Below are 108,579 nucleotides of genomic sequence, written 5' to 3'. Positions count from 1 at the left end.
TTTTTGAATCTTCATCTGTTTTCTTGAAAACAATTTTTCCATCTACAGACTTAAACTGGCTATTCACCATTGCCTCGATAACAGAAGTATCTGATGTTGATTCAATAGTTAAAGTAACTCTTCCTCCATTTACACTTGAAGATGGTTTACCTTTTGTGTCTGTGTTTCTGTTTAAGCTGTATTCAGCTTCTAATACGTCGAATTCTTTTCCTGCGAATTCGAAACTTGCTCTAAATGATCCCATAGTTTCTTTTTTTTGGGTTAAATAATTAAATTAAAATACTTTTTAGAGCTTTCTCCATAAAAAAAAGAGAAAGCTTTAAACAATATAAAACCTTCTCTTTTTTTATTTTTTGGCGCCATTCTATAAGAAGAAAGAAGATAACAAATATTGCCTTATGTGATGTAAATTTATGTTATAGTTTTCTTACTACCAAATTTTTATGTAAATAAATTGTTACTTTTTTTTAAAAAACCTTAACCTTCTGTATTAAACAAAGACTATTGCTGATTAAATTGACTTTGCGTTCTTTAAAACTATTGGGCTTTTGAAAAGTGTTTTATTTTAAACCCCATATTTTCATACAAAGTAATAAGCTCATCTTTATCATTATAATCTTTAATTTCCTTTACTTTCCAACTAACTTTTTCTTTTGTGGCTTCATCAACAAGGTTAAATAAATGCATCATTGCAACTTCTTCAAGTCCTTTTTCTTTTCCATTTCTATCTTGCAAAAAAACCTCTTTACTTCTAATTTTATCCCACATCTTTACCCATAATCCGGATTCTTTAACTGAAGGCGTGTTCATAGTATCAATATCAAAAACTTCTATTTCGTTTTCTTTAGAGTTTATTGCTACTAACACTTCTACTCCTTTATTAGTTGTTTCTATTACACATTTTGCTTCTTCACCTACTCGTTCATCTAATAAATACTTAACTTTTTTTAAACGGTTTCTTTCTAACTCTATTCCTTGTTCTCTCTTTCTTAACTCTTTTAATTTTTTTCTAAATATCAGTTTAAAAATCATATATATAAATTTAATTGAAAAACTGCTATTAAGATGTTTATAGGTTGTAAGAAGAAAGAATTGTATTATATAAATTGGTAACTACCAAACTATAATTTTATAGGAGCCTTTTTCTTCTTCAAAATATAAGGTTAATCTTTTTTAGCAGTTTCACAAAAGTAGTAAGTTTTTTATATTGACTGACAGTAATTACTAATAATATATAAAATCAAAGATGTTAAGGTTTAGTTGCTAATTACAATGGTTCACCTTAGCAAAAACTAATCTTGCAGTATTGTTACCTCAGATTTTTTTAGTACCTAGAGGTTGAAAATTTATATCTAACTCAAAATTATAAATCGGAACTTCTTATGTTTTAGTTATAAATAATCTTATTTTTTTATTTTCTTAAAATAACCTTGGGTATCTATTTTATACTTATTTGTATATATTACTCCTTCAATTTCTTTTTCTTCTTCTATATCGTAACAAGATTGTTCATCAATGGTTGTAATTGTATAATCTTTATCAATTTCAAAGCTCCTATCCCATCCACATTCATAATTCTTTCCTCCTACAACAATCAGTTTATCAACAGTTTTGTTATTACTGTTTATAGTTTGTAACTCAAAATACGGCAGATAATAATCTTGTTCTTTATTTGAATAAATAAATAAAAGCACTCTATACTTATTTTTATCTGGAAACCTCTTATAAAAATATCCTTTTCCTTTATAAGGATAACTATCTTCCTCTTTAGCGTATAAATCCTCTTTTAATTTAAACTCAGTTTTATCAGAAAACAAAAAATTCAACTCCGATTTCTCACTTATTTCATTTTTCTGTTTTAGGCTATCAGTAAGAGCAAATAAAAAATCATTATTATAGTCATACGAATACGTATAAGGTAACTTTTTAATAGAAACAGTATCCCAGTTAAATGCTTCTATACTTTCTACTGAAGGAGCTTGAACAAGCTTTTTTTCGTTATCCTTGGGTACTTTACAGGAAATAAATAAATAAATGAATAAATAAATAAATAGTCTCATATTAAATTTCTTTAATTTTAGAAAAATCAAACCCAAAAATATGGAGATGATGATAGTGACGTACTCTTTCAGTTTTATAATGTTGAGTATGTGGCAATAATGTAGTTTTAGTAATTTTTACTTTTTCTTTTTTCTTAGTTTTAGGATTTAATACTTCTTTTTCTTCTATAAACCTCTCATAATTTTCAGACAACATCTTTTTCTTTCTCCCCCACCCAAACTTATATAATGCTTTATTAAATTTCACTTGTCTTTCATAATCAAAATGTGAGTGTTGTAAATACGTTGGACCTCCATCTTTTTTTGTACTTAAATATCTTAAATCTCCAGCTTCTCCATTTATGTGGCTACTGCTATTTCCAGGACTTCCATTAACATCACTAAAACCAGTAGAACCTAAATCTTCTATTCCCTCCTCTATCATAGCACCAACTAATCCTGCAAAACAATCAGGGTTTATATAGTATCTTTTTTTTGAAGTTGACCATTTAGCTATCCCATATTTCACTCCTTTTGAAGAAAACTTATCTAAATTTCTAGCATCTAACAAAAACGTTCTCTCAATCGGATTTGTTTTTACATTTTTCTTTTTCCATTTATCTACTTCAACCAATTTGGATTGCCCTAACTTATACTTATTTCCTTTAACATCATAGTAGTTATATATAACTTCCTTTGGCTTTTTAATTTTATTTTTTTCAATTTTACCATCACTGTAAATATTATATTCAAGCGTAGAATTATCCTTTAGCTCAAACCAATTATCATCTCCATAATACCAAAAGTTTGGGCGGTTATCAAAAATTTCCTCATATTTTACTTCAAGCCAATTTTGATTTTCAGGCTCAGCATCAACGACCATAAACAACTTTGTTTTTTTGTCAGTTGTTTTATTTAAAGCTTCTCTGTATTTTTTCTGATCTTTCTCATCCTTAGGTGATAGTGTAACTGCGTCTATAGCGAAGTTTCTAAAATCTTCGGCATTTGATATGTTCTTTTTATTTTGCTCTGTAAATCTGCTTACATACGTTTCTACAACACTAGTTTTTTTACCATCCTGTTGTAAAACTATAGAACTATCTTTTGCTACCAAACAATTTTTTTCGGCTTGTTTTAAACTTAACTTTATACGTTTATTAGCCATATTTTCAGTTTCAACCACCATATACACCTCATCTCCTAAATTAGCATTAGCTAGTTTTGTAAACTCTATTTTTGGCAGAGTTAAAGGAATATCAATACAATCTCCTTTAGTATATGAGTCTTTTTTAAGTACCTCTACTATGTGAGCAACTGTTGTCTGCTGTTGCTTTTTTTGTAAACCTCCCTTAATGTTTTTATAAATAATTGTTGCTATCTTTTCCTTACGAGCTTTTGTACTTGTATTATTGCTCCCTTTGAAAGTATAACTTTCAGTTTCTCCTGTTTTCTCAGTACCTTTAATCTCTTTTTTTGCCAAATAAGCTTTTTTTACTCGTTGGGTTTTAATTTTCAGAGTATTACTTGGTTTTACGGTTAATGTTGCCATAGCTAATTAATTTTGTATTGTTTCTCTTTCTCCTTCTTGTTGAACAACTACACGTAACTTCAATTTATGTTCACTACTAGTTACCTTAAAATCTTTTATAATATCGTTTTCTATAACCTTGTCATTATATACAAAATCTTTGGTGTGGTTACTTAAATCAATATCTATTGTTTGTCCTATAGCATTTTCTGTTTTCAATACTAAGTACACTTCTTCTCCTGTATGTGGTTCTGCTTGTTTATTACCTTCAAGGTCGGTATAGTAACAAGTAAAACGCGGTGTTGTATCTTCTTTAGCTTTGTATGGTGCAGCTTCTTTTATTGGTATAAAACTTTCTTGCCAGTGTTTTATATAACGTGTGGTACTTTTTTTACTCCAGCTAGAGTTGTTAAAAAATCGGTAGTCTTGCATAGCAGGTGATATGGTTAGAGTTACCTGCATACCTGACTGATTACAAAACTTTTCATGGTAATTGATGAGTGTACCATCTTGAAAGTTGTATTCAAAAATTTCTAATCCGTCATAATCATCTTGATAAAAAACAATTTTACCGTCTCTTAACTGATATAAGTCAAAAGGATATGGTATTTTTTTGTTTTCGGTTCTGTCGGCAATAATCCATTCTAAAAAACTATCATCATACATTTGCGATTCAAATGTAACCGAGATGGTTCCTCCCATTAAGGCAGAGGTAGGTTTTCCGTTCCAATCAATAAGTCGATTGTAATTTAAATTTGTATTGAAAAGTTCTCGTTCTTCTCCACATACAAATAGCTTTGCTTTAACATTCATTTTTAGGCAATTTTCGGGGTTCTTCCTAACTATTAACTAGGGCAATAGTTCTAAAGGTATGAAGTACACTTCACTTCTATAACCTTCTTCTACTTTTTGCAACTTATTTTTTAAAAATAATTCTTCTAATTTATCTATTTTTTCATATTGTTGAAAATAAAACTTTTCAAAACCATTTTTTCCTACTCTTTTTCTTGGCAATTTATATATTCCTAAACAGTAATATCCTTCATGATTTAAAGGAATTCCTGATTTAAAGTAAAATAAATCTGCTATTGTTGCTTTTCTACTTAAAACATATCTATAGGCAGCTTTGTTTAATATTTTTATTTGTTTTTGGTACAATCGTTTTATTACTCTTCGCTTTTTTCTTGTAATGGGTTTTGCCATTTGAGGAAATGTGCTGCGATAATTTTCTATTAATTCTATAATTTCATCTTTATCTAAGACATAGCCTTTTTTTATTATACTATCGTTAAGTAATGATACTTTTTGGTACAATACTTCATGTAAATTGTTTCTGCTTAATTGAAAAAGACGTAAGCTGTCTGTATTTAACTCTTTATATCTTGTTTTTATCGTTGTGCTTGGTTCACTTCTTAAAACTCCTAGTTTTTTATTAAAGTAATTTAACGAGGATATAAGCTTATTATTTGTTAATGTAGATCTTTTTAAAACAGTATCTATCGCTTTTTCTAAAGATAGAGGAGTTAATGAACTTTCTATTCTTGGAAAAATAACGCCTCCATTAAAAAGGCTATTATCTGGAGCATCGTACACATAAATATTATCTTCATCAGCAGGTATCTTTTTTAGGATATTGTTTTCTACTATAATTTCATTATCCACAATAAAATTCTTGATAAATTCATTATAATATTTTCCTGTTTTATACAAAAACTCTTTGCTTCCTAATATATAATTCTGAGATCTTACACTTTGATTATTGTCTAATTGTGCAAAAATAATTTTAGGTGATTTTTTAGCTATTTTTTCAAAAAAAGTATCTTTTTGCCTTTTAATATCATTCGTGTTTTCTTTGCTTGAAGCAATGATGAAGAAATTGTTTTCAAAACGCTTATTTTCATCTGAAAAATTATCTATTACATAATTTACTGCTTTGGGAATAGACATTGTTTTTTCAACGTATTCTACAGCTAAATTGTTTTGATTACTTTCTATAAAAGATTCAACAAAGCTAATCCACTCTGAAAAAGAGCTTGTTTTTTCTAATATTGCTGTTCCTTTTCTATCGACTAAAATTGCAGAAAAACTGTATTGAGCTTCAGTAGGTTCTTGAAATAAGGTTATGTATAAACTTTGTAATGAGTTCAATATTTTTTTTAGATGTTCGCTTTCCTCATTTTTAGAAATAAAATGGAAGTTTACTACCTTCGACTCCTCTTTCATAAATTTTATTTCTTTTGTATAAAAGCTATTTCCTTTTACATTAATAAGTTTATTTTTATCATGATTCCAAACATGTACTGGAGCTATCAAGTCTTTAGTAACATCTGTTTTTAAGTTTTTATATCCTGTATATAAGTATTTAGACAATACATCTTCACCTGTAAGTTGAATTGTATCTTTATTACTAACTGCCAATAAACTATCAGTGTCATTTATAACATATACTTGACTTTGTCCAATACGTGTAATTAAGTTTGATGGTATCCAACCTACTGTTTGAGAAATAGAGTCTTTTAAAACGGGTTTATCTGACACAAATACTGCTTTCCCTTTTTCATCATACTTATAAGGGTATACGATTTGATTAGACACTAACTTTTTGTTTGACTTTGTTCTAAAAAAAGGATCTTTAAACACATTTACAGAGTCTACTTCCATATGTGGTTTCAAATCAAAAAGTCGTAACGTTTTATCTGTTCCTACCTTATATTTTATAGGTTTATTATTACACGTTTCTAAAAATGAATGATTATACTCTATTACATTACTTGCAGGAATCCATCCTAAATATTCTACTTGCTCTGAATCTTTAAAGTTAAACTTATCTCCATAGAACATAGAAAACAATCCTTTGGGCTTTCCTATTTGATCTGGGTTGGCTACTACTACTTCATACGAGTTTTCTTTTTCATCAATTACATACAAAGGAGTAAGTAGTCCTTTCTTCTTAAACTTTTCTTGCACATACGGTCCTTTATAAAAAGAGTTTTCCTCTCTATCTGAAAAGACCATTTTTAACGAAGCATCGTGCTTCGTTTTTGCTTTTTTTAGATAGTTAAACCTATTAGTTTTTACTTCTTTTACTTTCTCATATTTCCCTATAGTTTGTGATACAATAGGGAAGGAATATAGCAACAGCAAAAAAATAAAAAGTGTTATTTTTTTTTGCATTATTATCTTAGTAAACTTTGTGTTACATTTAATCTTTTGAAACATTTAATTGTATCTATTTCAACTTTATTTATAATTATTTTGCTTCTTTTCTTATTTTCTAAATAGTGTAAACCTTGGCAGTAACTAAAAAAGTCATTATACCTTCCTCCATTAACAATTACAAGTATGTCTTCTGCTTGATTACATGTATAGTTATTTTTTATATAATTTAAGTTTTTATAAAAAGTTCCTCTATCTGTAACCTTGCTATCTGCTATTGCTTGAAGTCTTTTTCTAATATCATTTTGCACAACCCCTAAAGAGTCTACTTTTTCTAATTCCTCAACTTTTTCAAATCTTGGTAAAATCTTTATATTATGAAATATTGGGTATTTTAATGTATTTGTTTGAAGTTTTACCCTGTAGTCTCCTGGTTTACTATATCTGTAAATTACTTGTTCTTCATAAGCATCAACTGTACCTGTTTCTCCAAACTCCCAATACCAGGTATTTATTCCTTTTCCCTCGGTAAAAAACACTAATTCTTCTCCTACATAACCTTCATCTACGCCATGCAATGTTACCAAAGAGTCTCTAGGTGATAGTTTTGGTAAAGAAACTATACCTATTTGTTTTGAAACAGTAAACTTATCGTTTATTTTTATTGATACTAAATACTTACCTTCTTTACGGTATTTATAATCGATATTTCCTGGTTTTACTATAGAATCTCCATTTCCCATATGCCACACCACTTTTCTTCCTTCAACTAAACTCGTATCATTTAAAAGGAAAAACAGTTTTTCACCAACCTCAAACTGGTAGTTACTATTAGATTCAGACACGTAAAAATCTAAATTACTGAGTCTTGATTTATAAGGTGCAAATATGGCCAGTATTAATACTAATAAAGCTATAAAAATTAAAGCTGATAATTTAAATTTATTAGACATATTCTTTTATTTAAATATTAGCTTTACATTCTTCTAGATTTTCTTTCAGAACTTTATTATTCCTTTTTAAAGCATTGTATTCTTCACTCAAATCGAAAAACATTTTAAGTGTTTTTGATGATTGAACTCCGAATATATATCTATTATTCATATCGTTATCTCTATAAATTTTTTTGTATTGTTGAATTTCCTTATCTAACTCGTCTAATACCTGAATTTGAATAACATCAAAAGGTATTTCTTGAATTTTTTTATGTGTATTTTTTATTTTTTTTGTGTATTCTTCCTGAATATCAAAAATTTCTTCTGAAGCGTCAATACTATTTAGCAGCTCTTTACTTTCTACTACAGGCACTTTAAATATAAATTTAGTTAGTATTATAAACACTACTGTAGAAATTATTATAAACAAAAGAGAAAACCTTATTTTTTCCCAAAAAATCTCATGTTTATCCATAGCTTACTCTTTATTTAAATTTTTATTTAAATCTTTATATTTCTCTCTGCACTTTTCTAATTGTTCTTTATTGGCTTCTCTTGTATTAACTTCTTTGTTATAATTTTCAAGAAGTGATTGTATATTCCTTATTTCAGACAAAAACTCACCGTAAATTTTGTAATAGTTGTTTTCTTTTTTTGTACTATCTATACTTTGTCTTATTTCTACTCTGGTGTTAGTTATAATCTTCTGCATTTGCCTATACTCTCCAATATTCCTTCTTTTATTTTTTAAACTATATAGGTTTTTAAAAAGCTCTTCCATTTTAAAATTTAACATAGCTTGTTTTTTAAAAACTTCATTGTAATGAGATTGTTTACTCTCAATTAAAACAACTCCTTTTTCTGCTATAATTAAAGTGACATATAAACAAAAGAATACGACTACTGCTGTTAAAGAGAATGATGCAAAAAACTTAAGTATTTGTTTTCTCCTTTCTTTGTGATTTAAAGCTTTCATAAGAAATTTATATTAATCAATTATACTCCAAGTACTATTTTTACCTCTATTTCTATTGAATTGCGCTCCAGACTCTTCATTAATTACGATATTATCTTTTCTTTGTCCTATATACTCTAGTTCACTCATCTTTTTAAATACGCGCTCCAACATAACTACAAACCTATTTAGCACATCAAACGTTTCTGCTATCTCAATATGGTTGTACTTAACGTTTACAGCATCAACTATTGCATCAAGGAAAACAGAAGGCTTAATGTCTGTCCATTGATAATAATATTGTAGTAATTGCTCTTTCTCTTTATCATCCATAATACTCAAGCAAATAGAAAGCTTATTTGCTAACACCACTAACCTATCAACCAAATACATAGGTGATCTACTAGTAGAAATATTTTCTAAATTAAAAATATTATCACTGTAGTACTCTTGCAGTTTACTGCAAATTGAAAAGGTATTGGCTACTAATTTATTACTGCTTTTTTGCCCATTATTTTTTTTGAAAATTTTAATCGAATAGTTTTTAGACTTAATAAGCATTTGTAATAACCCTTTTCCAAATCCTTCTAACCTTTCATTAGATGTTAAATTAACAACAGGAGGCACATAACTTTCATCAATAGAAAACAATCCATTTGTCCATAACACCTTTCCTATAACCAAAAAGTGTTCTTTTAAAAAGCTAGTATTAATTTTTGAAACTGGAAGTGTATGTAGTTCTAATTTAGGTAATACATTAGGATGATGTAAAGGTATAACTTCAGGGTCTGGAATACCTACTGGTAAATACTCAAATGGAGATAGCGAAAGCATTATATAAAATTCTTCGCTTTCTGTTTTATCAAAATCAGATGTTTTTAATGTTACTGATGGTGAATTTGCCCCATATAAATCTCGGTGATACATAATCCTGTATCCTTTTTCTGTGATCGCGTTACAAGATTTCAGTTTTATTACTAAAGAGTTATCTCCATCGTTTAAAACATCTAATTGTAGGTTTTCAAAATTAGTTCCTCCATCAACTAATCCATATTCATAATTTTTAAGAGAAACCGAATTGTAGTCTTTTATGGTTTCAATTGTGTTGTTATAATTTTTAAAAAAATGTTCTGCAGATATTTTTACTCCGTCAGTCCAATTTATTGGTAAGTAATTCATTTTATTATTTTTCTTATTCATCTTCAATGGTGTTTAATGCAGTTCTTCTTATATATATAGTTTGTTTATTCCTTATTTTATTAAACTTCCCGTCTTTTTCAGCGTCTAAGACTTTTGTAAAAAGAGGAAAATTAAACCATTTGTTTGTGTAAAAAATCCAACCAATTGGCTCTCCCTCCAAATAAGTATCAATCATTCTATCAGGAAATCTAAAGTTTTGATCTTCTATAAATCGATTAAACCACATACCTACTGATACCTCCATGGGTAACTTTACTGAAAAAGAACTATAGTTTTTATCTTCTGGATTTCTTTTAATTTTTACTGTTACTTGTATTAATTTAAAAACGTCTACATTATCCCAATACATATCACTAACTCCATTATCTGAAACATTCCAGGCTTTATAAAATGGTTTTGATATGTTTAAAAAGTATTCTAAAGACATTGTGTATAGTAATGGTAACACAAACCAAATTATTGATAACATTGCCCAAAGTGCGTAAGGTAAATTACTTATTTTTTCAAAAATTAGATAATACAGCCACCCTGAAAGAAGCATTACTATAAAAGCAAAAAATAGTGTATGGAATTTATTATCTAGGCCTATAGATTTGTAAAACTTTGTATTTTGAAAAAGCATGAAAAACACACCTATAAAAAGATAACACAAAACTGTGAGTATCAACCCTACCCAAACAAATTCATATTTTAATAAACTAATTAAAACTGGGGCTACTAGAACTATAGTTAGCAATAAAACCAAGACTATTGCCTTTTTTATATTAAACGATTTTTTTGCTTTTACTATGTTATTTAATACCATTAAAGAAACAATAGCTATTAATGGTGCTAAAAGAAATTTTAAAAAATATACTATTATTATGTTCATAACTTTTTCTTTTCTTATTTAGTTAAATATGAATCATACCCTAAAAATCTTTCTGACAAAACAAAAGATTGATCAGAGTTTGTTTTATAAGTGATATGAATTTTTCTTGAGGAAATTAAAAAGAAGTTTAACACTTCCTTTATTTGTAAAACACTTTTTTCTAAAACTTTAAAGTTTTCTACTTCTTTTTCTAATACCACAACTACTTTAACATCATCTATCTCACTATAAACCTCACCACTTAAACCCAGATCAACTCCTAAAACAGCATCTCCTAAACTTAAAAAAGGAGATTCTTTTATAGCACAAGGTATATAACTAAGCTCTACTTTTAAGCCTAAAACAATTTGTATTAGTTTTTCTAACTCGACTAAATTCTCTTTAAAAAACTCAGACTTACATAAATTAAGAAATAGTTTATACAATGACTCATCTGATATTTCTATATCAAAACCTATAATTTGTTTAAAAATATTTAATAGGTTTTGTTTTGATTTTTTGTCTGAAAAAAAGTTTAAGCTTCTATTATTAATCCTAACTCTTTCTTTAAATATTTCTGTATCAAATAGTGTAAAAAAATTAATATCTCCTTTTTCTTTTTCCCTATTTCTACGAATTGTATCAACTACTTCTTTCTTATTATCTGAATTAACCCCTAAGGAAAGAGGGTAAAATAATATTTCTGGTAACTGATGATATATACTATTTCTACTTAAATTTACTACTAAGTTCTCTTCAAACCCTGTGTCTTTAGCAATAAAATTTGAATTAATAGACAAAACATCTTTAGATTGAGCTCTAGTATTCATACCGTGATTTTTCACAATTAATACTTCTGAGACATCTTTTTTTAATAAAAACTCTAATTCTTCAATAAAAACCTCACCTATAAAATTAGATGTCATATTACGAACAAGCTCGTCTATAACGGTATCATTTTCATTTACACTAGCTCCCATACAAGATTATTGTTTTTATAATCTAATAGTACATGATCTCCTTTATTTACCTGTTCAGAAACTATCATTTTAGATATTATCTTTTTCACGTATGTTCTTACAACTCCTGCAATGGGTCTGGCTCCATACTTTTGAGAAAATCCTTTTTTTGACAAGAACTCTAAAGCTTCATCAGAAATATCTAACACTATTTGTTTTTGTTGTTCTAATTGCTTTCTTAGTTTATTAAAGTGTATTACTAAAATATCTTGTGCTACTTTTTGATTTATTGGCGCAAATGGAACTACTTCTGTTAACCTCCCTAAAAATTCTGGTCTAAAGTGTTGTGCCATTACCTCTATTAACTCATTTGAGGTCGGAATTTTTCCTCCTGTTATTTGCTCAGCAATCCATTGACTACCTATGTTAGATGTAAAAATGACAATCGCATTAGAGAAATCTCCTTCTCTTCCTAATTTATCATGAATTACTCCTTCATCCATTAATTGTAGAAAAACATCATACACAGAACTGTGAGCTTTTTCAATTTCATCAAATAAAACTACTGAATATGGACGCTGTCTAATTTTTGTTACTAACATCCCTCCTTCTTCATATCCTACATAACCCGGAGGAGCTCCATAAAGTAGTGCTGCTGAATGTTCCTCTTTAAATTCAGACATATCAAAACGAATCATTGCTGTTTCATCATCAAATAGTAACTCTGCTAATGATTTAGTTAATTCAGTTTTTCCTGTTCCAGTAGGCCCTAAAAAGAAGAAAGAACCAATTGGTTGTTTAGGGTTACTAAGTCCACTTCGCGATTCAATAATAGCATCAGAGAGTGTTTGAATAGCGTTTGACTGCCCTTTAACTCTTTCTTGTAACTTTTTATCTATATTTAAAAGACGTTCTTTTTCTTCTGTTTGAATTTTTCCTAAAGGAATACCTGTAATTTCAGAAACAACAGCTTCAATATCTATTTCACTTACAGTATCGATTGGAGTCTTAGCTAGCTCTTTTAGCATAGATAAGAATTCATCTACCTTAGATATTTCTTCTTGTAAATCTGGATTATCAGATACTAAATTAAATGACTTGGTTACTTTTGAGGTTTGAATTACACTAACTTTTCTGTAAATGGTATTATAGATTAATTGTAAATCTGAAAATTCAAACTTTTCCGAGTCCTTAACTTCATTAAACTCTTTTTCTATTTTTCTAACCTCTGTTAATACCGTAGCGTTGCTCATCTTTACAGCTGCCACAGTTTTATCTATTAAATCTATTGCACCATAAGGTAACTTCTTTTCCTTAAAATACCTTTTTGAAAGATGTATAGATTCCTCAATTGCTCTATCTGAAATTTTAATATCAAAATGTAGTTCCAACCTTTTTTTATGTCTATGTAAACACTTTAACATCTCTAGGCTACCTAATTCCTCTAGCTTCAATATTTCTAACTTACCATCTATAGGGTGTCTTTCAAGATTTTTCCTGTATGAATCTGAATTAATTGTAAAAATCATATTAATACGCCCTTCACTTAATTGAGCGTTTAAAATATTAACAATAGCATTGGTTTTTCCTGATGCGTTTTCAAGCAATACATGAAGATCATCAATAACTAATATGGAAGGAGCATCAATAGACTCTAATTTCTCAAATAGTTCTGATATTTTCTTATTTACATCATTTTCAGAGCTTGCTCCTGCTAATAATTTTGGGACATTGAGTTTGAATACTAAGTGACTTTTCAAATACTCATCTGTACTATTACTCAATTCTCTTACAAAGTAGTTTACTGTTGCTGTTTTTCCTATGCCTGAATCTCCTACTAAAATAACTCCCTTGCTTTCTGATCTTTCAAAATTTTCTAAAATCAATCGAACTTCTTTTTCTCTACCTAAGATTAAGTTTCCTTTTTGTATTACCTCTTCTGTTTGAAGGTCTTCGATATAGGAACTTATTGCAGAAATATTTTCCTTAACATTTGATTCTAAAAAAGTAGGAGTATTAGCATTGTAATGATTTAAAATATCTTGTTCTGTTATACCTAATGTTTCTATTTGTTGTCCAGAATACACAACTCCCTCTCTTACAACTGCTGTAAAAATACATAAGGCATCAATATTTTCCGTTCCTAATTTAATTTTTGAACGTTCAGACTCTTCGAAAACCTTAGCAACTTCATGGTCTGGATTTACATCTCCAGAAGCTTTTAGCGGAGTTGACTTATACATTTCTTTCATTACCTCAAACCACTCAAGAATATAGTTAGCATCTTTACCCATGCTATCAATAATCTCTTCTAAACCAGTTGGTTCATTAATTAGCGATGTTATTAAATGACTAACACCATAGGTACTTTGATTTTCTCTGTAAGCAATACTTTTAGCTCTTTTTATACTTGATAAAGCACTTGAACTGTAATCTTTTTCTATCATTTTTTTATAAAAAATACTTTATATGTTATATTTGATATTGATCTTTTTTCTAATTCTTTTTCAAGATAATAACTGAAAAGGTTTTGTTTTTCTTCAGAAATTAACTCTCTCTTAGTTTTTATGTATATATCTGTAGTTCTAATTAATCCTTTTTTCTTTTCTTTTGATATTGCAACACCATCTTTTATAGAAAGGCTCTCAACAAAATGCCCTATTTTATTGTTTATAAAACTTTTTACATCTTCTCTAGTTACAATTCTTTCTCTAGTAAGTAACCCATAGCGCAGTCCATTTATTTTGTCGTGCTCCTCTTTTCTTATATGCCCACCTATTGTATCTGTTTTGAGTTTTATTTTACTATCAATAAACTTACCTGTTCTATACTGATTAAAAGTATAACTAGTATTGATATCATTTGCGTGGTTTGCATTAGTTAGCCAATACTGAAATTCATAATTAAAGGCATCTTTATGTGGATAGGTTAACAAAAATGTTTTGTTATTATTTGCATTAACCTCACCAAATTCTAAATGAATTTTCTTATCAATCTCATCTAGTTTTTCATGCAAATCATCTAAATATGCTTGAATAATATCATACCCTATTGCAGAAAAAGCACTACCTTCTTCTCTTACAGTTTGAGAAGTTTTACTTAACATCATCTTAGCACTTCTTGTATCAAACCTTCCTATGTCTCCAAAGTAGAGAGAATAACCTCCTTCAAGACTTTCTGTAGAGTTTTCTATAACGTTACTATAACTATTTCCTTTATCATCACTTAAACTTTCTATATTTAAAAAGTAGTTTTCACCTTCACTCAGTACTGATAAGATCCTTCCATTTTTTCTAAAGTTATGTTGTTTATACTCTAACTTTCTGTTAACTACTGGAAAAGTATTTAAACTTACCTCTATTCCTTGTAGTTTCTCTCTAGAAAAAACTTCTGGTAACTTTACTTTAAACCATAAAAGCTTTTTATCTAAATCTTCAGGCTCAATAAAAAAATCAGTTTGCTCTCCAAATAATTCATTTATTGTTTTTTGTTGTCTACAAGACTCATTTAAATTTAAAGTATAAAAACAGTCTTCATAAAAAGAAATTACATCTTCAAAGTAGTGAACTTCTTTGTTGTTATTTATTAAAACTTCCTTATCTAGAAACATTTCATTCTCATCAACATCATACACCTTCATTGTTTTTAAAAAAGGTAAAAGCGAAGTATCTTTTAGTATAAAACAAAGAGATAGATTATTAGTTTCTTCCAATAAATCATCTAAAATTTCAACACCAAACCAAAGTTCGTAATCTTTAATTTTCTTTTCTTCAGATAAATAAAGAGCATCCTCCATGTTACCAAATCGGTTTTCACAAACCAACAACTTATCATCGTACCCTAAATATTTAACAGATGCATTTATTAGCTTTTTTGTAATAATTGGAGTAAAAAAAACATCTAACTTATCTTCTCCAAATCTTCTCTTTGAGCAATAAAAATGATCTGAAACATTTAATTGTGTTGTATCGTCTTCCGGCTGAGCTTTTAATAAAGCATGTGAAGGTGATGGTAAGGACCACTTGTTACTTACCAAAATTCTAGATAACCTATCTAATAATTCTTTATCTGAAACATCTATTTGTTGGTGTAATTTTGATATTTCATAAGCAAAAGTATGTAAAAGCAAGTCTAAAATAGGATCTACACTTCTTTTATCTTTAATGCCCCATAATTCCATCGAACGCAATAGCATTCGATTTTTAATTTTCATAAAATATTCGTCTCTCATTGCTATTTTTATTTTTTTTATTGTGATAAAGGACTAATGTAAAAAAGTGTAGCAAAATTAAATGGCGCATCGGTTTCTATAATTGTACCAAATACTTTAATTTCTGCTTTTCTTCTTACATGAACATCCGTAGTCTCAGCATCATCATCTATTTCAGATAACCTTACACTAACTCTAATATCCTTGAGTCTTGGCTCATACTCAACAAAAGCATAATATAAAGAATCTTTAACTTTTTCTTCCCATTTATTAATTTTAACCAATTGGTTAAATTCTAAATCCCAAATATCGGAACCATAATTCGGTCTTCCAAAAACCTCACCTTGTTTTGAAGTAGCAATTATCATGAGGTGTTGAGCTATGGATTCTTCAAGTGTACACCCCAATCTATTATTTTCTTTATTTCTTTTTGTTATACTGGAAAAGTCTAGGGGGATCTTCAAATAATTCATTTTTCCTTAATTTTTTTCTGTAAAAATAATTTTTTTTATCAAATATTTAATAGATTCGTAGCAGAATAAAAAAAATTATTATGGCAATGTACAATTACGGAATTGGAGGCAATGAAGTTAAAGTTGATGCTAATGAATCAATCGCAAACATTTCTTCCAACAAAACTTTATTAATCCAAAAACTTACCGACGAAGCTCCTGCAACCCCCGAAGCTATCTATGGTTTAGACACAATCGAAGCTGTATTCGAGAAGTTTTCACCTTCAGTGAATCTTGAACACACCGATGAAAATGGCGCCGACGTTAAAGAATCTTTAAATTTCAACAATTTAGGTGATTTTAATGTTGAGAACATTAAGGCTAATAGCTCTTTTTTAAATAAGCTAGATATAGAAAAAGACCAGTATCTAAGAATTTCAAGACAACTATCTTCTAACAGAGCGCTAATGAAAGCACTTAGTAACCCTGAAACAAAAGATACCTTTATCAAAATTTTAGAAGAGTCAATTAAAGAAATCGAGCAAGCCGAACAATAAAACCAAAAAAAACATAATTAGCTATGTCTACAAAAGTAAAAACGCAGCAATCGGAAGTAGTTAAACAACAATCCCCTAGTCAAGAAGTAGCTAACGCTATTGATGGCATAAAAGAGTACGGTGGTTTCTCTTTTATCGAAAACATCGTTGATGGTTACTCTAACTTGAACCCAAAAAGAAAAGCTAGAAAAAGTCTATTTTTAAACGACGAGCAGTGGAAAGGAGAAAGAAAAAACTTAAAAAACAGACTTTCTGTTTGGTTAGAAATTCTTAAAAGTAGTGACAGTATCGAATCAATGTGTGATACTGCAAAAGAAAAATCTACCAGCATAGAAAGTGTTTTAAATTACAATCTTAAGAAAACCTTAGAAAAAACAAAAGAACTAGAAACCTCTTATAGATCAGTAGCTTTATTCTACAAAAACACCGAAAAAGACAAAGTAAAAAACATCACCATCTTAAATGCCGATTTAAGTCAATTAAAAGATTTAGAAAATCCTCTTTTTATAGACTATGTATCAAATGAGTTTAAACAAAACTTTGATAGATTAGATTTAAAAGACAACTACTCTATATTAGTAGTTCCTGGTTATTTAGGATCTAACGTAGTCTTAGACAAATGGTCTAAAATAGCACATGACAACAAGGCTGTTTTATTAACAGACTTCCAAGATCTTGAAACACCTGACGACATTGTTGACATGTTCTCAAATGCAAATCACTCTGGTGGCGAAATTCACAAATCAAACACTTTAATGACTTGTAACTGGCTACTAGGAAGAAAAAAAGAAGATGCCGTGGGTGAAGAAGACAACCTATACGTTCCGCCATCTTCTGCTTTGGCTGGTAAAATATATCACACATTAATGTCTCAAGTAGTAGCAGGTAAAAAATTTGGAGGTATTAATGAGGTAGAAAGTGTACGATTCGATCTTAAAAAGAGTGAAATTTCAGAAATTGAAAAAATGGGACTTGTTCCTATGGTTAACGAATATAGTAAAGTAATGGCTTTTTCAGCCAAGACTTTATTTAACGGAGACAACTTAGGTTTACAAACCTACTCTGTTGTAAGAGTATTCGATCACATAACAAAGGTTTTATTTGACTTTTTAAATAGAAGAGCTTTTGAAAACTGGAGCTCTAGAACTGAGGCTGATTTACGTCGCCAAATAGTTAAATTCCTAGACGATATTCAAGGACCTACTAAGCTAATTGAGCGTTTTAAGGTTATAAAAATAGAACAAGATCAAAATCAAAAAGACCGTGTTTTATTAGATATTCATATCACTCCTTATTTTCCTGCTAAAAGCTTTGTTATCCAACTAGATGGACACAAAGGAGATGGCCCTGAAGATGCTGTTTGGCATAGTGAATACGTTCAACAGTAATTTTATACTACAGAGAAAAATAAAAAAGCAAAGGTTAAAAACCTTTGCTTTTTTTATTGAAAATATTTTAGCTATCACATAACTTTAAACTCATTCTTTTTGAAATTGTATCGTCTTTCACAAAAAAAACACTTAAAACCTCTTGTCTAAGCTATAAAAAATAAAATTCAGTTTTTTATCACAATCCTTACAACTATTTTTGTAAGCTTTAAGCACTCTTTACGAATAAGATAAAAAATATTTTCATGAACATACAAGAACTAAAAAACAATATAGACTTAATAGTTAGTAATAATTCTTCTAAAGAAGAAAAACTACAACAAATCTGCGATTATTTAGCTTCAGAAATCTCTTACTATGACTGGGTTGGTTTTTACTTTAAAAATGGTGATAAAAACGAGTTAAAACTAGCTCAATTTAACGGTGAACCTACAGAACACACAATCATCCCTTTTGGAAAAGGTATTTGTGGACAAGTAGCAGTTAGCAATAAAAACTTTGTTGTACAAGATGTTAGTGAACAAGACAATTATATTTCATGTGGTTGGAAAGTAAAATCTGAAATTGTAATTCCCATCTTTGTAAACGGCGAAAACATCGGTCAAATAGATATTGACTCTCATACTGTTAACCCTTTTACTAAAAACGACGAAGATTTATTGGAATATATTTGCAAAAAAATAGCTAATTTTGTATAATTATTTTATAATCACTTGATTATTAAGTTTTTTTTTACTTTATTTGATGTGATTTTAAACAACCCCATTAATCCCCTTAAATATGAGCAATAGAGAACATCCTTCTTATGCAGCATTAGGCAGTGCTAATGCTCGTTCAAAATCTCAACAATCTTTAATAGAAAAATTCACAATCTGGTTTCGAAACTTCTTAGAAACAGCAGAGTAATTTATATTTATAGTTTTGTTGTATTAAAACACCACCAAAGAATATTTTTGGTGGTGTTTTCAATCTTAAAAGCTAAAAAAATATTGTGTGTCGACTACTCTTTTACTAGCTTTGCAAGCTTAACAACACAACAACAATGAACAATATAAAAACTATTAAATCAGCGTTAATTTCTGTTTTTCACAAAGACGGATTAGAGCCTATTGTTAAAAAACTTAATAATCTAGGTGTTACTATATACTCTACGGGAGGTACTGAAAAATTCATCAAAGACTTAGGTGTTAATGTAGTACCTGTAGAAGATGTTACTTCGTATCCTTCTATCTTAGGAGGAAGAGTAAAAACGTTACACCCTAAAGTTTTTGGCGGCATCTTAAACAGACAAGATCACGAAGGCGATATTACTGAGATGGAAGAATATAACATTCCTCAGTTAGATTTAGTAATTGTAGATTTATACCCTTTTGAAAAAACAGTTGCTTCTGGAGCTTCAGAGCAAGACATTATTGAAAAAATTGATATCGGCGGGATTTCGTTAATCCGTGCAGCTGCAAAAAACTTTAAAGACACTGTTATTATTTCTTCAATGGAACAATATGAAGATTTCTTAACTATTATTTCAGAAAGCAACGGAGAAACTTCATTAAACGATAGAAAAAAGTTTGCTGCTAAGGCTTTTAATATCTCCTCTCATTATGACACTGCCATTTTCAATTATTTCAATGAAGATGAAGTTGTATATAAAGCTAGTGAAACTACATCTAAAGTATTACGTTATGGAGAAAACCCTCATCAAAAAGGTTTTTTCTTTGGCGATTTAGATGCTATGTTTGATAAGCTACATGGAAAAGAATTAAGCTATAATAACTTATTAGATGTTGATGCTGCTGTTAATTTAATAGAAGAGTTTAAAGATGAAGATCCAACATTTGCTATTTTAAAACATAACAATGCATGTGGTTTTGCTCAACGTAAAACAATTCATCAAGCTTATATAGACGCTTTAGCTGGTGACCCTGTTTCTGCGTTTGGAGGGATTTTAATTTCTAACACGAAAATTGATAAAGCCACTGCCGAAGAAATTCACAAATTATTCTGTGAAGTAGTTATTGCTCCTGCTTATGATGCTGATGCTTTAGAAATTTTAAAAGGTAAAAAGAATCGAGTAATATTGATTCAAAAAGAAATTGAATTACCTAAACAAACAGTTAGAACTGCTTTAAACGGAGTATTAGTTCAAGATAAAGATTATATTACAGACAAATTAGATGATTTAACTTACCCTACTAACAATAAACCATCAGAAAATGAGTTAGAGGATTTGTTATTTGCATCTAAACTATGTAAAAACACTAAGTCTAATACTATTATTTTAGTAAAGGACAAGCAATTATTAGCTGGGGGAACAGGTCAAACAAGTAGAGTTGATGCTTTAAGACAAGCTATTGAAAAAGCTAATAGTTTTAACTTTGACTTAAACGGAGCTGTTATGGCTAGTGATGCTTTTTTCCCTTTTCCTGACTGTGTAGAAATAGCAGATAAAGCAGGTATAAAAAGTGTAATTCAACCAGGGGGATCTATTAAAGACCAATTAAGTATTGATTATTGTAATGATAATAATGTAGCAATGGTTTTTACTGGAACTAGACATTTTAAACATTAATTATATTGAGTGTAAAATACCCACAGATTTTTATTAGATTTGTGAGAATACATTAAAATTAAATATAAATAACGAAATCTTTATGGGTTTTTTCGATTTCATGACAGAAGATATTGCAGTAGATTTAGGTACTGCAAATACACTTATAATCCACAATGGTAAGGTAGTTATTGACAACCCCTCTATTGTTGCTAGAAATAGGCTCACTGGTAAAATTATCGCTACAGGTCACGAAGCCAGTAGAATGCAAGGAAAAACCCATGAAAACATCAAAACTATACGCCCCTTAAAAGACGGTGTAATTGCTGATTTTCAAGCTTCTGAAGAAATGATCAAGGAATTTGTAAAACAAATTCCTGCTATAAAAAAGAGATTATTTCCACCATCATTACGAATGGTAATCTGTATTCCTTCTGGAATTACTGAAGTTGAAAAACGAGCAGTTATTGATTCTGGTCGTCACATGAATGCTAAGGAAATCTATTTGATTTACGAACCAATGGCAGCAGCTATTGGTGTTGGTGTTGATATAATGGAGCCTAAAGGAAACATGATTATTGATATAGGTGGTGGTACAACTGAAATTGCTGTTATAGCACTAGCTGGTATTGTCTGTGATCAATCAGTAAAAGTTGCTGGAGATTTATTTACCAGCGATATTATGTATTACATGCGTACGCAACACAATTTATATGTTGGGGAAACTACTGCCGAAAAAATAAAACTACAAATAGGTTCAGCTACAGAAGATTTAGACACACCTCCTGAAGACATGATGGTTCAAGGACGTGATTTATTAAGTGGAAAGCCTAAACAAATACAAGTTTCTTATCGTGAAATTGCAAAAGCTCTAGATAAATCAATTTTACGTATTGAAGATGCCGTAATGGAAACACTATCTAAAACACCTCCTGAATTAGCTGCTGATATTTACAATACAGGTATTTATTTAGCTGGGGGTGGATCAATGCTTAGAGGTTTAGATAAGCGTTTATCTAGAAAAACAGATTTACCAGTATATGTTGCTGAAGACCCGTTACGTGCTGTAGTTCGAGGAACAGGTATTGCACTTAAAAATTTAGAAAAATACAAAACTGTATTAATCAAATAAATTTGAATGATTATTTATGCAACAGCTTATTTATTTCTTACAGAAGTATAAGTATTTCTTATTTTTTCTATTCTTAGAAGTTATAGCTGTTGCATTAATCATTAACAACCATTCTTTTCATAAAAGTAAATTTATTAGCTCTACTAATTTCATTACAGGTGGGCTATATCAAAAATCATCTAACATATCGGAGTATCTTAACTTAAAAGAAACAAACTCTGTACTTGTTGAAGAAAACTTAGCGTTAAAAAATAAATTAGAAAAAATTAACACTTATCTTGATAGTGTTTCTGCTAATCAGATAATAGATACAATAAATCTCTATCAAAATTTCAACTACATTTCTGGAAAAATAATTAAGAACTCTTTTCACAAAGCTGACAACTTTTTAACAATTAACAGAGGTAAAAATTATAATGTTTTTCAAGAAATGGGAGTAATAAATAGCAAAGGGGTTATTGGTATTACTGACAATGTTTCTAATAAATTTGCTAGAGTACAATCTATTTTAAATTCAAAAAGCAATATCAACGCTAAGTTTAAAAATAACAATCATTACGGTACATTAACATGGGACGGTAAGGATTACAATATTGTACAACTAACCGACATTCCACGTCAGGCAGCTTTTAAAAAAGGTGATACTGTAGTTACTGGAGGAAGATCTACCATTTTTCCAAACGGGATACCTATTGGAACAGTCGTAAAAGTACCTGAAGAATTATCTGCGGTTAATAGTATAAACATTAAACTCTTTAACGATATGTCTAACTTAAGTCATGTTTATGTAATAACCAACCTAAATAAAAAAGAAATAAAAACTGTAGAAAATAACAATGAATAAAACAGTATACTTAATATTTTTATTCGTTTTCCTCTTGTTACTACAAGTGTTGATTCTAAATAATATTTTATTTTTAGGCTATGTAAACCCTTACATTTATATTGTTTTTATTTTTTTATTCCCTATTAAAGAAAACAGGTTTTCTCTTTTATTAGTAGCTTTTTTATTAGGTTTATGTGTAGATGCTTTTTCTAACTCTGGCGGAATTCATGCTTTTTCTACTGTATTTATGGCTTATATCCGTCTATTTGTTTTTAAGGCTGTTTTCAAAAAAACATCATCAGATTATCTGCTCTTTAACCTAAGACATGAATCTTTTGATAAAGTATTTAATTATACAGCAATTTTAACATTAGTTCACCACTTCATTTTATTTAGTTTAACTAACTTTAGCTTTTATAACATTTCAAATGTGCTTATCAATACACTTTTTTCTAGTGTTTTTACGTTACTGTTGTATTTTTTAGGAAGTTTTATATTTAGGAAAAAACTCACATGAAAAGAAGTTTCTTACTTATATTTTTAATTACTCTTATTGGAATTGTTTATATCTGTCGACTATTTCAATTACAAGTAGTACACGGAGGTGAACAAAGCCTAACCAATAGTGCTACCATAAAAATTGAATATGATTATCCTGAACGTGGTTATATTTATGATCGTAATGGAAAATTGTTAGTCGCTAATCAATTATCTTACGATGTAATGATTACTCCCAAAGAAGTAGAACCTTTAGACACTTTAGAATTCTGCTCTCTTTTAAAAATCGACAAGGAAGATTTTATAAAACGTTTTAAAAAAGCTGAAAACTATGCGCGATGGCTTCCTTCGGTATTTCTAAAACAACTAGCCAAAGAAGACTATGCTTTTTTACAAGAGAAACTACCTAAGTATAAAGGATTCTATATACAAAAACGTATTATCCGAAACTATCCTATAAAATCTGCAGCCAATGTACTCGGATTTATTAGCGAGGTAAACGAATATGTAGCTAAGAATAGTGATTACTACGAACAAGGAGAATTAATTGGTAAGCTTGGTGTTGAAAAACAATATGAGAAACAATTAAGAGGTATTAAAGGGAGAAAATACTTTAAAAGAAATAACCTAAATAAAATTACTGGTTCTTATAAAGATGGAAAATATGACACACTTGCTGTAGCTGGTAAAGATTTAACATTAACTATTGATAGTGAGTTACAACAATATGGAGAATTATTAATGTCTGGAAAAAGAGGAGGTATTGTTGCAATAGAACCTCAAACAGGCGAGATTTTAGCATTAGTAACCGCTCCTTCATATGACCCGAATTTATTAGTTGGAAGGCAACGCTCTCCTAACTCTGTAAAACTTTTTAACGACAGTATAAACATGCCAACTTTTGATAGAGGGCTGCAAGCAATGTATGCTCCTGGTTCGCCTTTCAAAATCCTAACCGGTTTAATTGGCTTACAAGAAGGTGTGATTGATGAAAACTCAGGCTTTTATTGTAATCACGGATATCGCTACGGTAAACGACCAAATGCTTTTATGGGATGCCACTGTAGAATTGTTGGACGACCTGTACGTCTAAAAACTGCTATTGCTAAATCTTGTAATACTTATTTTGCTAACACCTACAGGAAAATTATAGACAACTATGAAAACCCAACAATAGGAACTAATGCTTGGAGTGAACATGCAAAAAGCTTTGGGTTAGGTAACTATTTAGGTTACGATCTTCCTTCTGGTCAAAAAGGAAGAATACCAAATGGAAGATTTTACGACAGAAGTTACGATTTTAGATGGGGAGCTACTACAACAATTTCAAATGCCATTGGACAAGGTGAGGTAGAAACCACACCTATTCAGTTAGCAAACATGACTGCAGCTATTGCTAACAAGGGCTATTTTTACACCCCTCATATTGTTAAGAAAATTGAAGATAAACCTAATCTTGATTCAATATATACAACTCCTAGAAAAACAACAGTTTCCCCTGAACATTTCCCTATTGCTATTGAGGCAATGTATGAAACATTTACCAGAGGTACAGCTAGATATAGTCAAGTTAAGGGAATAGATATTTGTGGGAAAACAGGAACGGTTGAAAACTTTATTAGAGTAAATAAGAAAAAAGTTCAGTTAACAGATCACTCTATTTTTATAGCCTTTGCTCCAAAAGAAAACCCCAAAATAGCCATAGCTATTTTTGTAGAAAACGGAGGATATGGATCTACAATTGCGGCCCCTATTACCAGCTTACTAATTGAAAAATACTTAAACAAATCTATATCAAGAAAACATCTTGAAAACCGTATGATTAACCTAAGTCTTCAAGAAAGATATGACAATCAATTATTAATTCAAAAAAGCGATACTATTGCGACAGGAACGAAATAATATTTTTGCTGGAGTCGACTGGCTACTTGTTTTTCTCTATATACTATTAGTTGGTTTTGGATGGGTTAATATCTATGCTGCATCTTCTACAGAAGAATCGAGAGAAATTTTTGACTTTTCTACAAAATATGGCAAACAATTAATTTTTATAGGACTTAGTTTGCCAGTTATCATCTTCATCCTTTTTTTTAATTCAAAGTTTTACGAACAATTTTCCAGTGTTATGTACATTTTTTCTCTGGTTTTATTAGCTGGAGTACTTGTATTTGGTAAAAAAATTAATGGGGCTACTTCTTGGTATAATTTTGGAGGTATAGGATTGCAACCTTCTGAATTTGCAAAAGCTTTTACCGCACTAGCATTGGCTAAGCTAATGAGTGATCGTCAATACAATCTTAAACTAATAAAAAATCAGGCCAAAGCTTTTATAATTATCTTTTTACCAGCTTTTTTCATCGCATTACAACCCGACATGGGATCCGTACTAATATATTTCGCTTTCTTTTTTGTTTTAAACAGAGAAGGGCTTACGTTAGCATATATATTATTCGGAACAATTTCTATAATTCTATTCTTACTAACTATATATTTTGGAGCAAAGTGGGTTCTTATTTCATGTTTACTTGTAATAACACTTGTTGTTTTTTATGGAATCTATAGAAATAAGCGATTTTTTCGCTTCAATGTTATAAAAATAATTGGTTCTTACCTTTTTTCTATTTTTTTTATTTTGGGAATTAGTTATACTTATAATAATATATTAGGTCAACATCAAAAAGACAGGTTTGATATTTTATTAGGAAAAATACAAGACAACAAAGGTATTGGCTATAACTCTTATCAATCTGAAAAAACAATTAGTTCTGGTGGTTTTTCTGGAAAAGGCTTTTTGCAGGGAGATAGAACTCAAGGCAACTTTGTTCCTGAACAGCACACAGATTATATATATAGTACCGTTGGTGAAGAATGGGGCTTTTTAGGGAGTTCTCTTGTCATAGTTTTATTTATGTTTTTGCTCTATAGGATAATCTACTTATCAGAAACACAAACTAATAAATTTGCAAGAATATATGGCTATAGTGTAGCTTCTATTTTCTTTTTTCATATTATTGTTAATATTGGCATGGTAATAGGGCTACTACCTACTGTAGGAATACCACTACCCTTTTTTAGTTATGGAGGATCATCTTTATGGGGATTCACCTTACTTCTATTCATTTTCATTCGTTTAGATGCTCATAAAAAATATGATTGGTAAACAAATTAAAACCATCTTTTTAAACATTAAAAAGAGAAATTGTAGTCCTTTTTACTTACTTAAAGAATAAAAGTCAAATAATGGATCTCAAAAGTTGTTGTGGACTTGGATTTATAACATTATTTTTATTTCAAAACTGACTTTATTGGATTCATACAATTGATAGATTATAGGTTCTCTTATCTGAACCAACATTGATAACATAAAATAAACAAAAATGTACTTCTCCTTTATTTTGAGGAGAAGAATGATATTCCAAAATAACTTTCCTTTGAAAAACTTATTTCAAACGGTTCCAATAAAGAAGTCATAATTCAAACTTTCACTTTTCGTGTAAGCGTGTTTATTTACATATTAGGGACTAACGATAGATAGAAGAGATCATCTTAATAAATCGTGCATCAGAATTAGGATTTTGTAGTATAGGGAACTCATAGAAAAATAGAATTAGTTACTTTTTTAAAAGCACTTGTTTACCACATCAAGGATTACCACTCCATAGCAAATACGATAATTATTAATTATAATTTTATAAATAGGATTACCTAATGCTAGGACTAAATCTTTTAACACTAAAATAAAAGCGTTAAAAACATAATGTAGAGAGGTAAAAAAACAAAATTCTTCCTTTATAAATTAATAACAATCTTTGTATAAACACAATAATTGTGAGTGCTACTAAATGGCTCTTTGTATTTAATATAAAATAAAAACGCTTCGATAAAAATATCGAAGCGTTTAACTATTAACTAACCTTAAAACTCTTATAAAGCGGCAACATGCTTAGCCAATTTAGACTTTAAATTTGCTGCTTTATTCTTATGAATAATGTTGTTCTTTGCTAACTTATCTAACATAGACACAACAGTCGAAAACATTCCTTCTGCTTCCTTCTTATCTTCAGTAGCTCTTAATTTCCTAACAGCATTACGAGTTGTTTTATGCTGATACTTATTTCTTAAGCGCTTTGCTTCGTTACTTCTAATTCTCTTTAATGCTGACTTATGATTTGCCATTCTATTAATACGTTAATTGTTTATAAAAAACTTGTAGTCCGTACGGGAATCGAACCCGTGTTACCAGGATGAAAACCTGGCGTCCTAACCCCTAGACGAACGGACCAAAACAATCGTTCTGATTGCGGGTGCAAATATACAATTATTTTTGTTATCTGCAACTAAATTTATTTTTATTTTATTTATTTCAAAAAAAAACAAATAAAAAGAACTTGTAGTCCGTACGGGAATCGAACCCGTGTTACCAGGATGAAAACCTGGCGTCCTAACCCCTAGACGAACGGACCAAAACAATCTTTTTGCGATTGCGGGTGCAAATATAAAAACTGTTTTTTATTACACAAAGCTTTTTTTTATTTTTTTAATATGCTTTTGCAAAAAGTACTCTTTTTGTTGATGGTTTTCCTGTTAACACACATACTCCATTCTCTTCTTTTACATCATTAGGAATACATCTTATTGTAGCTTTTGTTAACTCCTTTATCTTATCTTCTGTTTCAATTGTACCATCCCAATGTGCTGATACAAACCCTCCTTTATTTTCTATCACATCTTTAAACTCTTCAAAAGAGTTTACTTCCGTAATATGATCGTTTCTGTAAATTAATGCTCTATTATATAAGTTCTTTTGAATTTCTTCTAATAAATTAGCTACAATATCTACCACCTCATCTCTAGAAACTGTTTGTTTCTCAAAAGTATCACGACGCGCTACTTCTACTGTTCCATTTTCTAAATCTCTTTTTCCCATTGCAACTCGTACGGGAACACCTTTTAATTCATACTCAGCAAACTTAGCACCTGGTCTAAAAGTGTCTCTATCGTCAAATTTTACTGATATTCCTTTAGCTCGTAATTCTTTTACAATTACATCTACTTTTTCAGAAATAGCATTCAATTGCTCTTCACCTTTATATATAGGCACAATCACCACTTGAATTGGCGCTAACTTTGGAGGCAACACTAAACCAGCATCATCAGAGTGTGTCATTATCAATCCACCTATTAAACGTGTTGATACCCCCCAAGAAGTAGCCCATACATATTCTTGCTTTCCTTCTTTCGAGGTATACTTTACGTCAAATGCCTTAGCAAAATTTTGCCCTAAAAAGTGTGAAGTTCCAGCTTGTAATGCTTTACCATCTTGCATTAAAGCTTCTATTGTTAAGGTATCATCTGCCCCAGCAAAACGTTCACTCTCACTTTTAGCTCCTTTAACAACAGGCATTGCCATAAAGTTCTCAGCAAAAGTTGCATACACCTCTTGCATTTGCTTTGCTTCAGCTATTGCTTCTGCCTTTGTTGCATGTGCTGTGTGACCTTCTTGCCATAAAAACTCAGCAGTACGTAAGAATAAACGTGTACGCATTTCCCATCTTACAACATTTGCCCATTGATTTACTAGCAATGGTAAATCTCTGTGTGATTGAATCCATCCTTTATAAGTATTCCAAATAATTGCTTCAGATGTCGGTCGAACGACTAACTCTTCTTCCAATTTAGCCTCAGGATCTACACGTAGCTTTCCTTCATTATCTGGGTCATTTTGTAATCGGTAATGTGTAACTACCGCACATTCTTTTGCAAATCCTTCAGCATTCTTTTCTTCTGCTTCAAACAAACTTTTGGGCACAAAAAGAGGAAAATAAGCATTTTGATGTCCTGTTTCTTTAAACATTCTATCTAATTCTTTTTGCATGTTCTCCCAAATTGCAAATCCGTAGGGCTTAATTACCATGCAACCTCTTACTGCTGAATTCTCAGCTAAATCAGCTTTTACAATCAATTCGTTATACCATTTAGAGTAATCTTCGGCTCTTTTTGTTAAATGTTTGCTCATAATCAAAAGTTTGGCATAAATATTGTTATTTTTTATGCGTAAATTGTATCTGCAAAACTACATTAAAAAGGTAACAAGCCCAACAAAGAACTAATTTTTTGCAGCTCATAAAAAAACAATTTACTTTAACATAAAATAAAAAGTCATGAAGCTACATTACACCAAAACCAAACTCTCTTTTTATACCTTATCATTTTTGATAGCAGCTACCTTTATATCTTGTGGTTCTGCGCAAACGGTTACTGGTAGTGATGACGGTATTTATGCTGATGAAATAGAACAACCACAACGTAAAGTAGTTGTTACTGATGATCGTGCATATGATAAATATCAAGAAAATTATTTTACCAAAGAAGTGGAACGTTTAGACGCTTTAAATGGTACTGATATTTTTACTGATATAGAAAATTATAAGTCTGAAAACGATGATTCTTATAATGATGAAGATATTATTTATGAAGAAGAACCTGAAACAAGAATTACATACAATGGTAATGAACCATGGGGTTATTCTGACAATAATGATGTAGTTATAAATATTAATACTTATCCAAGATGGGGTTATTACAACGATTGGTATTGGAATTATGGCTATGATTATTACAGACCTTGGTGGAGGCCTCGTTACTATGGTGGTTGGGCATATAACTCTCACTGGCACCCTTACCACTGGAACTCTGGGTTTTATGTAGGTTTAGGAGGAGGTTTCTATAACTCTTACTGGAACTCTCCGTATTACAGGTACAACCATTACAGACCATATAGATACTATAATAATCGCTATTATAGACGTCCTTACAGAGGTGCCAACTACTATAGAAGTCACAGAACTGCAACAACTTCTAGAAGAGGTTATACTACAGGTCGTAGAGGAACTACCACTTCTAGACGCTCTTCTGATGTTTACAGAAGAAGTGATAGTAGAACTTATCGTAACAACAGAAATACTCGTTCTACAAGAAATACGAGAAGCTATAATACTAGAAGAGGAAGCAACTCTAACAATAGAAGTATAAAACGATCAACTAGAACAAGAAGTTATAATTCTAACGGTAGTAGATCTACCCGTAGTTATAGAAGTACGCCTCGCTCAACAAGGAGTTCAAGAGGATATTCTACTAGAAATCATAGAGCTTCTAATAATGACGGTGTTCGTAAATCTTCATCAGTTAGAAACTCTAGAAGCTATACCAAGAGAAACCAATATTCTAATAGATCTGTTAGAAAGTCATATTCTCCAAGAAATTCTAAAAGTTATTCAAAACCTTCTAGAAATTCTCGTAGTTACTCTGCTCCATCAAGAAGTACAAGAAGTTCTTCTTCTACCAGAAGCTCAAGAGGAAGTAACAGAAGCTCATCAAGAAGCTCTAGAAGATAATCTTGCATCAAAATTTCAAGATAAGTTTTAACGAATTAATGAAAAAATGAAAAGAATTTTAACTTTCGCGATAATTATCGCTAGTACGTATACTGCCTACTCGCAATCTTTGGGTTACAATGATTTAGGAATCTTATTTTCAAGAGACAATAATTATGGAACTGCTCGTTTTGAAGCAATGAGTGGAGCCTTTGGAGCATTAGGTGGAGACATATCTTCTTTTGGTATTAACCCAGCTGGTAGTGCCGTTGCCATTAAAAGTACTTTTGGAGTAACTTTAGGTAATAGAAACACTACATATACAGCTAAGTATTACGGAAACACAACAGAAACAGAAGATGATTTTTTTAACATTACCCAAGCTGGTGGTATTTTATCTTTTGACTCTGCTCATAACTCTGACTGGAACCGTTTTGCATTAACCTTTAACTATAGATTAAAAAGTGATTTTGAAGGTTTGTTTTCTTCACAAGGTAATAGTGGTCAGGCATTATTCAATGAACATCCTGATGATATTACCAATCAGTACGACAATGGACAAGAACAACGTTTTTTTAATTCTACCTACGGAGAGAGTAGCATTTTTGAGATGGGATTCTCTGCTGTACATCTAAACAAATTATATGCAGGAGCTAGTATAAAGTTTCATAACTTAAGCTTTGGTCAAGTTACAGAACTTAGAGAAGTTAATGAAGATAATAATGGTAACACATTAAACGCTTTTAATGTTCAAGATAGTTACTTTGAAGGTAGCGGAGTATCTTTTAGTGCTGGTTTTATTTACAAAGTAAATCAAAGCTTCCGTTTCGGGTTAGCTTATGAGACTCCAACATGGTATAATGAAGTTTTTGAAGACAGCAACTTAAACGTCTTCGACCCGAATGACTCTAGATATGATGATTGGATAGGTTACACTGAAATTTCAGCAACAAACCAAAATACCGATGTTAACAGTGGCGAAGAATTTAACTCAAACATTTTCAGACTAAGAACACCAAGTAAACTTACAGCCAGTGCAGCATTTGTTTTTGGTAAACAGGGTTTAATAAGTGCTGACTATACTTATAAAGATTACAGTGGCACAAAATATAGAGAGAACGCCCCTTATTTTATAGAAACTAATCAAAACTTTGATAATGATTTCAAAGGTACTCATTCCTTAAACATTGGTACTGAGTGGCGTTTTGACAAAATGAGTGTTCGTGGTGGTTATCATTATGAAGAAAGCCCTTATAAAAATGCTCTAGACGGTGATAATATTTCTGGATTTTCATTAGGACTTGGTTATAATTTCGGAAACGTTAAGTTTGATTTATCATATACTAACTCAGAAAACAACAGTCCGTACCATATTTATAACTCAACTGCTGTAAATGTAGATCCTATTGAATTAACAACCGATACTTCTAGAATCTCTGGAACAATTACTTTTAGTTTATAATTCATAAAAAACATATATAAAAAGTCCTGCTATAGCAGGACTTTTTATATATACATATCTCAGTTTTTTACCGTAATTTTGCTTCTTATTTACAACTTATGAGTTCAATAAAAATAAACATACAAGAAACTAATAACGAAACCATTCTAAAATTTGTTAGTAACAAAATATTAGTAAACGGTGGTAGTTATGAATATAATAATATAGACGAGGCTAAAAACTCTCCGTTAGCACAACAGCTATTTTATCTTCCTTTTGTAAAGAAGGTATTAGTTACAGCTAACTTCATTGCTATTCAACGATACGATATTGTTGAATGGAGCGATGTTGAAGAAGAGGTTCGCGAGCAAATAGAAGCTTACATCCAAGATGGTAATTCTGTAGTAAAAGAAGAAACTACCAAAAAAGATGCTGTTGAAGTATATGCTGAAGTTACACCAAACCCTGCTGTAATGAAATTTGGAACCAACAAAGCTTTAACACAAACTGATGTTGAGTATACAAATATTGAAGAAGCAAGCAAATCTTCTCCTTTAGCACAAGCATTATTTAGTTTTCCTTTTGTAAAAGAGATTTTTATTTCTGAAAACTACATTTCAATCACCAAATACGACATGATTGATTGGAATGAAGTATACCAAGAAGTACGTACTTTTATTCGTAGTTATATACAGGAAGGCAAAAAAATTATATCTGAATTACCAAAACAGCAAACTAAGCAAAACGTTGAAGTTCCTAAAGAGAATTTAACCGATACTGAAGCTAAAATTGTTGATATTTTGGATGAATATATAAAGCCTGCCGTAGCCTCTGATGGCGGTAATATTGCTTTTCAAGCATATGATGCTGATAGCAAAAGAGTAAGCGTTATTTTACAAGGAGCTTGTAGTGGCTGTCCATCATCAACAGTAACATTAAAAAACGGTATTGAAACTATGCTTAAAGAAATGTTACCTAATCAAATTAATGAAGTAGTTGCCATTAATGGGTAATTTACCGTAAACCTAACAAAAACATATGTCTGAAAAGATTAAACCATATAAAGATTCTGAATTAGGAAAGAAAGAGCAAGTAGCTCAAATGTTTGACAATATTTCTGAAGATTACGACGGCTTAAACCGTGTAATTTCTTTAGGAATTGATGTTAGCTGGCGTAAAAAAGTAGTAAAATTAGTAGGAGAAAATAAACCTCAACAAATTTTAGATATTGCTACTGGTACAGGTGATTTAGCCTTAATGATGTCTAAATTAAACCCTGAAAGAATTGTAGGATTAGATATTTCTGAAGGAATGCTACAAGTAGGAAGACATAAAATAGCCAAAGCTGATTTATCTAATAAAATTAAAATGATTGTTGGAGATAGTGAAAACATTCCTTTTCCTGATAATACCTTTGATGCAATTACTGTTTCTTTTGGTGTTAGAAACTTTGAAAACTTAGATAAAGGCTTAACCGAAATATTACGTGTATTAAAACCTGGAGGTAAGTTTGTTGTATTAGAAACCTCAAATCCTACCAAGTTTCCTTTCAAACAAGGATATAAATTGTATACTAATTATATTTTACCTATTATTGGTAAACTCTTTTCAAAAGACAAGGTTGCTTACTCTTATTTATCAAAAACAGCAAATTCCTTCCCTTTTGGAAAGGCTTTCAACAATATTTTACAAAAAAACGGGTTTAAGAATGCAAAGAATATACCTGTAACGTTTGGTGTTGCATCAATTTATACCGCTTTAAAATAATATGTTAAAAAAGCTTTTACTTTTCGGAATTTTAGTAACGTCGTTTTCCACACAAGCGCAAAAAGAAAAAATATTGAAACTTCCTAGTTTTGACAAACCTCTTTTTCACTATGGTTTTTACTTAGGAGCTAATAATAATGGTTATAAAATTTCTTATGCTCCAAGTGATTTTGATAATGCTGAAATCGAAGTAGAGTCCTCTATTGGTTTTAATGTAGGTTTAATTGCTGACTTAAGGTTACATAATAATATTAACCTACGTTTTGAACCTGGTTTAATGTCTAACACCAAAACATTACGTTTTAAACATATATCTGGAGCAGAAAACGAAAAAACACGTGAGGTTGGAGCCACATACTTACACTTACCACTACTGTTAAAATTTAGCACAAACAGGCTTAATAATATGAGACCTTATGTAATTGGAGGAGTTTCATACGATCATAACTTTTCAAGTAATGAAAAAAACAGTGATGATAATTTTGCTGGAGAATTTAGAACATCAACCACTAATTTCATGTACGAAGTAGGTATTGGTGTTGATTTTTACTTAAGTTATTTTAAATTCTCACCTTCTATAAGAGGGGTTTTTGCCATAAATAATGAGGCTATATACGATAACAAATCTCCTAGTCAATGGACAGACCCAATTAATTTCTTAGGAACTAGAGGAGTGTTTTTGCACTTAGCTTTTGAATAAGATTTCTTAAACATATATTCACAATAAAAAAAGGCTTTCTAAATTAGAAAGCCTTTTTAAGTTTAAAAATAATATGAAGTCCCCCGAAATCCTATTACTCTTTATTACTTAGACACAAAAAATTTTATTTGGTCACTTATTTTATAAATTATTTAATAATTTATTCAAAAACACAATAGATGTAAATGATTTATTTAAATTTTAAAATAAAAAAAGCCGCAAAAAGCGGCTTTTCATAAAGATTTCTCTTTATCAATCGGATAGAAGTCCCCCGAAATCTATCGTACTGTTAAAAACATTGTTTTTAGCGTTTTCAAAGATATAAAAAAATGTTAATTTTTATTATTTTTTATAACTATTTTATTGTCAACTACATTTTTAATTGGTAATATAACCTTTCCTGTATCTGTATTAATCGTAATACAAATATTATCTATTGCCACAACAACACCTTCTACTTCATCTATTATAACTTTTTCTCCTATTGATATATTCTTTCTTGAATAATAGCCAAAAAGTAATCTAGCAACAGCATCTCTAGCTCCAAAACCAAAAGCTAAAGTAAACGCTAGTAGTACAGAACCTATTAGTAATGTTAAATTACTTTTTATTACTGATGTGTCTACACCTGCTTGATCAAGAGCTGTTATAGATAAAAATATTACAATTAAATAAAAAGCAATATTTCCTACTAAATTTCCACCTGAAATTTCAAGAGACTTAAACATGGTTTGAATGGCTTTTTTTACCATTGTTCCTAAATATGCACCTGCCACAAAAATACCTACAGCTGTTAGTAGTTTTGGCAAATAAGCAAAAAAGCTTTTTATCCCATCAGAAACGACATTCATACCAAATACCTCTGCCCCAACCATTACAAAAATGAAAATTAAAAACCACTTTAAAACAGCTAAAATCACATTAGTTAAAACAATATTAATGGTACTGTTCCCAAAAATCTCTGTTTTGTTGAGTTTTTTAGACCATTCATCTATTTTAGTTTTTGATAAAGCCTTTCTAACAATGTATAGAAATACTTTTATTGCCAGCCAAGAAACAATTACAAAAAGAATAAACATCGCTACAGTTGGTAATGTTTTAGCTATGTCTTGAAAAAGATTTAAAAAGGGGGCTAAAATATCTATTTGTAGAGTAATCATAATTTTTTGTAGTTAGAGTAGTTAAAATTTAGTTTTTAATCTTTTTTAGATTCGTTTTTGTTATGCGAACTGCTACTAAGCAAATCTACAATAGTACTCGGATATTTCACAACAAATAAATCTGCTATATCAATTGATAGCTTTATCATTGCTACATCATTAAGCACTTTATCTTTTAGCACTTCCGGTAACTCCTCGTTATGTAATATTTGTTTAAATGGATTATCCATAATTTATTACAGTTCGTTATACGCTTTCACTACTTTATCTTTAGCCCTTTTCAATCGCATCTTAACTGCACTTTCTCCTAAATCTAAACCTATAGAAATATCTTTAATACTCATATCATCCTGATACTTCATTAACAAGATCATTTTCTCTGAAGGAGAAATTATTTCAAGTGCTTTAGCTAGTTTATCTGATTTTAATTCAAATAGTGTAGCGTCTTCAATATCATCAATATTGCTTTCTTCTCTTATTTCATCAGTCACTAAGGTAACTTTTTCTTTTTTTTTCTCTTTGTTTCTTTGCACGTAATTAACACAAAAATTATACGTAAAAGAATACAACCAAGTAGAGAATTTAGATTTCCCTTTAAAAGTTCTCAATTTAACAAATAATCGTATAAAAACATCGTGTGTTAAATCTTGTGCCTCTTCTTTACTTTTAGAAAAACTATAACACTTATTATACACCACACCTGCGTAACGGTCGTATAAAATAGCAAACAAATGAGTATCATTTTTTTCTACTATTTTACGAACCAAATCTTCGTCGTTTATTTTCTTTACATCAATACTCTCCAAGGGGCAGTATAGTTAGTTTTTCCTTCTTAGTTACGAATAAATTTAGACACTACTTTAATAGTATGGTCACTTTAAAAAACATTAATACAATTTGTTTTAACATTTATTTAACAAATAGACGATTTTTTTTAAGAAACACAAAAATTTTGTAACATTATTGCAACCTCTTACGTATAAGTTAATGCAGAGTGATTGATAAATTAAAAATATATTTGAAGTAGATGAGACAACTTAAAATTACAAAACAGGTTACCAACAGAGAAACAGCCTCTTTAGACAAATACTTACAAGAAATTGGAAAAGTAGATTTAATTACTGCTGATGAAGAAGTAGAATTAGCGCAAAGAATTAAAGCTGGTGACCAAAGAGCTCTTGAAAAACTAACCAAGGCTAACTTACGTTTTGTGGTATCGGTTGCAAAACAATACCAAAATCAAGGATTAACACTTCCTGATTTAATTAATGAAGGAAATTTAGGTTTAATTAAAGCCGCTAAACGTTTTGATGAAACTCGTGGTTTTAAATTCATCTCTTATGCAGTATGGTGGATTCGTCAATCTATTTTACAAGCATTAGCTGAACAATCTCGTATTGTTCGCCTACCTTTAAACAAAATTGGTTCTATTAATAAAATTAATAAAATGTATGCTTTCTTAGAGCAAGAAAATGAGCGCCCACCAAGTGCTGAGGAAATTGCTAAGAAACTAGACATGACTGTTAATGATGTTAAAGAGTCTATGAAAAACTCTGGACGTCATGTATCAATGGATGCTCCTTTGATTGAAGGTGAAGATTCTAATTTATATGATGTATTAAACTCAGGTGAATCACCAAACCCTGACAAAACATTATTACATGAATCTTTACGTATTGAAATTAACCGCGCACTAGAAACATTAACTCCACGTGAGGCTGATGTTGTAAAATTATACTTTGGTTTAGGAGAGCATCAACCAATGACTTTAGAAGAAATAGGTGAAACATTTGATTTAACTCGTGAACGTGTACGTCAAATCAAAGAAAAAGCCATCAGAAGATTAAAACACACATCTCGTAGTAAGATTTTAATGACTTACTTAGGTTAATAACATAAACAACAACAAATAGTTATCGTAACTATTCGTTTTTTGATTAATGAATGAAAGCTCTCTAATTAGAGAGCTTTCTTTTTCATTTTAATGCCCTTAGTTTTAACTATATTTGCACATAATAACAACACAACAACTTATATATTAATGGAAAAACTTGTAGCCCCATCAATTTTAGCGGCTGATTTTGGAAATCTTCAACGTGATGTTGAAATGGTAAATGATAGTAAAGCAGATTGGTTTCATATTGACATTATGGACGGTGTTTTTGTACCAAATATTTCTTTTGGAATGCCTGTTTTAAAATCAATTACAAAACACGCTAATAAAACTATTGATGTGCACTTAATGATTGTAGACCCTGATCGTTACATTCAAACTTTTGCTGATTTAGGCGCCGACATTTTAACAGTACATTACGAGGCTTGTACACATTTACACAGAACAGTTCAAGCAATAAAAGCAGCTGGTATGAAAGCAGGAGTAGCTTTAAATCCGCATACACCAATTGCAGTTTTAGAAGATATTATAAAGGACTTAGATGTGGTTTGTATTATGAGTGTTAACCCTGGGTTTGGAGGGCAATCATTCATTGAAAATACGTACAAAAAAATTCAACAGTTAAAGAACTTGATTGAATTTAGTGAAGCTTCTACTCTAATTGAAATTGATGGTGGTGTAACTGATCAAAACGCTAATAAACTTGTAGAGGTAGGTGCTAATGTATTAGTTGCTGGCAGTTTTGTTTTCAAAAGTGACAACCCAACCGAAACAATTGAAAATTTAAAAACTATTATAAATTAAAAGTCAAAGCGTATTTAGAAACGAATCTAAGTACGCTTTTGATTTAACAGCCCTTTAATCCCTTAAAAGGTACTATAAATATAATATAGACAATATTAATGTAATCTTTTTGAGGTTAACTTATTCCCCCCCACAAATAACATCATTCATACAAACATAGCCTCGAGGAAGTGGTTCACAGCTATGACACAAAACGTAAATCCATCCTCCATTAATTGATTTTTGTTCTGCTTTATTTAAAGCAATACCTAGGTTTGAAATGTTTTTAAACATAATAAAGTGTTTTAAGTTTCTCAAAAATAAATTCTAGAAAACAATTTAACTCACAAAAAACCATAATAAAAGTATGGTTTTATCGTAAAATTAAACTTTTCACACGGCTTATATTGAAGAAAAAGCTAAAACTGCTCTAATAAGTAATAAATTAAATCCGTGGTAGTTACAATCCCGACTAATTCATTATCATCAACAACTGGCAAAGCATGAAACTCTTTTTTAGCTAGAATTTCTGCTACCTCTTTAATTGTAGTACTAGAATTTACAGTTTCTAAGTTTTTTGCCATTACTTGATCTATTGTAAACATATTGTACACCACAGTATCAACATCAGTTTCATTTTCATCAATTGCATCTGCAAAACTTATTCGTAAAAGGTCTGTATAACTTAACATTCCTTTTATTTCATTTCCGCTAACTACCGGAATATGTCTTATATGTTCTTTTTTAAATATTTTTTCTGCTGTCATTAAATCATCAGTACTACTTAATGTAATTACATCTTTAGTCATTATTACTGAAACTGGTGTTCTTTTTTTCATTTTAGTAAAGTTTTGTGTTATTATCTACTTCAAATTTCAGTAATAAAAACAAGTATAAACCTGATTAAAATCATAGATTATCATCTATTTTATTTCTATCTAAAATGTAATTATTTAACTATTTTTACAAAAACATTTTATCTTGATAGAAGATTTACAGAAATACTATGGTTATTTATTTGAAGAAGCATTATTAAAAGAAATAACTGATGTTGCAATAGCTAAAGAATTTAAAGCCAATGAAGTTATTATTGATATTGGAAGCTACATTACTTCTATTCCTTTGTTATTAAGTGGTGCTATAAAAATTTTGCGTGAAGATAAAGAGGGAGACGACTTAGTCTTATATTATATTGAAAAAGGTGATACTTGCGCTATGACACTTTCATGTTGTATGGGACAGACTAAAAGTAAAATTAAAGCCGTGGCTGAAACTGATGTAAAGCTATTAATGATTCCTAAACAAAAAATGAGTGAATGGCTTAGTAAATATAAAAGCTGGCAAGAATTCATCTTACATAGTTATCACAGCAGATTACAAGAGTTTATTGATGCTATTGATACTATTGCTTTTCTAAACATGGATGAACGTTTATTAAAATACCTAAAAGACAAAGCCTTAGTGAATCAAAATGAAACAATTAGCGTAACACACCAACAAATAGCTAACGATTTACACACTTCTAGAGTGGTTATTTCAAGACTTTTAAAAGCCTTAGAAAAACAAGATAAAATAGAACTAAATAGAAATAAAGTTAAAGTGTTAGAACTTTAACCCTGTAACATAAGTTACATTTATTACAAGAGAATCGTTTTACCTTTATAGTAAAAAACGATGGGTAAATTTTCTAAAATAATTAAAGGCAACAAACCTGTTTTGATTGATTTCTTTGCCGAATGGTGCGGTCCATGTAAAATGATGGCTCCTATATTAAAAGAAGTAAAAAAAGATTTAGGAGAAAATGTTATTATTTTAAAAATAGACGTTGATAAAAATCAACAAATAGCCAATACCTACCAAATTAAGGGAGTTCCTACCTTTATGCTTTTTAAAGAAAGGAAGCTATTATGGAGACAATCTGGGATGTTACACAAGGATGATTTGATTCAAATTATTAATAGTCATGTGAAATAATATCATTATTTTTATTCCACCTTATTGCTACTAAAAAAACGTTCTTATTTAATAACCTCATAAACAATCTTCGGTATGGAAGACATGCTCTTTTATGATAGAATGCAGTTTGCTTTCACTATTACTTTTCACTACTTATTTCCACAATTAACAATGGGACTATCGTTAATGATAGTTTTTTTCAAATGGAAATTTTTAAGGACTAAAATTGAAAAATACAACGATGCTGCTAAGTTTTGGATGAAAATTTTTGCTTTAAATTTTGCTATGGGAGTTGTTACTGGAATACCTATGGAATTTCAATTTGGAACTAACTGGGCTAAGTTCTCCGAGCTTACTGGTGGTATTATAGGTCAAACATTAGCTATGGAAGGAATGTTTTCTTTCTTTTTAGAATCTTCCTTTTTAGGGCTGTTTTTATTTGGAGAGAAAAAACTAGGACATAAGCTTCATTTTTTAACTGGATTCCTTGTCTTTTTAGGCTCTTGGGCGAGTGGTTTTCTAATTATAGCTACACATTCTTGGATGCAAAATCCTGTAGGATATGAAATACTAGCCAATGGTAAATTTGTACTAAATAACTTTTCAGCCTTGTTCTCAAACCCATGGTTATGGCCTTCTTATTTGCACAATCAGGCTGCTTCCTTGGTAACGAGTTCTTTCGTAGTAGCTGGCATTGGAGCTCTTTATCTTTTAAATAAAAAACACGTAGAATTTGGAAAATTATTTTTAAAAACTGGAGTTGTTTTTGGAGTTATAGCATCTATCTTAGTTGCTTTTCCTACAGGCGATTTAGCCGCTAAAAATGTCGTCAAATATCAGCCTATAACCTTTGCTGCTATGGAGGGTATATTTGAAACAGAAAAAGGAGGCTCTGAAATAGTGCTGATTGGACAACCAAATATGCTGGAGAAAAAACTAGACAATAAAATAGCCGTCCCTAACATCTTAAGCTTTTTAACCTACCAAGAATGGAATACTGAGATTAAAGGACTCAATGAATTTGATGAAAAAAACTACCCAACAAATATACCTGGACTATATTATGCATATCATATAATGGTAGGTTTAGGAACTATTTTTATTGCATTAATGTTAGCTAGCATTGTACAGTTATTCAGAAAAAAATTATATCAAACAAAATGGATTTTATGGTCTTTACTCTTCATGATTCCATTTCCATATATTGCCAATACTACTGGCTGGTATACCGCTGAATTAGGACGCCAACCTTGGTTAGTTTATAACTTATTACGAACATCCGCTGGAGCATCTCCTACAGTATCTTCAGGAAACACTTTATTTACTCTTTTAGGGTTTATAGGTTTATACTTACTATTAGGAATGTTATTTCTAATTTTAGTAGGAAAAATCATTAACAAAGGACCTCAAACAACACATTAAATTATGGAACTTTTCTGGTATATAGTATTAGTTACGATGTTAACCATTTATGTTATTTTAGATGGTTATGATTTTGGAGCAGGAATTATTCACTTATTCTTTGCTAAAAAAGAAGAAGATAAAAAGAAAGTCGTAAAAGCAATAGGTCCTTTTTGGGATGCGAACGAAGTATGGTTAATCGCTGCAGGCGGTGTCTTATTTTTTGCTTTCCCCACTTTATATGCTTCTTCATTTAGTGGTTTTTATCTTCCTTTAATGATGGTTTTATGGTTACTAATTTTTAGAGCTATTGGATTAGAACTTCGCGGACAAATACATAATAGGATATGGGAAAGTATTTGGGACAAAGCTTTTGGGATTGCAAGTTTGCTTCTCGCCTTATTTTTTGGAGTTGCATTAGGAAATGTGGTACGTGGTGTTAATCTAGGAAATGTAGTAGATGGTGTTTCTACTCATGAAGCACATTACTTTTTCCTCCCTTTATGGAATTCGGAATTCTCTCCTCACTCTGAAACACTTGGAGTTATTGACTGGTTTACTTTACTTCTGGGAATTATTGCAGTGGTATCACTAACTATCCATGGTGCCAATTGGGTTATTTTCAAAACCAATGCTAGTATTAACAACCAACTAAAAAAGGTTGTTTTTACTCTTTCTTTTGTTTTATTAGGTTTAGTAATTATTTCATTAATCGCTTGGCATGTTATAGAGCCTAAACCATTTCATAATTTCATAGAGCATCCTTTTTTATGGATTTTCCCTCTGCTAACTTTTGTAGGGTTATTTGGTTTATTCAACGTAAAAAAGCACAAAAAACACATCACTGGGTTTTTATATTCTTCTTTGTTTTTATTAGGAGGTTTGGCAACTACAGTCGCTTCAATTTTCCCTAAAGTTTTACCTTCAACCAATAACATAAATCCCGATTTAACAATTTATAATGTAGCTGCTAACGAGTATGGTTTGTCCGTAGGTTTAAATTGGTTTTTTATAGCTGCAATCCTAGTAGTTGTTTATTTTATTATTCAGTATAAAGTCTTTAAAGGAAAAATGGATGATGTAGACTATGGTGAACATTAGTATATTCTCTTTTATATATTCTACATATCCTCTTTACTAAAAAACATACCCTGTGTAACTAAAGTTACTGACTACCGTATATGTTGCCACTAAATTTGCTGTTATAAAACAGTAAAAATGAAAACATCATATATAAGTTTATTTATGGTAGCACTTTTTATATCTGCTACTACCCTAGCTCAAACTAAAATTTCCATTTCAAAAGGTGAGGTTTTGAAAAGAGTTCAGGAAAATAATACCTCATTAAAAATAGCTGAACAAAACTATCAGCAAGCACGTGCCGATTACAAACAAACCAACGCTATGTTCTTGCCAAATATTACTGCTTCTCATACAGGAATTGTAACTACCAATCCGTTAATGGCATTTGGCAGTAAGTTGAATCAAGAAATTTTAACGCAAGCGGATTTCAATCCAAATTTATTAAACAATCCAAAACGAACACAAAACTTTGCTACTAAAATCGAAGTTCAGCAACCTTTGGTGAATTTAGACGGTATTTACCAACGTAAAGCCGCTAAAACTAAAATGGAAGCAACCAACTTGCAGACGCAACGTACTCAAGAATATTTATTACTTGAAGTAGAAAAAGCATACATGCAATTGCAATTAGCTCACAAGGGAGTTTCGGTATTAGAAAAAGCCTTACAAGCCGCAGAAGCAAATCAACAAATGGCAGAAAATAGCTTTAAGCAAGGGTATTTACAACGTGCAGATGTACTAGCCATTGAAGTTCGAGTTACCGAAGTAAAAAATCAATTACAAACAGCAAAAAGCAATGTACTAAATGCCTCTAACTACTTGTCTTTTTTAATGAATGAAACACAGAACAACGTTTATGAACCTTCAGATAGTTTGCAAGTACACTTAACGAATCAATTTGCTGACATGACTATTTCTGAAAACCGTTCAGATATTAAAGCAATGGAATTAGCTTCTGAAGCCTATCAAAAAATGCACAAAGCTGATAAAATGGATTTTCTTCCTCGTTTAAATGCCTTTGGCAGCTACGAGTTGTATGATGATAAAATTTTCAACGCAGATGCTAGTGGTTATGTAGTAGGAGCTCAATTAACTTGGGATATTTTCAAAGGTTCTAAACGCTACGGAAAAGCACAAAAAAGCAAAGCTCAGTATGAAAAATCAAGATTAGAATACGAGCAGTACAAATCTAAAAGTCAATTAGAGTTAAACAACACTAAACGATTATTAAACGATGCAGAGGAACAATTAAAGTTAACCGAATTAGCCTTACAACAATCGGAAGAAGCCTTAAGAATCAGAAAAAACAGATTTAAAGAAGGACTAGAAAAAACATCCGATTTATTAACCGCTGAAACACAATACGCTCAAAAACAATTAGAATATTACCAAACCGTATATCAATATAACTATACCAAAGCTTATTTAGATTTTTTAACTCACTAAGTGAGATTTAAAATGCTCCGACACTTGTGTCGATTTTTTAAAATCAATTTCCTTTGGATACCTCGTAGGTTTGCTTTGAGGTAGTAAACTAAAAAATAATCAATAGTAAAAACGAACAAATGAAAGCTATATATACAATCGCCCTTGCCATATCACTTTTAGTAGTAAGCTGTGATAAAAAAGAAACAACAAACAATAACAACAAACCAACAGTAGCTGTAAAAGTTGCTAAAGTAACTGCTAATGATACCAATCCGTTTATCACTGCAAGCGGAAAAGTAGCAGCTACCAACAGTGCTGAATTAAGTACTCGTATGATGGGTTATGTAACCAACATACATGTAAAAGTTGGTGATAAGGTAAATAAAGGTCAATTATTAGTATCAATCAATAACAGCGATTTACAAGCTAAAAAAGCACAAGTAGAAGCTAATGTAATTAAAGCACAAGCAGGATTTTCAAGCGCTGAAAAAGATTACAATCGCTTTAAAAACTTATTTGAACAAAATAGCGCTTCTCAAAAAGAGTTTGATGATATCACTGTTCATTACAATGTTGCCAAAGCGAATTTAGAAGCTGCTAAACAGCTAAGAAACGAAATCAATTCTCAGTTTGCTTATACGAATATCAGAGCCCCATTTTCAGGAGTGGTAACCAACAAATTTATCGATAAAGGTGCAATGGCGAATCCTGGAATGCCTTTAATTTCTGTAGAAGGAAAAGGCGGTTTTGAAGTAACTGCGTTAGTACCAGAAAGTGACATTTCTCAAATTAAAAAAGACACAAAGGTTGATGTAGCTATCAAATCAATAAACAAAACGGTTACTGGAAAAATATCGGAAGTAAGTACCTCCGCCAAAAATACAGGGGGACAATACTTAGTTAAAATTGACCTAGATAAAACAGATAAAAAGTTGTTATCAGGAATGTTTGCAACAGTTCAGTTTCCTGTTGAAAAAACACAAAAAAGTACTGACATGGTTTTAATTCCGTCAGAAGCTTTGGTACACAAAGGACAACTATCAGGAATTTATACGGTAAGTCTAAGTAATACTGCTGTGTTACGTTGGTTACGCTTAGGAAGAACCTTTGGAAATCAAGTAGAAGTATTATCAGGTTTATCAGCCGATGAAAGCTATATCGTTTCTTCTGAAGGTAAACTTTACAACGGAGCAAACATTACAATTCAATAAAATCAATTTGAAAATGAACCAATCACCCCATTTTCAAATCAACAAATTTTCAAATTATATAAAATGAAAGAAGGTTTAGCAGGAAAAATAGCCAAAGGGTTTATAGGCTCTAAACTTACCATATTATTAATGGTAGTGTTTATGGTAATTGGTGTGTACAGCTCTTTTTTAATTCCGAGAGAAGAAGAACCACAGATTGATGTGCCTATGGCTGACATCTTTGTAGGATATCCAGGTGCGAGCCCTACAGAAGTAGAATCGAGAGTTATCAAACCCTTAGAAAAAATACTTTCGAACATCAAAGGAATAGAGTACGTATACTCTACTTCAATGAAAGAACAAGGAATGGTGATTGTTCAGTTTTATGTTGGAGAAGACATCGAGCGTTCGTTCGTAAAACTATACAATGAGATTAACAAACATATGGATCAAATGCCGAAAGGTGTTACGATGCCTTTGGTAAAAACACGCGCGATTGACGATGTACCTATGTTAGGGTTGACATTATGGAGTGAAAACTACGACGATTATCAGTTAAAGCAACTCGCACAAGAGCTTACTAACGAAATTGAAAAAGTAAACGATGTTGCGATTACTCAAAAAATTGGAGGTAGAAATCGTGAGGTTCGTGTGGTAGTAGACAAAGATAAATTAGCTGCAAGTGGATTAGACTTTCTATCGGTTACTGAAATGTTAAAATCCAGCAATCAGCAACTAAGTGCGGGGAGTTATGATAAAAACGATACCGAGTTTTTAGTAACTACAGGAAAGTTTTTACAATCTGCTGAAGATGTTAAAAACTTAGTGGTTGGAGTACAACAAAATCAACCGATTTATTTAAAACAAATCGCGAACGTAATAGACGGACCAGAAATTCCTAAAAACTATGTAAGTTTTGGTTATGGACAAGCAAGTAGTAATGTTTCAACGTATCAATCAGAATACCCAGCAGTAACCATTTCGGTAGCAAAACGAAAAGGAGCGGATGCTATGCAAATTGCCGATGTAATTTTAGCGAAGGTTGATCATTTACGTACCAACTTAATTCCTAATGATGTACATGTTGAAATTACCCGTAACTATGGTGAAACAGCATCACAAAAAGTATCAGAATTATTATTACACTTAATCGGTGCAATTATCGCTGTAACCTTAGTGGTAATGTTAGCCATGGGTTGGCGTGGTGGTTTTGTGGTATTCTTATCGGTTCCCATCACCTTTGCACTTACCTTACTAAGTTACTACATGTTAGATTATACCTTAAACCGAATTACCTTGTTCGCCTTGGTATTTGTGACGGGTATTGTGGTAGATGACTCCATTATTATTGCTGAAAATATGCACAGGCATTTTAAAATGAAGCGACTACCGTTTAAGCAAGCTGCCTTGTACGCTATTAACGAAGTAGGTAATCCAACTATATTAGCAACCTTTACCGTAATTGCTTCAGTATTACCAATGGCATTTGTTTCTGGACTGATGGGACCTTATATGAGTCCGATGCCAATTGGAGCTTCTATCGCTATGATTTTATCACTATTTGTTGCCCTAACGATTACTCCATATTTAGGATATATTTTCTTACGTGAAAAAGATAAACATAATGCTGAAGAAAAGTTTGAAGCAGATGAAACCAAAGCAATGCAAAGCACGCTAATCTATAAATTATATGAGAAGTTCGAGCGTCCGCTTATTGAAAATAAAACCAAACGTTGGGCATTCTTAGGAATCACTATTGCTCTACTGCTAGGTTCTATGTCGTTATTCTTTACCAAATCAGTCGCTGTAAAAATGTTGCCTTTTGATAACAAAAACGAATTTCAAGTAGTCATTGACATGCCTGAAGGTACTACTTTAGAACGTACCGATGCGGTAACTAAAGAAATTGCACAATACCTAGCTACACGACCAGAAGTGGTAAACTACCAAAGTTATGTAGGTACCTCTGCTCCAATTACCTTTAACGGATTGGTTCGTCATTACGACTTACGCGGGGGTAGCAATATGGCGGATATTCAAGTTAACTTAACTGATAAACATGATAGAAGTGAACAAAGTCATGATATTGCAAAATTGTTCAGACCAGAAATTCAAGCTATTGCAGCTAAATTTAATGCCAATGTAAAATTAGTAGAAGTTCCACCTGGACCACCTGTACTATCTACTATTGTTGCGGAAGTATACGGACCAGATTATGACAAGCAAATTGAAATCGCCAATGAAGTTCAAAATATCTTACACAATACAGACGATGTGGTAGATATTGATTGGATGGTAGAAGACAATCAAACTGAATACGAATTTGTAATCGACAAAGAAAAAGCAATGTTATATGGCGTAGCTCCTCAACAAATTGCTTACACTTTAAACATGGCACTATCTAACAGAGCGGTTTCAACTTTATATGATGAAGATGCTTCTAATCAAGTAGGAATTGTATTTGCTCTGGATGAAAAAGAAAAATCTTCTGTGCAAGACATTGCTCAATTGCAAATTAAATCGAAACACGGCAACCTAGTTTCTATAAGTGATTTGGTTTCTGTTGAAGAAAAAAACAGTGCAAAAAGTATTTATAGAAAAAATCAAAAGCGTGTAGTATATGTGATGGCTGATATGGCTGGGGAATTGGAAAGTCCCGCTTATGCTATTTTAGGAATGGAAGAAAAATTAAAAGAAATTCTACTTCCAAAGGGATATGAATTGAACGAATTATACATTAAGCAACCCGATTTTGAAGATGATTACACCGTAAAATGGGATGGTGAATGGCAAATTACGTTAGAAGTTTTTAGAGATTTAGGGATTGCCTTTTTAGGAGTTATCATTATTATTTATATGTTAATTGTAGGATGGTTTCAAAACTTTAAAGCTCCAATTGTAATGATGGTTGCCATTCCCTTATCAATGGTAGGAATTATTTTAGGACACTGGATGATGGGTGCTTACTTTACTGCAACTTCATTTATTGGAATGATTGCCCTCGCAGGAATTATGGTACGAAACTCCGTCTTACTTATTGACTTTGTCAACTTACGTTTGGCAGAAGGAGTTCCGCTAAAGCAAGCTGTGATTGAAGCTGGTGCAGTACGTACCACTCCTATCCTATTAACAGCAGGTACGGTAGTTATTGGCGCATTTGTAATCTTATTCGACCCTATTTTTCAAGGGTTAGCCATCTCTTTAATGGGAGGAACCATTACAGCTACTGTGCTTACCTTATTAGTCGTACCACTAGTATATTATTTAATTGAGCGTAAAAATTATAAGTAACATGAAAAATAGAATTGTACGTGGTATTGCAGGAACGTTTATACTTATCAGTTTAATCCTAGCAATCAAAGTAAATAATAATTGGTTATGGTTTACTGCCTTTGTAGGCGCAAACTTATTACAATCATCATTAACCAAATGGTGTTTACTAGATGATATTTTAACCAAGGTTTTTAAAATAAAAGATTAATTTATTCTATAGAATAATTCAACATAAGTTGATTTTCTTATACAATTTTGGGAATTGTTGCTGTAAATCTGCTGGAGCTTCAAAAAAATGCTCCATAATTACAGCAACACATTTCTATTTATAGTTTAGTAACAAACCTTCTTCCTACTATTTAATTCTTTCTCATAAACCCATTTTTTCTTTCGTAAAATACTGATAATTATATAACGTACTATCCCTATATTTGTTTTTATGGATGAAATTAGAGCAATCCTTATTGATGATGAACAAAGTGCTAGAAATGTTTTATCTAACTTACTAGAGAGAGCATCTATCAATATTACTGTTCTCGATTCTTGTAATAACTTAGAGTCTGGTGTTCAAAAAATAAAAGAACTACAACCCAATGTGGTGTTTTTAGATGTACAGATGCCTAATTATGCGGGCTATGAAATCGCAAGGTTTTTTGATGTTATATCATTTGAAATTATCTTTGTTACTGCATATGATCACTATGCTATTAAAGCTTTTGAGTTAAATGCTATTGATTATTTAGTAAAACCTATTGACAGAAATAAACTAGATATAGCTCTTAAAAAACTAGAGCATAAACTACATCAAGAAGCTTCGCTAGTTGACTATCAAGCACTTCTTGAAACTATAAAAGATAAAAACTATAAAAAAATTGTTATCCCTGAATTAGGGAATAGACATATTCTTAATTTAACAGACATTGTTGCTATTGAAGCTGACGGAGCTTATAGTAAAATACACGTTGTGAATAAAACAACTATTATCGCTAGTAAAAATTTAAAATTTTTCGAAAACACACTGTCTGAAGAGCCTTCTTTCTTCCGTTCTCATAGAGCGTGGATTGTTAATTTAACTTACATTGAGTTTTTAAACAAAACAACTTTAAACCTCACTCTAGATAATGGAGCTATTACTGCTAAAATTTCTAGATCAAGAATAAGTAGCTTTGAAAGTAGTATTTAGTCATAAACCATCATTTCTTTTAATAAAGTATTTTCTTTTATTACTTATTCTTTGTACTTCAATAGCAACAAAAGCACAAGATCCTGTATTTATACAATTATCTGAAAAAAATAAACTTCCCGATAATGAATTCTATAACATTCATGAAGATCGTAAAGGTTTTATATGGCTATGTGCAAACAAAGGATTGTATAGATACGATGGTAAAACCTTTAAAAACTATAGTAATCCTTTACAACGTGGAGCTTCTGTATTTAATACTCAAGAAGATAACTTAGGACGAATTTGGTGCAATAATATTTCTGGTCAGTTTTTCTATATCCAAAACGATGAGCTACATTTATTTAAAGACTTAAGTGGTTATTTAAATGGTGAACTGGGTGATTTTGTAATACAAAATGATTTTTTATGGGTTTTTACTGTAAAAACAATCTACAAAATAGATTTAAAAACTAAACAAATAATACAACAACACACTACTAAAAAAGGTTTTGGAACTCCGTTTTCTTTTAACAATACGATTTATTCAGGAGCCATCGATTCTATTATTTCAATAAACAAAGACAACAGTATAACTTCACTAATAGAAACCAATCTTCCTTATAAAGGAAAAAAAGGTAACGCTATAAGTTTGGGAAAGTCTATTATCTTTAAAACGAGCTCAACTTACATATACTCCCAAATAAGAAACAAAAAAAACAGCTTTTATAAATTAAACTTCTCTCAAAAAAAATTAGAATCTGTAAAAGGGCTAAAATCTCTTGAAAAAATAAAGCTCTATACTATTTTTGAGCATAACGATGAAACTTGGATAGCAACAAATCAAGGAGTATGGGTTTTTGCTTTCAAAAACGCTGCTTTTCAACTAAAAAAAAGATTTTTAACAGACAAACACATTACCAAAATCATTAGAGATAAAGACAATAATTATTGGCTTACTAGTTTAAATAATGGTGTTTATATTATTCCAAATATTCATATAGAAACCTGTAATATTCCTCTAAAAGAGGAAAATATAAAAACATTAGACAAAATAAACGATAGTACCTTGGTTATGGGGAGTAACCGTGGAAATGTTATTTTTTATAATACCAACTCCCATACTTCTAAAACTATTAATTTACCTGTTAACGAAGGAAAATTATCTAAACTAAAATACAACCCTAATCAGCAAAAAATTTACCTTAGTAAGGGGTTTAGAAGTTATATTTTAGATTATAAAAATTTAACCCTTGAAAAAACTAGATTTTTTGATGCTGCAAAAAGTTTTTCATTCTTAGCTCACAACGATTTACTATATACCAACCATAACAAAGTTGTTTTATTAAAAAATGCTAATTACAACGGTAAAGAAAAATTTATTTCAACAAATAAAAGAACTTACGATTCTTTTTATGACGAAATAAAACACCAAGTTTATGTTGCCTTTGTTGACGAATTAGCTGTATATGATAGCCTTTGGAACAAACAAATAATTGTAAACAATAAAAAACCCATCTATAGTAAATCGATAACCCAAACCGCTAATGGTATTATTTGGGTTGCCACATTTAAAAATGGCCTTTTGGGAATTAAAAATGGCAAAGTAATTCGACATTATACCACACGAAATGGCTTAACCTCAAATATTATTGAAAAAATTAAAGCTGACCAAAATAACCTATGGATTGTAGGTGTAAACAGTATTCAAAAACTCGATATCCTCACCCACAAATTCAAAACACTTACCAAGCGAGACGGTATTAAATCATACAATATTTCTGGTATTGAAATAATTGGTAACAAAATCTATTTCTCATCTGACAAAGGGTTATTTTCCATTGATAAAAACAATGCTTTTAAAACATTACATCCTAAAGTATATTTTAGTGCTGTAGAAATTAATGAAAAAGACACCCTAATTACTTCAAATTATACCTTAAGGTATAATCAAAACGCAATAAGAATAAATTTTAATGTTAATGGTTTTTTGTTTAACCAAAAAGGAACGTATAAATATCGTTTAAAAGGATATAACGATGCTTGGTTAACTACAGCTATTGGTGAAAACTCAATAAAATACAATAGTTTACCCGCGGGTGAATACACCTTTCAAGTACACCCATTTTTAAATAGTACAAGTACTAACTATGAAATAAAAGAGCTACACTTTTTTATTAAAAAACCATTTTGGAAAACGTTATGGTTTATCTTATTAATTGTTTCTATTATTTTAGGAGCTACTATTTTATACTTTAAACAAGCAATGCTAAAAAAGGAAAAAGAGCGCATTGCCCAACTTGAAAAAATATCTTTAGAAAAAGAACTGATCGCTATTAATTTAACTGCTTTGCGTTCACAAATGAATCCGCATTTTATTTTTAATGCGTTAAACTCTATTCAAGATTTAGTTTTACAACAAGACACTGATGCTTCCTACGACTGTATTGTATTATTTGCTAAACTTATACGAAGCACCTTAAACTATACAAATCAAGATTTTATTCCTATAGAAAAAGAGTTAGAATTTTTAAATGTATATCTCCAACTAGAAAAACTTCGTTTTGGTGATGACTTTAACTACACCATTACCTACGATTCTCATGAAGAATTAGAAGTTCCTTCTTTATTAATTCAACCTTTTATTGAAAATGCTTTAGTACATGGTTTACTACATAAAGAAGGAGAAAAAAAACTAGACATCACCTTCAATCTATCAGAAAATACCTTACAATGTATTATTACTGATAACGGTATTGGAAGAAAGAAAAGTAAAGAAATTAATCTCCGCCAAGGAAACCGTCATGAATCTTTTGCGTTGAACTCCATAAAAAAACGTTTAGAAATTTTTCAAAAACAATATGTTACTAAAATAGGTTTTGTTATTGAAGATATTTATAAAAACAACAATCCTAATGGCACAAGAGTAATTGTAACCATGCCTTTTAAGTATCTATTCTAAATTAACATCGCTTTTTACCTGCTTGTAAAAAACTATTCATAAACTCTTTTTACTGTTCACAAAACATTTTCTTACAAAATAATCCTTTACAACTACTATTGCATATCTAATACTAAAAAATAGTAAAAATGAAAAGTTTAAAAGAAAGATTATTTATTTTAATGATTGGACTACAATTAATATCATGTGGAAATAATGATGACAATGTAGTTGATACTCCTAAAAACAAAAGTATCACAAAAGCCTATTTCACAAAAACGTTTGCTAACTTCAAAGACACCTATTTCATTTATGATTTAGGAGATGTAATTAATAATTTTTGGGTTCCAGAAGTTTCGGTTGAAGGATATAATAGTGATTACAATTATGAAATAAAAATTAAAGGAGATGTATTAAAACAAGAATATACATTACCTCTTGAGTTTTCAAAAGTTGATGACACTAATGCTAATATCAATGTCTTAAATTTTATAAAAGAACATTTTAAAGCTAAAACAGACATTTACAAAGCTTTTATTGTTGAAAAAGAAAGTAACACAGAATTAGAAATTAGCATACCTACTACTTCACCTAACAGACCTTATATTATGATTGATGGAGATGAAGATGATTTTTTATATCACTTCTTTTTCCTAAGCAATAGAACTTCAACCTCAACAGTATTAACCGAATTAGGTTTAAGTACCCGTCAGCAATTCGATTTTCACTTTGGATCATCCGCAGCTTCTCCTATTGCCAACAACTTGACTATAAGTATGGAAATATATGATTTAAGTTTAAATAAATTAGGAGAAGTTACTACTACTCGTTTCTTGTCTGGTAATACTACTGCATACTCAATTCTTACGTCAGATTTTTCAACTTTTATACCAAACAGCGGTGAGTACTTTCTTAGACTTAGAGGAGTCTCACCATACGTGTTGAGATACAGTCCATATCAAAAAATTATGATTATTAAATAGACTAATTTATGAAAAAAATATTCTTACTAAGTGTATTAACTTTGTTAACAATAACAATACAAGCACAACAAACTCTTTTTGAAGCACTAGAAAACAATGGAGATGGAGCTACCTACCAAGGTTTTGGTGGTTTAGTAGCTAAAGGCGATGGTACTTATAATTTTAATACAGACTATCTGCCTGTTAAAATTGAATTAGAGCGCACCCCATCGGGCATTCCTGTTGGTTTTGAAGCTAGATTTATTAGTGAAAACAAACGAGCTTTTCGTGAAACCGAACTAAGTGATTATGGTACCTTAGACAATTATGTGTATCCGATGAGTATAAAACACGGTTATACAAAAAAAGGTTATATGGTAATTGATGATTTACTATTTGAATTAAGAAAAATATACGACGGAAGTGCCCCTCGTATGGAAAATGTAACTTCGGTTTATGTGCTTGTAAAAGACAGAAAAGCTACAGCTAAAACTCCTAAAAAGAAAAAGGGAGGGTTCCTTTCTAGAATGAACGCTAAAATTAAATCAGCCAGAAACTCATCAGTACCTTCTTCACCTACTTACAAATATCTTACATCTTTAAACCTCGATAAAAAGTTTAACGACTATGTAGTTGCTATGAAAAAAAAGCAAGCAATACCTTTAACAGCAAAAGACAAAGCTAAAATAGGCGCTATTAAAAAAGCAAAAAAAATGGATGCTGATGAAATAAAACGTTACAATGATTCTATCAGAGCCACTCCTGAATACAAAAAATTGAAAGAGCATCAAGCTCGTATGAAAGCTATGGATGAGGGAAATGATTTAACAACCGTAACTTTTATAAACCGAACTGGTAAAGATATTTATGTTTTTAAAGCGGGTAGTAAAAACTCAACCACTATAAGAGCCAATAGCTCTTCTAAATTTAATTGTTCTTACAGTTATTCTTATAAATTTAATCCAAATAGTGGTGGTTCGGGTTTACAATTGTACAATGCTAATTCTGGCTGCGAAAGGTCAGTAATCGTAAAATAACATGAAATTTTTCAACTATATTCTCGTATTTATATTCCCCATTACAGTCTATACTCAAAATGAAGTACCTACTAAAAATATTAATGGTCTTTATCATTTACTTGAAGGAGAAAGAACTGTTGGAAATAAGCAAACCAAAACTAAGTTTTTTCAATATAGCTTATTAGGTACTACAAAAACAGTAGCCGTAGCTGCTTGTAAAAAATGTATCCCTGCAATTTACAAATATCAAGAAGCAGAAAGTAAAGAGCTGAACAGGCCAGTTTTTTATAATAATATTGGTCTTTTTTTAATTTCATATGATAAAGAAAGTTTTGTTATGGTAATGGCAGCCAATAAGCAAGATGCAGATTGGACTAACTTTGCATACAGTAATTTTTATAGTAAAAATTACACAAAAGTAAAAGCAATGTCTCAAAAAAAAATTAAAGAATTTATTGTACGAATAGCAAATTAGTAATCGTCTTTCATAAAACATGCCCCCTAAAAATCAATTGATTTTTAGGGGGTTCATGGTTTATCTTGAATTTACATTTTCAATTTACAAACTCAATTTACTCTTCGTAAACTGTTTTTTTAAAATATCTATATATAAAAGTACTCTTGTACTATTAATTAAAAAAAGATCAAAATGAAATTATTTAAAAAAGGGATATTACTAAGCTTTATTGCTATTCAGCTTATTTCTTGTAGTAAAGACGATGAACCACAAAATACACCTCCTGTAATTAAAGCACAAAGCTTCGCCGTAGCAGAAGATAAAGCAGCTAACACCAAAATAGGTATTATTGCTGCTACCGATGTTAATAAAGACGACTTAACATTTAAAATTACTAAAAATGACAACAACTTATTTGCTGTAAATGTTTCTGGAGAACTAAGCATTGCTGCTAACAAAAGTTTAGACTATGAAACCCAAACCAAACACGAAATTACAGTTGAAGTAAGTGATGGTAAAGACAAAGCTTCAGCTACTATAACCATTAATGTTACCGATGTAGTTGAAAATGAGGCTCCAAAAATTAACGATCAAAGTTTTGAGGTTTCAGAAGATGCCACTACAGGGGTTACCTTAGCAACTGTAATTGCCTCAGACCCTAATAATGACACAATAACTTTTACCCTTGATGATGATAGTCTTTTTACATTCAGCTCTTCAAATGAAGGAAAGCTGCAGCTAGCATCAGGAAAATCTCTTGATTTTGAATCTAAAAACAAACACGAGCTAAAGGTAACTGTTAGCGATGGGACTTATAACAGTACAGCAACAATTACTATAAATATTACTGATGTTAATGAAGCACCAGTTATTACCGACAGCTCCTTTGTTAACGACGTGGCAGAAAATATAAATGATGATGATATTATCGCTGAAATAGTTGCTGTTGATCCTGAAAATGATGTTATTAATTACAGTATTACCTCAGACCCTGATCAACTTTTTGAAATTGACAATCAGGGAAAAATCACCTTAAAAACAGGTAAATCATTAGATTACGAAACAAATACTTCTCATACCATTACTGTAAGAGTTACAGATGATAAAGCCTTATTTACCGAAGAAACATTTACAATAAAAGTAACCGATGTAGATGAAAACGGAAGCAGTGCCACTGTAAGTACTTTCTCAGGATCTACCAGTGGTGGCTCTGGCGATAGGGACGGTATTAATGCCCTTTTTAATTCACCAGGAGGTATTGCAGAACATGGAGGGTTGTATTATGTGGCAGATGAAATGAACCATAGGATTAGAAGAATAAACAGGAATACGCTAGAAGTAACAACCTTTGCGGGATCTACCCAAGGCTTTGCAGACGGCAATGGTTCGGCTGCTATGTTCAATGGCCCCAGAGATATTATTGTTGATAGCCATGGAACGGTTTATGTAGCGGACACAGGGAACAATGTCATTAGAAAAATTACCCCAGCAGGAGAGGTAACTACATTTGCAGGGTCTGGCAATTTTGGCAATGTGGATGCCACAGGTACGGCTGCCTCTTTTTCCAATCCAAGTGGGCTGTGCTTTTCGGGCAGTGATATCTATGTGGCCGATTCTGGCAACCATACCATTAGAAGAATTACACCAAGCGCGGTCGTCACCACTTATGCAGGTAGCGCTGGCAATTCTGGTTATGTAAATGGCGACCGAATAGCCGAGGCACGATTTAATAATCCTGTAGATATTACAGTAGATACTAGAGGAACATTCTATGTTAGTGATAATGGTAATCATGTAATCCGAACTATTAATGGAGGTGTTACGGTGCGTTTACATGCTGGTCATCCAAATAGCTTTGGGTTTCAAGACGGAGCTGTCAATACAGGAAAATTAAATAGCCCCCAGCAAATAACGATAGGTGGTTCTGGCATAACGGATTTGTATATTGCTGACAGAGGCAACCATGCTATCCGAAAAGTGACATCCGTCGTTACCAGCGGTGGTGGCGGGTTTGGAACCTCACGGTTAGAACTGGTTACCGTTGCCGGTGGTAATGGTCGTGGAAATACGGATGGAAGTGGGAATACTGCACAATTAAACTTTCCGTACGGAATTATAAGTGATTCAGATGCTCCCGCTACTTCTGTTATTATAACCAACTGGCACTCGCTGCGTAGGATAGAGGAGTAAAGATATATTTTGTAAAAGTTGTGTTCATTAAAACCGGGGTTATACAACCTTGGTTTTTCTAAAACATCTAAAATAGCGACCAGTTTTTAAAAGGGCTGTTAGAACAAAATTATCAATATAAACCAAATAAGAAAACATGCCCATATACTGATGGGCATGTTATGTATATTATAGTCTAGTTTTGGCCAGTTCTAAGCATTTTCATAAAAAAGTATTGCCGAGGGTAGTATCCCTCAAAAGCAAAACAATAACTCATTAAGATTAGATATTGAAACAAAAGATGAAACAAATAATAGGAATATTCTTGATTTTAATCACTTTAAGTGCTTGTTCTCAAGAGAAAAAAAAAGTAAGCGAACAAAAAGAAACAATACTAAAAGAACCAAAAGTAGATAAACGTATAGAGTTATTAAGCATTGTTTTTAGGCTTGCAGACAGCCATGAATATAGTCAAAATCTTTTTCCTAAGTATGTTGAAAGCATTCAAAATCATTTTGAGAAATTTAAAAGTCACAATTTAATTAAGTATGTAAAAAGTGAATTACATGAAAAAGGAATTGGTTTTAGTTCAGTTATGAGTATGGCTATACATATAACTGAACCTCAAAATATAAAAGCTATGATAGTGCCTTTTTCAAATAAATCACTAGAAAGACCATGGAGTAAAGAAAGCTCTACACAGTTTTTAAAACTGTTAAATGAATTTTATATTGATGCCGACTGTGAAACTTTTTTTAATAACAATAAAGAACTCTACAAAGCTGCATCAAATAGATTTAAAAAAGTTTATCAAAATTTAGACCTAGAATGGTATCAAAAATTTTATGGAGAAGACCCAAAAGGAGAATTTAAAATTATAAATGCCTTGGGAAATGGAGGAGCGAGCTATGGTCCAAAAATAATTTATCCGAATGGAAATGAGGTGATCTATGCTATAATGGGAACGTGGAGTGTTGATAACTTAGGTATGCCTAAATATGAAGTGAACGATTATTTTCCAACTATTTTACATGAATTCAATCACTCATTTGTAAATCATATTATAGAAAAGCACCGCTCTGAGCTACAAGAAAGCGGGACAATCATCTTTGATAAAGTAAAAGATAAAATGAATAAACAAGCATATGGTAATTGGAAAACTATGTATGATGAAGCGTTGGTTAGAGCGACTGTTATTAAATATATGAAGGACCATAATTATGATAAAAAAACAATCGAAAACGAATTGAATGAGCAATTAAATAGCGGTTTTTTATGGACTCATGAGCTGGTCAAAGAACTAGAAAGATATGATAATAATAGAGATAGATATCCAACATTAGAGAGTTTTATGACAGAGTTAATATTTTTTTTCAATAAAACAGCTTCTGAAATAAGCAAACAAAAAATATAAACCCTAAAAAACAGTTAAAATTATTCAACAAAGAAATACTTATTACTCTCCATAACGCTACAATTAATTTATTATATCATAATAATTATTATACAATTAAAAATTCAGTAGAAATTAAGGAAAATATTTAAAGAGAACATTTAACTAGTATTGATTCCTTATACTAAATTAATAAACCTACCTACATTCTTATTAACTTCTATAATTAGAATAAATCAAAATAGTAACCTCTATACTATTTATTAAATAAAACAAGATTAAAAAACTCCAAAACAGTAATAGGTTCTAAAAAACAACATCTTAAAATAAAAAACAATTAAAAAAACATTAAAAAGAACAAAACTTAAACTATTATAACTAATAACAATACTATATTAACAAAACAACAATAATAACAATTTATTTTTTATTTATTTACAAAATAAACTTAATTTTTTTAAAAATATGAAAACAAAATTGTTACTACTGTTCTTTCTTGTTACATCAATTGTAATTGCTCAAGAAAAAACAGTATCTGGGGTAGTTTCAGATGAATCCGGGGGGCTTCCAGGGGTAAGTATACTCATTAAGGGTACCACAAAAGGTACAGAAACAGACTTTGATGGTAACTACTCTATCAAGGCTAAAGAAAATGATATCTTAATATTTAGTTTTGTAGGAATGACAACTATTGAAAAAACAGTTGGATCCTCTAACGTGATAAGTGTAACTATGTCTACAAACGAAAATGTTTTAGATGAAGTAGTTGTTACAGCTTTAGGTATAAAAAGAGAAAAAAAATCTTTAGGATACGCTACACAGGAAATCAAAGGAAACGACCTAACTAAGGTAAATTCAGGAAACATAGCTAATTCTATTTCTGGTAAAATATCTGGAGTACAAATTAGACGAAATGGTAATATTGGAGGATCCACCAATGTAATTATAAGAGGAACAACATCTTTAACTGGTAACAACCAAGCTCTTTGGGTAGTTGACGGAGTCCCGTTAAATAATGATAACACAAATACTGCTGATCAAAAAAGCGGAGGTAACACAGGAGGATATGATTTTGGTAATGCTGTGGCTGACATCAATCCTGATGATATTGAAACTATGAATGTATTAAAAGGAGCTGCTGCTTCTGCCTTATATGGTTCAAGAGCTACAAACGGTGTTATTATAATTACCACTAAAAAAGGAGGAAAAAGTAAGGGTTTAGGTATTACAATTAATAGTGGCGTAACAATTGGAGCTGTAGATTTTAAAACATTACCTAAATATCAAAAAGAATATGGTAGTGGTTGGTGGAATTCTTTTTCAGACCCTTCAAGAAATATCGATTTAGGCAGTGGTTCTCACCCTTATGAGCCTACAGATGATGCTTCATGGGGGCCTGCTTACGACCCTAATTTACTAGTATACAGGTGGAACTCTTTTTTTCCTGAACTTTCTACCTACGGTAAAGCAACACCATGGACGGCTCCTAAAAATGATGCTAATAGCTTTTACACAAAAAGTATTACTTTTAACAATAACATTTCTATTTCTGGTAATAATGAAGTTGGAAGTTTTCGTTTTAGTTATTCCAAATATGATTTAAATCAAGGAATATTACCAAACAGTAGTTACAAAAGAGATAATTTTAACTTATCAGGAAGCTATAAGCTAAGTAATAAAACTACTGTTACTGCATCTGCTAACTACAATAAAACCCATGGTAGAGGTCTTAATGAAACTGGATATGGTGCTGGTGGTAACAATTACCTCAGTAGTGTAAGACAATGGTACTCTTCTAGTGTTGACTTTGCTGATTTAAAAACAGCTTATAAAGAAACACAACTAAACACAACTTGGAGTGTATATGGACCTTACGATTTAAATGTTGCATTTCATGACAATCCTTATTTTCAAAGAAAGAATAATATAGGAAGTATAAGAAGAAACCGCTTTTTCGGTAATTTTAGTTTAACAACTGAAATAAAAGACTGGTTAAGTGTTACCGGAAGAGGTGGTATTGATTCTTATAATCAAACTCAAGAAGAAACAATAGCTGTTGGCTCTAAAAGACAACCTGAACTTAAAGGGCAATACTCTAGATTTGATAAAAACTTTAGGGAGTTCAACTTAGATTTAATTTTTAATGCTCAAGGAAAAATTACCAATAATATAAGTTTCACTGCATTATTAGGAGGAAACGTAAGAAGAACAAAAAGCAATTATACTTACGCTATTACAAAAGGCGGCTTAGTTATACCTAACATCTACGCTATAAACAATTCTGTTCAAAATCCAGACCCTTTATCTGAGTCTATATCATCAATTGGTACTAATAGTATTTATACAAACGCTTCTTTGAGCTTTTATGATACTTATTTTTTAGAAGCTACCTACAGAGTTGATCAGTCTTCTACTTTACCTAAAGAAAATAATGTTTATAATTATCCTTCTCTAACTGCTACATATATCTTTAGCAAACACTTGAAAGCTAACTGGCTTTCATTTGGAAAACTGCGCCTTAATTATGCTGAAACAGGTAACGATGCTCCTTTTGCTGTACTTAACTCTCAGTATATTAAATATTCAAACTTTGGAGACGCTATACAATTTTCCACAGAAAACAGCAGAAAAAACCCAAACTTAAGAAGCGAAAAAACTAAAGGTTATGAAATTGGTTTAGAAACAAAAATGTTTAATAATAAATTGGGGTTAGATCTTTCATTATACAAAACCAACACTACAGACCAAATAATGTCTGTTGGTGTAACGGGAGCTACAGGAAGTACATCTGCATGGGTTAACGCTGGTAATGTCGAAAATAAGGGTATTGAAGTCAGCTTAAATGCTACCCCTATAAAAACAGATAATTTCACATGGGAATCTCAAATTAATTGGTCTACCAACAAAAATAAAGTTATTAGCCTTAATGAAAATGATAGTCGTTTTGAAATTGGAAGATTTCAAGGAGTGTCTCTAGTTGCAGAAGTAGGTAAACCTGTTGGACAAATGGTTAGCTCAGGATTCAAATACATTAACAATCAAAAAGTTATAAAAGAAAACGGCTACTACGATATTGAAAACAGTAAAATCATAGGTGACATAAATCCTGATTGGATTGGTGGTATAAACAATAAGTTCAAATACAAAGATTTTTCTTTTAGTTTTTTAATAGACGTTAAAAAAGGAGGAGATGTATGGTCTTTAGATCAAAAATACGGAGCACAAACTGGTATTTACCAAAGTAGTGTTGGAAATAATCACTTAGGAAACCCTAAAAGAAACTCTGTTACAAACGATGAAAATAGTGGAGGAATTATATTAGATGGAGTGCTTTCAGATGGCACTAGAAATACCAAAATTGTTCCTGTTGATTATGATTTAGGTGCAAATACCCCAGATGAGGGGTATGTATATGATGCTTCTTTTGTTAAATTAAGAGAAGTTTCTTTTAGTTACAATCTTCCTAAGAAATTTTTAAAAAACACTTTTCTCAATAGCCTTTCTTTTACAGCAAGTGGTAGCAACTTATGGATAATACATAAAAATTTACCATATGCAGACCCTGAAGCTGGTGCTTCTTCTGGTAACCTACAAGGTTTCCAAACAGGTGTATTACCTACTACTAAAGAATATAGTTTTAACATAAAAGCTCAATTTTAATAGATATGAAAATAGTCCATAAAATAAAAAGAACTGTAATATTAGGATTAGGAATAACTTTATTATTTTCTTCTTGTAATGATATTGAAAACCTAAATACTGACACTAAAGGGTATGAAACTGTATTACCTGAAGCCCTTATGACGCAATCTCAAGTGAGCTACATGTATTTCTTAACAAATACAAACCCTAACTCTAATAATTTCAGAAAATATGTTCAGTATTGGACTAATACCGAATTTGTTGATGAAGACAGATATAATCAAACAAAAAGAAATATTGGTACAGGTTTCTGGAATCTACTTTATAGAGATGTTTTAACTGATTTTAAAAACGCAAAAGAGATAATAATATCACAAAATGTAACACCTAACAAAGAAGCTGAAAAGCAAAACAAAATTGCTATTGTAGAAATACAAATGATTGCCGTTTTTCAAACACTTGTTGATTTATATGGTGATGTACCATATACTGAAGCTTTAGATTTTGTAAAATATCCAAAACCTAAATATGATGATGCTCAAGAAATTTATTTAAGCTTAGCAGATCGTCTTAATAAAGCCATTAATCAGCTAAACACGAATGAATCTAGTTTTTCTTCTGGAGATTTAATTTATGGAGGAAATGTTAATCTATGGAAAAAACTAGCTAACAGTATTAAGCTAAAGTTAGGACTTCATTTAGCAGATATACCTGAACTTAACTCTGATGCTAAAGATTTAATTGAAAGCGCCTTTAAATCTGGAGTAATATCTAATAATTCTGAAAATGCACTATTACAATATTATTCTGTCTCTGGTCAAAGGAATCCTATTTTTCTAGCTCTTACAACTGAAAATCATTATGTTCCAACAAAGTTTTTAGTAGATGAGTTAAATTCAAAAAAAGACCCTAGAAGAGATATTTTTTTTAATTCTAATTCAAAAATAAATGGAGAATATGTTGGTTATCCATACGCAATAGGTCCCAGTGGAGGTGGGTATCAAAATACATCTAATACAAATATTGAAATATTTAGAGATCCTTCTTTGCCTGGTGTTTTGTTTGATTTTGCCGAAACATCATTTTTATTAGCTGATGCTGCTAATAGAGGTTTTGATGTTGGAGGAACAAGTGCCACCTATTATATGCAAGGAATTGAAGCTAGCATGGACTATTGGAATGTAAGTTCTTTAGATAAGCAAAACTACTTAAATAGACCTGATGTTTCTTTTAATACTGCGTCTGGTACCACAAAAGAAAAAATCGCGTATCAATTATGGATATCTTATTACAATAGAGGCTTTGAAGCTTGGACTGAATATCGTAGACTGGACTTTCCAAACATAAAAGCTCCTGATAATGCTGTATCTGAAGCAGATGGCAAAGTACCTGTTAGGAATATCTATTCTCATTTAGAAGCAACACTTAACAAAACGAATTATGAGACTGCTTCAGCAAAAATAGGAGGAGATTTAATGACTACTAAAATATTTTGGGATAAGTATTAAAACATAGTAGGTAAAAACTATACTTTGTTCTCATAAAAAGATTGTTTTTATCAAAAAGAGATTGTTATAGTAACAATCTCTTTCTATTTTTAGTGACCCAGAGAGGACTCGAACCCCCAACCCTCAGAGCCGAAATCTGATGTTCTATCCAGTTGAACTACTGAGTCTATAAAATAATTGTTATGCCAATTTAGCTTTTACAATTGCTGAAATTGTTTTCCCATCTGCTTGTCCTGCTAATTGCTTCGATACAATTCCCATTACTTTTCCCATATCTTTCATTCCTTCAGCACCAACATCTGCAATAGTTTTCTCTACAACATTTCCAATTTCTTCTTCACTTAAAGCTTCAGGTAAAAATTGTTCTAAAATAGCCGCTTCAGCTAATTCAGGTTCAGCCAAATCATTACGTCCTTGTTCTGTAAACACAGTAGCACTATCTTTACGTTGTTTTACCTGCTTTTGAATAATTTTTAATTCTTCTGCTTCTGTAAGCTCTCCTGCTCCCGCTTCGGTATTTGCTAGCATAAAAGCTGACTTTAATGCTCTTAAAGCCGTTAAAGCTACCGTGTCTTTAGACTTCATAGCTTCTTTCATTTTATCCATTACCTGCTTTTGCAAACTCATATTTTTATGTTTTAAAGTATTAAAAAATCCCGATAAATCGGGATTTTAAAAATAAGTGTTATTCTTTTATTAATCTACATTATCGTGTAAAAACGAATTATTAGAACGTAATAAATCGTTATTATCTGTATTCAATGCTGTATCTGATTTACTAATATCTGATCCTGCTTCAATATCAACTCCTAATCTTTTATATGCTGGTTGACGTTCTATTTCATCTATATTTTTACTAACCTGATCATTAAATTTATAATTAAAACCCTTCATTTTCTCTCTTCTTTCCTTAGCTCTTTTCTGCAATTCAGAAATTGTTAAATCTAATGGAGAAACTTCTTCACTTGTAGTGTTTATATTATTAATTTTTTCTTGTGTTTGAGATTTTACCTCAAATTGTAACTCCTCTTCTACTTGGTCTTTAATTATCGGAGTAGAGCTTTTACCAATTGTTGGTTGTGCACTGAAGTCATCTAATACATAGCGCTTTTCAACCTTATGATACTTTACTTCTTCAGCTTCTACTTCGATATTTTTAATCTCGTTAGACGTTTCAACTAGATGAGATGCTGGTTTTATTTCTTCATAAGAATTTAATGGTAAATCAAACAACAAGTCTTGTTGTGTTGATTGCTCTTTTACTTCTCTTTCTTCTACTTTAGGTTCGGCTATATTAGTAATAATGAAATCGTCTTCAGAAACTGTTTCTATTTCAATTTCATCGTATGTAACATCTATATTTTTTATTGCTTGTGTTGTTGGAATAATTTCAGCTCTTGGTTCAACTTTTTCTTCCTCTAAAACATGAATAACTTTATTTGATGGCTTGTTTTTTATAGGCTCATTAATTGGTGTAGAAGTTTGTACTTGTTGATCTCCAAAATTATAAGTTGCCTTTTGTTCATCTTCTAAAGTATGAACTATTTTTTTCACCTCAGTATTGGTTATATTCCCTTGCTGATCAGCAGCAAAACCCGTAGCTACAACGGTTACAGCTATTCCGTCTTCTAATGATTCATCTTCTCCAATACCCATAATAATATTGGCGTCATAACCTGCTTCATCCTGAATATAATCATTAATTTCTCCTATTTCATCTAGCGTAACTTCATTTCCTCCCGAAACGATTAATAGTAATACATTTTTAGCTCCAGTAATTTTATTATCGTTCAACAAAGGAGAGTCTAATGCTTTTACAATAGCATTTTTAGCTCTGTTTGCTCCTGTTTCTTTTGCAGATCCCATAATTGCTGTACCACTGTTTGATAGTACTGTTTTAGCATCGTGTAAATCGATGTTTTGCTTATAATGATGGGTAATTACCTCTGCTATACCCTTGGCTGCTGTTGCTAATACTTCATCTGCCTTAGAAAAACCTGCTTTAAAACCTAAGTTACCATAAACTTCGCGCAGTTTATTATTATTGATAACAATTAATGAATCTACATTATCACGTAAATCATCAATTCCTTTTTGAGCTTGTTTTGAGCGCATTCGTCCTTCAAATTGAAATGGCATCGTAACGATTCCTACCGTTAAAATATCCATATCTTTAGCTATTTTTGCTATAATAGGAGCTGCTCCTGTACCCGTACCTCCTCCCATACCTGCGGTGATAAACACCATTTTGGTATGTGTACTCAACATTTGTTGAATTTCCTGTATACTTTCAGCCGCTGCTTGTGCTCCAATTTCTGGATTAGCACCTGCACCTAAACCAGAAGTTAAGTGTGCTCCTAATTGAACCTTATTAGGTATAGGACTGTTTTCTAATGCTTGTGCATCTGTATTACAAATTACAAAATCTACTCCGTGAATTTGTTTACTATACATGTGGTTTACAGCATTGCTTCCTCCCCCACCAACACCAATTACTTTAATGGCATTCGATTGTGTTTTTGGCATGTCGAATGAAATGTTATCAAATTCTGCGCTCATAATAACTTTTCTTTTTTATTAATTCTTATTCAATTTTACACTCCTTTTTAGGGGATTAATTAGGAGTATTCTTATATATACTAATTACTCTGCGTTATCTAAAAATTCTTTGAATCGTTCTGTGAACTTATCAAAAAAAGATTTAGGTTTTTTCGCTTTATGTTCCTTCTCTTCTTGAACTTCTTCTATAATTTCTTTTTCTTCCTCAATAGTTTCTTCTACTAACACCTCTGGTGTTTCTTCAATAACTACTTTTTCTTCTGCTTCTTTTTGTAAACCTTCCATTAACAATCCTACAGCTGTTGCAAATGCTGGGCTCGATAATACTTCATCAGAATCTCCAGCTAAATGTTCATTAGGATATCCAATACGAACGTCCATTCCAGTAATATATTCTACCAACTGACGTAAATGTTTTAATTGAGCTCCACCTCCTGTTAATACAATACCTGCAATTAATTTTCCTTTTTGAGTTTCGTGTCCGTAGTTCTTAATTTCTAGATATACGTGTTCAATTATTTCTTGAACTCTTGCATGAATTATTTTTGATAAATTTTTAAGTGTAATTTCTTTAGGTTCTCTTCCTCTTAACCCTGGAATCGAAACAATTTCTGTTTCTTTGTTTTCTCCGGGCCATGCTGAACCAAACTTTATTTTTAATAATTCTGCCTGTTTTTCAATTATTGAACAACCTTCTTTAATATCTTCTGTAATAACATTACCTCCAAAGGGAATAACTGCTGTATGACGAATAATTCCATCTTTAAATATTGCTAAATCTGTAGTTCCGCCACCTATATCAATTAGTGCTACTCCAGCTTCTTTTTCTTCTTGACTAAGCACTGCCGAAGCTGAGGCTAGTGGTTCAAGTGTAATATCTGAGAGAGTTAAACCTGCACTTTTAATACACCTTCCTACATTTCGAATGGAAGATACTTGACCTACTACAACATGGAAATTAGCTTCTAATCTTCCTCCATACATCCCTATAGGTTCTTTGATATCTGGCTGACTATCTACCTTGAATTCTTGTGGTAATACATGAATAATTTCTTCACCAGGTAACATAACCAATTTGTGTACCTGACTCACTAAATTTTCTATATCAGTTCTGTCAATTACCTCTTCTGATTTTTCTCTAGTTATATAGTCGCTATGATGTAAACTACGTATATGTTGTCCAGCAATACCTACAACAACATTTTCTATTTTATATCCCGAAATACTTTCTGCCTCTTCAGCTGCTTGCTGAATAGATTGAATTGTTTGCGTAATATTATTGACTACACCTCTTTTTACACCTAAACTTTTCGCTTTACCAATACCTAAAACTTCAAGCTTACCGTATTCGTTTTTACGACCAATCATGGCAACAATCTTGGTTGTACCAATATCTAAACCAACTGCTATTTTATTGTTCTCCATCTTGATTTTGTTTTGTGCACACAACTTGGTTGTGGTATTTTACATTTATAGCTTTGTAATTATTAATGGTTTTATCTGTAAATGCTTTGTTATAAAATGCTGTTAGCTTTTTAAACTTTATTGAGGCATCTATTAACTCTCCAAAAATTATCTTATAGTCACCACTACGAACTGTAAATGTATATTCGCTTTGGGCGTCTCTTTCTATAGCAATAATTTCTTTAGCAAAAAAACTACTACTATTTATGGTTTTTATTAACGTTGTTAATTCTTTGATTTCTTCTGGCTCCCTCACTCCTAAAACTAATGGTACTCTTGCTGAAAAATTTGTAGATAACGGAATTTTAACCCCATACTTATCAACATAAAAAGATTTGTATTTATCAACAATTCTAGCTATCGGTGTTCGTTGTTTTATGGTAGTTTTTAACACCCCATCTATGGTTAAAAACACAGCTATTTTTTCAACATACGGGTTCGCCGAAACATTAGTTTCTAGAAAATGTAAATCTACCAATCTTTTTGGTTGGTTTTTAACAAATTCATCATTTTGTATTAACATTTTATCAACCATACTGTGTGTCAAAAAGTTATTATCTCCAGCAGCAAACTCTACTACCGTGCTTTTTACTTTTTTTGATCCATTTCTATTAGTTGTAAAACCATACAAAAACATCAAAAACATCAGCAGCAAGAAAAAAGATAAAAATGTTGCTAATTTTTTCATTCTATTTTTTATATTTTTCTTCTAATTTGTTTTTTACCTTATTAACTAATAAACCAATATCCCCTGCTCCCAACATTACTATAATTTTTGACTCTGACTTTATAATTTCGTCACTTAATTTTTCTTTAGAGATTAGTTTTTTAGCTTCAATGGTAATTTTCTCTAATAACCAACTTGAGGTAACTCCTTTTATCGGTAATTCTCTTGCTGGATAAATATCTAATAACAACACTTCATCAAACAACGATAATGCTTTAGCAAAATCATCTGCAAAATCCCTTGTTCTACTAAACAAGTGTGGTTGAAATACAGCTAATACCTTTTCTTTGGGATACATTTCTCTAACAGATTGCGCTACTGCTTTTATTTCAGTAGGATGATGCGCATAATCGTCAATTAGCACAACATCTTCTGTTTTTATCTTATACGAAAACCTACGTTGTACTCCTTTAAAACTTCCTAATTGCTTTTTAACTTTCTCTAAAGACACTCCATACACATCTGCAATAGCTAATGCTGCTAAAGCATTCATCATGTTATGATTTCCTGGTAAATGAAATGCTACATTTTTAATTTCCGATGTTGGTGTTTTTACATCAAAAACATATTTACCTTCTTCTATTTTTACATTATAAGCTTTGTAATCTGCTTCTTCATTAACAGCATATGTTAAACCTTTTAAAGGCAACCCTTTTGCGACAATTAAAGTATCAGAAACTTTGCTTGCAAAATCTCTAAATGATTGTTGTAAGAATTCGTTTTCTCCATAGATATCTAAATGATCAGCATCCATAGAGGTTACACAAGCAATATTGGGTGATAATTTTAAAAACGAACGGTCAAATTCATCGGCTTCAACAACAGAGATCCTATCTTCTCCTAAAATTAAATTAGAATCATAGTTTTCTGCAATACCTCCTAAAAACGAAGTTGCTTTCTCTGGTTGCATAATGTGTCCTAAAATTGAAGAAGTTGTTGTTTTTCCATGCGTTCCTGCTACAGCCAAACAAAAAGTATTCTTTGTAATTTCTCCCAACACTTCTGCTCTTTTCAAGACGGTATATCCGTTGTCTTTAAAATAATTTAATTGTAAGTGATTTTTAGGAACTGCTGGTGTATATACCACCAATGTTTTTTCTTTATATAAAAATGAAATTGGAATATTCTTTACTTCATCTTCAAAACTTACTTCAATTTCTATTTCTTCTAAACCTTTAGTGATAGGTGTTGGTGTTTTATCGTAGCCTGCAACTAATTTTCCATTGACAGAGAAATAGCGAGCTAAGGCACTCATTCCTATTCCGCCAATACCAATAAAATAAACGTTATGTATCGTTTTTAAATTCACTAACTAATTAATTTTTCTATTTCGTTAACGATATTACTTGTTGCATTTGGCAACGCTAACTCGTTAATGTTTTCACTTAAACTTTCTTGTTTCCCTTTGTCTTTTAATAAAGTTTCTAATACGACAGGAAAAGTATCTAATTCACTCTCTTTAACTACTAGAGCCCCATGTTTGTCGGCAATAGATTTTGCATTTTTTGTTTGATGATCTTCTGCCACATTTGGTGATGGAATAAAAATAGTTGGCTTCCCTACTATACATAATTCCGATACTGAACTTGCTCCTGCTCTCGACACGATGAAATCTGCAGCTGCATAGGCTAAATCCATTCTATTCAAAAACTGATGCACTTGAACATTTTCTAATTCATCATACTTTTTATATTCTTCATAATACAGCTTACCACATTGCCATATCAATTGAACTCCTTGTTTTTTGAAGAAGTCTAAATTTTCTTCTACCAACTGATTTATTTTACGAGCACCAAGACTTCCTCCTAATATTAAAATTGTCTTTTTTGATGTATCTAATTCAAAAAACTCTTTTCCTTCTTCTATTTTCGTATGAATAAATAGTAAATCTTGACGAACTGGATTTCCCGTTTTTATTATTTTATCTTCAGAGAAAAAGCGCTCTAAATTATCATATGCAACACATATTTTCTGCGCTTTTTTTCCTAACAATCTATTTGTTATTCCTGGGTACGAGTTTTGTTCTTGAATTAAGGTTGGTATCCCTTTCCTATTAGCAACCATTAATGTTGGCCCACTTGCAAAGCCTCCAGTACCCACAGCAACATCTGGTTTAAATTTTCGTATAATTCTATATGCTTTCCATAAACTACTTACTAGTTTAAAAGGAAACATTAAGTTCTTTAAAGTTAGTTTTCTTTGGATTCCTGAAATCCACAATCCTTTGATTTCATATCCTGCTTGTGGAACTTTTTCCATTTCCATTTTATCTTTTGCTCCTACGAACAAAATGTTAGCTTCTGGGTAACGAACTTTTACTTCGTTAGCAATTGCTATTGCAGGATAAATATGACCTCCTGTACCTCCACCACTTATTATGATATTAATCGATTGTTTCATACAGTCTTTTTTATGTTAACAGTGTTGTATGTAACGCTCATAATAGTTCCTACCCATACATCTGTATTTTTAGTCCAGCGTTTCATGTAAAATATCTAAAGGGTTATCATCTAAAATTGTTTCTTCAGTTTCGTTTTTAGAAGCACTTACACTTAAAATCATTCCTAATGCGAAACATGTCATCCAGATTGAGGTACCTCCACTACTAATTAGCGGGAGTGTTTGTCCTGTTACTGGTAAAATATTCACTGCTACCGCCATGTTAATCATTGCTTGAAAAACAATGGGAATTCCCACACCTACAACTAATAAAGTCGCAAATATGGTTGTAGCCTTTTTGGCAGTTATTAAGATTCTGAAAAGCAACAAGAAATAAATAAATATTACCACTATCGCTCCAGCAAAACCGTATTCTTCAACTATAATTGCATAGATAAAATCGGATGAGGATTGTGGTAAAAAGTTTTTCTGTACGCTTTTCCCTGGCCCTTTTCCTATTACTCCTCCTGTTGCAATTGCTATTTTGGCTTTTTCTACTTGGTAATCTTCTTCACCATCAGACTGAGAAAAGCTTTCAATTCTACTTTTCCATGTGTTTACACGATTGGGCATTGCATCTGGAAATGCTTTAGCTACTAAGATAAAAAACAGAAAAGCAAAAAGTCCTATTCCTAATATATATCCTATATATTTTAGTGGATATCCTCCAATAAACGAGACCATTAAAATCATAAAAAACACCATGGCTGTAGTTGAAAAGTTTGCTGGCAATATTAACACCAATACTAAACCTACTGGAAGCCATAACTGCAACAAACTTTCCTTAAAAGAAATTACTTTTTCTTTATTTTTTGCCAAGTATCGAGCAACATATACCATCAATACCAAACCTGCCAATGTAGAGGTTTGAAATCCAATACCTACAAACGGAATACGAATCCATCTACTTGCATTTGCTCCTCCAATGGTAGTTCCTTGTGCTAAGGTAAAAACCAGCAGTAAAACAACTACAGGAAGCATTAATACAGAACCTCCACTAAAATATCTATATGGTATTTTATGTACTCCATAAATGACTGCAAAACCTGTAATTAATAATACAATATGTTTTACTAAATGCCCTAAGGTAGATCCATTTCCTACTACGTATACCAAATTGGTACTTGCACTGTATATTGGCATAAATGAAAATATTGCCAACATCGCAACTATAGCCCAAATGGCTCGGTCTCCTTTAATATGTCGAAAGATGTTTTTCATCAATCTTTAGTGTACTTTATATATTTCTTACAGCTTCTTTAAATTTTCTTCCTCTATCTTCATAGCTATCAAATAAATCAAAACTTGCACATGCTGGTGACAACAATACTGTATCTCCTTTTTGCGCTATTTTATAAGCTACTTTTACTGCTTCTTCTGCTCCAGCAGTTTCTACCATAACATCTACTACATTCGCAAAAGTGTCTATGATTTTTTGGTTATCTAACCCTAAACAAACTATTGCTTTTACTTTTTCTCTTACTAAAGGTAGTAAATCTGTATAATCATTTCCTTTATCAACCCCTCCTACAATCCAAACTGTTGGATTGTCCATACACTCCAACGCATAAAAGACCGCATTTACATTTGTAGCTTTACTATCGTTAATGAATTCAATTCCATTTACTTTTTGCACTTTTTCTAAACGATGTTCTACTCCTTCAAAATCAGACAAACTTTCTGCAATTGTTTCTTTTCTTACTTTCAATAACCTTGCAGCCATTGATGTAGCCATTGCATTTTTAGTGTTATGCTTTCCTTGTAATGTTAGCTCAGAAACCTTCATTAATTTTTCTTCTGTATTAAATTTCATTATTATCGTGTCTTGTCTTAAAAAAGCCCCGTACTCTAATTCTTTTTCCATTGAAAATGGCACTAGCGTTGCTTCTGTTTTGTTATTTTTTAACCAATTTTGAATTGCTTCGTCATCAGCATCATATATTAAAAAATCATCTTTCGTTTGATTTTTTGTAATTCTGAATTTTGAGTTTATATAGTTATCAAATTCATATTCATATCGATCTAAATGATCTGGTGTTATATTGGTGATTATTGCAATATGTGGTTTAAAATTTTCAATTCCATCTAACTGAAAACTGCTTAATTCCAATACATATTCGTCATACTTATCTTCAACCACTTGTTCAGCGAAACTATCACCTATATTCCCTCCAACTCCCACATTTAAACCTGCTTTTTTTAACACATAATGTACCAGCATGGTTGTGGTTGTTTTTCCATTTGAGCCTGTAATCCCCACAATAGTTGCTTCTGTAAACTGAGCAGCGAATTCTATTTCTGAAATCACTTTAACTCCTTTTGAAACCAACTTTTGCACAAGTGTAACTTTCTCTGGAATTCCAGGGCTTTTCATTACCACATCAGCATTTAAAATTTTATCTTCTGTATGCTGATTTTCTTCAAAATCGATTGAGTTATGTAAAAGAACTTTTTTATACCGCTCTGCTATACTTCCTTTATCTGAAACAAAAACTTCATATCCTTTTTGTTTTCCTAAAAGTGCCGTTCCTACACCACTTTCTCCTCCACCAAGCACAACTAATCTTTTCATTTTTAATTAATGATTTTAGATTTATTGATTGATGATTTACTTTTAACTGTTTTTATAGAAGCTACAATAATTGAAGTCAACTCGTTTGCCTCATTATGCAACCTTTTCAATTCTTCTTGATTATTTTCATGGATTGACATAAAAACCTCTAAAAAAAACATACTTTCATCTACTTCTTCTTCAACAATTTTTAATTTATGAATAAAGTCAGCTGAAGATTTTACCCTACAAGCAGCTCTATAATTAGCTCCAACCGAACTAGAACATCTTATCAATTGTCTACAATATGCATCAAATTCTCTTGTTTTAGGATACTCTTTACATAACCTCCAACAATCAATAGCAAATTGTTTAGTTCTATTTTTAATCTGTTCTTTCATTCAGTCTTATATCTTAAATCACAACTCCAAAATCTCCTTTATCTTAACTTCAATGTTACTATGGTAAATACCGCTAATAAAATTCCTACAATCCAAAATCGTACTACAATTTTACTTTCATGATAGTTTAGTTTTTGATAATGATGATGTAGAGGAGACATTTTAAATATTCGTCTTCCTTCTCCAAACTTCTTCTTTGTGTACTTAAACCATGAAACTTGTAGTATTACCGATAAATTCTCGACTACAAATATTCCAGCCAAAACTGGCAGTAACAATTCTTTCCTTATGGCAATAGCTATTACAGCTATGATACCTCCAATAGTTAAACTTCCAGTATCTCCCATAAACACTTGTGCCGGATAGGTATTATACCATAGAAAACCGATTAAAGCTCCTGCAAACGCTAAAATGAAAACAGTCATTTCTCCAGACTTCGGAATGTACATTACATCTAAATAGTCTGCAAAAATGATGTTACCAGATACCCATGCAAAAATTGCCAGCGTTATTACCATAATTGCTGATGAACCTGCCGCTAATCCATCAATACCATCTGTTAAATTCGCACCGTTTGAAACTCCTGTAACGACAAAAACGGTAACAAAAATGAAGATTATCCATCCAAATTTTTCATATCCATCTCCTAAGAAGCTTAATGCTTTTGCATAATCTAACTCGTTATTCTTTAAAAAAGGAACTGTTGTTTTTGTCGATTTATGAGCCTCACCAAACACCTTCTTTTTACCATCATCTACTTGCACAACTTGTTCTGAAGTTGGCAGTTGTTCTTTGATGGTTACATCTTGGTGAAAATACAGCATAGAACCTACGATTATACCTAATCCTACTTGTCCTAAAACTTTGAACTTTCCTTTTAACCCAGCCTTGTCTTTTTTAAACACTTTTATATAATCATCCGCAAAACCAATAAGCCCCATCCAAACAGTCGTAATCAATAAAATAACGATATATATATTTTCTAGCTTTGCTAAAAATAACACAGGAATTAATGTTGCAAGGATTATAATTACACCTCCCATAGTTGGTGTTCCTGCTTTTTGTACTTGACCATCTAAACCTAAATCTCTTACTGTTTCACCTACTTGCTGCCTTCTTAAGTAGTTAATGATTTTTTTACCAAAAATGGTTGAAATCAACAGAGATAATATGAATGCCATTGCAGATCGAAATGTGATGAATTGAAACACACTTGCTCCTGTTAAGCTAAATTCACTTTCTAAATATTGAAATAAATAATACAGCATTCGTTAGTGTTTTTTTAGTTGATTAAAATAGTTGGTTACTTCTTCTAAATCATCAAAATGATGCCTAACACCATTTATTTCTTGGTAAGTTTCATGTCCTTTTCCTGCAATAAGTACAATATCTCCTGAAGTTGCTAGTTTACAAGCTGTTTTTATAGCCTGTCTTCGGTCTACAATTGATAGTGTTTTTTTATAATTTTCTGCCGCAACTCCAGTTTCCATTTCATCAATTATTGACTGCGGATCTTCTGTTCTAGGGTTATCTGAAGTAAAAACAACTTGGTCGCTCAACTGAGAAGCAATTAATGCCATTTTTGGGCGCTTTGTTATATCTCTATCTCCACCACAACCTACAACTGTAATCACAGTTTCATTTCCTGTTCGGATATCATTAATAGTTTGTAATACATTTTTTAGTGCGTCTGGTGTATGTGCATAATCTACTATTGCTGTAACTCCCTCATCAGAAACTGTGTATTGAAATCTTCCACTCACACTTTCTAACTCACTTACAATACGTAAAATTTCTATTTTCTCTAGTCCCAACAACTCTGCTACTCCATAAATAGCTAACAAGTTGTACGCATTAAATTCCCCTATTAACTTCGTCCAAACTTCTACTCCATTGATTGTTAACAAAGTTCCTGAAAGACGTTTTTCTAACACTTTTGCTTTAAAATCTCCGATTGTTTTAAGCGCATAAGTTTGTTTATTCGCCTTTGTGTTTTGCAACATTATCTGTCCGTTTTTATCATCTAAATTCACCAAAGCAAATGCTGTTTTTGGTAACGAATCAAAAAACGACTTTTTAACATCACGATACTCTGCAAATGTTTCATGATAATCTAAATGATCATGCGATAAGTTTGTGAACACTCCTCCTGCAAACTCTAAGCCTTCAGTACGTTTTTGATGTATTCCATGAGAACTTACCTCCATAAAACAATAATCAACTCCAGCTTCTACCATTTTTGATAAATACTGATTTATTGCTACTGAGTTTGGTGTTGTATGTGTTGCTTTATATTCTTCTTCATCAACCATTACTCGCACAGTTGATAACAACCCCACTTTATATCCTGCTTTTTTAAACAGTTGGTACAATAAGCTTGCAATTGTAGTTTTACCATTTGTTCCTGTTACTCCTACTAACTGCAAGCTTTTTGACGGGTTGTTATAATAATTTGTTGCTATTATTGCTAATGCCGCATTAGAATCTTCTACTTTAACATAAGTAACCTCTTCATTTTTATTTTCTGGTAAAGACTCACAGATAACAGTCTTAGCACCCAACGATACTGCTTTCGCTATAAACTGATGCCCGTCCACTGTTACTCCTTTTTGAGCTACAAAAACATCCTCTTCCTGCACTTGTCTACTATCAAACTGAATATTGTTTATATCAATATCAGTGTTCCCGTAAACTTCTTTTACTACTACCTTATATAATATGTCTTTTAATTTCTTCAACTATGATAATTTTAAATATATCGTTGCACCTTTTGAGACTTTCTGCCCCCTATCTACGGACTGTTCTGTTACTTTTCCTACTCCTGAAAATTTAACTTTTAACCCCATATTCTCTAATAATGCAATTGCATCCATTCCACTCATACCTAAAACTTTAGGCATAATTGTTTTATACTTCCTTAGTTTTTGATAGTATTCTTGATACTCCCTTTCAAGAACCTCTTCTGAAATATCATCAGAAACAAGCTGATTATTAATTGCTGTTGACGTATAAATTTTTTGAGCTATTTCTTTAAATATAGGAGCAGCAACCGTAGCCCCGTAATATCCTTTTTCTTTTTTAGGACTATGAACTACTACAATGCAAGAGTATTTTGGTTCATCTGCGGGAAAGAAACCTGCAAAAGAAGCCACATACTTTTGATTTGAATAATACCCTCCTTCATATTCTCCCTTAGCATTTTTAGTTCTAGGAATGTATTTTTTTGCCGTTCCTGTTTTTCCTGCCATAGAAAAGTTTGGTGAATAAATTCCTTTACCTGTTCCGTATTTTATAGTATTTTCCATCACTTTTCGTACCTTATCTAAGGTTTCTTGTGATGCTATTTTTTCTTTTACTACTTCTGTTCCAAAGCTTTCTTCAACTTTACCTCCTACTCTTAGCTCTTTTACAAAATATGGCTTTACCAACTTTCCGTCATTTGCGACTGCATTGTAAAACGCTAGTGTTTGTAACGGCGTAAGAGAAACCCCATAACCCCAAGCCATCCACTCTAATGAAATAGGGCTCCAACTTTTCTCTGTTGGTTCTGGTATATAAGGCTTTCCTTCTCCTTTGATTTTAACACCTGTTAATTGATCCAACCCAAAAGACTTAATTCTATCCGTGAATTTTTTAGGATTTTTATCGTAGTACTTTTGTATTGTTTTCACAATTCCAACATTTGAAGAAACCTCAAATACCCTTCCTAATGATATTTTTCCGTACCCTCCTCTTTTACTATCTTCTACTTTACGATTATTAATATAAATTCTTCCTTTTTCACAATCTACCACAGTTGAAGTATCTACAACTTTATCTTCTAAAGCCACCATTAAGCTAGCTAACTTAAAAGTTGACCCAGGCTCGTGACTCTCCCAAACAGCATAGTTTCTTTTTTCGTAATACCTCCCTTTAGAAGTCCTCCCTAAATTAGAAATCGCTTTAATCTCTCCTGTTTCCACTTCCATCACTACAGCACAACCATGATCTGCTTCAAAATACTCCATCTGTCTTAACAGAGCATGATGCGTTATATCTTGAACATTTACATCTATTGTAGTAATTACATCACTTCCATCTACAGGCTCCTTCTCATTTACATCATTAATAGGCTTCCATTGCCCTTTAGCTATCTTTTGTTTTAAACGCCAACCGTTTTCACCTTGCATATAATCCGCAAAAGCACCTTCAATTCCTGCCCCACCTCTGTAATCATCGTAACCAATTGTACGTTCAGCTATTTTTCCTATTGGGTGAACTCTCACTGTTTTTTGTTCCGCGATAAAGCCTCCTCGATACACCCCTCTATTAAAAATGGGAAAGCTTTTCATTTTCACATAATCATTATATCCTACATTACGGGCTATTAACAAATATCGGTTTCTACGTTTTTTTGCATTACGCAACTTCTTTTGATAGTAACTAGCTGATTTCCCTAACAATCCAGAAAGCGACTCAGAAAGTGCTCGGATATTTTTTTCAAAAATCTCAGAATCTACCGCCACCACATCCATTCGAATGGTAAATTTTGACATAGAGGTTGCCAACAAATTTCCATCTGCCGCATACACATTTCCCCTATTTGCAAAAATAGTATCGTTTTTAACTGTTTCTTCTTCAGAAAGATTCCTATACTTATCTCCTTCTACATATTGAAGTTTAAAAAGCCTAAAAATGATAACTACAAAGAAAAGCGTCATTAAAACAACAATCACGTAGAGTTTGTTTAATATGCCTTTTTTTACTACCATTTTATATTACTCTTTATTATATGTTACTTTTATTTTTTGGGGCGGTTTTTTTGCAGGGTACAACCCTTTGTTTTTTACTTTATCTCGAATACTACTCTCTAACTTCATTCGCATTAATTGAGTACTCGTGTCCACATCTTCAGCCCGCAACTCTCTTTTCTTCTTATTAAGCACTGCTATTTGCACCACTTTTGCATCGGCACTATGCGAACTATAGATCATCACTAATAGTAAAACAACTGTAAAAATCAAAATTCGCCAATTCTTAAACGAGCTTTCATCCGTAAGAAAACTACCTCTTAAAAGATCGTATATACCCTTTCTTACTATTGACATTACTTTAATGTTGCTATTCTTAGTTTCGCACTACGTGCTCTATTATTTTCTTTTATCTCCTCTTTTGTTGGCACAATCATTTTACCAACTTTTTTAAGTGGTTCACTGGTATTACCATAAAAATCTTTTTCTGGTTCACCACTAAACAATCCGGTCCTTATAAATCGTTTCACCAACCTATCTTCCAAAGAATGATATGAAATCACACTCAATCTACCTTCTTCATTTAACAAGTCTGGGATTTGCTGCAAAAATTCTTTCAACACCTCCAACTCCTGATTCACTTCTATTCGTATTGCTTGAAAAATTTGCGCTAGTATTTTATGTTCTTTTGCTTTCGGAAGAAATTTTCGCAACACTTCTTTTAACTCAAAGCTCGTTTTAATTTCTCTATCAACTCTTGCCTCAACAATAGTTTTCGCCAAGGTTCGCGCATTCCGCAATTCTCCATACAAAAACAACACATCCGCCAAATCTTCCTCACTATAGGTATTGATTATTTTTTTTCCTGATAATTCAGATTTCTGATCCATTCGCATGTCCAAATCTGCATCAAAACGAGTAGAAAAACCTCTTTCTGCTTCATCAAACTGATGTGAAGACACTCCTAAATCAGCCAGCACCCCATCTACTTTCCTAACACCATAAAAGCGCAAAAACCTCGATATGAATCGAAAATTCTCTCCAATCAACACAAAACGCGGATCGTCAATTTTATTTTGTTGCGCATCAGGATCTTGATCAAAAGCATACAATCTTCCTTTTTCACCTAATCGACTTAATATTTCTCTAGAATGCCCCCCTCCTCCAAAGGTAACATCCACATAAACTCCATCTTCCTTTATACTTAGTGCATCAACACTTTCTTTCAATAAAACTGGATTATGATAACTCATCTGCTTCCGTATTACCCATTACTTCTTCTGCTAACTCAGCAAAATCAACAACAGCATCATCAATTACTTTTTCGTACTTATCCTTATCCCAAATTTCAATAATATTCACTGCAGAAGAGAGCACCACTTGCTTTTCAATACCCGCAAACTGACATAAATCTTTCGGAATCAAGACTCTCCCTGAAGCATCTACATCCACCATTTTCACACCGGCAGTAAACCTTCTGATAAAATCATTATTTTTCTTTACAAATCGATTTAGTTTATTGATTTTTGCCATTACCAGATTCCATTCTTGCATTGGATACAACTCCAGACAAGACTGAAAAACAGAACGTTTAATCACAAACCCTTCTTGCAACACAGAAGACAATTGCTTCTTGAACGCTGACGACATCATCAACCTCCCTTTAGCATCTACCTTGCACTCATATGTTCCAATTAAACTTACCACGTAAAGAATCTATAGTTTGCATCAAAAATAAAAAATATTTACCACTTTTTACCACTTTTTACCACTTTGTTGATAAGTTTTACTTCTGGAGATAAAAAACTCAAAATAAACCACTTAAAAGACTCACCTACACAGTAAATAATAAAAATGAAAAAGTGATAAAAAAGAACTACATTTGTGGTTAAGTCAAATCAAAAACATATATGACTGAATTTTTAAAGAAAGAAGACAAATTTACATATGCTGAAGCAGGAGAAGGAAGCCCAATTATCATTCTTCACGGGTTAATGGGAGCTCTTAGTAATTTTGGTTCCACTTTTAATCATCTTTCAAAAAAAGGATATCAAGTTTTTATACCAGAGTTACCCTTATACACATTACCCCTCCTTAAAACTAATGTAAAAAATTTAGCCAAGTTTTTACATGATTTCATAGAGTATAAAGGGCTTAAAAATGTTACTCTACTAGGAAATTCTCTAGGCGGACATATAGCTTTATACTATACAAAACATTATTCTGAAGATGTTAAAGCATTAGTTTTAACAGGTAGTTCTGGATTATACGAAAACTCAATGGGAGATAGCTATCCTAAAAGAGGTGACAAGGAGTTTGTTAGAAAAAAAGCACAAGATGTTTTTTATGATAAAGCCATTGCTACAGACGAACTTGTTGATCAAGTGTACGATGTTATAAATGATAGAAATACCTTGATTAGAACACTAGCTATTGCTAAAAGTGCCATTCGTCATAACATGGCTAAAGATTTACCCAACATGAAACAACCTACCTGTTTAATTTGGGGAAAACAAGACAGTGTTACTCCACCTGAAGTTGCTGAAGACTTCAAAAAACTTTTACCTGATGCCGATTTATTCTGGATTGACAAATGCGGACATGCAGCTATGATGGAAACACCAGAAGAATTTAATAAAATTTTAGAAGGGTGGCTTTCTAAACGCGAAATATAACAGCTAAACTAGCTTAATTATAGTATGAAAATAAAATCTGCTGAATTTGTAATGAGTAACAGCAATGTTACCAAGGCTCCTAAAGACAGAATACCTGAGTACGCTTTTATAGGTCGCTCAAATGTCGGAAAATCTTCATTAATCAATATGTTGATGGAGCGTAAAGATTTGGCAAAAACCTCTGGTAAACCAGGGAAGACACAACTTATTAACCATTTTAAAATTAATGACGAATGGTTTTTAGTAGATCTTCCTGGATATGGTTATGCACAGGTTTCTAAAAAAAAGCGTCAAATTTTTCAATTTTTTATTGAAAACTATTTTAAAGAACGTGAACAGCTGGTTTGTACTTTTGTTTTAATTGATTCTCGCCACGATCCACAAAAAATAGATTTGGAATTCATGCAGTTTTTAGGTGAAAACCGCATTCCGTTTTGTATTGTTTTTACCAAAGCTGATAAACTAGGGAGCTCTAAACTCAACAAACAAATTACCACTTACAAAAAGAAATTATTAAATTACTGGGAGGAATTACCAATTTCTTTTGTTACCTCATCTTCTACAGGAATGGGACGCGATGAATTTTTAAATTTTATCGATCAAGTTAACGAAGATGTAGCGGAGAATTTTAAATAATTTTCACCATACCTTAAGGGAAGTATTAATAATGCACTCTACAAAAGAAAACTTACAAGTTTTACATGAAGACAATCACATTATAGTGATTAATAAGCGGGCTGGTGATATAGTGCAAGGTGACAAAACAGGCGACAAACCACTTTTAGATGTTGTTAAAGAATACATTAAAGATAAATACAACAAACCTGGAAACGTATTTTTAGGAACCGTTCACAGGCTAGATCGCCCTACTACAGGTATCGTTATCTACGCACGTACTTCAAAAGCCTTAGAACGACTAAATAAAATGTTACGTGACAAAACCATTAAAAAAACATACTGGGCAGTGGTTCAACAGCAACCTAAAAAAGCAACCGATACCTTAACAAATTACTTAAAAAAGAATCCAAAAAATAACAAATCGACCGCTTACACTAAAGAGGTTAACGGAAGTAAAAAAGCTATACTTCACTACAAAACGCTTAAAAAACTAGATAATTATTCGTTATTAGAGGTCGACTTGGAAACTGGACGTCACCATCAAATTCGCGTACAGCTTTCTAACATTGGCTCTACTATAAAAGGAGATTTAAAATACGGTGCTAAAAGAAGCAACAAAGACGGAAGTATTCATTTACATGCTCGAAAAATTCAATTTACACACCCTGTTAGCAAAGAACCTATTAAGGTTACCGCTCCAACTCCTTCTGACCCCGTTTGGGATGCTTGTTTGTAATTTGTATATTTAGACAAATTTCACCCAAGATGAAAGCTCTTAAATTTTTAACGATTTTAACACTCCCTATCACTGTTTACATTTCGTTTACAAATATGGGATGGTTAACACTTTTACCTTTACTTGTTTTCTTCGGCTTAGTTCCTCTTCTTGAATTACTTTTTAAACCTGATAAAAATAATTTCAATAAAGAACAAGAAGCGCAAGAAAAAGAAAATAGACTTTACACCTATATTCTATACGCAATGGTACCTATTCAATTAGTTTTCCTAGTGTGGTTTTTATGGATAATGAAAGACACACAATTAACTATCTTAGAATATATAGGAAAAATCTCAGCTATGGGCTTGCTATGTGGCGTTATTGGTATTAATGTTGGGCATGAATTAGGACATAGAAACAACCGTTTTGATGAGCTTTTAGGAGAAATTTTACTACTAACTTCATTAGACACCCACTTTCTACCCTACCATAATGCAGGACATCATTTTAATGTAGCCACTCCAAAAGACGCCGCGACTGCAAGAAGAAATGAAATTGTTTACCTGTTTTGGATTCGTTCTCATTTTCAAAGCTATTATCAAGCTTGGGAAGTGGAAAATACACGTTTAAAAAATTCAGAAAGAAGCTGGTTTCACTTACAAAATAGAATGCTCATTTACACACTCTGTAACATTCTTTTATTAGCTGGTATTTTCTTTTTATTCGGATTAAAAGCATTACTAGCTTTTATCACCGCTGCTGTTTTTGGAATTTTATTACTTGAAACTGTAAACTATATAGAACATTATGGACTACTACGTAAACAGAATGAAAAAGGTCGTTATGAGCGTGTAAAAAGAACGCATTCATGGAATTCTGATCACAGAATTGGTATGTTAATGTTGTTTAATTTATCCCGTCACTCCGACCATCACTATAACGGAAGCAAACATTATCAGCTCTTAAAATCATTACCAGAAAGCCCACAAATGCCAACAGGATACCCGGGTATGATGCTGGTAGCCTTGGTTCCTCCATTATGGTTTTCAATAATGAATAAAAAAATACAAGACTTATAGCTTATGAATATTCCCGAATTAGTTCAGTCGCAAAAAAACTATTTTGCTACTCAACAAACCAAAGATATTTCTTTTAGAAAAAGTACCTTAAAAAGATTACAAAAAGAACTTGTTGCAAGAGAAAAAGACATCATAAAAGCACTACATGATGACTTTAAAAAACCAGAATACGAAGCAGTAATGACCGAAACTTCTATTGTTTCGGCTGAATTAAAAATGGCCATAAAAAATATACACTCTTGGAGTAAACCTCAACGTGTATTACCGTCGTTACTAAATTTTCCGTCCTCTGCAAAAATTTATAAAGAACCTTACGGAACTGTACTTATCATTGCTCCTTGGAATTACCCGTATCAACTAGCATTCGCACCATTATTAGGTGCTATTGCAGCAGGTAATACTGTAGTATTAAAACCTTCGGAACTGACACCGCATACAAGTAAAATTACCAAAGAAATTATTGAAGCTGTATTTGATAAAAACCATGTAGCTGTGGTTGAAGGTGGCGTAGATGTTTCTACTGAATTGTTAGCACAACGTTGGGATTATATTTTCTTTACAGGCAGTGTTCCTGTTGGTAAAATTGTCGCCAAAGCCGCTGCTAATAATTTAACTCCTGTTACCCTAGAACTTGGAGGAAAAAGTCCATGTATTGTTGACGAAACTGCCAATATTAAATTGACTGCAAAACGTTTGGTTTGGGGAAAATTCATTAACGGTGGGCAAACTTGTATTGCTCCTGATTATTTATTGATACACAAATCAGTAAAAGAGCAATTTATACAACAATTTAAAGATGAAATTTTTAGAACTTACGGAAGAAACCCTCAAAACTCTCCAGATTTTCCACGTATTGTTAACACTCGTAATTTTGATCGTTTAGCTTTGATGCTAGAAAATGAAAAGTGTGTGATTGGCGGACAAACTGATAGAGACGATCGCTACATTGCTCCTACATTAATTGACGAACCTAATTTAGATAGTGAAGTCATGAAAGGTGAGATTTTCGGACCTATTTTCCCGCTAATCTCTTACGAAAATGAAGCTGACATTGAAAAAATTACTGCTAAATATGACAAACCTCTGGCTTTATATGTGTTTACCAATAGAAATTCATTTGCTAAAAAAATGATTCAACGTTATTCATTTGGAGGTGGAACCATAAACGATACCACTGTACATTTTGCTAATCATAGGTTACCTTTTGGTGGCGTTGGTGAAAGCGGTATAGGCAGTTACCATGGAAAAAAAACTTTTGATACGTTTTCTCATCATAAAGGAGTGGTTTCTCGCGGAACTTGGTTAGATGTTCCTACTCGATATGCTCCATACAAAGGAAAATTAAAGCAATTAAAAACCTTAATGAAACTAGGATAAATTAGATAAAAGACAAATAGACACAAGAATCAAGACACCTATATAAATGAGTGAAAAAACCGTATCCGAAGCAGTTAACTACCGTCGTTCAGTAAGAGTATATGACCCTAAAAAACCGATAGACACTGCTGTTGTAAAAAAATGTTTAGAGCAAGCTATTTTAGCTCCTACCAGTAGCAACATGCAACTGTGGGAGTTTTATCATATCACTGATAAAGAAATTATAAAAAAAATGGCTCCATTATGCTTTAATCAAAATGCAGCTAAAACTGCTCAGCAACTAGTGGTTTTTGTGACTCGTAAAGATTTGTGGCGTAAAAGAGCCAAAGCTAACTTAGCTTTTATGGATGAAGTTTTTGGTAAAAACAATCCGAAATCAGAACAACGAAGTAGAGAAAAAGTAGCACGTAACTACTACGGAAAATTGATTCCGTTTACCTACTTTGACATCTTCGGAATTGTTGGTTATCTTAAATACTTAATGATTCTTATTGTTGGACTTTTCCGACCTATATATCGTGAAGTTCGCAATAGTGATATGCGCGTAGTGGCACATAAAACCTGTGGATTAGCAGCACAAACATTCATTCTCTCAATGGCTGCTGAAGGCTATGACACTTGTCCTATGGAAGGTTCCGATACTTGGCGTATAAAACGTTTATTAAACTTACCTTTTAGTGCAGAAATTAATATGATTGTTTCTTGCGGTATTCGTAAGCCAGAAGGAGTTTATGGAGAACGTTTTAGAATTCCTTTTGAGGAGGTTTATAGGGAGGTTTAATTCCACAAATAAACCAAGTTCTTCTTATTTTTCTGAATTTATAACGACTTTTTAATCTTCTCTTTTTATTATATTAAACGTCTTCAAGAAGAAATTAGTTTAACAGTTTAATACACAATAAAAAAATTAAAAAGCTATACATTTTTAGCTTAATAACTTTTCAAAAACAAAGTTTTAATTCTATCCTGTAACAGAAAGTAATTTTTATTATATTAGTTGCTCATTAAAATTCAAAAAAAAAAATAAAAAGCTGTAAAAATTGACTATAACTAACTATGATATTTCTTTGTTCCCAAGATAATTTATTCTAATTAAAAGTTAGTTCGTTTATTTTTTCACACCTATTAAAATAAAAAATAGACATAAACCTTGAGTGTCTATAAATGTTCAAGGAATATATAAAATTTTAAATTATTTTGAAAAATGAAAAAATCAATTTTAGAATTAGGAAGAGTTCTTAACAAGAAAGAGCAAAAAAACACATTTGGTGGTGCTGATTTCGACACAAAGAATGATAGTTGTGATCAAAACCATGATGGAAGATGGGTTCCTGGCTGTCCATGCACACCTGGATTTTCATATACTGTATTGGTAAACAAAGGAGGTTATATAACCTCCGTAACAAAAACTTGTTAAAAAATTAAGTACAAAAAAATAAAGTAAGAATAATCCTTTAAAGAAGCTCTAAGTCAAAAGAGCTTCTTTTTATTTTACTTTTTTTTTCTAAAACCTCTAATTAATAGTGTATTCATAAATATTTATTATGGAAACTTCTCTCTATAAATACTTACTTACCCATAAAGCTAGCATGTTAACAGCACAACAAAACAGTTACTAGTTTACCCTTTCCCTTTTACAGAATTAAAAGTTATGGTTATTTATCACTTTTTCGGCAAAAACACCAACTTATTTGCGCTCTTCTTTATAGCTGCTTCATTGAGAATCATTTTTACAAACTCACCATCTACATATTTTTGTGCTTGGTCTTTGTAATACGGACTAAACACATTTCCTGATTGTCCTGTAGGTAAAATCGCAATGCTATTTTCAACATCAGAAAAATCAATGACTCTACGTGTTGATGGTCCACCATGAATTTTATACACACCTGTACTATCCAATTTAAAAATCTGGTTGTTAATCACCTCATTTCCTCCGATAGTTTCAAACGGACCTACATTGAAAAACTTTCGTAACAAACCTCCCGCTTTACCAATAGCGTGTTCGTATTCCACTGAAATTACGCGATTCCACGTCCAATTATCTACATTCTCTCCTAATTGGTTTTGTAAAAACGTGATGGATTTTTGAAAAGCTGTGGTAATTATTTCATTTCTAGTTTCAACTTTATCTATCGTTGAAATATCATCCCACCAAACCGATTGCTCTCTTTTAGCTTGTTGTGCTAATACTTGATCTTGTAATTGGGTGTCAATAAACAACTGAAAACTATCTCCTAACTCATCTTTGTAAGTAGCTGTTAAAAATTCATACAAAAATCGATTATAAATAGTCGGAGCTACGTTGGTTTTTAAATATTCTCCATTCCACTTTTCTAACACCGAATATGCTTTTTTAGCCGAAGGAGATAATGACGACTTATCTACACTTGCTAACAACTCTCTTCCTATTTCTGGCACAACAGGTGAAGTAACATCATAAATCATTTCAGCTACATCCTCTTTCGTAAAATCGTTTTTAGGATCTAATAACTGAACAATTCGTTTTGCTCTATCTTCTGGTTGATAGTATCCCGGATATAACTTCCCTCTCACGGAATCAGGTTGATTATTGGCAGAATACACATAATTCCAACTAGGGTTTTCCGCTTGCGGATTTTCTTTAAAGTCTAAATATTCTACAATTTCATCCTTACCAGAAGCTCCGTTTAAATACACTTTAGAAGATAGGCTATCTCTTAATTGATATAATTTAGCCGATGCAAACCAACCTACATTCCCTTTCGTATCTCCATACATTACATTTAATCCTGGTGCATGAATTTTGGCGGTTCCTGTTTTAAAGTCTTGTAACGAATTTGCATGCGACATTTTATGTGATGCTTCTAATAATTGATTAGGTAGTTGCGTATAAATCCAGTTCATTGCAATTGGACTTTCATCTGTTACATGCTCTATTAATCCGTTCATAATCGGACCATGTTTACTAACTTTAACTTGATATGTAGTATCTTTTCCTCCTTTAACCTTTATACGCTTGTTCCATAACTCATATTTCTGGTATCCATTAGGTGTTTTGTACTCCATTGAATTTTCTGGATTGTTTTCTTCTATATAAAAGTTCAAATCGTCATTTGCTAACATTGTTAATCCGTAAGCATACTCTTTATTGTGTCCTAACAACGGAAATGGCATCAAAGCCAGATTAAATCCGTAGATTTCAAAGTCTGGAGTTTTTATATGATTTTGATACCAAACAGATGGTTGAGAAAATGCGATATGTGGATCGTTCGCAAAAATTACCTTACCGTTTTTGGCTTTAGGTGGTGCAATTACCCAAGAGTTACTTCCTATAAAAGGTGCAACTGGCAACTGATCTACAATCTTGCTTACCGCTATAGACATCTCTGCTTTAATTGTACCTTTATTAGTTGTCTTATTCAGTGTTAAATTTTTATCGAAAGAATTCAACAACTCATTTACATAAGACTCACCTAACTTTTCTTTTACTTCAGTTAACAACGGATCAGTTTTATGGGCAATTGCAAAACTAAATGCCATATAACCAAAAACATTATACACATCTTTAATTGTATAATTTTCTTTATCCAATCCTACTAAATAAAATTCTAAGGGCGTTGCTCCTTCTTCTATGAACTGATTAACCCCATTTAAATATGCTTCCGTTAATTTATACGTTTCTGAATTTTTATCTAATTCTTGAATTGTTTTTTCAGTAGCTTCTTCAATTCCTAATCCAGAGAAAAACTTATCTACTCTTACCAAATCTTTTCCAAAAACTTCTGCTAATCTTCCAGCTGAAATTCTTCTGATAAGCTCCATTTGCCACAATCTATCTTGTGCATGTACATATCCTAAAGCAGTATAAGCATCTAGTTGATTTTGTGCGTTGATATGCGGCACTCCAACCTCATCATAATACACTGTAACTTTATCTGAAATTGAGTTAAGTTCTAACTCTCCTTTATAAGTTGGATGCAGAGTTTTTGTAAATAGCCAAATTCCAACACTTAATAACACTAAAAGTAGTAAAACAATTTTTAAAGACTTTTTTAATAACTTCATTAGGGATGATTTTCTTCAAAGATAACAGATTTATTTATTGTTCCTCTTTTTGGGTAAATAGTGTAATTTTTACACACTTCTACTCTTTACTTATACACTTTTTACACATAAAGCTATTATCTGCCCAAACCTAAAAAAACAATATACTACTAAAAATCAACACATTAAAGTTTTCAAGGGTTTAATTAAAGTCGATGGCATATTTATTTCTATACAATAAACAAATATGTAAATAACTTAAAAACTTAATATCATGAAAAATTTAATTTTAGCAGTAGCGATTTTAGCAGGAGCTTCAACTTATGCAACAGTAAATAACACTCTTACACCTATTACTCCAACTCATACAGTTGTAAAGAACGGATTTCAAGAAATATCTTTAGATAAGTTACCTTCAGCTGTAGTGAATGCTGTAAAAGAGAGTTTTCCTAAAGGTACACTAGGAAAAGCTTTTGTAAACAGTAAAGAACAATACAAGTTAGAAATTTCTTTAGAAAATGGCAACAAAACCGTTTTCGCCGACAAAGACGGAAACTGGTTAGACGCTAAAGAAGTAAAGTAAACACATAAATTTCCCTTGTAGTATTACAACAATTAATAATTATAACTTAAAAACTTAATATCATGAAAAAATTAATCTTAGCAGTAGCAATTTTAACAGGTGTATCAACTTATGCAACAGTAAATAACACTCTTACACCTATTACTCCAATTCATACAGTTGTAAAGAACGGATTTCAAGAAATATCTTTAGATAAGTTACCTTCAGCTGTAGTGAATGCTGTAAAAGAGAGTTTTCCTAAAGGTACACTAGGAAAAGCTTTTGTAAACAGTAAAGAACAATACAAGTTAGAAATTTCTTTAGAAAATGGCAACAAAACCGTTTTCGCCGACAAAGACGGAAACTGGTTAGACGCTAAAGAAGTAAAGTAAACACATAAATTTCCCTTGTAGTATTACAACAATTAATAATTATAACTTAAAAACTTAATATCATGAAAAAATTAATCTTAGCAGTAGCAATTTTAACAGGTGTTTCAACTTACGCAACAGTAAACAACACTCTTACACCTATTACTCCAATTCACACAGTTGTAGCTGATGGATTCCAAGAAATATCTTTAGATAAATTACCAGCAGCGTTGGTTAACTCTATTAAAGAAAGTTTCCCTAAGGCTACCTTAAGTAAAGCTTTTATTAATGAAAAAGAGCAGTACAAACTAGAGGTTAGTGAAGGAAGCACCAAGAAGACTATTTACATTGATAAAGAAGGTAATTTGTTAAATGAAAAAGAAGTAAACAATACTAAAAAGTAATTTTTTTATTTCCCTCCTCAATTTTATTAGCAAAAGAGCGTTTTCATATAAAACGCTCTTTTTATTTTTACAGAGAATTTTTATCTGAACAATTTAGAGCAACCTTTTTTATGAAAAATATCTTATTGGTAGAAGACGATGTTACATTTTCTAACATGTTAAAACATTTTTTAGAACGACACAAATATGTTGTCGAGGTTAGTTATACAATTAAAAATGCCTCTACTCTATTGAAAGAAAATTCATATAATTTGATTTTTACTGATTTACGCCTTCCTGACGGTAATGGTATTGATTTATTAAAGCAAAGTAAAAACACTGATAGCGACATCCCTGTTGTTTTAATGACGAGTTATGCTGAAGTATCAACAGCCGTTCAAGCTATGAAACAAGGTGCTTTTGATTATATTTCTAAACCTTTTAATCCTGATGAAGTTTTAGAAGTAATTAATAATGCTCTGGAAGTTAAAACCGAACAAATTACTGAACCTAAAAAAGAAGATAAAAAAGTTTCTAATTCTCATATCGTTACCGGTATAAGCGCAGCTTCTAAAAGCCTTTATGAACACATCCATTTAGTAGCTCCAACTGACATGTCTGTTCTTATTACAGGTGAAAGTGGCACAGGTAAAGAAGTTGTAGCTAGTACAATTCATACTCAAAGCTTACGTAAAGATAAGCCTTTTATTGCCGTGGATTGCGGAGCTATACCTAAAGAGATTGCCTCAAGTGAATTTTTTGGACATCAAAAAGGATCATTTACAGGAGCTATAAATGATAAAATAGGGCATTTTGAAGCAGCGAATGGAGGTACTCTTTTTTTAGATGAAGTAGGAAACTTAAACTACGAAAGTCAGGTACAACTTTTACGTGCTTTACAAGAAAGAAAGATTAAACCTGTGGGAAGCAGTAAGGAAATTATGGTAGATATTCGTTTAATTACTGCCACTAATGAAGATTTATTATCAGCTGTTGAAAAAGGTAATTTTAGAGAAGATTTATACCATCGTTTAAATGAGTTTTCTATTAAAGTCCCTAATCTAAATGATAGAAAAGACGATTTAATTCTTTATGCCGATTTCTTTTTAGAAAAAGCCAACAAACAACTCAATAAATCAATCGTTGGCTTTTCTCATGAAGTACTAACTTTATTTCAACAATATAACTGGCCAGGGAACTTACGAGAGTTATCTAATGTTATCAAAAGAGCTACACTTTTATCTCAGACAGAAATTATAGAAAAAGAAGTGCTGCCTGAAGAATTAAAAAACACTGAAGATCAATACAGCATCCCTAATGAATTTTCTACCAAGGAAAATGAAAAAAAACTTATTATTAGGGCTTTACATGAGGCTAAAAACAACAAAACTAAAGCTGCAAAGCTTTTAAATATTACTAGAAAGACTTTGTATAATAAACTGAAAGAGCATAATATTAATTCTTAATTATTCAGCTTATACTGTACCTAAAGAATATAACTTTACGGTAAACTTATTGCCCTCCACTTTTTAAAATGGCATCGTTAATACAGGTGGCATGCCCCATTAAACCAGTTTGTTCAAAATGTTCAAACATCAATCTTCCATTTACATACAGCTCATAAAAACAACCACTTTGGTTCGCTTCTATAAAATATCTATTCATGCTTTTGTATTGTAGGGACTGTATGTTGCTGTATAGTTTGTCTATGGGTCTCATTTCTGTTGTTTGCCCACAAGCTGTAAGCACCAGTAACATACAAAACAAATAAACACTATATAAAAACGCTTTGTGCATTACCTTATAATTTCTAATTTGTTACTTCCTTTTGGTTTGTGTAAATAAATATATCTTGAAATCCTAGTTTTTCTTTTTTTTCCAAGATAAGTATCATTTATACCGAAAGAATAAGCAGATTTTCCTTTGCGTTCAATACTTTTTAAAGCTACAATTCTACCATTCCCTCCAAAAATCATTTTATACTTATCTAAAGGAACTTTTCTTTTAAAACTAGAATCAAAAATTTGTTTGAAACTTCTAATTCTATCCTTAATACTTTCCTTATTAACATCGTTATACGCTTCAGATTTTAAAAACTCTAACTCTCTGTTTTTAACTAAGCTTACCCATTTAGCTTCATCTTGATTATAAATAACATCAGATAAATTATTATAAAAAGCTACTACTTCTTTTTCTAACTGTTTTTGATCCATTTTAGTTAAATCTTGCGATTCGCTCCAGCCAGTAACTTCGTAAGGAACTTCTGCATAAAACGTAAAAGTATGTTCATAATAAGGCAACCCCTCTATTTTAATATCATTCTTACTTCTAGTACTTGCCTCTGGAATCTTAAAAGTTACTACTTTTTCATCGCTGTCTTCTACCTGTGTATCGTATTTTTCTATTTTTACTTCTATTCTTGCATTCTTGGTAAACGTGTCAAACCTTTCTACTTCTGTTTGTCCTAAAGGGTATAGCTTTACAGTAACTTCTTGCATCCCACTTTTTAAAATAGCATCGTTAATACAGGTGGTATGCCCCATTAAACCAACTTGTTTAAAAAGCTTAAATACCATCCTACCATTTACATACAACTCATAAAAACAACCACTTTGGTTCGCTTCTATAAAATATCTATTCATACTTTTGTATTGTAAGGGCTGTATATTGCTGTATAGTTTGTCTATCGGTCTCATTTCTTTTGTTTGCCCACAAGCTGTAAGCACCAGCAACATACAAAACAAATAAACACTATATAAAAACGCTTTATGCATTACCTTATAATTTCTAATTTGTTGCTTCCTTTTGGAAGGTGGAAGGATAAACCGTGAAAAAGGTACATTTTAACTAATTCATTATCATACTTTTTCTCATTAATACTAATAAGAGCAGAGTTATTATTAACATTCTCAAATTGTTTACTCTCTAGTTTTACTATTTTACCATTAGCATAAAGTTTCATTTCATAATTTTCGATAGGCAAGACTTCAATAAAATCAAGATATGAAGAATATTCTTCTGCTAATTCTTTAGAGTTTTTCATATAAAAATAATTTGATTGTGCTATTTCAAACTCTTTTGTCAATGTTATATCCTCTATTTGTTTCGCATTTTTTCTTACAAACAATTTCCTGTATTCTTTATAAGCATGAAGTACTCTTTCTTCTAATACTTTTTGATCCATTTTTGTTAAATCTTGTGATTCACTCCAGCCCTTTATTTTATATGGTACTTCTGCATTAAACGTAAAAGTATGTTCGTAATACGGCAGTCCTTCTATTTTAATATCATTTTTGCTTCTAGCACTTGCCTCTGGAATTTTAAGTGTTACTACTTTTTCATCGCTGTCTTCTACCTGTATATCGTATTTTTCTATTTTCACTTCTATTCTCGCATTCTTGGTAAACGTGTCAAACCTTTCTACTTCGGTTTGCCCTAAAGGATATAGCTTTACAGTAACTTCTTGTTTTCCACTTCTTAAAATAGCATCGTTAATACTAATAGTATGCCCCAGTAAACCTGTCTGCTCAAAATGCTTAAAAAATAATATGTCATTTACATACAACTCATAAAAACAACCGCTTTGGTTAGCTTCTATTGTATATATAGGTTCGCTAGGGTAATGTTGTATTTTTTTGTGTAAATTCTTAATTTGATTGAATTTAATATTCATTTCTTCTTTTGTTTGCCCACAAGCTGTAAGCACCAACAACATACAAAACAAATAAACACTATATAAAAACGCTTTGTGCATTACCTTATAATTTCTAATTTGTCACTTCCTTTTGGTTTGTGTAGGTATATGTAAGAGTAATTTCTTATTTTACTTTTACTCCCATCATCATAAGTTTTCTCATATCCATAAGAAAATGCTCCATAACCTTTTTTTATTATGCTTTTTAACGCTACAATTCTACCATTCCCTCCAAAAATCATTTCATAATCATCTAATGGTTCTTTCTTTTTAAACTTAGAATCAAAAATCTGTTTAAATTTCCTTTTCCTATCCTTAATACTTTTTTCATTAACATCATTATACGCTTCAGATTTTAAAAACTCTAATTCTCTGTTTTTAAACAATTCTACCCATTTAGCTTCGTCTTGATTGTAAATAACATCTGATAGGTTGTTGTGAAAAGCTACTACTTCTTTTTCTAATTGTTTTTGATCCATTTTAGTTAAATCTTGTGATTCACTCCAGCCAGTAACTTCATAAGGAACTTCTGCATAAAACGTAAAGGTATGCTCATAATAAGGTAACCCTTTTATACGAATGCTATTATTTTTATCTTCTGTATTAGGAATATTAAAAGTAGCTACATGATCATCATAGTTTTCGTATTCTTTACTATTCGGTTTATCCTCCAATGCTTTATCCCATTTAGTTACTTCAATATTTATCTTTGCATTTTTAGTAAAAGTATCAAACCTTTCTACTTCGGTTTGCCCTAAAGGGTATAGCTTTACGGTAACTTCTTGTTTTCCGCTCTTTAAAATAGCATCGTTAATACAAGTAGTATGCCCCATTAAACCAACTTGTTTAAAAAGTTTAAACACCATTCTTCCATTTACATACAACTCATAAAAACAACCTATTTGGTCTGCTTCTATAAAATATTGAGGCATGCTTTTGTATTGTAAAGGCTGTATGTTGCTGTATAGTTTGTCTATGGGTCTCATTTCTTTTGTTTGCCCACAAGCTGTAAACACCAACAACATACAAAACAAATAAACACTATATAAAAACGCTTTGTGCATTACCTTATAATTTCTAATTTATTGCTTCCTTTGGGTTTGTGTAGGTAGATATATTCATAACTTCTAATCTTACTTTTACTCCCATCATCATAAACTTTTTCATATCCATGAGAAAATGCTCCATAACCTCTATCTATTAAACTTTTTAAAGCTACAATTCTACCATTCCCTCCAAAAATCATTTCATACTTATCTAATGGTTCTTTTCTTTTAAAACTAGAATCAAAAATCTGTTTGAAACTTCTAATTCTATCCTTAATACTTTCCTTATTAACATCGTTATACGCTTCAGATTTCAAAAACTCTAACTCTCTTTTTTTAACTAAGCTTACCCATTTAGCTTCGTCTTGATTATAAATAACATCAGATAGATTGTTATAAAATGCTACGACTTCTTTTTCTAATTGCTTTTGATTCATTTTAGTTAAATCTTGCGATTCGCTCCAGCCAGTAACTTCGTAAGGAACTTCTGCATAAAACGTAAAAGTATGTTCGTAATAAGGCAACCCTTCTATTTTAATATCATTCTTACTTCTAGTACTTGCCTCTGGAATTTTAAATGTTATTACTCTTTCATCGCTATCTTCTACCTGTGTATCGTATTTTTCTATTCTTACTTCTATTCTTGCATTCTTGGTAAACGTGTCAAACCTTTCTACTTCGGTTTGCCCTAAAGGGTATAGCTTTACAGTAACTTCTTGTTTTCCGCTTTTTAAAATAGCATCGTTAATACAGGTAATATGCCCCATTAAACCAACTTGTTCAAAAAGATTAAACACCATTCTACCATTTACATACAATTCGTAAAAACAACCACTTTGGTTCGCTTCTATAAAATATCTATTCATGCTTTTGTATTGTAGGGGTTGTATGTTGCTGTAAAGTTTGTCTATCGGTCTCATTTCTGTTGCTTGTTTTTTTTCTTTTGTTGTGTTGGTTTGTGCACAAGCAGTAAGTATAACTGCTAACAATGCTGTAATTAAGTGAGTGGTTTTATTTGTTTTCATATTCAAATTGTTTTTTTGATTCAAAAAGTTCAAAAATATAGTCTTTCCCTAAAGAGGCGTTTGAAGGACCCAATAAGGTAAAAGGCACTTGTTTGTCACCCTCATTTGAATCATATTTATTTTCCTTCTTTACCTTTAGTTCAAGACTTTGCATATACGTTCCTTTCAATCCCCCAAAATATACCACTTTTTCCATATAAGGCCCTCTACCTTTGGTGTAACCTATTTTTTGTATAATACCAATACTACTATTTAATTTTAATTCTCCTTTAATATCGACTTCTACCTTAACAGGCTCAAAAAACCAAAGCTTTTTAAACTCTTCCTGGTATTTTACACGAGCTTTTACCTCAATACTAATATTAATAACTCCGTCTGTTTTAATTATATCACCTTTGCGTAATACCTTATTGTATTCGTTTTCTTGCTTAATGGCATTTTTGTTTAAAGTAAGCTTATTTGTATGAGTGTTGTAGCTTATATTTATATCAGAAACTATCCTACCTTCTGCTTTGGCTATTAATTCAAACTTTCCATTCGTTTTTTCTTCCATGCTTTTTACAAACTCTTTTAAAGGGCTTTTTAAAGAATCGGAATCTATTTTGTATTCAGTATTTAAAGCTAACAAAGGGTCGGCTTTAAAGGTAAAATCAAAAATAGTTGCATACGCTCCCTTTGGTTGCATTTCTTTTCTTAAGGCAGCGTTCATGGTTATTTTAGGGGTTGTTAAAGTAAGGTTGTATTTATCTAAAAACTTATTTACTTTATCTTTTCCTTTGTTAATTCTCTTAGCTACTTTTTGTGCTTTTTTTAATTGTTGTAATCCAGGTGCAAGCTTTCCTCTTGTTAGGTATATCATTAATACATCTATAGCCAAGGTAAGTAATACTACTCTAATTATTTGAAAATGTAAGTAGGCTTTGTAGGGTTGTATTTCGGCATAATTAATGAGTGACCCTACTTGGTTTTCTCCGTCGGGTATATCGTACCTTGCATGAAAACCAAGGTACATATCTGTTTTACTCTCTTTTATAAAATCACGTAGAACTTTTTCTAGCTCTGTTATGGCTGTTTTTGAGTTGTTATTTATAGATAATACGTCAAAAAGAGGTTTTATAAAGTTAAGTGTTTTTTCCAAAGCACTTGCTAAAACAGATATATAAGTGGCGTCTCCTTTTACTAATGGAAGCTCAATGTTATCGTGATATAAAATATCTTTTTTTTCTACATCTAAAGCTAAGTGTGATGCCCAAATTACATCTGGGTGTACGTTAAACCAAATGGTACGTTTGTACCTACAACTATTTACACTTATATAAAACTCAGCTGGGTTTGTATATTGAATCATGTGCATGAAAAGGTACCTCCATAAGAATTTACTTTCACTAGAAGCGTCGTAGGGGTATGCTGCTTTAAATTTTAGTATTTGATCTGTTTTATCTATAGTTTTATGGTAGGGTTGTACTCTTGGTAACGATTTTATATCGGTTAGGGTATTCCATATACCATCATCATCTGCAAAGGTGTATTCTTGTATTTCTTTTAAATTAAATACATTTTCTTCCGTATGCTTATCTTCTTCGTTTAGTTCTGGGCAATTGGCTACATCTGCATTTGTTTGTATGGTAACTTCTCTTATATTGTTTTTATTGCCTAATACTAAACTATAAATTGGAGTTGTTCCCCTATCATCTGTTAATAGCGCCCCATCCTTAGATTCTTTTTAAAAATGTTTTTGGTTCAAAACCATTGCAAGAAACGGTAAGTTCTGTATAATTACATTCTTGCTCATATAACTGTGTTATTAATGGCGGTTGCCATACTTTTACAATATTAGGGTTGGTTACATAGTCTTTTTCATTTACTGTTGCACTAAAATCGCTTTTGTAATTTACCGTAAGGGTTACTTCACGTTTTATTGTTGGGTAATTATTGGTTATAGCATGTTTAGATACTGGTGTGAAAATAAACACCATTGTGTACTCTTGTAAAGAGTCTTCAGAATCTTTTGCTTCTTTATGATTGGTTTTACCTGCCCAACTTAAATTAACTACATGCTCATCTAAAATTGAAACATTATAATCTAAAGAAGGGTTGTGCTCGTCTTTGGGTATATTTATATCTATTAAAGTGCTATACCCTTTTGTCATAGATTCTTCTCCATAAAACACCTCTTTAGTTAGTTTATAATCTTCACTTAAAACATTATGTAAATGCATGTGTATGTCTAAAACATCGCCATATAGTAGCTCTTGTTCAACTGAGTCGCAATTATCCTTTTTAATAGGGTTGCTACGAACTATTTTTTCTGGCAATGTTCTTCTTTCTACTAAAAGTGACAGTACCTGAGGTTTATCTACCGCTAAAATAAAGGCTCCTTGCTCTTTAAATTCGGGCGTATAATTAATACCTTCTAACCAAATACCTTTACCTAATGTTCTTTGAACATATTTTAAATTACCAAAAAAGACTCCTTCTCTTTTTTCCGTATGGCTTTTGTACGGGTTTGTAGCTAAATATGCTCTTTTAACAAAACCTGTAGTTTTTAGAGTACAAACATGAAAATCAGGATTTAAAACCTCTTCTCCATCTTTATTTAGGACATACCTTTTTCCATATTTAGTTCCTTTATTTAACTCATTTAATAGTACATGTAGTTCTTTTTGATTTTTTGAAGCACTTTTAAAAGTTCTGTATTTTCTAGTTTTAAACTTGTTGTGTGATTGTGCAATCCAGTATACATTTTCTTTTGTTTCTTTTACATTTTTAGCTTTTAAAACTTTTAAATGGAAATTTACTCCTTTATTAAGAGGTATTTCAAAAACTTTTAAATCTCTATATACTCTCTCGGTAACAACATCTTTATCTTGTTCGTCTACAACAATTATTTTTTTAGCCATAATGCAGGTTATTTAATTTCTAATAAATCAGTATCATCAGTGTCTTCTATCGCTTGCTTTGGGTTTGCAAGTGGATTCATTTGACTATGCACTGCTGTATTTGTCTGTGCGGCTTGACTTTCTGATGGCGCTCCTACCTGTCCGTGAAAAGTAAACTCTACACATGGTGCTCCTGCAATGGCACAAATAGCTTTACTTTTTTCTGTTAATATTTTTCCTTGGTTACTTAATGTTACCTTTTCATAAAAGTCTTGCCATTGTGTTACGTTTGGCATGCAAGGTAAATAACTACTTCCAGAGGGTTGTAGTTTACATTGTCCAAAAGTTTTTGCTTCAAAGGGTTGCCCTATATCCATAGTAGAACCTACCATTTTTTGAGAACCACTAGACTCGTTTATATAATGTTTATGTGTACTTACTACTGCAAAGGTGTCGGGTGCAAAACCATGTGCACATTTAAACATAGCTCCATTGCAAATTACTGCTACATCACTCATAATAATTTTTTTTAAATTTTAAATAGGTTGTTAAACCAATTATCTTTTTTCTGTTTCTTTTGTTTTCCTTCTATAACTTTACCATTTTTATTGCTAAAGCTTATATTATCCTCTTTTCGTTCTTTAAGCTGAACTATACTACAATTTATTTCACTATCTAACTCCTTGTTATAATACATTTCTATACGTAAAGGCGTAAGACTTTGCTTTTCTACTAAATGATGTAGTAGCAAAGTGTTACCTTTTTCATCTGAGCCTTTAAAAGTTACATCGTGTATATTTTCTACTTTTTTAAGTGTTTGCATCCCCACAAAAAAAGCTTCGGATTGATATGGATGTATAGGTATATTTACCTGATAGTTATCTTGTATTGGTTTATATTGATATGCTACTGGTAAACCATAGAAAAATAGTGCATATAAAAAATCACTTTTTAAACGCTCTGTAAATATACTTTCATTACTTACCGATTTTTTAATTTCAGCAAAATAAGCATCTGTTACTTCACCAGTAAATTCTCTTTGAATATTTGGTAGCTGCTCATTAAAACGTTCTTGTATTTCTTTAAAATTAAAGAGCTTATAGTTGAAGCCAAATTTAGAAATATGTAACTGTAACGGATATATAAGCGTTGCACAACGTAATGCTAAAACATCTAATATTTCTTTTGGTTCTTCCTTATTAAGAAAGAACTGTTTTCTTAACATTTTAAAAGATACTTAAATGGACTTATTTTTTAGCTATACCTACAGCTCCTCCTTTATCTCCCCAAAAATAAATTTTCAAATGAGCTTCAAGATATTTCTGCCTTTTAGTAAAACAAATCGTTTTTCTACTTAACCGCTTAATGTGTGTTCTTAAGTTTAAGTTCATTCTCTCAATTCTGTTTGTACAATACTGAAATCGTTTATGAATTTCTTTAGGAATTAAACTTGGGTAAATATTCAGTTTATCGGTATAAATTTTACTTGGTTGAAGTAAGAGAATTTTATTAATTAACGGTTTTATTGTTTCTTTTGATTTTCTACCTACATAAAAGTCTATAATACTTTTTGTTTCTCTTTCTAATACATAGGTTATCCAAATAACATTTTTCTTACTACCAATAAAACTCCACATTTCATCAATTTCAAATTTGCACCCAAACTTATTAAAATATGGAGTTTTTATCTGTTTACTTATTTTTAGAACTCTTGATAAAACAGTTTTACTAGAAATGTTCAGTATTCGGCTAATACTTCTGACTCCACAACCTTCTTTAAGTAATTTTTTTATGAAATTATTTGTTTCTGATTTGTATGCTTGATATCTATAATCTGATTGAAAATATTTTTTGCACTTTTTACAATAAAACCGCTGCTTATTATTTTGCAATCCTTTTCTAATAGAATTGGAAGCATTACACTTTGTACAATTCATAGCCTTTTTAGGTACTAATTTACTACATGAAGCAGAAAAAAACTAGATTTAATAGTTTCTAACGACTTTTTACTATTTCAAATAGTAAAAGACACTGTTCTAAAAAAGAACGGCACACTTATTTAACTTATTGATTTTAAATCAAAATAAAAACTCATTTTCAATAAGTGCTTTTTTACTACACTACCCTAGTTGAGCATCTGTCTTTCCTTTTAAGTCTCCATCTGTATTTCTAGCTGCATATTTTAAATACTCAATCTGCGAATTTCGCCAAGTCAATTGCATAAATCCGCGACCTTTATATTTCGGGCCATCCCCCATTTGTGTATTTCCATTATTTGATGCTTCTACATGTTTCCCAGGGTTATAAGCACTACCATCTGCAAACTCTAACCCCGTAGTAAATCTTGCAGATTCCCAGTACAATTGCGCTATAAAGTGCATTTTTTGAACACACTGGTTGATTCCATATTTATTAGCAACCTTATTTAATTCCTGTGTTAACCTTTTAAAGGTTTTGTCATTACTAGGGATAGCACAATTATTATGATTTAAAATACCGTTACCTAGTTTTTCACTCTTACGAATTCTTGTAAATATATTTTTAAACTCTTCAACCGTTAAGTCTCTATTACAATAACATTCTCCTCCTTCTCCAAAAATCTTTTTCATATGATTCACAAAAGCAATTGGATGAAAATGATATACATTTTCAGTACTTGGAAATGTACGTTCTGGTTTTGGATTCTTTTCTTCTTTCTTAGGTTCTTCTTTACGTTCTTCTTCCTTTTTTAATTCTATTCCTAGCTTCATTAAATCTAGAAAGCCATTTTCATCTCTTTTCTTTTCTTCTGTTTTAGAGGTGTATTTTAACTTACTAGATTCTCCCAAAAAACATATTGGTTTATTTCTTTAATCTTAAAAAAACCACAGCTTTAAAATATATTTTAATTGCTAAAACGAAGTCAATAGACTTCGAAGAGCAGGGGTTATTTATCTAGAAATACCGTTACCAACTTTTTTAGCTTCTAGCCATTGATCTTTAAAGTTATTCAATTTGTAATAATCATTTTTTTCAAATTCATTTGAATAAATATTATTTGTGTCGTAAAACTCAGCAAAGAACCCCATGTAATCGAAAGTATTTGACGTTTGATTTTGTATAAAGTGATATATGTTAGCTATAAGATAAGCTTGATTTTTAAAAGACAAATATTCAAACCCTTTGTTGTTTTTCATTAAAAAGTCAACATAGTTATTCAGGTCGTCAATATATGAATCATTTTTTTTCATTTTATCAAGAATAGAACTATGAAAAATAAAATTATTGTTACAGTCTTTATGCCATAATAATCTACCATATTCCTTACCGTTTGTGTTTCCATTAACAATTTCAAATCTGAATTTTTCGATATACCAATCTGTAAGTTGATTATCATCCAAATAAGAAAATTTAGAAATAAGATTTTTCATAAATGCTTCATCATTTTTGATCAACCATTCAAAGTGTTTTTTATCATCATTAAAAAGATATTGATTTCTAGCAATAAATAATTTTAAGTTTAAATCTCTATTGCTTTTTAAATCCTCAATATCTTTCCACTTATATATCTCAACTGTAGTACCATCACTTGAAACTCTTTTATTATTAGATGATTTTTCCTCTTCTGCTAGTTCAGGATATTGTTTTTCGTAATCAATAATTTCAGGTATTGCATATAATTCAGTTATAAAATTGGCTTGTTTTATTATTTGAATTGAAAAAGGTTTAATATCTATAGCGTTGTCATTACGATAGAAAGAAATATTTCTATCACAAGGATCAGAAAAATTTACAGTTAAATATTTTTTTTCTGATTTTGGTAGTATTGTTCTACCAAATATTTTTTGGATTCTTTCTTTAAATACTTTTGTTGAAACTGGGTTTATATTCCTTTTTAGAAAAGGAATAATAACTTCTAAATCTTTTTGAGAGTATTTGTAGTCCGATATATCATAGGATTCATCATATAATTGAGAATAACCAATATTTAATTGTTTTTCAAGTATCTCCTCTAAATTTGTTTTAGTAATTTGCTTTTCAACTAAAGACGTCTCTGTGCTTTTTTCTGATAAATTATTGTTTTCGGTTTTCTGAGCTTTATTAGTATTGCAAGAAATAATTATTAATAATATACAAATAAACCTCAATAAATTACTCAATAAATTAAATGACATATTTTAAAATTATGGTTAAAAATTAACTATGTGTTTGACTGTAAGATAAAACCTTTTTAATTCTACTCTTAACTACTGGTAGTTTTTTTAAATCTTCAGAAGGAATAAAGCCTTTAGGTTTTACAACCCAAAAAACTTTTCCTTGTCCTTTAGTAACTGTCTCTCTCATCCCAGATTTTAACCTAGAGTTAACACATATGGTTCTTTTACCAGGTCCATCTCCTGGTCGTCCATCAGATTGATTTCCTCCTAGATATGCGAAACGAGTTCCGTCAGCAGATTGCCCTACAATTATTGCTATATGGCTATTTGATGTTACCATTATTGCTCCAACAAAGACATCTTTTTCTTTTGTTATCAACTCTCCATTACTCCAGCCAGTTTTATTTGAATCTAATTTTTTTGCCATTAAAGGAGGCAACCAATTATAAGAAGATACATTTCCAGATGGTGGTTTTAGGTTAGTGTTTTGGGTTTGAAGAAAACACCAGTTAATGAATGCAGCACACCAATTTGTTTCATTAGTTCCATCAGGATAACTACTTGTGTCAAAATATTCGAAAATCCTTTCTTTGAGTGGAGACTTAGTCATTCTAACACCAGTATAGGTATTATGTTCTGAAATCGCATATTTGACCCATGGAGCTCCTTCAAGTTCAAAACTATTTTGGACATCACTAATTCCACAGTTATTTGTGCAGTCATTTAAATTAAGTTTTCCTTTATCGTACCATTCCTGTATAGCTTTGGCTATTTCCCAAACGTAAGTTTTACCTCCCGTTTTACCATGACGTTCATAAACTTTGCCTTTACTATTCCTTTTTATTTCATCTTCTTCTCGATGAAAAGTAGGATTCGCATGATATGCCTTCTTTTTATCTCCTGTTGATTCGTCATCAAAAACAATATAATTTGGTTCGTTTCCATGACCAACTGCTGCTGGCCATAATATTGCAAGATAAAAGTCAGCTAAAGTATTTAATTGTCCTTTTTGGGGTTCCAAATAATATTCTACATATTCTAACTGTTCCTCTGCACTTATTGTTTTTAAATAATCTGTTGTAAGATTAATGCTCTTCCTGTTACTTATATCTTTTGCAGCAACATCACCGATTTGAATTAATCCAGTATAACCATATTTGTTTTGAATCGATGGACTAAATGTACCTCCTGTTTCGAGTGCCATAGCAGTCATTAAGTGATTCGGGTTACATTCTAATCGTTTAGAGATTTCAACTACTTGTTTTCTAAACTGACAGCTTACTTTATTTCCCCATACTAAAGTTTCACAATTACTATTCCCTAAAATAAGTTTAAGGTGATTGATAAAAGCAATTGGATGAAAATGATATACATTTTCAGTACTTGGAAATGTACGTTCTGGTTTTGGATTCTTTTCTTCTTTCTTAGGTTCTTCTTTACGTTCTTCTTCCTTTTTTAATTCTATTCCTAGTTTCATTAAATCTAGAAAACCATTTTCATCTTTTGCTCTTTCTTCTATACTTACCGTACCACTTTTTTGCTCTGTATTTTCTGTTTTACTAGCTTCTATTGATTTATCAAGACTTTCTATACCTTTTGATTCCAACACTCCTGAATTATCTTTTTCCATTCTTTCTTCTAAAGTTACAGCTGCACTTCTTTTACTAGCTTCTTTCCAAAACATTAGTTCTTTGGCTTGCTCTTTTAAAACGTCTAATTTTTTCTTTTTTAACGCTTTTAAATCTTTTTTAGTGTGCTCTTCTGTATCTTTATGGTTGATAAAATAATCGAAGTATTTTTCTATTTCACCTGCTAATTCATCTCCTGTATAACTCCATTCATTTTTATGCTGGCAAACCAACTTTGTTAATTGGTTTCGTGTTTCTAAAATACTGTATGCTTTTTGTACTTCTCCTAACTCTATTTCACCGTTGTTATCAAGGTCGAGTGACTTCCATACCTCTTTTACAAAAGTACTATAGGTTTTTTCAGCCTCTCTTAACCCTTGTATATCGTACATGTACTCGCTACCTCCGTTAACGGATTTAAAGGAAAACTTATCCCAATTATAGGCACTAAACGCATTCTTTTCTATATTTAAGTCGCTAGCCAAAACCCAACCTTTTTGCGTATATTTTTCATTGGCTATAGGATAGGTACACGCTACCTTTATGTATTCGGTATCTTTGGTAACTCTTATTTTTTCTAATTTACTAATGTTTACCACTACATCTTTACACAGCTCTTCATCAACATCATTTTTATTTTCTGGTATTGCTAAATACACCTTGGTTATTGCATTAGATGTTACTGTTTTTTCTCCTCTCTTTAATGGTAACTTTTTAGGTTCGCAAACTTTTACTTTTTTAGTTTCATACTTCTCTACATCAACAACATAGTCTTTAATTCTTTCCCATGTTGAGAGTTTCTTAGGCACTCTCTTTTCTCTTTCTACCTCTACATATTCAACCGTTGGCATTATATCTTTTGCCTCAACCCAGTATTCATTAGCACTATTAACTGGTGTGTACCTTAATTTACGGTATTTTTCAGAGTCTTGTAGTTTTTTTTCATCTTTTTTACTTACTGTATTTCCATTACTATCTACACGATTAACCCAAAAAAGGTGTACTGTTTCTTCTTTTGGCAACTTGTTTTTAAATTTCGTGCTTACAGCGTTAAAAGATGTTTTGTTAATGGTATAATAATCTCTTGCTGTATTTGTTTTAGGATCGGTAATCTTACCTTGATAGGTTACTTCAGAAAGCTTTACAATGCCTTCTGCTTCTTCTCTATTTTCTTTAATTTTTACATATATCCTTTTAATATCAACAATCTTTATAGGGAGATTCTTTTTTAAATTGACTTTTTGGGTAATTTCTTTTGTTAACTTGGTGCCTTCTTTTAAAAGTATATAGTCTTTTTTATCATTTCCAGCATCAAATGTGTTGTTTAAAAAATCTTCAGTTTCATCACCCATAAAAACTTCTACATGCGTTGCGTAGTAGTCTTCTGTATTTTTACCATTACTTAGTTGAACCAACCCTGTATAACCTATACCATCGCCTGCCTTTATTGGTATATCGCAAGCTATAATAGCATTTTTTGTTATTTTACTTTCATCAACTAATTTTTTTTCACTAAAATTACTTTTGTGTGAATAACCTTCATAGCCCTTTATCTTATACCAGTTGCCTTTTTTTTCTTCAACAATAACTTCTTCATCTTTAGATATTATATCAACTATTTCACTACCCTGCCCTGTTTTTCTAACTCTAGCACCTGTTAAATCTTTTTTATCGTCTGGAACTCCTGATTTATCCTCAATGATTTTATCGTCCTCTTGAGTCGCTATTTTAAATTGAGTACCTAAATCAACAATTCTATTTCCTTTGGCATAAATATAACCATATTTACCATTGTATTCTATTTTGGTATAACCGTCTAATTCAATAAGCTTGTTGCTAGAATCAAACTGTTTAGTTACTAATTCACCATAAGGAATTACAAATTTAACACCAGTACTCCCTTTTACTACGTTATTTTCTGAACTTAGCTTTCTAGCATTTAAACCTTTAATTGTTTTTTTAGGATATATAAAACCTTCATTTTCTGTAACTTTTAATTTAGTAGTTGCCATCATGTCAGGAACTAACGATTTATTATTCATTTCTGCTACAGGTAGCAAATGGTTATATAAACTATAAAAAGTTACATACTTTTTCTCTTCTTTAGTTGTTGTTTTTTCTCCTTCACCTTCTTCAACTGTTTTTTTAAGTTCAAGATCGTGTTGTATAAGCACAAAACAATTAGAGTACTGATTCGTCTCTTCTACTTCTTCTTCATTTGTACCTGTACTGTTTTCTGTTTTACTTACTTCTTTATAAGTATCCATAAAACGATAGGCAATAATTCTACCATCTGCAATGGCTTTAATTTCTTCATCTTTTCTTTCTACATGAATTCCTCCATGCCAAGTATTGTTACTACCTATTAAATAATTTCCATATTTACTAGAAGTATCTAATTCGTTTAGCTTTTTTGTTTTTATTGGATAATGTACTTTCATAGCTTTTTAAGTTATAAACTTAAATTAAAGTCACGTAAACGACCATATTTATTACTTTCTCTTTTTAATTTTTCTTGATTGGCTAATGCTTCATCTAAATTCTTTCCTTGTCCTACAGCGGCGGCTGCAATTCTATTTACAACATTGTGTTTTGGAAAAGGTATTTCTTCAATAGGCATTACTTTAGTTGGCTGTCCTGTTCCTGTACCTAAAAGCACAGTAGATTCACCAATCGTTATACTACCTCCATGTGCTGTCATATCTCCTACTGTAGCAGCAGGCTTACCACCAATTAGTACGGTACCACAACCTTGTGCAATGGTATCTGGTGGACCTGTACAGACACACATATCCCCCATTACTGCTGCGGGTTTTCCAACTATCAATACGGTTGATACTCCTGGACCAGATATTGGCCCTCCTATATGAGGGGTACTACCACTACACATTGGGCAAACATGCATACTTCCTACTGTTGCTGCTAATCCTGGCATACTAATAAGTTTTTTAGTTAATTTTTACTATTCCTCCAGACACTTCAGTTACAGCACTACCCGTTACTTTTGTTTGCGCTCCATTTACTTCAGCACTTGTTTTTCCTTCAACAATAGTATTCATTCCTTGTAATGTAGCATCACTTGTAGCTTCCATAGCTAATTTATCTTTACTTTTTACTGAAGTAGCTCCATCAGACTGTAATTTTAATTCTCCTTGAGCTATTAATATTGTATCAGCTTCTGTACTGACTTCTACATTATTTTTAGCATTTAAACGTATATTTTCTTCTGCATTGAGGTTTATATTTTTTGCAGAAAACTCCATAGTTTCAGCAGACTGAACAAACAATGATTTTTCTTTAGTATCAAAGGTTATGATACTTCCATCTTTATCTTTTATAGTTATTTTCTCTTTATCTTTTGTGTCGTCTAACTCAATAGTGTGTCCACCACGTGTAATAATACTCTTTCTTACATTTTCTTCATCTCCACCTGCTCCATTTTTACCTGTAAACATACTTCCCATTACAAAGGGACGGTTAGGATCGTTATGCTCAAAACCTACCATTACTTGGTCTCCTACTTCTGGTATGAAAACAAAACCTCTATTAGTTTTAG

The 108,579-nt window shown here is 31.4% G+C and carries 97 protein-coding genes and 3 tRNA genes; 45 read left to right on the top strand and 55 right to left on the bottom strand.

From position 1 onward, the window contains the following. The 15 genes from tssD (ABMY20_RS12420) to ABMY20_RS12350 form a co-directional block, all read right to left on the bottom strand. A partial coding sequence (gene tssD / locus ABMY20_RS12420; RefSeq protein ID WP_349265420.1) for a type VI secretion system tube protein TssD occupies positions 1 to 244 on the bottom strand: 244 nt, incomplete at its 3' end. 293 nt (positions 245 to 537) lie between these two features. Beyond that, positions 538 to 1,032: a hypothetical protein gene (locus tag ABMY20_RS12415; RefSeq protein WP_349265419.1), complete on the bottom strand. Its 495-nt coding sequence runs from the start codon at positions 1,030 to 1,032 to the stop codon at positions 538 to 540. A 371-nt stretch (positions 1,033 to 1,403) separates the two neighbouring features. Beyond that, the gene (locus tag ABMY20_RS12410; RefSeq protein ID WP_349265418.1) at positions 1,404 to 2,060 is read right to left on the bottom strand and encodes a hypothetical protein; all 657 of its coding nucleotides are present in this window, start codon (positions 2,058 to 2,060) and stop codon (positions 1,404 to 1,406) included. A gap of 1 nt (position 2,061) precedes the next feature. Beyond that, the gene (locus tag ABMY20_RS12405) at positions 2,062 to 3,588 is read right to left on the bottom strand and encodes a hypothetical protein (RefSeq protein WP_349265417.1); all 1,527 of its coding nucleotides are present in this window, start codon (positions 3,586 to 3,588) and stop codon (positions 2,062 to 2,064) included. Between the two features lie 6 nt (positions 3,589 to 3,594). Continuing rightward, positions 3,595 to 4,380: a type VI secretion system tube protein TssD gene (tssD, locus tag ABMY20_RS12400; RefSeq protein ID WP_053056760.1), complete on the bottom strand. Its 786-nt coding sequence runs from the start codon at positions 4,378 to 4,380 to the stop codon at positions 3,595 to 3,597. Positions 4,381 to 4,416: 36 nt separating this feature from the next. Further along, positions 4,417 to 6,741, bottom strand: coding sequence for a type VI secretion system protein TssR domain-containing protein (gene tssR, locus ABMY20_RS12395; protein ID WP_349265416.1), 2,325 nt, complete (start codon positions 6,739 to 6,741; stop codon positions 4,417 to 4,419). Positions 6,742 to 6,743: 2 nt separating this feature from the next. Then, positions 6,744 to 7,676, bottom strand: a complete 933-nt coding sequence (locus tag ABMY20_RS12390) for a hypothetical protein (RefSeq protein ID WP_047790416.1) — start codon at positions 7,674 to 7,676, stop codon at positions 6,744 to 6,746. Between the two features lie 10 nt (positions 7,677 to 7,686). Continuing rightward, entirely contained in the window at positions 7,687 to 8,133 is a 447-nt protein-coding gene (tssO, locus tag ABMY20_RS12385) for a type VI secretion system TssO (protein ID WP_047790415.1), read from the bottom strand. 3 nt (positions 8,134 to 8,136) lie between these two features. Then, positions 8,137 to 8,634, bottom strand: a complete 498-nt coding sequence (gene tssO, locus ABMY20_RS12380; protein ID WP_047790414.1) for a type VI secretion system TssO — start codon at positions 8,632 to 8,634, stop codon at positions 8,137 to 8,139. A 12-nt stretch (positions 8,635 to 8,646) separates the two neighbouring features. Further along, positions 8,647 to 9,813, bottom strand: a complete 1,167-nt coding sequence (locus ABMY20_RS12375; protein ID WP_047790413.1) for a hypothetical protein — start codon at positions 9,811 to 9,813, stop codon at positions 8,647 to 8,649. Next, positions 9,806 to 10,684: a TssN family type VI secretion system protein gene (locus ABMY20_RS12370; RefSeq protein WP_047790412.1), complete on the bottom strand. Its 879-nt coding sequence runs from the start codon at positions 10,682 to 10,684 to the stop codon at positions 9,806 to 9,808. Before ABMY20_RS12370 ends, ABMY20_RS12375 begins: the two co-directional genes overlap by 8 nt. Before the next feature lie 14 nt (positions 10,685 to 10,698). Then, positions 10,699 to 11,643: a hypothetical protein gene (locus tag ABMY20_RS12365; RefSeq protein WP_073184337.1), complete on the bottom strand. Its 945-nt coding sequence runs from the start codon at positions 11,641 to 11,643 to the stop codon at positions 10,699 to 10,701. Further along, a complete protein-coding gene (locus ABMY20_RS12360) occupies positions 11,628 to 14,069 on the bottom strand; it encodes an ATP-dependent Clp protease ATP-binding subunit (RefSeq protein WP_073184335.1) in 2,442 nt (813 codons plus the stop codon). The genes ABMY20_RS12365 and ABMY20_RS12360 overlap by 16 nt, the downstream gene beginning before the upstream one ends. Then, positions 14,066 to 15,853 (bottom strand): type VI secretion system baseplate subunit TssF, encoded by a 1,788-nt coding sequence (locus ABMY20_RS12355; protein ID WP_156167107.1) that lies wholly within the window; start codon positions 15,851 to 15,853, stop codon positions 14,066 to 14,068. The genes ABMY20_RS12360 and ABMY20_RS12355 overlap by 4 nt, the downstream gene beginning before the upstream one ends. A 17-nt stretch (positions 15,854 to 15,870) precedes the next feature. After that, positions 15,871 to 16,305 (bottom strand): GPW/gp25 family protein, encoded by a 435-nt coding sequence (locus ABMY20_RS12350; protein ID WP_047790408.1) that lies wholly within the window; start codon positions 16,303 to 16,305, stop codon positions 15,871 to 15,873. An 80-nt stretch (positions 16,306 to 16,385) separates the two neighbouring features. On the opposite strand from ABMY20_RS12350, the gene ABMY20_RS12345 reads away from it, so the two are divergent. From ABMY20_RS12345 to rodA, 10 genes are all read left to right on the top strand, one after another. Continuing rightward, positions 16,386 to 16,841, top strand: a complete 456-nt coding sequence (locus tag ABMY20_RS12345; protein WP_047790407.1) for a hypothetical protein — start codon at positions 16,386 to 16,388, stop codon at positions 16,839 to 16,841. A 23-nt stretch (positions 16,842 to 16,864) separates the two neighbouring features. Further along, on the top strand, positions 16,865 to 18,229 hold the full coding sequence (locus ABMY20_RS12340) for a DUF5458 family protein (protein WP_047790406.1): 1,365 nt from the start codon (positions 16,865 to 16,867) through the stop codon (positions 18,227 to 18,229). Between the two features lie 245 nt (positions 18,230 to 18,474). After that, entirely contained in the window at positions 18,475 to 18,927 is a 453-nt protein-coding gene (locus ABMY20_RS12335) for a GAF domain-containing protein (protein ID WP_047790405.1), read from the top strand. A gap of 82 nt (positions 18,928 to 19,009) precedes the next feature. Beyond that, a complete protein-coding gene (locus ABMY20_RS12330) occupies positions 19,010 to 19,135 on the top strand; it encodes a hypothetical protein (protein ID WP_255724779.1) in 126 nt (41 codons plus the stop codon). Between the two features lie 136 nt (positions 19,136 to 19,271). Further along, positions 19,272 to 20,798, top strand: a complete 1,527-nt coding sequence (gene purH / locus ABMY20_RS12325) for a bifunctional phosphoribosylaminoimidazolecarboxamide formyltransferase/IMP cyclohydrolase (RefSeq protein ID WP_349265415.1) — start codon at positions 19,272 to 19,274, stop codon at positions 20,796 to 20,798. Between the two features lie 82 nt (positions 20,799 to 20,880). Then, positions 20,881 to 21,909, top strand: a complete 1,029-nt coding sequence (locus ABMY20_RS12320; protein WP_047790403.1) for a rod shape-determining protein — start codon at positions 20,881 to 20,883, stop codon at positions 21,907 to 21,909. Positions 21,910 to 21,925: 16 nt separating this feature from the next. Further along, on the top strand, positions 21,926 to 22,753 hold the full coding sequence (gene mreC / locus ABMY20_RS12315) for a rod shape-determining protein MreC (RefSeq protein ID WP_349265414.1): 828 nt from the start codon (positions 21,926 to 21,928) through the stop codon (positions 22,751 to 22,753). Then, positions 22,746 to 23,252, top strand: coding sequence for a rod shape-determining protein MreD (gene mreD / locus ABMY20_RS12310; protein ID WP_047790401.1), 507 nt, complete (start codon positions 22,746 to 22,748; stop codon positions 23,250 to 23,252). The genes mreC and mreD overlap by 8 nt, the downstream gene beginning before the upstream one ends. Then, entirely contained in the window at positions 23,249 to 25,135 is a 1,887-nt protein-coding gene (mrdA, locus tag ABMY20_RS12305; RefSeq protein ID WP_349265413.1) for a penicillin-binding protein 2, read from the top strand. Before mreD ends, mrdA begins: the two co-directional genes overlap by 4 nt. Further along, complete coding sequence (gene rodA, locus ABMY20_RS12300; RefSeq protein WP_047790399.1) at positions 25,116 to 26,393, top strand: rod shape-determining protein RodA; 1,278 nt, start codon at positions 25,116 to 25,118, stop codon at positions 26,391 to 26,393. The genes mrdA and rodA overlap by 20 nt, the downstream gene beginning before the upstream one ends. 764 nt (positions 26,394 to 27,157) lie before the next feature. Here the strand turns inward: rodA and rpsT are convergent. The 4 genes from rpsT to proS form a co-directional block, all read right to left on the bottom strand. Beyond that, positions 27,158 to 27,409, bottom strand: a complete 252-nt coding sequence (rpsT, locus tag ABMY20_RS12295; protein WP_028891217.1) for a 30S ribosomal protein S20 — start codon at positions 27,407 to 27,409, stop codon at positions 27,158 to 27,160. Positions 27,410 to 27,443: 34 nt separating this feature from the next. Next, a tRNA-Glu gene (locus ABMY20_RS12290) sits at positions 27,444 to 27,515 on the bottom strand. Positions 27,516 to 27,624: 109 nt separating this feature from the next. After that, positions 27,625 to 27,696, bottom strand: a tRNA-Glu gene (locus ABMY20_RS12285). A 74-nt stretch (positions 27,697 to 27,770) separates the two neighbouring features. Further along, positions 27,771 to 29,249, bottom strand: a complete 1,479-nt coding sequence (gene proS / locus ABMY20_RS12280; protein WP_047790398.1) for a proline--tRNA ligase — start codon at positions 29,247 to 29,249, stop codon at positions 27,771 to 27,773. A 145-nt stretch (positions 29,250 to 29,394) separates the two neighbouring features. Between proS and ABMY20_RS12275 the strand changes: the two genes are divergently transcribed. The 5 genes from ABMY20_RS12275 to ABMY20_RS12255 all read left to right on the top strand — a co-directional run bounded on the left by ABMY20_RS12275 (position 29,395) and on the right by ABMY20_RS12255 (position 34,514). Then, entirely contained in the window at positions 29,395 to 30,627 is a 1,233-nt protein-coding gene (locus ABMY20_RS12275) for a hypothetical protein (RefSeq protein WP_349265412.1), read from the top strand. 46 nt (positions 30,628 to 30,673) lie between these two features. Further along, the gene (locus ABMY20_RS12270) at positions 30,674 to 32,068 is read left to right on the top strand and encodes an outer membrane protein transport protein (protein WP_047790396.1); all 1,395 of its coding nucleotides are present in this window, start codon (positions 30,674 to 30,676) and stop codon (positions 32,066 to 32,068) included. A 98-nt stretch (positions 32,069 to 32,166) separates the two neighbouring features. Further along, on the top strand, positions 32,167 to 33,060 hold the full coding sequence (locus ABMY20_RS12265; RefSeq protein ID WP_159495183.1) for a NifU family protein: 894 nt from the start codon (positions 32,167 to 32,169) through the stop codon (positions 33,058 to 33,060). Positions 33,061 to 33,085: 25 nt separating this feature from the next. After that, positions 33,086 to 33,814, top strand: a complete 729-nt coding sequence (ubiE, locus tag ABMY20_RS12260) for a bifunctional demethylmenaquinone methyltransferase/2-methoxy-6-polyprenyl-1,4-benzoquinol methylase UbiE (RefSeq protein ID WP_047790394.1) — start codon at positions 33,086 to 33,088, stop codon at positions 33,812 to 33,814. A 1-nt stretch (position 33,815) separates the two neighbouring features. Continuing rightward, the gene (locus tag ABMY20_RS12255) at positions 33,816 to 34,514 is read left to right on the top strand and encodes a porin family protein (protein ID WP_349265411.1); all 699 of its coding nucleotides are present in this window, start codon (positions 33,816 to 33,818) and stop codon (positions 34,512 to 34,514) included. Between the two features lie 332 nt (positions 34,515 to 34,846). Here ABMY20_RS12255 and ABMY20_RS12250 read toward each other — a convergent pair whose 3' ends face one another. The 3 genes from ABMY20_RS12250 to ABMY20_RS12240 are packed head-to-tail and all read right to left on the bottom strand — an operon-like array spanning position 34,847 to position 36,480. Continuing rightward, on the bottom strand, positions 34,847 to 35,674 hold the full coding sequence (locus tag ABMY20_RS12250; RefSeq protein WP_047790392.1) for a hypothetical protein: 828 nt from the start codon (positions 35,672 to 35,674) through the stop codon (positions 34,847 to 34,849). Between the two features lie 35 nt (positions 35,675 to 35,709). Beyond that, the gene (locus ABMY20_RS12245; RefSeq protein ID WP_047790391.1) at positions 35,710 to 35,904 is read right to left on the bottom strand and encodes a hypothetical protein; all 195 of its coding nucleotides are present in this window, start codon (positions 35,902 to 35,904) and stop codon (positions 35,710 to 35,712) included. A 6-nt stretch (positions 35,905 to 35,910) separates the two neighbouring features. Beyond that, positions 35,911 to 36,480: a sigma-70 family RNA polymerase sigma factor gene (locus ABMY20_RS12240; protein ID WP_159494737.1), complete on the bottom strand. Its 570-nt coding sequence runs from the start codon at positions 36,478 to 36,480 to the stop codon at positions 35,911 to 35,913. 221 nt (positions 36,481 to 36,701) lie between these two features. Here ABMY20_RS12240 and ABMY20_RS12235 point away from each other — a divergent pair, with 221 nt between their 5' ends. Both ABMY20_RS12235 and rpe read left to right on the top strand, forming a co-directional pair. Further along, positions 36,702 to 37,565 carry a sigma-70 family RNA polymerase sigma factor gene (locus ABMY20_RS12235; RefSeq protein ID WP_028891227.1) on the top strand — a complete coding sequence of 288 codons (864 nt, stop codon included), beginning with the start codon at positions 36,702 to 36,704 and terminating at the stop codon, positions 37,563 to 37,565. A 150-nt stretch (positions 37,566 to 37,715) separates the two neighbouring features. Beyond that, positions 37,716 to 38,372 carry a ribulose-phosphate 3-epimerase gene (gene rpe / locus ABMY20_RS12230; RefSeq protein WP_159494738.1) on the top strand — a complete coding sequence of 219 codons (657 nt, stop codon included), beginning with the start codon at positions 37,716 to 37,718 and terminating at the stop codon, positions 38,370 to 38,372. A 398-nt stretch (positions 38,373 to 38,770) separates the two neighbouring features. Here the strand turns inward: rpe and ABMY20_RS12225 are convergent, their stop codons facing one another. Next, positions 38,771 to 39,190, bottom strand: coding sequence for a CBS domain-containing protein (locus ABMY20_RS12225; RefSeq protein WP_047790388.1), 420 nt, complete (start codon positions 39,188 to 39,190; stop codon positions 38,771 to 38,773). 142 nt (positions 39,191 to 39,332) lie between these two features. On the opposite strand from ABMY20_RS12225, the gene ABMY20_RS12220 reads away from it, so the two are divergent. From ABMY20_RS12220 to ABMY20_RS12140, 17 genes are all read left to right on the top strand, one after another. After that, positions 39,333 to 39,965, top strand: coding sequence for a Crp/Fnr family transcriptional regulator (locus tag ABMY20_RS12220; protein WP_281980579.1), 633 nt, complete (start codon positions 39,333 to 39,335; stop codon positions 39,963 to 39,965). Positions 39,966 to 40,025: 60 nt separating this feature from the next. Next, complete coding sequence (gene trxA, locus ABMY20_RS12215; protein ID WP_159494739.1) at positions 40,026 to 40,325, top strand: thioredoxin; 300 nt, start codon at positions 40,026 to 40,028, stop codon at positions 40,323 to 40,325. A 75-nt stretch (positions 40,326 to 40,400) separates the two neighbouring features. After that, entirely contained in the window at positions 40,401 to 41,729 is a 1,329-nt protein-coding gene (locus ABMY20_RS12210; RefSeq protein ID WP_349265410.1) for a cytochrome ubiquinol oxidase subunit I, read from the top strand. A 3-nt stretch (positions 41,730 to 41,732) separates the two neighbouring features. Beyond that, complete coding sequence (gene cydB / locus ABMY20_RS12205; RefSeq protein WP_073184303.1) at positions 41,733 to 42,809, top strand: cytochrome d ubiquinol oxidase subunit II; 1,077 nt, start codon at positions 41,733 to 41,735, stop codon at positions 42,807 to 42,809. A gap of 117 nt (positions 42,810 to 42,926) precedes the next feature. Continuing rightward, a complete protein-coding gene (locus ABMY20_RS12200; RefSeq protein ID WP_349265409.1) occupies positions 42,927 to 44,237 on the top strand; it encodes a TolC family protein in 1,311 nt (436 codons plus the stop codon). A 119-nt stretch (positions 44,238 to 44,356) separates the two neighbouring features. After that, the gene (locus ABMY20_RS12195; protein ID WP_349265408.1) at positions 44,357 to 45,430 is read left to right on the top strand and encodes an efflux RND transporter periplasmic adaptor subunit; all 1,074 of its coding nucleotides are present in this window, start codon (positions 44,357 to 44,359) and stop codon (positions 45,428 to 45,430) included. Between the two features lie 63 nt (positions 45,431 to 45,493). After that, positions 45,494 to 48,700 carry an efflux RND transporter permease subunit gene (locus tag ABMY20_RS12190; protein ID WP_349265407.1) on the top strand — a complete coding sequence of 1,069 codons (3,207 nt, stop codon included), beginning with the start codon at positions 45,494 to 45,496 and terminating at the stop codon, positions 48,698 to 48,700. Between the two features lies 1 nt (position 48,701). Next, entirely contained in the window at positions 48,702 to 48,890 is a 189-nt protein-coding gene (locus ABMY20_RS12185; protein WP_349265406.1) for a DUF2892 domain-containing protein, read from the top strand. Between the two features lie 231 nt (positions 48,891 to 49,121). Continuing rightward, positions 49,122 to 49,865 carry a response regulator gene (locus tag ABMY20_RS12180; protein ID WP_053056758.1) on the top strand — a complete coding sequence of 248 codons (744 nt, stop codon included), beginning with the start codon at positions 49,122 to 49,124 and terminating at the stop codon, positions 49,863 to 49,865. Next, on the top strand, positions 49,849 to 52,806 hold the full coding sequence (locus tag ABMY20_RS12175) for a histidine kinase (RefSeq protein ID WP_349265405.1): 2,958 nt from the start codon (positions 49,849 to 49,851) through the stop codon (positions 52,804 to 52,806). The genes ABMY20_RS12180 and ABMY20_RS12175 overlap by 17 nt, the downstream gene beginning before the upstream one ends. 128 nt (positions 52,807 to 52,934) lie before the next feature. Continuing rightward, positions 52,935 to 53,768, top strand: coding sequence for a hypothetical protein (locus ABMY20_RS12170; protein ID WP_349265404.1), 834 nt, complete (start codon positions 52,935 to 52,937; stop codon positions 53,766 to 53,768). Positions 53,769 to 53,776: 8 nt separating this feature from the next. Beyond that, complete coding sequence (locus tag ABMY20_RS12165) at positions 53,777 to 54,784, top strand: hypothetical protein (RefSeq protein ID WP_349265403.1); 1,008 nt, start codon at positions 53,777 to 53,779, stop codon at positions 54,782 to 54,784. A gap of 1 nt (position 54,785) precedes the next feature. Beyond that, positions 54,786 to 55,241: a hypothetical protein gene (locus tag ABMY20_RS12160; protein ID WP_047790376.1), complete on the top strand. Its 456-nt coding sequence runs from the start codon at positions 54,786 to 54,788 to the stop codon at positions 55,239 to 55,241. Between the two features lie 174 nt (positions 55,242 to 55,415). Further along, on the top strand, positions 55,416 to 57,413 hold the full coding sequence (locus ABMY20_RS12155; protein ID WP_349265402.1) for a cadherin domain-containing protein: 1,998 nt from the start codon (positions 55,416 to 55,418) through the stop codon (positions 57,411 to 57,413). Between the two features lie 280 nt (positions 57,414 to 57,693). Next, a complete protein-coding gene (locus ABMY20_RS12150) occupies positions 57,694 to 58,806 on the top strand; it encodes a DUF4932 domain-containing protein (protein ID WP_349265401.1) in 1,113 nt (370 codons plus the stop codon). Positions 58,807 to 59,250: 444 nt separating this feature from the next. Then, positions 59,251 to 62,445, top strand: a complete 3,195-nt coding sequence (locus ABMY20_RS12145; protein ID WP_159615078.1) for a SusC/RagA family TonB-linked outer membrane protein — start codon at positions 59,251 to 59,253, stop codon at positions 62,443 to 62,445. Between the two features lie 5 nt (positions 62,446 to 62,450). Then, complete coding sequence (locus ABMY20_RS12140; protein ID WP_349265400.1) at positions 62,451 to 63,935, top strand: SusD/RagB family nutrient-binding outer membrane lipoprotein; 1,485 nt, start codon at positions 62,451 to 62,453, stop codon at positions 63,933 to 63,935. A gap of 93 nt (positions 63,936 to 64,028) precedes the next feature. Here ABMY20_RS12140 and ABMY20_RS12135 read toward each other — a convergent pair. From ABMY20_RS12135 to mraZ, 16 genes are all read right to left on the bottom strand, one after another. Then, positions 64,029 to 64,102 (bottom strand) — tRNA-Arg (locus ABMY20_RS12135). 13 nt (positions 64,103 to 64,115) lie between these two features. Next, entirely contained in the window at positions 64,116 to 64,562 is a 447-nt protein-coding gene (locus ABMY20_RS12130; RefSeq protein ID WP_281980591.1) for a GatB/YqeY domain-containing protein, read from the bottom strand. 69 nt (positions 64,563 to 64,631) lie between these two features. Beyond that, positions 64,632 to 66,494: a cell division protein FtsZ gene (gene ftsZ, locus ABMY20_RS12125; protein WP_047790373.1), complete on the bottom strand. Its 1,863-nt coding sequence runs from the start codon at positions 66,492 to 66,494 to the stop codon at positions 64,632 to 64,634. Positions 66,495 to 66,578: 84 nt separating this feature from the next. Continuing rightward, positions 66,579 to 67,919, bottom strand: a complete 1,341-nt coding sequence (ftsA, locus tag ABMY20_RS12120; RefSeq protein WP_047790372.1) for a cell division protein FtsA — start codon at positions 67,917 to 67,919, stop codon at positions 66,579 to 66,581. Beyond that, complete coding sequence (locus ABMY20_RS12115; RefSeq protein WP_047790371.1) at positions 67,906 to 68,646, bottom strand: hypothetical protein; 741 nt, start codon at positions 68,644 to 68,646, stop codon at positions 67,906 to 67,908. Before ABMY20_RS12115 ends, ftsA begins: the two co-directional genes overlap by 14 nt. A gap of 1 nt (position 68,647) precedes the next feature. Beyond that, positions 68,648 to 69,994, bottom strand: a complete 1,347-nt coding sequence (gene murC, locus ABMY20_RS12110; protein WP_073184277.1) for a UDP-N-acetylmuramate--L-alanine ligase — start codon at positions 69,992 to 69,994, stop codon at positions 68,648 to 68,650. Continuing rightward, the gene (murG, locus tag ABMY20_RS12105; protein WP_349265399.1) at positions 69,994 to 71,085 is read right to left on the bottom strand and encodes an undecaprenyldiphospho-muramoylpentapeptide beta-N-acetylglucosaminyltransferase; all 1,092 of its coding nucleotides are present in this window, start codon (positions 71,083 to 71,085) and stop codon (positions 69,994 to 69,996) included. Before murG ends, murC begins: the two co-directional genes overlap by 1 nt. Positions 71,086 to 71,154: 69 nt before the next feature. Beyond that, positions 71,155 to 72,345 carry an FtsW/RodA/SpoVE family cell cycle protein gene (locus ABMY20_RS12100; protein ID WP_073184272.1) on the bottom strand — a complete coding sequence of 397 codons (1,191 nt, stop codon included), beginning with the start codon at positions 72,343 to 72,345 and terminating at the stop codon, positions 71,155 to 71,157. Positions 72,346 to 72,361: 16 nt separating this feature from the next. Then, positions 72,362 to 73,696 (bottom strand): UDP-N-acetylmuramoyl-L-alanine--D-glutamate ligase, encoded by a 1,335-nt coding sequence (gene murD, locus ABMY20_RS12095; protein ID WP_159494753.1) that lies wholly within the window; start codon positions 73,694 to 73,696, stop codon positions 72,362 to 72,364. A 2-nt stretch (positions 73,697 to 73,698) separates the two neighbouring features. After that, entirely contained in the window at positions 73,699 to 74,076 is a 378-nt protein-coding gene (locus ABMY20_RS12090) for a four helix bundle protein (protein WP_349265398.1), read from the bottom strand. Between the two features lie 38 nt (positions 74,077 to 74,114). Continuing rightward, positions 74,115 to 75,344: a phospho-N-acetylmuramoyl-pentapeptide-transferase gene (mraY, locus tag ABMY20_RS12085; protein WP_349265397.1), complete on the bottom strand. Its 1,230-nt coding sequence runs from the start codon at positions 75,342 to 75,344 to the stop codon at positions 74,115 to 74,117. Between the two features lie 3 nt (positions 75,345 to 75,347). Continuing rightward, positions 75,348 to 76,814: a UDP-N-acetylmuramoyl-L-alanyl-D-glutamate--2,6-diaminopimelate ligase gene (locus ABMY20_RS12080; RefSeq protein ID WP_349265396.1), complete on the bottom strand. Its 1,467-nt coding sequence runs from the start codon at positions 76,812 to 76,814 to the stop codon at positions 75,348 to 75,350. Next, the gene (locus ABMY20_RS12075; protein WP_231128355.1) at positions 76,815 to 78,827 is read right to left on the bottom strand and encodes a penicillin-binding protein; all 2,013 of its coding nucleotides are present in this window, start codon (positions 78,825 to 78,827) and stop codon (positions 76,815 to 76,817) included. Positions 78,828 to 78,833: 6 nt separating this feature from the next. Then, positions 78,834 to 79,163, bottom strand: a complete 330-nt coding sequence (locus tag ABMY20_RS12070) for an FtsL-like putative cell division protein (RefSeq protein ID WP_047790362.1) — start codon at positions 79,161 to 79,163, stop codon at positions 78,834 to 78,836. Next, on the bottom strand, positions 79,163 to 80,059 hold the full coding sequence (gene rsmH, locus ABMY20_RS12065; protein WP_349265395.1) for a 16S rRNA (cytosine(1402)-N(4))-methyltransferase RsmH: 897 nt from the start codon (positions 80,057 to 80,059) through the stop codon (positions 79,163 to 79,165). Before rsmH ends, ABMY20_RS12070 begins: the two co-directional genes overlap by 1 nt. Further along, the gene (mraZ, locus tag ABMY20_RS12060) at positions 80,046 to 80,513 is read right to left on the bottom strand and encodes a division/cell wall cluster transcriptional repressor MraZ (RefSeq protein ID WP_159494756.1); all 468 of its coding nucleotides are present in this window, start codon (positions 80,511 to 80,513) and stop codon (positions 80,046 to 80,048) included. Before mraZ ends, rsmH begins: the two co-directional genes overlap by 14 nt. Positions 80,514 to 80,716: 203 nt before the next feature. Here mraZ and ABMY20_RS12055 point away from each other — a divergent pair, with 203 nt between their 5' ends. The 7 genes from ABMY20_RS12055 to ABMY20_RS12025 all read left to right on the top strand — a co-directional run bounded on the left by ABMY20_RS12055 (position 80,717) and on the right by ABMY20_RS12025 (position 86,690). Beyond that, positions 80,717 to 81,481, top strand: coding sequence for an alpha/beta hydrolase (locus ABMY20_RS12055; protein ID WP_073184256.1), 765 nt, complete (start codon positions 80,717 to 80,719; stop codon positions 81,479 to 81,481). 24 nt (positions 81,482 to 81,505) lie between these two features. Continuing rightward, entirely contained in the window at positions 81,506 to 82,117 is a 612-nt protein-coding gene (yihA, locus tag ABMY20_RS12050; RefSeq protein WP_173360818.1) for a ribosome biogenesis GTP-binding protein YihA/YsxC, read from the top strand. Positions 82,118 to 82,148: 31 nt separating this feature from the next. After that, positions 82,149 to 82,835: an RluA family pseudouridine synthase gene (locus ABMY20_RS12045; RefSeq protein ID WP_073184252.1), complete on the top strand. Its 687-nt coding sequence runs from the start codon at positions 82,149 to 82,151 to the stop codon at positions 82,833 to 82,835. Positions 82,836 to 82,864: 29 nt separating this feature from the next. Next, a complete protein-coding gene (locus tag ABMY20_RS12040) occupies positions 82,865 to 83,896 on the top strand; it encodes an alkane 1-monooxygenase (protein WP_047790356.1) in 1,032 nt (343 codons plus the stop codon). 3 nt (positions 83,897 to 83,899) lie between these two features. Continuing rightward, the gene (locus ABMY20_RS12035; RefSeq protein WP_349265394.1) at positions 83,900 to 85,273 is read left to right on the top strand and encodes an aldehyde dehydrogenase; all 1,374 of its coding nucleotides are present in this window, start codon (positions 83,900 to 83,902) and stop codon (positions 85,271 to 85,273) included. 46 nt (positions 85,274 to 85,319) lie between these two features. Next, positions 85,320 to 86,054 (top strand): nitroreductase family protein, encoded by a 735-nt coding sequence (locus ABMY20_RS12030; RefSeq protein WP_159615086.1) that lies wholly within the window; start codon positions 85,320 to 85,322, stop codon positions 86,052 to 86,054. 423 nt (positions 86,055 to 86,477) lie between these two features. Further along, entirely contained in the window at positions 86,478 to 86,690 is a 213-nt protein-coding gene (locus ABMY20_RS12025) for a hypothetical protein (RefSeq protein WP_349265393.1), read from the top strand. A 245-nt stretch (positions 86,691 to 86,935) separates the two neighbouring features. Here ABMY20_RS12025 and ABMY20_RS12020 read toward each other — a convergent pair whose 3' ends face one another. After that, positions 86,936 to 89,320, bottom strand: a complete 2,385-nt coding sequence (locus ABMY20_RS12020; protein ID WP_349265392.1) for a penicillin acylase family protein — start codon at positions 89,318 to 89,320, stop codon at positions 86,936 to 86,938. Between the two features lie 253 nt (positions 89,321 to 89,573). Here ABMY20_RS12020 and ABMY20_RS12015 point away from each other — a divergent pair, with 253 nt between their 5' ends. From ABMY20_RS12015 to ABMY20_RS12000, 4 genes are all read left to right on the top strand, one after another. Beyond that, complete coding sequence (locus tag ABMY20_RS12015; protein ID WP_073184241.1) at positions 89,574 to 89,882, top strand: hypothetical protein; 309 nt, start codon at positions 89,574 to 89,576, stop codon at positions 89,880 to 89,882. A 62-nt stretch (positions 89,883 to 89,944) separates the two neighbouring features. After that, positions 89,945 to 90,253 carry a hypothetical protein gene (locus tag ABMY20_RS12010; protein ID WP_349265391.1) on the top strand — a complete coding sequence of 103 codons (309 nt, stop codon included), beginning with the start codon at positions 89,945 to 89,947 and terminating at the stop codon, positions 90,251 to 90,253. 62 nt (positions 90,254 to 90,315) lie between these two features. After that, on the top strand, positions 90,316 to 90,636 hold the full coding sequence (locus ABMY20_RS12005; RefSeq protein WP_047790858.1) for a hypothetical protein: 321 nt from the start codon (positions 90,316 to 90,318) through the stop codon (positions 90,634 to 90,636). 110 nt (positions 90,637 to 90,746) lie between these two features. Continuing rightward, a complete protein-coding gene (locus ABMY20_RS12000) occupies positions 90,747 to 92,081 on the top strand; it encodes a sigma-54 dependent transcriptional regulator (RefSeq protein WP_349265390.1) in 1,335 nt (444 codons plus the stop codon). Between the two features lie 46 nt (positions 92,082 to 92,127). On the opposite strand, the gene ABMY20_RS11995 is transcribed toward ABMY20_RS12000, so the two are convergent. The 15 genes from ABMY20_RS11995 to ABMY20_RS11925 all read right to left on the bottom strand — a co-directional run. Then, positions 92,128 to 92,280 (bottom strand): hypothetical protein, encoded by a 153-nt coding sequence (locus tag ABMY20_RS11995; RefSeq protein WP_349265389.1) that lies wholly within the window; start codon positions 92,278 to 92,280, stop codon positions 92,128 to 92,130. Between the two features lie 131 nt (positions 92,281 to 92,411). Further along, on the bottom strand, positions 92,412 to 93,257 hold the full coding sequence (locus ABMY20_RS11990) for a hypothetical protein (protein WP_349265388.1): 846 nt from the start codon (positions 93,255 to 93,257) through the stop codon (positions 92,412 to 92,414). A gap of 131 nt (positions 93,258 to 93,388) precedes the next feature. Next, complete coding sequence (locus ABMY20_RS11985; RefSeq protein ID WP_349265387.1) at positions 93,389 to 94,288, bottom strand: hypothetical protein; 900 nt, start codon at positions 94,286 to 94,288, stop codon at positions 93,389 to 93,391. An 80-nt stretch (positions 94,289 to 94,368) separates the two neighbouring features. Further along, positions 94,369 to 95,295 carry a hypothetical protein gene (locus tag ABMY20_RS11980; RefSeq protein ID WP_349265386.1) on the bottom strand — a complete coding sequence of 309 codons (927 nt, stop codon included), beginning with the start codon at positions 95,293 to 95,295 and terminating at the stop codon, positions 94,369 to 94,371. A 77-nt stretch (positions 95,296 to 95,372) separates the two neighbouring features. Beyond that, complete coding sequence (locus ABMY20_RS11975) at positions 95,373 to 96,380, bottom strand: hypothetical protein (RefSeq protein ID WP_349265385.1); 1,008 nt, start codon at positions 96,378 to 96,380, stop codon at positions 95,373 to 95,375. Continuing rightward, positions 96,367 to 97,728 carry a hypothetical protein gene (locus ABMY20_RS11970; protein ID WP_349265384.1) on the bottom strand — a complete coding sequence of 454 codons (1,362 nt, stop codon included), beginning with the start codon at positions 97,726 to 97,728 and terminating at the stop codon, positions 96,367 to 96,369. The genes ABMY20_RS11975 and ABMY20_RS11970 overlap by 14 nt, the downstream gene beginning before the upstream one ends. 364 nt (positions 97,729 to 98,092) lie before the next feature. Continuing rightward, positions 98,093 to 99,280, bottom strand: coding sequence for a hypothetical protein (locus ABMY20_RS11965; RefSeq protein WP_349265383.1), 1,188 nt, complete (start codon positions 99,278 to 99,280; stop codon positions 98,093 to 98,095). An 8-nt stretch (positions 99,281 to 99,288) separates the two neighbouring features. Continuing rightward, positions 99,289 to 99,777, bottom strand: coding sequence for a DUF4280 domain-containing protein (locus tag ABMY20_RS11960; protein WP_349265382.1), 489 nt, complete (start codon positions 99,775 to 99,777; stop codon positions 99,289 to 99,291). Between the two features lie 11 nt (positions 99,778 to 99,788). Continuing rightward, a complete protein-coding gene (locus ABMY20_RS11955; protein WP_349265381.1) occupies positions 99,789 to 100,484 on the bottom strand; it encodes a hypothetical protein in 696 nt (231 codons plus the stop codon). A gap of 22 nt (positions 100,485 to 100,506) precedes the next feature. After that, on the bottom strand, positions 100,507 to 101,196 hold the full coding sequence (locus tag ABMY20_RS11950; RefSeq protein ID WP_349265380.1) for an IS1 family transposase: 690 nt from the start codon (positions 101,194 to 101,196) through the stop codon (positions 100,507 to 100,509). A gap of 183 nt (positions 101,197 to 101,379) precedes the next feature. After that, positions 101,380 to 102,087 (bottom strand): hypothetical protein, encoded by a 708-nt coding sequence (locus ABMY20_RS11945; protein WP_349265379.1) that lies wholly within the window; start codon positions 102,085 to 102,087, stop codon positions 101,380 to 101,382. Positions 102,088 to 102,189: 102 nt separating this feature from the next. Next, complete coding sequence (locus ABMY20_RS11940; RefSeq protein WP_047790856.1) at positions 102,190 to 103,413, bottom strand: hypothetical protein; 1,224 nt, start codon at positions 103,411 to 103,413, stop codon at positions 102,190 to 102,192. A gap of 22 nt (positions 103,414 to 103,435) precedes the next feature. Beyond that, complete coding sequence (locus ABMY20_RS11935) at positions 103,436 to 107,464, bottom strand: SH3 domain-containing C40 family peptidase (RefSeq protein ID WP_349265378.1); 4,029 nt, start codon at positions 107,462 to 107,464, stop codon at positions 103,436 to 103,438. 11 nt (positions 107,465 to 107,475) lie between these two features. Further along, positions 107,476 to 107,958 (bottom strand): PAAR domain-containing protein, encoded by a 483-nt coding sequence (locus ABMY20_RS11930; RefSeq protein ID WP_349265377.1) that lies wholly within the window; start codon positions 107,956 to 107,958, stop codon positions 107,476 to 107,478. 13 nt (positions 107,959 to 107,971) lie between these two features. Continuing rightward, positions 107,972 to 108,579, bottom strand: a 608-nt coding sequence (locus ABMY20_RS11925) for a phage baseplate assembly protein V (RefSeq protein WP_349265376.1), incomplete at its 5' end; no start/stop codon positions are given.

It is taken from the genome of Tenacibaculum sp. SSH1-16 (genome assembly GCF_040104435.1).
In the GTDB taxonomy this organism is placed as follows: Bacteria; Bacteroidota; Bacteroidia; order Flavobacteriales; family Flavobacteriaceae; genus Polaribacter; species Polaribacter mesophilus.
The sequence above is the reverse complement of the archived record's forward strand: the minus strand, read 5'-3'. Positions and strand labels throughout refer to the sequence as shown.

What these genes read in the sequence shown, in the direction of transcription:
- ABMY20_RS12415 (WP_349265419.1), bottom strand. Translation starts at nt 1,032, where the DNA reads ATGATTTTTAAACTGATATTTAGAAAAAAATTAAAAGAGTTAAGAAAG.
- ABMY20_RS12410 (WP_349265418.1), bottom strand. Translation starts at nt 2,060, where the DNA reads ATGAGACTATTTATTTATTTATTCATTTATTTATTTATTTCCTGTAAA.
- ABMY20_RS12405 (WP_349265417.1), bottom strand. Translation starts at nt 3,588, where the DNA reads ATGGCAACATTAACCGTAAAACCAAGTAATACTCTGAAAATTAAAACC.
- tssD (WP_053056760.1), bottom strand. Translation starts at nt 4,380, where the DNA reads ATGAATGTTAAAGCAAAGCTATTTGTATGTGGAGAAGAACGAGAACTT.
- tssR (WP_349265416.1), bottom strand. Translation starts at nt 6,741, where the DNA reads ATGCAAAAAAAAATAACACTTTTTATTTTTTTGCTGTTGCTATATTCC.
- ABMY20_RS12390 (WP_047790416.1), bottom strand. Translation starts at nt 7,676, where the DNA reads ATGTCTAATAAATTTAAATTATCAGCTTTAATTTTTATAGCTTTATTA.
- tssO (WP_047790415.1), bottom strand. Translation starts at nt 8,133, where the DNA reads ATGGATAAACATGAGATTTTTTGGGAAAAAATAAGGTTTTCTCTTTTG.
- tssO (WP_047790414.1), bottom strand. Translation starts at nt 8,634, where the DNA reads ATGAAAGCTTTAAATCACAAAGAAAGGAGAAAACAAATACTTAAGTTT.
- ABMY20_RS12375 (WP_047790413.1), bottom strand. Translation starts at nt 9,813, where the DNA reads ATGAATAAGAAAAATAATAAAATGAATTACTTACCAATAAATTGGACT.
- ABMY20_RS12370 (WP_047790412.1), bottom strand. Translation starts at nt 10,684, where the DNA reads ATGAACATAATAATAGTATATTTTTTAAAATTTCTTTTAGCACCATTA.
- ABMY20_RS12365 (WP_073184337.1), bottom strand. Translation starts at nt 11,643, where the DNA reads ATGGGAGCTAGTGTAAATGAAAATGATACCGTTATAGACGAGCTTGTT.
- ABMY20_RS12360 (WP_073184335.1), bottom strand. Translation starts at nt 14,069, where the DNA reads ATGATAGAAAAAGATTACAGTTCAAGTGCTTTATCAAGTATAAAAAGA.
- ABMY20_RS12355 (WP_156167107.1), bottom strand. Translation starts at nt 15,853, where the DNA reads ATGAGAGACGAATATTTTATGAAAATTAAAAATCGAATGCTATTGCGT.
- ABMY20_RS12350 (WP_047790408.1), bottom strand. Translation starts at nt 16,305, where the DNA reads ATGAATTATTTGAAGATCCCCCTAGACTTTTCCAGTATAACAAAAAGA.
- ABMY20_RS12345 (WP_047790407.1), top strand. Translation starts at nt 16,386, where the DNA reads ATGGCAATGTACAATTACGGAATTGGAGGCAATGAAGTTAAAGTTGAT.
- ABMY20_RS12340 (WP_047790406.1), top strand. Translation starts at nt 16,865, where the DNA reads ATGTCTACAAAAGTAAAAACGCAGCAATCGGAAGTAGTTAAACAACAA.
- ABMY20_RS12335 (WP_047790405.1), top strand. Translation starts at nt 18,475, where the DNA reads ATGAACATACAAGAACTAAAAAACAATATAGACTTAATAGTTAGTAAT.
- ABMY20_RS12330 (WP_255724779.1), top strand. Translation starts at nt 19,010, where the DNA reads ATGAGCAATAGAGAACATCCTTCTTATGCAGCATTAGGCAGTGCTAAT.
- purH (WP_349265415.1), top strand. Translation starts at nt 19,272, where the DNA reads ATGAACAATATAAAAACTATTAAATCAGCGTTAATTTCTGTTTTTCAC.
- ABMY20_RS12320 (WP_047790403.1), top strand. Translation starts at nt 20,881, where the DNA reads ATGGGTTTTTTCGATTTCATGACAGAAGATATTGCAGTAGATTTAGGT.
- mreC (WP_349265414.1), top strand. Translation starts at nt 21,926, where the DNA reads ATGCAACAGCTTATTTATTTCTTACAGAAGTATAAGTATTTCTTATTT.
- mreD (WP_047790401.1), top strand. Translation starts at nt 22,746, where the DNA reads ATGAATAAAACAGTATACTTAATATTTTTATTCGTTTTCCTCTTGTTA.
- mrdA (WP_349265413.1), top strand. Translation starts at nt 23,249, where the DNA reads ATGAAAAGAAGTTTCTTACTTATATTTTTAATTACTCTTATTGGAATT.
- rpsT (WP_028891217.1), bottom strand. Translation starts at nt 27,409, where the DNA reads ATGGCAAATCATAAGTCAGCATTAAAGAGAATTAGAAGTAACGAAGCA.
- proS (WP_047790398.1), bottom strand. Translation starts at nt 29,249, where the DNA reads ATGAGCAAACATTTAACAAAAAGAGCCGAAGATTACTCTAAATGGTAT.
- ABMY20_RS12275 (WP_349265412.1), top strand. Translation starts at nt 29,395, where the DNA reads ATGAAGCTACATTACACCAAAACCAAACTCTCTTTTTATACCTTATCA.
- ABMY20_RS12270 (WP_047790396.1), top strand. Translation starts at nt 30,674, where the DNA reads ATGAAAAGAATTTTAACTTTCGCGATAATTATCGCTAGTACGTATACT.
- ABMY20_RS12265 (WP_159495183.1), top strand. Translation starts at nt 32,167, where the DNA reads ATGAGTTCAATAAAAATAAACATACAAGAAACTAATAACGAAACCATT.
- ubiE (WP_047790394.1), top strand. Translation starts at nt 33,086, where the DNA reads ATGTCTGAAAAGATTAAACCATATAAAGATTCTGAATTAGGAAAGAAA.
- ABMY20_RS12255 (WP_349265411.1), top strand. Translation starts at nt 33,816, where the DNA reads ATGTTAAAAAAGCTTTTACTTTTCGGAATTTTAGTAACGTCGTTTTCC.
- ABMY20_RS12250 (WP_047790392.1), bottom strand. Translation starts at nt 35,674, where the DNA reads ATGATTACTCTACAAATAGATATTTTAGCCCCCTTTTTAAATCTTTTT.
- ABMY20_RS12245 (WP_047790391.1), bottom strand. Translation starts at nt 35,904, where the DNA reads ATGGATAATCCATTTAAACAAATATTACATAACGAGGAGTTACCGGAA.
- ABMY20_RS12235 (WP_028891227.1), top strand. Translation starts at nt 36,702, where the DNA reads ATGAGACAACTTAAAATTACAAAACAGGTTACCAACAGAGAAACAGCC.
- rpe (WP_159494738.1), top strand. Translation starts at nt 37,716, where the DNA reads ATGGAAAAACTTGTAGCCCCATCAATTTTAGCGGCTGATTTTGGAAAT.
- ABMY20_RS12225 (WP_047790388.1), bottom strand. Translation starts at nt 39,190, where the DNA reads ATGAAAAAAAGAACACCAGTTTCAGTAATAATGACTAAAGATGTAATT.
- trxA (WP_159494739.1), top strand. Translation starts at nt 40,026, where the DNA reads ATGGGTAAATTTTCTAAAATAATTAAAGGCAACAAACCTGTTTTGATT.
- ABMY20_RS12210 (WP_349265410.1), top strand. Translation starts at nt 40,401, where the DNA reads ATGGAAGACATGCTCTTTTATGATAGAATGCAGTTTGCTTTCACTATT.
- cydB (WP_073184303.1), top strand. Translation starts at nt 41,733, where the DNA reads ATGGAACTTTTCTGGTATATAGTATTAGTTACGATGTTAACCATTTAT.
- ABMY20_RS12200 (WP_349265409.1), top strand. Translation starts at nt 42,927, where the DNA reads ATGAAAACATCATATATAAGTTTATTTATGGTAGCACTTTTTATATCT.
- ABMY20_RS12195 (WP_349265408.1), top strand. Translation starts at nt 44,357, where the DNA reads ATGAAAGCTATATATACAATCGCCCTTGCCATATCACTTTTAGTAGTA.
- ABMY20_RS12190 (WP_349265407.1), top strand. Translation starts at nt 45,494, where the DNA reads ATGAAAGAAGGTTTAGCAGGAAAAATAGCCAAAGGGTTTATAGGCTCT.
- ABMY20_RS12185 (WP_349265406.1), top strand. Translation starts at nt 48,702, where the DNA reads ATGAAAAATAGAATTGTACGTGGTATTGCAGGAACGTTTATACTTATC.
- ABMY20_RS12180 (WP_053056758.1), top strand. Translation starts at nt 49,122, where the DNA reads ATGGATGAAATTAGAGCAATCCTTATTGATGATGAACAAAGTGCTAGA.
- ABMY20_RS12170 (WP_349265404.1), top strand. Translation starts at nt 52,935, where the DNA reads ATGAAAAGTTTAAAAGAAAGATTATTTATTTTAATGATTGGACTACAA.
- ABMY20_RS12165 (WP_349265403.1), top strand. Translation starts at nt 53,777, where the DNA reads ATGAAAAAAATATTCTTACTAAGTGTATTAACTTTGTTAACAATAACA.
- ABMY20_RS12160 (WP_047790376.1), top strand. Translation starts at nt 54,786, where the DNA reads ATGAAATTTTTCAACTATATTCTCGTATTTATATTCCCCATTACAGTC.
- ABMY20_RS12155 (WP_349265402.1), top strand. Translation starts at nt 55,416, where the DNA reads ATGAAATTATTTAAAAAAGGGATATTACTAAGCTTTATTGCTATTCAG.
- ABMY20_RS12150 (WP_349265401.1), top strand. Translation starts at nt 57,694, where the DNA reads ATGAAACAAATAATAGGAATATTCTTGATTTTAATCACTTTAAGTGCT.
- ABMY20_RS12145 (WP_159615078.1), top strand. Translation starts at nt 59,251, where the DNA reads ATGAAAACAAAATTGTTACTACTGTTCTTTCTTGTTACATCAATTGTA.
- ABMY20_RS12140 (WP_349265400.1), top strand. Translation starts at nt 62,451, where the DNA reads ATGAAAATAGTCCATAAAATAAAAAGAACTGTAATATTAGGATTAGGA.
- ABMY20_RS12130 (WP_281980591.1), bottom strand. Translation starts at nt 64,562, where the DNA reads ATGAGTTTGCAAAAGCAGGTAATGGATAAAATGAAAGAAGCTATGAAG.
- ftsZ (WP_047790373.1), bottom strand. Translation starts at nt 66,494, where the DNA reads ATGAGCGCAGAATTTGATAACATTTCATTCGACATGCCAAAAACACAA.
- ftsA (WP_047790372.1), bottom strand. Translation starts at nt 67,919, where the DNA reads ATGGAGAACAATAAAATAGCAGTTGGTTTAGATATTGGTACAACCAAG.
- ABMY20_RS12115 (WP_047790371.1), bottom strand. Translation starts at nt 68,646, where the DNA reads ATGAAAAAATTAGCAACATTTTTATCTTTTTTCTTGCTGCTGATGTTT.
- murG (WP_349265399.1), bottom strand. Translation starts at nt 71,085, where the DNA reads ATGAAACAATCGATTAATATCATAATAAGTGGTGGAGGTACAGGAGGT.
- ABMY20_RS12100 (WP_073184272.1), bottom strand. Translation starts at nt 72,345, where the DNA reads ATGAAAAACATCTTTCGACATATTAAAGGAGACCGAGCCATTTGGGCT.
- murD (WP_159494753.1), bottom strand. Translation starts at nt 73,696, where the DNA reads ATGAAAAGATTAGTTGTGCTTGGTGGAGGAGAAAGTGGTGTAGGAACG.
- ABMY20_RS12090 (WP_349265398.1), bottom strand. Translation starts at nt 74,076, where the DNA reads ATGAAAGAACAGATTAAAAATAGAACTAAACAATTTGCTATTGATTGT.
- mraY (WP_349265397.1), bottom strand. Translation starts at nt 75,344, where the DNA reads ATGCTGTATTATTTATTTCAATATTTAGAAAGTGAATTTAGCTTAACA.
- ABMY20_RS12075 (WP_231128355.1), bottom strand. Translation starts at nt 78,827, where the DNA reads ATGGTAGTAAAAAAAGGCATATTAAACAAACTCTACGTGATTGTTGTT.
- ABMY20_RS12070 (WP_047790362.1), bottom strand. Translation starts at nt 79,163, where the DNA reads ATGTCAATAGTAAGAAAGGGTATATACGATCTTTTAAGAGGTAGTTTT.
- rsmH (WP_349265395.1), bottom strand. Translation starts at nt 80,059, where the DNA reads ATGAGTTATCATAATCCAGTTTTATTGAAAGAAAGTGTTGATGCACTA.
- ABMY20_RS12055 (WP_073184256.1), top strand. Translation starts at nt 80,717, where the DNA reads ATGACTGAATTTTTAAAGAAAGAAGACAAATTTACATATGCTGAAGCA.
- yihA (WP_173360818.1), top strand. Translation starts at nt 81,506, where the DNA reads ATGAAAATAAAATCTGCTGAATTTGTAATGAGTAACAGCAATGTTACC.
- ABMY20_RS12045 (WP_073184252.1), top strand. Translation starts at nt 82,149, where the DNA reads ATGCACTCTACAAAAGAAAACTTACAAGTTTTACATGAAGACAATCAC.
- ABMY20_RS12040 (WP_047790356.1), top strand. Translation starts at nt 82,865, where the DNA reads ATGAAAGCTCTTAAATTTTTAACGATTTTAACACTCCCTATCACTGTT.
- ABMY20_RS12035 (WP_349265394.1), top strand. Translation starts at nt 83,900, where the DNA reads ATGAATATTCCCGAATTAGTTCAGTCGCAAAAAAACTATTTTGCTACT.
- ABMY20_RS12030 (WP_159615086.1), top strand. Translation starts at nt 85,320, where the DNA reads ATGAGTGAAAAAACCGTATCCGAAGCAGTTAACTACCGTCGTTCAGTA.
- ABMY20_RS12025 (WP_349265393.1), top strand. Translation starts at nt 86,478, where the DNA reads ATGAAAAAATCAATTTTAGAATTAGGAAGAGTTCTTAACAAGAAAGAG.
- ABMY20_RS12020 (WP_349265392.1), bottom strand. Translation starts at nt 89,320, where the DNA reads ATGAAGTTATTAAAAAAGTCTTTAAAAATTGTTTTACTACTTTTAGTG.
- ABMY20_RS12015 (WP_073184241.1), top strand. Translation starts at nt 89,574, where the DNA reads ATGAAAAATTTAATTTTAGCAGTAGCGATTTTAGCAGGAGCTTCAACT.
- ABMY20_RS12010 (WP_349265391.1), top strand. Translation starts at nt 89,945, where the DNA reads ATGAAAAAATTAATCTTAGCAGTAGCAATTTTAACAGGTGTATCAACT.
- ABMY20_RS12005 (WP_047790858.1), top strand. Translation starts at nt 90,316, where the DNA reads ATGAAAAAATTAATCTTAGCAGTAGCAATTTTAACAGGTGTTTCAACT.
- ABMY20_RS12000 (WP_349265390.1), top strand. Translation starts at nt 90,747, where the DNA reads ATGAAAAATATCTTATTGGTAGAAGACGATGTTACATTTTCTAACATG.
- ABMY20_RS11995 (WP_349265389.1), bottom strand. Translation starts at nt 92,280, where the DNA reads ATGAATAGATATTTTATAGAAGCGAACCAAAGTGGTTGTTTTTATGAG.
- ABMY20_RS11990 (WP_349265388.1), bottom strand. Translation starts at nt 93,257, where the DNA reads ATGAATAGATATTTTATAGAAGCGAACCAAAGTGGTTGTTTTTATGAG.
- ABMY20_RS11985 (WP_349265387.1), bottom strand. Translation starts at nt 94,288, where the DNA reads ATGAATATTAAATTCAATCAAATTAAGAATTTACACAAAAAAATACAA.
- ABMY20_RS11980 (WP_349265386.1), bottom strand. Translation starts at nt 95,295, where the DNA reads ATGAGACCCATAGACAAACTATACAGCAACATACAGCCTTTACAATAC.
- ABMY20_RS11975 (WP_349265385.1), bottom strand. Translation starts at nt 96,380, where the DNA reads ATGAAAACAAATAAAACCACTCACTTAATTACAGCATTGTTAGCAGTT.
- ABMY20_RS11970 (WP_349265384.1), bottom strand. Translation starts at nt 97,728, where the DNA reads ATGATTCAATATACAAACCCAGCTGAGTTTTATATAAGTGTAAATAGT.
- ABMY20_RS11965 (WP_349265383.1), bottom strand. Translation starts at nt 99,280, where the DNA reads ATGGCTAAAAAAATAATTGTTGTAGACGAACAAGATAAAGATGTTGTT.
- ABMY20_RS11960 (WP_349265382.1), bottom strand. Translation starts at nt 99,777, where the DNA reads ATGAGTGATGTAGCAGTAATTTGCAATGGAGCTATGTTTAAATGTGCA.
- ABMY20_RS11955 (WP_349265381.1), bottom strand. Translation starts at nt 100,484, where the DNA reads ATGTTAAGAAAACAGTTCTTTCTTAATAAGGAAGAACCAAAAGAAATA.
- ABMY20_RS11950 (WP_349265380.1), bottom strand. Translation starts at nt 101,196, where the DNA reads ATGAATTGTACAAAGTGTAATGCTTCCAATTCTATTAGAAAAGGATTG.
- ABMY20_RS11940 (WP_047790856.1), bottom strand. Translation starts at nt 103,413, where the DNA reads ATGTCATTTAATTTATTGAGTAATTTATTGAGGTTTATTTGTATATTA.
- ABMY20_RS11935 (WP_349265378.1), bottom strand. Translation starts at nt 107,464, where the DNA reads ATGAAAGTACATTATCCAATAAAAACAAAAAAGCTAAACGAATTAGAT.
- ABMY20_RS11930 (WP_349265377.1), bottom strand. Translation starts at nt 107,958, where the DNA reads ATGCCAGGATTAGCAGCAACAGTAGGAAGTATGCATGTTTGCCCAATG.